Annotated in this window: 70 protein-coding genes and 1 pseudogene (1 of these 71 running past the window's edge); 45 read left to right on the plus strand and 26 right to left on the minus strand. The window is 72.6% G+C overall.

The annotated features are described in order from the left end of the window. The 3 genes from I4Q55_RS15185 to I4Q55_RS15195 all read left to right on the plus strand — a co-directional run. Window positions 1–1,145: the 3' portion of a cytochrome P450 gene (locus I4Q55_RS15185; RefSeq protein WP_206788399.1), read on the plus strand. It extends 187 nt beyond the left edge of the window; only the last 1,145 of its 1,332 coding nucleotides appear in the window; the start codon falls outside the window, past its left edge; the stop codon is at window positions 1,143–1,145. Between the two features lie 54 nt (window positions 1,146–1,199). Next, window positions 1,200–2,252, plus strand: coding sequence for an alpha/beta fold hydrolase (locus I4Q55_RS15190; RefSeq protein ID WP_206788401.1), 1,053 nt, complete (start codon window positions 1,200–1,202; stop codon window positions 2,250–2,252). Between the two features lie 150 nt (window positions 2,253–2,402). Then, window positions 2,403–4,664 carry a glycoside hydrolase family 3 N-terminal domain-containing protein gene (locus I4Q55_RS15195; RefSeq protein ID WP_242545994.1) on the plus strand — a complete coding sequence of 754 codons (2,262 nt, stop codon included), beginning with the start codon at window positions 2,403–2,405 and terminating at the stop codon, window positions 4,662–4,664. Here I4Q55_RS15195 and I4Q55_RS15200 read toward each other — a convergent pair. Beyond that, window positions 4,657–5,634, minus strand: coding sequence for a helix-turn-helix domain-containing protein (locus I4Q55_RS15200; protein WP_206788402.1), 978 nt, complete (start codon window positions 5,632–5,634; stop codon window positions 4,657–4,659). The two genes, I4Q55_RS15195 and I4Q55_RS15200, sit on opposite strands and share 8 nt — an antisense overlap. 126 nt (window positions 5,635–5,760) lie before the next feature. On the opposite strand from I4Q55_RS15200, the gene I4Q55_RS15205 reads away from it, so the two are divergent. The 3 genes from I4Q55_RS15205 to I4Q55_RS15215 all read left to right on the plus strand — a co-directional run bounded on the left by I4Q55_RS15205 (window position 5,761) and on the right by I4Q55_RS15215 (window position 8,341). After that, the gene (locus I4Q55_RS15205; RefSeq protein WP_206788403.1) at window positions 5,761–6,714 is read left to right on the plus strand and encodes a VOC family protein; all 954 of its coding nucleotides are present in this window, start codon (window positions 5,761–5,763) and stop codon (window positions 6,712–6,714) included. A 3-nt stretch (window positions 6,715–6,717) separates the two neighbouring features. Beyond that, entirely contained in the window at window positions 6,718–7,338 is a 621-nt protein-coding gene (locus tag I4Q55_RS15210; protein WP_206788404.1) for an alpha/beta hydrolase, read from the plus strand. 121 nt (window positions 7,339–7,459) lie between these two features. Next, window positions 7,460–8,341 (plus strand): bile acid:sodium symporter family protein, encoded by an 882-nt coding sequence (locus tag I4Q55_RS15215; protein WP_206788405.1) that lies wholly within the window; start codon window positions 7,460–7,462, stop codon window positions 8,339–8,341. 3 nt (window positions 8,342–8,344) lie between these two features. Here the strand turns inward: I4Q55_RS15215 and I4Q55_RS15220 are convergent, their stop codons facing one another. Next, window positions 8,345–9,064: a hypothetical protein gene (locus I4Q55_RS15220; protein ID WP_206788407.1), complete on the minus strand. Its 720-nt coding sequence runs from the start codon at window positions 9,062–9,064 to the stop codon at window positions 8,345–8,347. Then, complete coding sequence (locus tag I4Q55_RS15225; RefSeq protein WP_206788408.1) at window positions 9,057–9,590, minus strand: RNA polymerase sigma factor; 534 nt, start codon at window positions 9,588–9,590, stop codon at window positions 9,057–9,059. The genes I4Q55_RS15220 and I4Q55_RS15225 overlap by 8 nt, the downstream gene beginning before the upstream one ends. Before the next feature lie 117 nt (window positions 9,591–9,707). Here I4Q55_RS15225 and I4Q55_RS15230 point away from each other — a divergent pair, with 117 nt between their 5' ends. Then, complete coding sequence (locus I4Q55_RS15230; protein ID WP_206788409.1) at window positions 9,708–10,343, plus strand: hypothetical protein; 636 nt, start codon at window positions 9,708–9,710, stop codon at window positions 10,341–10,343. A gap of 10 nt (window positions 10,344–10,353) precedes the next feature. Here the strand turns inward: I4Q55_RS15230 and I4Q55_RS15235 are convergent, their stop codons facing one another. Next, window positions 10,354–11,382, minus strand: a complete 1,029-nt coding sequence (locus I4Q55_RS15235) for a LacI family DNA-binding transcriptional regulator (RefSeq protein ID WP_206788410.1) — start codon at window positions 11,380–11,382, stop codon at window positions 10,354–10,356. A 162-nt stretch (window positions 11,383–11,544) separates the two neighbouring features. Between I4Q55_RS15235 and I4Q55_RS15240 the strand changes: the two genes are divergently transcribed. The 10 genes from I4Q55_RS15240 (at window position 11,545) to I4Q55_RS15285 (ending at window position 22,233) form a co-directional block, all read left to right on the plus strand. Continuing rightward, window positions 11,545–12,576 carry a substrate-binding domain-containing protein gene (locus tag I4Q55_RS15240; protein ID WP_206788411.1) on the plus strand — a complete coding sequence of 344 codons (1,032 nt, stop codon included), beginning with the start codon at window positions 11,545–11,547 and terminating at the stop codon, window positions 12,574–12,576. Then, window positions 12,573–13,523, plus strand: coding sequence for an ABC transporter permease (locus I4Q55_RS15245; RefSeq protein ID WP_206788412.1), 951 nt, complete (start codon window positions 12,573–12,575; stop codon window positions 13,521–13,523). The genes I4Q55_RS15240 and I4Q55_RS15245 overlap by 4 nt, the downstream gene beginning before the upstream one ends. An 8-nt stretch (window positions 13,524–13,531) precedes the next feature. Then, on the plus strand, window positions 13,532–14,290 hold the full coding sequence (locus I4Q55_RS15250; RefSeq protein ID WP_206788413.1) for an ATP-binding cassette domain-containing protein: 759 nt from the start codon (window positions 13,532–13,534) through the stop codon (window positions 14,288–14,290). Next, the gene (gene rbsD, locus I4Q55_RS15255; protein ID WP_206788414.1) at window positions 14,287–14,673 is read left to right on the plus strand and encodes a D-ribose pyranase; all 387 of its coding nucleotides are present in this window, start codon (window positions 14,287–14,289) and stop codon (window positions 14,671–14,673) included. Before I4Q55_RS15250 ends, rbsD begins: the two co-directional genes overlap by 4 nt. Beyond that, the gene (locus I4Q55_RS15260) at window positions 14,670–15,569 is read left to right on the plus strand and encodes a PfkB family carbohydrate kinase (RefSeq protein WP_206788415.1); all 900 of its coding nucleotides are present in this window, start codon (window positions 14,670–14,672) and stop codon (window positions 15,567–15,569) included. Before rbsD ends, I4Q55_RS15260 begins: the two co-directional genes overlap by 4 nt. A gap of 178 nt (window positions 15,570–15,747) precedes the next feature. Beyond that, window positions 15,748–17,043 carry an ATP-binding protein gene (locus I4Q55_RS15265; protein WP_242545995.1) on the plus strand — a complete coding sequence of 432 codons (1,296 nt, stop codon included), beginning with the start codon at window positions 15,748–15,750 and terminating at the stop codon, window positions 17,041–17,043. A gap of 115 nt (window positions 17,044–17,158) precedes the next feature. Beyond that, window positions 17,159–18,418 (plus strand): MFS transporter, encoded by a 1,260-nt coding sequence (locus I4Q55_RS15270; RefSeq protein WP_307793207.1) that lies wholly within the window; start codon window positions 17,159–17,161, stop codon window positions 18,416–18,418. Then, the gene (locus tag I4Q55_RS15275) at window positions 18,415–19,731 is read left to right on the plus strand and encodes an ATP-grasp domain-containing protein (protein WP_206788417.1); all 1,317 of its coding nucleotides are present in this window, start codon (window positions 18,415–18,417) and stop codon (window positions 19,729–19,731) included. The genes I4Q55_RS15270 and I4Q55_RS15275 overlap by 4 nt, the downstream gene beginning before the upstream one ends. Continuing rightward, on the plus strand, window positions 19,728–20,987 hold the full coding sequence (locus I4Q55_RS15280; RefSeq protein WP_206788419.1) for an acyl-CoA dehydrogenase family protein: 1,260 nt from the start codon (window positions 19,728–19,730) through the stop codon (window positions 20,985–20,987). Before I4Q55_RS15275 ends, I4Q55_RS15280 begins: the two co-directional genes overlap by 4 nt. After that, window positions 20,980–22,233, plus strand: a complete 1,254-nt coding sequence (locus tag I4Q55_RS15285) for an ATP-grasp domain-containing protein (protein WP_206788420.1) — start codon at window positions 20,980–20,982, stop codon at window positions 22,231–22,233. Before I4Q55_RS15280 ends, I4Q55_RS15285 begins: the two co-directional genes overlap by 8 nt. A 66-nt stretch (window positions 22,234–22,299) precedes the next feature. Here the strand turns inward: I4Q55_RS15285 and I4Q55_RS15290 are convergent, their stop codons facing one another. From I4Q55_RS15290 to I4Q55_RS15305, 4 genes are read right to left on the minus strand one after another with little or no spacing between them, the layout of a single operon-like run. Further along, window positions 22,300–23,604: an NAD(P)/FAD-dependent oxidoreductase gene (locus I4Q55_RS15290; protein WP_206788421.1), complete on the minus strand. Its 1,305-nt coding sequence runs from the start codon at window positions 23,602–23,604 to the stop codon at window positions 22,300–22,302. Continuing rightward, window positions 23,604–24,641 (minus strand): FAD-binding oxidoreductase, encoded by a 1,038-nt coding sequence (locus I4Q55_RS15295; RefSeq protein WP_206788422.1) that lies wholly within the window; start codon window positions 24,639–24,641, stop codon window positions 23,604–23,606. Before I4Q55_RS15295 ends, I4Q55_RS15290 begins: the two co-directional genes overlap by 1 nt. Further along, window positions 24,641–26,203: a class I tRNA ligase family protein gene (locus I4Q55_RS15300; protein ID WP_206788423.1), complete on the minus strand. Its 1,563-nt coding sequence runs from the start codon at window positions 26,201–26,203 to the stop codon at window positions 24,641–24,643. Before I4Q55_RS15300 ends, I4Q55_RS15295 begins: the two co-directional genes overlap by 1 nt. Next, window positions 26,203–27,483 carry a SidA/IucD/PvdA family monooxygenase gene (locus I4Q55_RS15305; protein ID WP_307793208.1) on the minus strand — a complete coding sequence of 427 codons (1,281 nt, stop codon included), beginning with the start codon at window positions 27,481–27,483 and terminating at the stop codon, window positions 26,203–26,205. The genes I4Q55_RS15300 and I4Q55_RS15305 overlap by 1 nt, the downstream gene beginning before the upstream one ends. 169 nt (window positions 27,484–27,652) lie before the next feature. Here I4Q55_RS15305 and I4Q55_RS15310 point away from each other — a divergent pair, with 169 nt between their 5' ends. The 7 genes from I4Q55_RS15310 to I4Q55_RS15340 are packed head-to-tail and all read left to right on the plus strand — an operon-like array spanning window position 27,653 to window position 33,828. Next, entirely contained in the window at window positions 27,653–28,495 is an 843-nt protein-coding gene (locus I4Q55_RS15310; RefSeq protein ID WP_307793209.1) for a response regulator transcription factor, read from the plus strand. Between the two features lie 53 nt (window positions 28,496–28,548). Next, window positions 28,549–28,953 (plus strand): cupin domain-containing protein, encoded by a 405-nt coding sequence (locus tag I4Q55_RS15315; protein ID WP_206788424.1) that lies wholly within the window; start codon window positions 28,549–28,551, stop codon window positions 28,951–28,953. Continuing rightward, entirely contained in the window at window positions 28,950–29,267 is a 318-nt protein-coding gene (locus I4Q55_RS50575) for a hypothetical protein (protein WP_206788425.1), read from the plus strand. Before I4Q55_RS15315 ends, I4Q55_RS50575 begins: the two co-directional genes overlap by 4 nt. Beyond that, window positions 29,267–30,643, plus strand: coding sequence for an FAD-binding oxidoreductase (locus tag I4Q55_RS15325; RefSeq protein WP_206788426.1), 1,377 nt, complete (start codon window positions 29,267–29,269; stop codon window positions 30,641–30,643). The genes I4Q55_RS50575 and I4Q55_RS15325 overlap by 1 nt, the downstream gene beginning before the upstream one ends. Beyond that, entirely contained in the window at window positions 30,640–31,302 is a 663-nt protein-coding gene (locus tag I4Q55_RS15330; protein WP_206788428.1) for a DUF6875 domain-containing protein, read from the plus strand. The genes I4Q55_RS15325 and I4Q55_RS15330 overlap by 4 nt, the downstream gene beginning before the upstream one ends. A gap of 34 nt (window positions 31,303–31,336) precedes the next feature. After that, on the plus strand, window positions 31,337–32,128 hold the full coding sequence (gene ddaH / locus I4Q55_RS15335) for a dimethylargininase (RefSeq protein WP_206788496.1): 792 nt from the start codon (window positions 31,337–31,339) through the stop codon (window positions 32,126–32,128). Continuing rightward, entirely contained in the window at window positions 32,125–33,828 is a 1,704-nt protein-coding gene (locus I4Q55_RS15340) for a S8 family serine peptidase (protein ID WP_206788429.1), read from the plus strand. The genes ddaH and I4Q55_RS15340 overlap by 4 nt, the downstream gene beginning before the upstream one ends. Here I4Q55_RS15340 and I4Q55_RS15345 read toward each other — a convergent pair. After that, the gene (locus tag I4Q55_RS15345) at window positions 33,823–34,242 is read right to left on the minus strand and encodes a hypothetical protein (RefSeq protein WP_206788430.1); all 420 of its coding nucleotides are present in this window, start codon (window positions 34,240–34,242) and stop codon (window positions 33,823–33,825) included. The genes I4Q55_RS15340 and I4Q55_RS15345 overlap by 6 nt on opposite strands. Window positions 34,243–34,349: 107 nt before the next feature. Here I4Q55_RS15345 and I4Q55_RS15350 point away from each other — a divergent pair, with 107 nt between their 5' ends. Continuing rightward, window positions 34,350–34,970 carry a TetR/AcrR family transcriptional regulator gene (locus I4Q55_RS15350; RefSeq protein WP_206788431.1) on the plus strand — a complete coding sequence of 207 codons (621 nt, stop codon included), beginning with the start codon at window positions 34,350–34,352 and terminating at the stop codon, window positions 34,968–34,970. Between the two features lie 64 nt (window positions 34,971–35,034). On the opposite strand, the gene I4Q55_RS15355 is transcribed toward I4Q55_RS15350, so the two are convergent. From I4Q55_RS15355 to I4Q55_RS15395, 9 genes are all read right to left on the minus strand, one after another. Then, the gene (locus tag I4Q55_RS15355; RefSeq protein WP_206788432.1) at window positions 35,035–35,481 is read right to left on the minus strand and encodes a hypothetical protein; all 447 of its coding nucleotides are present in this window, start codon (window positions 35,479–35,481) and stop codon (window positions 35,035–35,037) included. A gap of 17 nt (window positions 35,482–35,498) precedes the next feature. Then, window positions 35,499–36,386, minus strand: a complete 888-nt coding sequence (locus tag I4Q55_RS15360; RefSeq protein ID WP_242545996.1) for a hypothetical protein — start codon at window positions 36,384–36,386, stop codon at window positions 35,499–35,501. Window positions 36,387–36,499: 113 nt separating this feature from the next. Next, window positions 36,500–37,618 carry a serine hydrolase gene (locus tag I4Q55_RS15365; protein ID WP_242546069.1) on the minus strand — a complete coding sequence of 373 codons (1,119 nt, stop codon included), beginning with the start codon at window positions 37,616–37,618 and terminating at the stop codon, window positions 36,500–36,502. After that, the gene (locus I4Q55_RS15370; protein ID WP_206788434.1) at window positions 37,618–38,853 is read right to left on the minus strand and encodes a cytochrome P450; all 1,236 of its coding nucleotides are present in this window, start codon (window positions 38,851–38,853) and stop codon (window positions 37,618–37,620) included. Before I4Q55_RS15370 ends, I4Q55_RS15365 begins: the two co-directional genes overlap by 1 nt. Continuing rightward, the gene (locus I4Q55_RS15375; RefSeq protein WP_206788436.1) at window positions 38,850–40,130 is read right to left on the minus strand and encodes a cytochrome P450; all 1,281 of its coding nucleotides are present in this window, start codon (window positions 40,128–40,130) and stop codon (window positions 38,850–38,852) included. Before I4Q55_RS15375 ends, I4Q55_RS15370 begins: the two co-directional genes overlap by 4 nt. Window positions 40,131–40,145: 15 nt before the next feature. Further along, window positions 40,146–41,765, minus strand: a complete 1,620-nt coding sequence (locus I4Q55_RS15380; RefSeq protein WP_206788437.1) for an NAD(P)/FAD-dependent oxidoreductase — start codon at window positions 41,763–41,765, stop codon at window positions 40,146–40,148. Window positions 41,766–41,787: 22 nt separating this feature from the next. Then, window positions 41,788–42,465 carry a hypothetical protein gene (locus tag I4Q55_RS15385; protein ID WP_206788439.1) on the minus strand — a complete coding sequence of 226 codons (678 nt, stop codon included), beginning with the start codon at window positions 42,463–42,465 and terminating at the stop codon, window positions 41,788–41,790. A gap of 34 nt (window positions 42,466–42,499) precedes the next feature. Then, window positions 42,500–48,772, minus strand: a complete 6,273-nt coding sequence (locus tag I4Q55_RS15390; RefSeq protein ID WP_206788441.1) for a type I polyketide synthase — start codon at window positions 48,770–48,772, stop codon at window positions 42,500–42,502. Then, the gene (locus I4Q55_RS15395; protein ID WP_206788445.1) at window positions 48,765–50,183 is read right to left on the minus strand and encodes a cytochrome P450; all 1,419 of its coding nucleotides are present in this window, start codon (window positions 50,181–50,183) and stop codon (window positions 48,765–48,767) included. Before I4Q55_RS15395 ends, I4Q55_RS15390 begins: the two co-directional genes overlap by 8 nt. A 610-nt stretch (window positions 50,184–50,793) precedes the next feature. Between I4Q55_RS15395 and I4Q55_RS15400 the strand changes: the two genes are divergently transcribed. The 8 genes from I4Q55_RS15400 to I4Q55_RS15435 are packed head-to-tail and all read left to right on the plus strand — an operon-like array spanning window position 50,794 to window position 60,545. Next, entirely contained in the window at window positions 50,794–51,378 is a 585-nt protein-coding gene (locus I4Q55_RS15400) for a TetR/AcrR family transcriptional regulator (RefSeq protein ID WP_242545997.1), read from the plus strand. Continuing rightward, the gene (locus I4Q55_RS15405) at window positions 51,375–52,811 is read left to right on the plus strand and encodes an MFS transporter (protein WP_307793210.1); all 1,437 of its coding nucleotides are present in this window, start codon (window positions 51,375–51,377) and stop codon (window positions 52,809–52,811) included. Before I4Q55_RS15400 ends, I4Q55_RS15405 begins: the two co-directional genes overlap by 4 nt. A gap of 56 nt (window positions 52,812–52,867) precedes the next feature. Continuing rightward, window positions 52,868–54,181 carry a hypothetical protein gene (locus I4Q55_RS15410; protein ID WP_307793212.1) on the plus strand — a complete coding sequence of 438 codons (1,314 nt, stop codon included), beginning with the start codon at window positions 52,868–52,870 and terminating at the stop codon, window positions 54,179–54,181. After that, window positions 54,178–55,188, plus strand: a complete 1,011-nt coding sequence (locus I4Q55_RS15415) for a hypothetical protein (RefSeq protein ID WP_206788447.1) — start codon at window positions 54,178–54,180, stop codon at window positions 55,186–55,188. Before I4Q55_RS15410 ends, I4Q55_RS15415 begins: the two co-directional genes overlap by 4 nt. Window position 55,189: 1 nt before the next feature. Then, a complete protein-coding gene (locus tag I4Q55_RS15420; protein ID WP_206788449.1) occupies window positions 55,190–58,210 on the plus strand; it encodes a hypothetical protein in 3,021 nt (1,006 codons plus the stop codon). Between the two features lie 49 nt (window positions 58,211–58,259). After that, window positions 58,260–58,787 carry a hypothetical protein gene (locus tag I4Q55_RS15425; RefSeq protein ID WP_206788451.1) on the plus strand — a complete coding sequence of 176 codons (528 nt, stop codon included), beginning with the start codon at window positions 58,260–58,262 and terminating at the stop codon, window positions 58,785–58,787. Between the two features lie 8 nt (window positions 58,788–58,795). Further along, window positions 58,796–59,611: a DUF3592 domain-containing protein gene (locus I4Q55_RS15430; RefSeq protein ID WP_206788453.1), complete on the plus strand. Its 816-nt coding sequence runs from the start codon at window positions 58,796–58,798 to the stop codon at window positions 59,609–59,611. Between the two features lie 16 nt (window positions 59,612–59,627). Next, window positions 59,628–60,545 (plus strand): DUF3592 domain-containing protein, encoded by a 918-nt coding sequence (locus tag I4Q55_RS15435; protein WP_206788455.1) that lies wholly within the window; start codon window positions 59,628–59,630, stop codon window positions 60,543–60,545. 11 nt (window positions 60,546–60,556) lie between these two features. On the opposite strand, the gene I4Q55_RS15440 is transcribed toward I4Q55_RS15435, so the two are convergent. Together I4Q55_RS15440 and I4Q55_RS15445 are read right to left on the minus strand one after the other, a co-directional pair. Beyond that, a complete protein-coding gene (locus I4Q55_RS15440) occupies window positions 60,557–61,567 on the minus strand; it encodes an SMP-30/gluconolactonase/LRE family protein (RefSeq protein ID WP_206788457.1) in 1,011 nt (336 codons plus the stop codon). A gap of 33 nt (window positions 61,568–61,600) precedes the next feature. Further along, a complete protein-coding gene (locus I4Q55_RS15445; RefSeq protein ID WP_374194471.1) occupies window positions 61,601–63,658 on the minus strand; it encodes a PQQ-dependent sugar dehydrogenase in 2,058 nt (685 codons plus the stop codon). Window positions 63,659–64,217: 559 nt separating this feature from the next. Between I4Q55_RS15445 and I4Q55_RS15450 the strand changes: the two genes are divergently transcribed. The 3 genes from I4Q55_RS15450 to I4Q55_RS15460 all read left to right on the plus strand — a co-directional run bounded on the left by I4Q55_RS15450 (window position 64,218) and on the right by I4Q55_RS15460 (window position 66,662). Beyond that, on the plus strand, window positions 64,218–64,754 hold the full coding sequence (locus I4Q55_RS15450; RefSeq protein WP_206788460.1) for an NADPH-dependent FMN reductase: 537 nt from the start codon (window positions 64,218–64,220) through the stop codon (window positions 64,752–64,754). 11 nt (window positions 64,755–64,765) lie between these two features. Beyond that, window positions 64,766–65,743 carry an ATP-binding cassette domain-containing protein gene (locus I4Q55_RS15455; RefSeq protein WP_206788461.1) on the plus strand — a complete coding sequence of 326 codons (978 nt, stop codon included), beginning with the start codon at window positions 64,766–64,768 and terminating at the stop codon, window positions 65,741–65,743. 73 nt (window positions 65,744–65,816) lie between these two features. Further along, window positions 65,817–66,662, plus strand: coding sequence for an ABC transporter permease (locus I4Q55_RS15460; RefSeq protein WP_206788463.1), 846 nt, complete (start codon window positions 65,817–65,819; stop codon window positions 66,660–66,662). 7 nt (window positions 66,663–66,669) lie between these two features. On the opposite strand, the gene I4Q55_RS15465 is transcribed toward I4Q55_RS15460, so the two are convergent. Then, the gene (locus I4Q55_RS15465; protein WP_206788465.1) at window positions 66,670–69,738 is read right to left on the minus strand and encodes an AAA family ATPase; all 3,069 of its coding nucleotides are present in this window, start codon (window positions 69,736–69,738) and stop codon (window positions 66,670–66,672) included. Between the two features lie 88 nt (window positions 69,739–69,826). Here I4Q55_RS15465 and I4Q55_RS15470 point away from each other — a divergent pair, with 88 nt between their 5' ends. The 4 genes from I4Q55_RS15470 (at window position 69,827) to I4Q55_RS49165 (ending at window position 72,679) form a co-directional block, all read left to right on the plus strand. Then, window positions 69,827–70,279, plus strand: coding sequence for a hypothetical protein (locus I4Q55_RS15470; RefSeq protein WP_206788467.1), 453 nt, complete (start codon window positions 69,827–69,829; stop codon window positions 70,277–70,279). Window positions 70,280–70,555: 276 nt separating this feature from the next. Further along, a complete protein-coding gene (locus tag I4Q55_RS15475) occupies window positions 70,556–71,539 on the plus strand; it encodes a hypothetical protein (RefSeq protein ID WP_206788468.1) in 984 nt (327 codons plus the stop codon). 61 nt (window positions 71,540–71,600) lie between these two features. Next, complete coding sequence (locus I4Q55_RS15480) at window positions 71,601–72,023, plus strand: hypothetical protein (RefSeq protein ID WP_206788470.1); 423 nt, start codon at window positions 71,601–71,603, stop codon at window positions 72,021–72,023. Window positions 72,024–72,142: 119 nt separating this feature from the next. Next, window positions 72,143–72,679, plus strand: coding sequence for a hypothetical protein (locus I4Q55_RS49165; protein WP_242545998.1), 537 nt, complete (start codon window positions 72,143–72,145; stop codon window positions 72,677–72,679). A gap of 102 nt (window positions 72,680–72,781) precedes the next feature. Here I4Q55_RS49165 and I4Q55_RS50970 read toward each other — a convergent pair. Beyond that, window positions 72,782–72,937, minus strand: a pseudogene (locus tag I4Q55_RS50970) (pentapeptide repeat-containing protein); the annotation flags it as partial. A gap of 15 nt (window positions 72,938–72,952) precedes the next feature. Further along, window positions 72,953–73,774 carry a transposase family protein gene (locus tag I4Q55_RS15490; RefSeq protein ID WP_206788472.1) on the minus strand — a complete coding sequence of 274 codons (822 nt, stop codon included), beginning with the start codon at window positions 73,772–73,774 and terminating at the stop codon, window positions 72,953–72,955. Between the two features lie 51 nt (window positions 73,775–73,825). Between I4Q55_RS15490 and I4Q55_RS15495 the strand changes: the two genes are divergently transcribed. The 3 genes from I4Q55_RS15495 (at window position 73,826) to I4Q55_RS15505 (ending at window position 76,054) form a co-directional block, all read left to right on the plus strand. Continuing rightward, the gene (locus I4Q55_RS15495; protein WP_242545999.1) at window positions 73,826–74,770 is read left to right on the plus strand and encodes a hypothetical protein; all 945 of its coding nucleotides are present in this window, start codon (window positions 73,826–73,828) and stop codon (window positions 74,768–74,770) included. 319 nt (window positions 74,771–75,089) lie between these two features. After that, complete coding sequence (locus tag I4Q55_RS50975) at window positions 75,090–75,422, plus strand: hypothetical protein (RefSeq protein WP_206788474.1); 333 nt, start codon at window positions 75,090–75,092, stop codon at window positions 75,420–75,422. Next, on the plus strand, window positions 75,419–76,054 hold the full coding sequence (locus I4Q55_RS15505; RefSeq protein ID WP_242546000.1) for a histone deacetylase: 636 nt from the start codon (window positions 75,419–75,421) through the stop codon (window positions 76,052–76,054). The genes I4Q55_RS50975 and I4Q55_RS15505 overlap by 4 nt, the downstream gene beginning before the upstream one ends. A gap of 44 nt (window positions 76,055–76,098) precedes the next feature. On the opposite strand, the gene I4Q55_RS15510 is transcribed toward I4Q55_RS15505, so the two are convergent. The 3 genes from I4Q55_RS15510 to I4Q55_RS15520 form a co-directional block, all read right to left on the minus strand. Next, a complete protein-coding gene (locus I4Q55_RS15510) occupies window positions 76,099–77,904 on the minus strand; it encodes a serine/threonine-protein kinase (RefSeq protein ID WP_206788475.1) in 1,806 nt (601 codons plus the stop codon). Further along, window positions 77,901–79,772: a serine/threonine-protein kinase gene (locus I4Q55_RS15515; protein ID WP_206788476.1), complete on the minus strand. Its 1,872-nt coding sequence runs from the start codon at window positions 79,770–79,772 to the stop codon at window positions 77,901–77,903. The genes I4Q55_RS15510 and I4Q55_RS15515 overlap by 4 nt, the downstream gene beginning before the upstream one ends. Window positions 79,773–79,891: 119 nt before the next feature. Further along, window positions 79,892–80,491 carry a helix-turn-helix domain-containing protein gene (locus I4Q55_RS15520; RefSeq protein WP_307793213.1) on the minus strand — a complete coding sequence of 200 codons (600 nt, stop codon included), beginning with the start codon at window positions 80,489–80,491 and terminating at the stop codon, window positions 79,892–79,894. An 82-nt stretch (window positions 80,492–80,573) separates the two neighbouring features. Between I4Q55_RS15520 and I4Q55_RS50160 the strand changes: the two genes are divergently transcribed. Together I4Q55_RS50160 and I4Q55_RS15530 are read left to right on the plus strand one after the other, a co-directional pair. Beyond that, window positions 80,574–81,776, plus strand: a complete 1,203-nt coding sequence (locus tag I4Q55_RS50160) for an alpha/beta fold hydrolase (protein WP_206788477.1) — start codon at window positions 80,574–80,576, stop codon at window positions 81,774–81,776. A 220-nt stretch (window positions 81,777–81,996) separates the two neighbouring features. After that, entirely contained in the window at window positions 81,997–82,788 is a 792-nt protein-coding gene (locus I4Q55_RS15530) for a hypothetical protein (RefSeq protein WP_206788478.1), read from the plus strand. Window positions 82,789–82,806: the final 18 nt, after the last annotated feature.

An 82,806-nucleotide genomic window follows, 5' to 3' on the forward strand; every position in this document is an offset into this window, starting at 1 on the left:
GGAGCAGCTTCTCGAAGGGGATCATCTTCGACCGTTTCCGGCCGTTCATGGGAAACGGGCTGGTGATGTCGGAGGGCGCGTTCCACCGGCGGCAGCGCCGGTTGATGCAGCCGGCGTTCCACGGTGCGCGGCTCGCCGCGTACGCGGACACGATGGTGCGGGCCACCGAGGAGCTGACGGCCACGTGGCGCGCGGGCGAGGTGCGCAGGCTGGACGCCGACATGCAGCGGCTGGCCATCACCGTCGTCGGGGAGACGCTCTTCGCCACCGAGCTGGGGCGCCGGGCCGTCGCGGAGGCACGCCGGTCGATCCCGGTGGTGCTCAAGGCGGGCATGGTCCGGGCGTTGTCGCCGCGTTTTCTCGAGCACGTCCCGGTCGTGCCCGCCAACCGGCGGTTCGACCGTGCTGTCGAGCGGCTCCGGCAGGTGGTGCAGGAGGTGATCACCGGGTGGCGTGCCACCGGCGAGGATCACGGTGACCTGCTGTCCCTGCTGATGCTGGCCCGGGATCCCGGCACCGGCGAGGGCATGACCGACGACCAGGTCCACGACGAGGTGATCACGCTGCTGACCGCCGGGAGCGAGACCACGGCCGTCGCGCTGACCTGGCTCTTCCACGAGCTGGCCCGGCACCCGGAGGTGCTGCGGCGGGTGCGGGCCGAGGTGGACGGGGTGGTGTCCGGTCGTGCGGCGGCCTTCGCCGACGTCCCGAAGCTGGAGTACCTGCGCCGGGTCGTCAGCGAGGTCCTGCGGATGTACCCGATCTGGATCCTGATGCGGCGGGCGCTGCGGGACGTCGAGCTCGGTGGGGTGCGGCTGCCCGCCGGTACGGAGGTCATGTTCAGCCCGTTTTCGCTGCACTTCGATCCGCGGTTCCACGAGGACCCGGAGGAGTTCGAGCCCGATCGCTGGCTGCCCGAGCGCGCTGCCCGCGTTCCGAAAGGCGCGTACGTCCCGTTCGGCGCGGGCACCAGGCAGTGCATCGGGCAGGCTTTCGCGCACACCGAGATCACCCTCGTCGCGGCCACGGTGCTGGCCGGGTGGGAGTTGTTCCCGGTGCCGGGCGTGCCGGTGCGTCTCACGGTGACTTCGGCCGCTTATCCCGACCGGATGCCGATGACCGTGGTTCCCCGGCGGGCGGCCTGACAGTTCGATCATTTCCCGTTTTCGACAATTGATCTTTTCCGGAGGTAGTTTTCCGTGTCCGAATTCCGTGGTGGGACGAAACGTGTCGCCGGCCGTCGCCGGCGGGCGACCGTGCTCGTGCTGGTGGCGCTCGGTTTCCTGCTGGTGCCGGTTTCCGCGAGAGCGGAGGGCGCGAGCTGCCGGGACGTGTATTTCCCGGTGACGCTCGTGGCGCTCCCGCAGACGATGCACGGCACCCTGTGCGTGCCGGACGGCGGCGCGAACACGGTGCAGGTGCTGATTCCCGGCGGCACGTACAACAGTTCCTACTGGGACATCGGTTACCAGCCGGAGATCCGGTCGTACCGGCTGGCGATGAACAACGCCGGATACGCGACGCTGGCGCTGGACCGGCTCGGCACCGGGCGCAGCAGCACGCCGCCGAGCGCGGTGCTGACGACGGTCACCGAAGCCACGGTGGTGCACCAGGTGATCCAGGCCGTCCGGTCGGGGGCGCAGGGGCCGCGCTTCGGCAAGGTGATCCTGGCCGGGCATTCGTTCGGCTCCGGCACCGCGAGCATCGAGGCGGCGACGTTCCACGACGTCGACGCGGTGCTGGTCACCGGGCTGGCCCACCGGTTGAACCTGGCCGGGACGACGGCGGTGTTCGCCGCCACCTACCCGGCGATGCTCGACCCCCGGTTCGCCACCGGCGGCTACGACGTCGGGTACCTGACGACGGTGCCGGACAGCCGGTACTCGATCTTCCACGCACCGGGTCCGAAGGTGGCCGGGGCGATCGCGTTCGACGAGGCGACGAAGGACACCTCGGCGTACGAGCAGGCGGCCGACCTCTTCCCGATCGGGATCATCGCGCCGTACTCGTTGCTGATCGACAAGCCGGTCATGGTGGTGCTGGGCCAGGACACGGTGTTCTGCGGGCTGCTGGCCACGAACTGCTCGTCCGCCGCCGGGATCCGGAACTCCGAGCTGCCGTACTACGCCGCCGCGACAGACCTGACGACGTACGCGCTGCAGGGTTACGGGCACGCGATCAACTACGCGCCCAACGCGCCCGACTACTTCCGGGCTGTCATCGCGTGGGCGGACCGCACGGTCGGCCGGTGAGCAGGCCGGGGTGACGGCTGTCCGGGGCGGGACTTGCCTCGCGTTTGACCGGCAATCACGTGATCGAATCGGCGGGAACTTTCAGCCCGCAGTCGCGGTGTGTTCGTGGTTACCCTGTTTGGTCTCGTTCTCTCGCGAAAGGGTCTCGCCATGGAACAGCCCGAGAGTCACGAAGCCACGGCAACCGCCGATGGGGTGAACCGGCGGAGTCTGCTCGCCGGGGTCGGTGGTCTCCTCACCGCCGGGGGAGTGGCCGCGCTGCTCGCTCCGGCCGCCGCTGCGGAAAGCGGCCGGCCGGAGCGTGATCCCCGTGTCGAGGGGCTGCTTGCGAAGATGACCCTCGACGAGAAGCTCGGCCAGCTTCAGCTCGTCGGTACCGAAGACGCCGCGCGGGCCGCGCTGGCGACCGGGCGGCTCGGCGGTGTCTTCTCGGTTGTGGGCGCGGCGAAGCTCAACGCGCTGCAGCGCATCGCCGTGGAACGGACCCGGCTGCGGATCCCGCTGATCTTCGGTCTGGACGTCATCCACGGGTACACCACGAACTTCCCGATCCCGCTGGCCCAGGGCGCGAGCTTCGACCCCGCTGTGTCCGGCACCGACGCCGCCATCTCCGCGGGGGAGGCCCGGCGCAGTGGGATCCACTGGACCTATGCCCCGATGATGGACGTCACCCACGAGCCGCGGTGGGGGCGGATCGCCGAAGGCTCCGGTGAGGACCCCTACCTGGCCGCGCGCATGGCCGTCGCCAAGGTGCGCGGTTACCAGGGTGACGACATCGCCGCCCCGGACCGGCTTGCCGCCTGCGCCAAGCACTTCGTCGCCTATGGCGGCGCAGAGGGCGGCCGGGACTACAACACCGTCGACGTCTCGCTGCAGCGGCTGCACAACCTCTACCTCCCGCCGTTCAAGGCGAGCGTCGAAGCCGGGGTGGCGACCGTGATGGCGAGCTTCAACACCATCAGCGGCGTGCCCGCCCACGGCAACGGCTACGTCCTGCACGACGTCCTCAAGGGCGCCTACGGCTTCCGCGGGTTCGTCGTCAGCGACTACACCGGCGTCGAGGAACTGATCCTGCACGGCCTCGCCGGTGACGGCGCCGACGCCGCGGCCGCGGCCCTGCCCGCGGGCGTCGACATGGAAATGGTCAGCACCAACTACGTGCGGTTCGGGGCGCGGCTGCTGGCCGAGCGCCGGATCACCCGTGACCAGATCGACGACGCCGTCCGCCGGATCCTCCTGGTCAAGTTCCGGCTGGGGCTGTTCGACCGCCCGTACGTCGACGAGGCCGGCGAGGTGAAAGCGCCTTCTCCCGCCGCGCTCGCCGCGTCCCGGCAGGCTGCCGGGCGGTGCATGGTGCTGCTCAAGAACGACGGGCCGGTGCTGCCACTGGCGAAGACCGTCGGTTCGGTGGCCGTCGTCGGTCCGCTCGGCGCGGCCACCTACGACCTCAACGGCACATGGGCGGGCCTGGGCACCGGCGCCTGGACGACCCCGCCGGTCACCGTGGTCGACGGGATCAGGGCGGCGGTGCCCGGCGCGACCGTGACGTACACCGCCGGCTGCACCGTCGACGGCACCGACACCAGCGGGTTCGCCGCCGCGCAGCAGGCGGCTCGCGCGGCCGAGGTGACCGTCGTCGTGGTCGGTGAAACCGCCGCGATGAGCGGGGAAGCGGCCGCGCGCAGCGACATCGACCTGCCCGGGGTGCAGCAGCAGCTGGTGGCGGCGATCGAGGAAACCGGGAAGCCGTTCGTGGTCGTGCTGGTCAACGGCCGTCCGCTGACGATCTCGTCCCTGCACGACACCGCGCCCGCCATCCTCGAAGCGTGGGCGCCGGGTGTGCAGGGTGGCCACGCGGTCGCCGACGTCCTGTTCGGCACGGTCAACCCCGGTGGCAAGCTGCCGGTCAGCTTCCCGCGCGCGGTCGGGCAGGTGCCGATCTACTACAACCACGAGAACACCGGGCGCCCGGCCGACCCGGCCAACAAGTACACGTCGAAGTACCTCGACCTCGAGTCCGGTCCGCTCTACGAGTTCGGCCACGGACTGTCGTACACGACGTTCCGGATCGACGGCCTGCGCCTGTCGGCCACGCGGATGCCGGCCCGCGGTGGCCGCGTCCAGGTGAGCGCGCGGGTGACCAACACCGGTACCCGCGCCGGCGACGAGGTCGTCCAGCTGTACCTGCGGGATCCGGTGGCGAGCATCGTGCAGCCTGTCCGGCGGCTGCGCGGGTTCGAGCGGGTGACGCTGGCGGCGGGCGCGGCGAAGACGGTGTCGTTCACGCTCACTCCCGACGACGTCGGCTTCTACGACAATGCCGCGAAGTTCCGCGTCGAGCCGGGCGAAATCCAGGTCTACGTCGGCAACAGCTCGGCGGCGACGCTCACCGCGAGCTTCACCGTCACCTGAGCGCCCGGCGGCGGAACTCCGCCGGGGTGAGGCCGGTGGCGGCCTTGAAGACCTGGCCGAAGTGGGACGGGTCGGTGAACCCCCAGCGGGCGCCGATCGCCGCCACCGGGACGGCGTGGGCGGCCGGGTCCGCGAGGTCGCGTTTGCAGGCCTCCACCCGGCGGTGCCGGATCCAGCCGGCCACGGTGTGGCCGCTGCCGTGGAACAGCGCGTGCAGGTGGCGCACGGAGACGAAGCACGCCGCCGCGAGGGTGTCGACGCGCAGGTCCGGATCGGACAGCCGGTCGTCGATGCAGGCCTGCACGGCCTGCCGTCGCCGGAGCCGGTCGTCGTCACCGGCCGGCCCGGCGACGCCGGCGTGGGCGCGCAGCATGGTCGCCGTCATGTCGAGCACGTTGCCCGCCACCAGGATCCCGGCGGACTGGCAGTCCGGGGCCAGCGAGCCGAGGCCGAGGATGGCCGACCAGACCACGGGCGCGATGCCGTGGTCGGCGGAGAACCTGCGGGCCACCAGGTGGGTGAAGGCCGCGGCGTCGGGGGCGCCGAGCGCGGTCTTGCGGAAGCGCACGTTGACCGACCGGTAGTCGTCGCTGACGTCGAGGGTCAGCGGCCGTTCGGAGTCGTAGAGCGCGAACTCGCCGGCGCGCAGTGTCGTGGCCCGGCCGTCCTGGGTGAGCTGCTTGGTGCCGGCGAGCTGCAGGGTCAGCAGGAAGGAGGCGTCGGCGGCGCGCGTCAGGTCGTCGGGGCGGCGGTGGACGGTGTGCCGCAGGCAGGTGACGCCGAACAGGCCGAGCTCGCCGACGGCCCGGTGGGCGATGGACCCGGCGAAGGCCTTCGGGTTGTCGAACTCGAAGCTGAAGTGCAGCGACACCCCGGTGTTGACCTGTTGTTCCCAGACGCCGGGGCCGACCTTGGCGGCCGTGCGGGGCACGGCGTGCCCGGTGGGGATCAGGCTCAACGTACCGGCCATGGTCGCTCCTGGGGGCACTCGGGCAACGCGGCCAGGGTACGCCGGGCGCGCCGTCGTGCACATCGGCGACATCGGCGTGCACGTTTCGCCGATGTCCGGGGCGGCCCGCCGCTCATAACGTGGGGCATGGCCTACATCGAAGGTTCCCACCACATCACGCTGTCGGTCGGCCGGGCGCAGGAGGACGTCGACTTCCACGTCAAGGTGCTGGGCATGCGGTTCATCAAGCGGACCGTGCTCTTCGACGGCTCGGTGCCGATCTACCACCTGTACTACGCGAACGCGAACGGCGATCCGTCGAGCGTGGTCACGACGTTCCCGTGGGCGCAGGCCGGGTTGTACGGCAAGCGCGGCACCAACCAGAGCCGCGAAGTGCTGCTGTCGGTGCCCGAGGGCAGCCTCGACCACTGGCACCGCCGGCTGACCGAGCACGACGTCGAGGTCCGCAACGTCGAGGTCTTCGGACGGCGGCGGCTGGCGTTCGAGCACCCCTGCGGCATCGAGTACGTGCTCGTCGCCAACGAGGGTGACGACCGGGTCGGCCACGCCGGCCACGGCGTGCCGCCGGAGTACGCCATCCACGGCCTGCACGGGCTCGGCGTGCACGTGACGACTCCCGATCGCACGGTCGAGTTCGCCAACGACACCTTCTACGCCCAGGACGGCCTGGCCGAGGACGGCGACCGGATCGCGGTGCAGCTGGGCAAGCAGGCCCACGGCAACCACCTCGAGATCACCGTCAACCGCGCGGACGACCAGGGGACGTGGCACTACGGGGCCGGCACCCACCACCACTTCGCCTGGAACGCCGACACCTTGGCGAACCAGGACGAGCTGAAGTTCGAGGTCGAGGGCCGCGGCTACACCGACATCTCGGAGCTGAAGGACCGCAAGTACTTCAAGAGCGTCTACGTCCGGTCCCCGGCGGGTGCGCTGTTCGAGCTGGCGGTCACCCACGCCGACGGTGGCTGGGACTGCGACGAATCGCCGCACGAGCTGGGGCAGCGGTTCCAGCTGCCCGAGCAGTTCGAGGACCGCCGCGAGGAGCTGCTCGCGGCGCTCGAGCCGATCGACGGCTGAGCGGTGAACCCCCACCTCGGCGGGCGGGTCCTGACGTGGGGCCCGCCCGAGGCGGCGGTCGTGGTGCTCGCCGTGCACGGTCGCGGGCACGAGCCCGAGGTGATGCGTGAGCTCACCACGCGCTTCGGCCCGCTGCCGGCCCGGTTCGTCGCCCCGGCCGCGGCGGGCGGCAGCTGGTACCCGCTGCCGTTCCTGCAGCCGCTGCCCGGCAACCAGCCCCAGCTCGACGACGCACTCGCGGCGATCGAGGCCCGCGTCGACGCCCTGCCCGACGCCGGAAACCTGGTGCTGCTGGGGTTCTCCCAGGGCGCCTGCCTGCTGGCGCACCTGCTGCTGACCCGGCCCCGGCGGCTCGGCGCGGCGGTGCTGCTGACCGGCGGGTTCATCGGCCCCGACCCGATCGAGCCGCCCACGGGCACCGAACTCGACGGCGTGCCGGTGCTGCTGCGGAGCATCGAGGACGACCCCTGGGTGCCGGCCCACCGGGTCGTGGAGACGGGCCGGCTGTTCGAGGCCGCGGGTGCCCGGCTCGACCTGAAGATCGAGCCGGGCACTGAGCACATCGTGACCGAGGAAGCCTGCGCCACCACCGCCGCCCTGATCCGCCGGCTCGCGGCCCGGTGACGACCCTTTTCGCCGGGCGAAGGTCACAAATCGGTCATTCAAGGCACGCGAGGAGAACCACCGCGCCCGCCTGGGGGCAGGATTGGCAGCCGGTTCTCGCATTGAACTCGCGGAGGTTCGGATGGGTGCGCAGATCGTCTCGATCTTTCTGCCGGTGGCGCTCGCGCTGGTGATGTTCGGCCTCGGCCTGTCGCTGACCCTGGCCGACTTCGCCAGGGTGGTGAAGTACCCGAAGGCCGCCATCGTGGCGCTGACGTGCCAGATCGTCGTGCTGCCCGCCATCTGCTACGGGCTGGTCGTGCTGTTCGGGCTCAACGGCGTCCTGGCCGTCGGGATGATGCTGCTCGTCGCCTCGCCCGGCGGGACGTCGGCGAACCTGTTCAGCCATCTCGCGGGTGGTGACGTCGCGCTGAACGTCACCCTCACGGCGGTCAACTCCGTCCTCGCGATGTTCACGCTGCCGGTGGTGGTCGCCTGGTCGCTGGCGCAGTTCATGGCCGGCGACGCGTCGATCGGGCTGCAGCCCGCGAAACTGCTGCAGATGTTCGCGATCGTGCTGGTCCCGGTGGCGATCGGGATGTGGGTCCGGCACCGCTACCTCGGCTGGACCGAGAAGATGCAGAAGCCGGTCAAGATCGCGTCGGTCGTCGTGCTGGTGCTGGCGGTCACGTTCTCCATCGCCGGGAACTTCCGGCTCCTGCTGGACAACAGCGAAACGCTCGGGCCGGTGGCGTTGCTGCTTTCCGTGCTGAGCCTGGCGGTCGGCTACGGCGTGCCGCGGCTGCTGCGGGTGGAGCGGCGGCAGGCGATCGCGTCGGCGATGGAGATCGGCATCCACAACGCCGCGCTGGCCATCACGCTCGCCATGTCGGTGCTGGGCAGCGAGCCGATGGCCGTCCCGGCCGGGATCTACGGCACGGTGATGTTCGTGCCCGCCGCGATCGCCGCGTACGCGTTGAGCCGCAGGAGTTCCCGCGTCGCGAGCGTCGCGGGCGTCCGCTGACGCTCACGAGACCGTCGCCGCGATCTTCGCGGCGTCCTCGAAGGTGAGCGCGCCTTCGAGCCGGTAGGTGACCTCGCCGCGCTGCCAGACCAGCGACTGCGCGGCGAGGCGGGCCGTTTCGGTGTGCCACTCCCCGGCCCGGTCGACGTACATCAGCTCGTGCGGCCGGTCGATCCAGATCGCCGGTTCCCCGGCGACGCTCACCCGGCGGCCGCCGGACATGCCGAGGAACTTCTCGAACACCGGGCCGAGCCGGCCGTCGAACTCGTCGACCCGGACCGCGCCGCCCCGGTACAGCAACGAAACCACGCGCGTCGGATCACCGGTGATCCGGACGTCGTCCGGTGGCCCGAGCGCGGCCGGGGCCCCGATCGGGAACGCCGTCAGCCGGCGTGCGTCGGCGAGGTCCACCGAGCGCTCGCCGGGGAGCAGGCCTTGGCCGCGCACCGGGGGACCGGGTTCGCCGCGCAGCTCGATCCCGGCGAACCGCAGCAGGTCGGTCACGGTCGCGCGCACCGCGGGGGAGAACGTGACCGCCGCGGCGAATACCAGCAGGAGCGCCGCGGCGACGGTGGCCCAGCGCGGCAGCACCGGACGCCGTCGCGGCCGCGCGGGCAGCCGGGCCAGGACGGCCTCGCGCACGTCGGGGGCCGGCGGCACGTCGAGGCGGTCGCCGAGCTCACGCAGCGCGGCGGCCAGCCGCGCGTCCTGGGGATCAGTCACCGACCGCCTCCTTGGCCGGTTCGGCCAGCAGCTCCCGCAGCCGGGCGAACGCGCGGTGCGCCCGCGACTTCACCGAACCCCGCGGGCAGCCGAGCACCTCCGCCGTCTCGCCTTCGGTGAGGTCGAGGAAGTACCGGCAGACCACGACGGCCCGGTTCTTCTCGGGCAGGGCCCGCACCGCGTCGAGCAACGCGGCGCCGGCGGCGTCCGACAGCGCCCGTGCCGCCGGATCGCCGTCGGGGACCGGTTCCAGGCTCGCGGCGCGCAGCTCGGTCGCGGCGCGCCGGCGCCGGGAGCGGACGAGGTTGTGGGTCTCGTTCGCGACGATGCGCAGCAGCCAGGCGCGGAACGAAGCGCCACCGCGAAACGACGGCAGCGCCCGGAAAGCCTTCACGAACGCCTCCTGGACGACGTCTTCGGCTTCATGCCCGGCGCCCAGCAGGTAGGCCGTCCGGTGGGCGAGCGCGGTGTACCGGTCGACCAGCGTCCCGTAGGACGCCGGGTCGCCGTCGCGGATCCGGGCCACCACTTCGTCGTCGTCCGTCGTCCGCCCCTTCCCGCCGGTGGTTTCACCCTCCTCTACACCGGCCGCGGCCGCGAGGTTCCCCGGGAACCGGTTCGCGCCCGGCGGTGTAGGGCGGACATGAAACTGCGACTCGCTTCCCTGCTCGGTGCCGTCCTGGTGGCCATGCTGGTGCCGGTGCCCAGCGCGTGGGCGGGCAATTGGGCGGTCACCTACCCCGACCCGTTGCCGGACACCTTCCGGGCCGGACAGCCCTACACCGTCGGTTACTGGGTGCTGCAGCACGGTTCCCACGTCAGCGACGGAGAACTCGGCGCGACCGCGCTCGTCTTCACGCCCGCGCAGGGCGAGCCCGTGGTGTTCCCCGGTGTCGCCCTGCGCGAACCCGCGCACTACGCGACCGCGATCGCCCTGCCCCACGACGGGAGCTGGCGGGTGTCGGCGCGGCAGGGTGTCTTCGCCGACTACGAAATCGGCACGCTGACGGTGCCCGGACGGCTGGCGGTCACGCCACCCCCGGCTCCGATGGCCTGGGGCGAAAAGCAGCCGTGGGGCGCGATCCGGCCCCCGATCGCCCCGAACGACGGCGGTGCCGTGCCGATCCAGACCATCGCTCCGAGCGCGGCGGCGGCCACGCCGGAGGCACCGGCGTCACTGGGGGCGGTGCTGGCGGTGGCCGGCCTGGTCGTCGCCGGGGGAGCCGTGCTCCTGGTGGGCGGCCGTCACCTGCGGCGCCGGCTGCGCGAAGGCGCGTGACCTCGGCCGGTCACTCCAGCAGGTTCGACGACCGGACGAACGAGTCGGCGCAGCCGCACGAGCCGCGGGTCGTGAGCCGGGTGGGCAGGGTGTGCAGCCCGGTCGGGCGCGGTTCGTCGCCGAGGGCGCCCACGAGCAGTTCGGCCGCCAGCTTGCCCATCTCGAAGATCGGCTGCTCGGCCGTGGTGAGGCCGGGGCTGGTGTAGGCCGCGTACTCGATGCCGTCGAACGAGGCGACCGCGAGGTCGTCGGGGACCCGCAGGCCGTGGTCGGTGGCGGCCCGCAGGAGGCCGAGCGCGGCGAGGTCGCTGGTGACGAACAACGCGGTCGGCGCGTGCGGTCCGGCCAGCAGCGCTTCGAGCGCCTCGTAGCCGGCCCGGCCGCCGAACGGGCGGCGCAGCACCGGCAGGGCGGCGAGCCCGGCTTCGGCCAGCGCCCGCTCGTACCCGGCCACGCGGTCGCGGGAGGTCGAGACGTCCGGCCCGCTCAGGCAGGCGATCCGCGTGTGGCCGTGGCCGATGAGGTGGGCGACGACCTCGCGGGCCCCGTCGACCGCGTCGGCCACGACGGTGGGCAGGTCCCCCTCGCCGAACGACCGGTCGACGAACACCACCGGCGTCGGGATCTTCGCGTACTCCGCGCGCAGGGCCGGGCCCGTCGTCGACGGGATCGCCAGCACACCCTCCACCTGCCGGTCCAGGAACGCGCGCAGGTAGCCGAGCTCGCGCGTCTCGTCGTCGGCGGCGTTGCCGACCAGCAGCGGGTACCCGAACCGGTGCGCCGTCTCCTCGACCGCGCGGGCGAGCAGCGCGAAGTACGGGTTCGCGCTGTCGGGGATGACCAGCCCGAGCGCGTGGCCGCGGGCCATCCGCAGGGACCGGGCCACCGTGTTGGGGCGGTAGCCGAGCTCGTCGATCGCGGCGAGGATCCGCTCGCGGGTCTCCGGGGCGACGCGCCGGGGCCCGTCGTTGAGCACGTAGCTGACCAGCGCCGGAGACGTCCCCGCCCGCCGGGCGACGTCCGCCCGCGTCACCGCCATCCGAGAACTCCGTTCTTCGAGCCCGAGTCTTGACCCCCGAATCTTGACAAGCAGTGTGCCAGAGCACAGGATGCCTCATCAACACGAGTTGACGGCGCCTCAGCCCGTGTCCACACCCAAGAATCAACACGAGTTGAATCGCTCGGACCAGGGAGAACACTCATGGGAAGCTGGAACCTTCGCCGCATCGTCGCGGTGACGGTCGCGGCCGCCGCGGTCGCCGGGATGACCGCGGCCTGCGGCCGCGGTGGTGACGACACCAAGCAGGCGAGCGGTCCGCGGATCGCCATCGTCACCCGCAACTTCACCAACCCGTACTGGGCCGCGCTGCGCGACGGCGCGCTGGCCGAGGGCAAGCAGCGCGGCGTCGAGGTCAACGTGCAGGCCGGCACGTCCGAGACCGACGCCGACGGCGAGAACGCGAAGATTTCCACCCTGGCCGGCCAGGGCTACGACTGCTTCGGCGTCGTCCCGGTCAACGCGAGCAACGTGATCACCCCGCTCGTGCCGGTGGCGCGCGCGAAGAAGACGATCCTCAACCTCGACTCGCAGATCGACCCGGCCGCATCGAGCGCGGCGGGCGTCTCGTACGCGTCGTTCATCGGCTCGGACAACATCGCGGCGGGCACGCTGGCCGGGCAGAAGATGCTGACCGCGCTCGGCGGCAGCGGCAAGGTCGTCATCCTGCAGGGCATCGCCGGCGAGCAGAACGGCATCAACCGCGAAAAGGGCTTCACCGAGGCGACCGGCGGCAAGCTCGACATCGTCCAGCGCGCGCCGGCCGACTACGAGCAGGACAAGGCACTGCAGGTCACCGAGGCGATCCTCAAGGCCCACCCGGACATCACCGGCATCTTCGCCGCGAACGACACCATGGGCCTCGGCGCCGTCCAGGCGATCAAGAACGCCGGGCTGGCCGGCAAGATCAAGGTGATCTCGGTCGACGGCATCAAGGACGCCCTCGCCTCGGTCAAGAACGGCGACCTCTACGGCACGATCACCCAGTACCCGTACGCCGAAGGCCAGCTCGCGGTGCAGGCCTGCATCGCCGCGCACGCCGGCAAGCCGATCCCGCAGCGCGTGGTCGCGCCGATCGCGTTCATCGACAACTCGGTCGTCGACCAGCAGCTCGCTTCGTTCCCGAAGCCGTTCGCGCCGTTCGACAACCCGCTCGCCGCGCTGGTCGCCGGATGACGGCGACGGCGGCCCGGCCGCGTTCGTTCGACCTCGCCCGCGCGGCCGACTACGCCGCACCCGGAGCGCTGGTCGTCGTGTGGGTCGCGTTCTTCATCGCGACCCCGCACTTCCTGACCCTGAGCAACATCGGCGACCTGCTGGTCGCCTCCTCCATCCTGGCCGTGCTGGCGCTGGGCCAGCAGTTCGCCGTCGTGGTGGCCGGCATCGACCTGTCGGTGGGCGCGAACCTGCCGTGGGCGGCCGCGCTGCTCGGCGCGACGGCGACCGCCGGCGTCCCGCTGGGCCTGGCGATGCTGATCGCGATCGCGGGCAGCGTCGTCGTCGGCGTCGTCAACGGGTTCCTCGTCGGCTACCTGAAGATGACCGACTTCATCGTGACGCTCGGCTCGTTGAGCGTGGTCAGCGGCATCACCCTGCTGCTGACCGAGGGCAACACGGTCGCGGTGTCCTCGCCGTTCCTGCAGGCGATCGCGCTGGACGGGATCGGGCCGGTGCGCTGGTTCTGGCTGATCGCGCTGGCCGCCGCGGTGCTGGTGTGGTTCACGCTGTTCCGCACCCGCGCCGGCACGCACCTGCTCGCCGTCGGCGGCGGCTCGGACGCGGCGCTGGGCTCCGGCATCCCGGTGCGGCGGGTGCGCCTGGCCGCCTACGCGGCGTCCGGCCTGCTCTGCGGCGTGGCCGGGGTGATGCTGGTGGCCCGCAACGGCGGCGCGGACCCGTCGCTGCAGACCAACTACCTGCTCAGCTCGATCGCCGCGGTGGTGCTCGGCGGGTCGTCGCTGTTCGGCGGGAAGGCGTCGGTCGTCGGCTCGGTGACCGGTGCGGTCCTGCTGACCAGCCTGGTCAACGGCTTCACGATCATCGGCATCTCCCAGTACTTCCAGACGATCGCCGTCGGCGCGGTGGTGCTGCTCGCGGCGCTGCTCGCCCGGTTCCGGAAGTGAGGCGGCACATGACAGAGACGAAGTACCTGATCGAGGCCCGCGACCTGGTGAAGTCGTTCGACGCCGTGCGGGCGCTCGACGGCCTGACGGCGGGCTTCGCCGAGGGCGAGGTCACCGCGATCGTCGGCGACAACGGCGCCGGCAAGTCCACCCTCGTGCGCTGCCTCACCGGCGTGCACCCGCCCACCGAGGGGCAGCTGCTCTTCCGCGGCGAGCCGATCCGGCTCTCCTCGCCCCAGGCGGCGCGCGACCTCGGCATCGAGACGGTCTACCAGGACCTCGGCCTCATCGACGACCTCGCGGTGTGGCAGAACCTGTTCCTCAACCGCGAGCTGCTGCGGCCGGTGCCCCTGCTGGGCGTGCTCGACCGGCCCCGGATGATCCGCGAAAGCCGCGACATCCTCAGCGGGCTCGACGTCAATGTGCCGTCGGTGCGCACGACGGTCCGGCGCATGTCCGGCGGGCAGCGGCAGAGCATCGCCATCGCCCGCGCGGTCACCTGGGGCAAGTCGATGGTGATCATGGACGAGCCGACGGCGGCCCTCGGCGTCCGCGAGACGGCGGCGGTGGAGAAGCTGATCCTGTCGCTGCGCGACCGCGGCGTCACCGTGCTCATCATCAGCCACGACCTCGAGCAGGTGATGCGGGTGGCCGACACCGTCGTGGTGCTGCGCCGCGGGCGGGCGGTCGCGCGCCGTCCGGTCGACGGCGTCACGGGCGACCAGCTGGTCGGCCTGATCACCGGAACCATCTCGGAGGCCGCGTGAAACGCACCGGCCTGATCAACGGGCAGCTGACCCGGGCGCTCGCGCAGCTGCGGCACACCGACCTGTTCGCCGTCAGCGACTCGGGCCTGCCGGTGCCCGGCGGCGTCGAGGTGATCGACCTCGGCGTCGTCTACGGCACACCGGACTTCTTCACGGTCCTGCGTCCGCTGCTGGCCGAGGTGACGGTCGAGGCGGCGTGGGCGTCGGAGGACGTGGTGGAGGCCAACCCGGACGTCCACCGGGCGCTCGGCGAACTCGTCGAGCCGCAGCTGCTGCCGCATCCGGAGTTCAAGGACCGGCTCGGGCAGTGCCGGTTCGTGGTCCGCACCGGGGACGCGACGCCGTACGCCAACGTCCTGCTGCGGGCGGGGGTGGCGTGGTGACCGGATCCGTCGTCGTGGTCGGCGCGGTGAACGTCGACCACGTCGTCGTCACCGGCCGGCTGCCCCGGGCCGGCGAGACGGTGGTCGGGCCCGCGATGGTCCGCCACGGCGGCGGGAAGGGCGCGAACGCGGCGGTGGCGGCCGCCCGGTTCGGCGCACACGTCCGGCTGATCGGCGCGGTCGGCACCGACGACGTCGCCGCGGGCGCGCTGGCCGAGCTGGCCGAAGCCGGGGTCGACGTCGCGTCCGTCGAGCGGCTCGCCGAGGTGCCCACCGGGGCCGCGGTGATCGTCGTCGACGCCGCGGGCGAGAACCAGATCGCCGTCGGGGCCGGCGCGAACGCCCACGTCGATCCGGACCGGGTTCGGGCCTCGCTGCGGGCGGTGCTCCCGTCGTGCGGCTGCGTGCTGGTGAGCACGGAGATCCCGGAGGCGGCGGTCGCGGCGGCCGTCGAGGAGGCCACCGCGGCCGGGGTGTGCTGCGTGCTCAACCCGGCCCCGGTCGTCCCGGTCGTCGCGGAGTTGCTGCGGCACGGCCCGGTGCTCACGCCGAACCGGGGCGAGGCCGCCGAACTGGCGCCCGACCTCCCGACGCTCGCCGCGCGGACGGGGGCGCCGGTGGTGGTGACACTGGGCGGCGAGGGCGTGCGATACGTACTGCCGGGCGAGTCCCCGGTCGACGTGGCACCGCACCGCACGAAGGTGGTCGACACAACCGGCGCCGGCGACACGTTCAACGGGGTGCTCGCAGCCCGCCTCGCGGCGGGCGACCCACTGGACCGAGCGGTCCGCACGGCGAACGTCGCGGCGGCGTTGTCGGTGACGGCACCCGGCGCCCGCGCGGGCGGGCCGGCACCGGCCGAAGTGGAGGCAGCCCTCGCGCCGGCTCGGCCGTGACACCGCCGCCGGAACGCTTGCACACGGCGCGTAGCCCGGTGCGGTGGCCGGAAACGGCGTCGTTTCCGGCCACCGCGGTTACGCCGATCGGGCCATCCACTGTGGCCCGGTTTCCCTTTGTATCTGTAGCAAAGCTCAACGCCCCTTTAGCAATGAGCTCAGGCAGAGGGAGATGGCAATGGGTCGCCCCGAACGCCCGCTGGATCCCACCGCCGGGCCGGTCGCCGCCTTCGCTCACGAGCTGCGGGTGCTGCGCAACCAGGCCGGGAACGCCGGGTACCGGGAACTCGCCAGGGCCGCGCACTTCGCGCCGTCCGTGCTGTCCACCGCGGCCAGCGGGCGGCGGCTGCCGACCCTGGCCGTGACACTGGCGTTCGTGGCCGCGTGCGGTGGTGACCGCGGGGCGTGGGAACGGCGCTGGCGGAGCGTTGCCCAGGAGGTGCGCACCCAGGCCGTGCGGCCGGCTCAGCTACCGCCCGGCTCGAGGACCTTCGTCGGGCGGGCACCCGAACTGGCGGCCGCCGCCAGGGCGATCGAGGCGGGCGGGCCGGTGCTCGTCACCGGTCCGATCGGGACCGGCAAGGCCGCCTTCGCGGTGCGGCTGGCCGAAGAGGTCGCCGCGCACTTCCCGGACGGGCAGCTCTACGCGGACCTGGGCAACGGGACGGGCGCCCGGACGACCGACGACATCGTGCGGGGGTTCCTGCGGGCCCTGGGTGTGCCGGCCCACCTCGTGCCCGACGACCCGGTGCACCGGGTCGACCTCTACCGGTCGCTGCTGGCCGAACACCGGCTGTTCGTGCTGCTGACCGGCGCCGGCACCGAGGCGCAGGTACGCCCGCTGCTCGGGCGGACGGCGCGCAGCCAGGTCGTGGTGACCGGCCGCGCGCGGCTGCCGGCCCTGGAGGACGCGCACCGGGTCGAGCTGGGCGCCTTCGCCCGCGCGGAATCGGTGGCGTTGCTCGGGCGGATCGCCGGCGAGCACCGGGTCCACGCCGAGCACGCCGCCGCGGACGCGATCGCCGCGCTGTGCGGCGATCTCCCGCTGGCCGTCAGCGTCCTCGGGCGCCGGATCGCGGTGCGGCCGGAATGGACGATCGCCGCCACGGCCGCCCGGCTCGCCGGCCGCGAACGGCTGCTGGACAGCCTCGGTGTCGGGGACGTCCACGTCCGCGACCGGTTCACCGCGGCGTACGAAGGCCTTTCCGCCGCGGGGCGGGCGGCCGTCCACCACTTCGGCTCCGACGGCACGACGCCGGCCCGCATCGCCGCGGCGCTGGGCATCGCCACCGAGACCGCCGAAGAGCTCCTGGAGTCCATTGTGGACGCCGGGCTACTCCGGCGCGCCGACGTCGCCGGCCGCTACGCGATTCCCACGCTGGTCAAGGTGTTCGCCGCGGAGCGGTGCGTGCCGCCGAGATTCCCGGATCGGCGGGAACAGTTCCCCTACCCACCGGGAACCGCGCGAACCTAGCCTTTGCGCATCGGGCCGGCGGCACCCAGCGTCCGATGTGGACGCACGGTGTCGCCGGCCGTCGCGAGTTCGTGACCACGGAGGTGACTGTGCGACCGACCAAGGAGGTGGCCGGGTGACCGGCAGTGCGCGCACCGGCGTCTTCGCCGTGCTGCGGGCGACCCCCGCCCCGGTCAGGTACCTGCTGGCCGGCATGCTGGTCAACCAGCTGGGCGCGTTCGTCCAGACGTTCCTGGTGCTGTACCTGACGTTCCGGGGCAGCTCGCCCGGCTTCGCCGGCGTCTGCCTCGCCGCCTACAGCGTGGGCGCGATCTTCGGCGCCATGCTGGGCGGCGAGCTGACCCACCGGTTCGGCGGCCGGACGACGATCGTCGCGGTGATGACGTGCGCGGCGCCGCTCGTCGCGTCGATCCCGCTGGTCCGGGGCGTGCCCGCGGCGCTGCTCGCGGTGGTGGCGCTGTCCGGGCTGGCCATCCAGGCGTACCGGCCGGCGGCCGCGGTGCTGCTGGCCGAGTGCATGCCGGAAGAGCACAAGGTCATGGGCTTCTCGATGATGCGCATCGCGCTGAACATCGGCGCCGCCGTGGCACCACTGCTCGCGGCCCTGCTCATCCTGGTGAACTGGGACCTGCTGTTCTGGCTGGACGGCGCGACCGCGGCACTGTGGGCGCTGCTGGCGTTCGCCCTGCTCCCGCGGCAGTCCGGCGCCCGGCACCGGACCGAGCCCGGCGGCGGCCCGGCGAGAGCCGTGAGCGCCCGGGCGGTGTACGGGACGATGCTCCGTGACACCCGGTTCCTCTGCTACCTGGTGGCCGGCGTGTTCGGCATGATGGTCTACGCCGGGTCGGTCGCGGTGCTGCCGCTGAACATCGTCTCCGCCGGCTACCCGGTCGGGCTGTACAGCACCGTGCTGGTGATCTCGTCGGTCGTGCTGATCACCTGCGAACTGAAGATCACCACCTACATCGTCCGCATCCCGAAGTACGTCGCCGGGCTGGTCGGCAACCTCGTCAGCGGGCTCGGGTTCACCCTCTACGGGCTGATCGCGCAGCACCCGTTCTTCGTGGTCGCCGGCGCGCTCTTCGCGGTGTCCGGCCTGATGATCCACGGCCCGAGCACCGCCGCGCACCCGGCCACCTTCCCGGTCGCGGTGCGCAGCCGCTACATCGCGACGAAGGAAACCCTGTCCGGCCTGGCCGCGACGATCGGGCCGGTGCTGGGGCTGTTCGTCTTCAGCCGGGCGGGCGGCCCGGTGTTCTGGGGCTGCTGCGCGCTGCTGTCCGTCGCGGCCGGCTCGATGCACATCTACGGGCTCCGGACGCCGCCGGTGCCGGTCCCTGTTCCCGAACCGGAAGCCGTGGGAGAGCGATCATGACCGAACCCGAACGTGTGCTGCTGGTCATCGGCAGCGGGCTGCGGACTTACCGCGAATACCTGGTCGCGTCGATCCACCGGTGCGCCCGCCGGGCCGGGCTCGGGCTGGTGCTGCTCAACAACCTCAAGCCCACCTGGCAGCGCGGCTACTTCGACGAGATCGTCCACGTCGACGTGTTCGACGCCGGCGAGATGCTCGCCGCCGCCCGCGAAGTCGCCGCCCGGCACCGGGTCGCCGGCCTGATGTGCTGGGACGAACCCGTCGTGCTCGCCGCGGGCGAGCTCGCCGCCGAGCTGGGCGTGCCCGGCCTGAGCGTGCCCGGGGTCCGCGGCTGCCGGGACAAGAACCGCACCCGGACCGTGCTGACCGCCGCAGGCCTGCTGCAGCCGGGCTACGCCCTGACCACCGGCCTCGACGAGGCCCGCGCGGCGGCCGCCCGGATCGGCTACCCGGTCGTGCTCAAGCCGCGGGCCATGGGCGCGAGCATCGGCGTGGTGTTCGCCGGCGACGAGTCCGAGCTGGCCGCCGCGTTCGCGGTCGCGATGGGCGCGGCCACGGTCGACCAGAGCCGCTACGGCGGGGCCGCGATCGTCGAGGGTTTCGTCCGCGGGCCGGAGATCAGCATCGACGCCGCCGTGCACAAGGGCGAGTACCTGCCGATGTTCGTCGCCCGCAAGCACACCGGCGACCAGCCGTACTTCGAGGAGGTCGGGCACGTCGTCGACGCCGCCGACCCGCTGCTGCGCGACGCCGAGCTGCTGGACGTCCTGGCGCGGGCCCACCGCGCCCTCGGCGTCGAAGACGGCATCACCCACACCGAGGTCCGGCTGACCGAGCACGGCCCGCTGATCATCGAGGTCAACGGGCGGCTCGGCGGCGACCTGATCCCGTTCCTCGGCAAGACGGCCACCGGCATCGACCCCGGCGAGGTCTTGTTCGCCGTCGCCACCGGGAACCGCCCGGCCATCACGCCGACCCGGCAGGCCGTCGCCGGCATCCGCTTCGGCTACCCGGAGCACGACTGCCTCGTCCACGAGATCACCGTCCCGGACCGCGCACCCGGTCTGGTCCTCGCGGCACCGATGATCGACCGGGGGACCACCCTGCGCCTGCCACCCGGCGGCTACCTGGCCCGGCACTCGTTCGTGGTGTGCGAGGCCGGCGACCCCGCAACCTGCGACCAGCGACTGGACGCCGCCGCCGCCTCGGTGCGGGTCGACGCCGACCCGGTCGACCCACCGGAACCCGGTACCGCCTTCGAAATGCCCGCCGGACTGCTCGACGTCGACGAACACGAGGGAGTTTCCGCATGACCATGACCGAGCCCGCCCGCACCGATGTGCCGCTGACCGGCGCGCAGATCCTCGAGAACGCGAAGGCGCTCGCGCCGGTCCTGCGCGAACGGGCCGCGGAAATCGAGGCGAACCGCAGCCTGCCCGACGACGTGGTGCGGCTGCTGCGCGACGCCGGCGTCTTCCGGATCGGGTTCAGCCGGGAGTGGGGCGGCCCCGAGATGACGTCGATGGAGCAGACCGAGGTGATCGAAGCGCTGTCCTACGGCGACGCGTCCGTGGGCTGGTGCGCCAAGCTCGGCTCCGACATCGGCCTGCACGCGAACTTCCTCGACCAGGACGAGGCCCGCCGGATGTTCACCAGCATCGACATGCACTCGGCCGGCGTGCTCCCGGTGACCGGGCACGCCGAGCGGGTGCCCGGCGGCTACCGCCTCACCGGCCGGTGGGGGTTCGGCAGCGGCTCGACGCACGCCGACTGGGTGGCCTCCGGCGCGATGGTGTTCGAGAACGGCGAGCCCTACGCCAGCCCGGACGGCAGCAACCCGCACGAGTCGCGGCTGTTCATGGTGCCGCAGGAGGACATCCGCTCCCTCGACAACTGGTACACCCTCGGCCTGTGCGGCTCCGGCAGCAGCGACTACACGATCACCGACGTCTTCGTGCCCGAGAACCACACGCTGACGTTCGACAACCCGAAGGTCCCGAACGGGCCGCTGGTGCAGCCGGACGTGATCCAGCGCAGCATGTGCGGCGTCCCGCTCGGCACGGCGCGGGCGGCACTGGACTACGTCCGCGGCCTCACCATCGAGCGGGTCGACATGCTGAAGGGCTCGCCGTGGCGGATGAGCGGGGTCGCCTGGAAGGACAACGAGCACATCCAGATCACCCTGGCCGAGTGCGAAGCCGACTACAGCACGACCCGGGCCGGTGTCTACCGCGCGCTCGAGCGGCAGTGGGAGGTCACCGCCGACGGCATCGGCACCCTGGACGACCTCACGCCCGACGAGCGGGTCGCGCCGGCGTTGACCGGCTGGCAGGCGTTCCAGATGGCCAAGCGCGTCGTGCTGCGGCTGTGCGACCTGCTCGGCACCGCCGCGATCCGGTCCGGCGACCCGATGAACCGGTGGCTGCGGGACTCGGTGACCATGGCCATGCACCCGACCGCGCGCGACCGCGTCACCCAGACCGTGGGGGCGCACCTGGTCGGCGCGCGGCCGTCCATGCGGTTCATGCTCGGCATCGTCGACAAGCCCAAGACCGAGACCGATGCCTGAGCGGCCCGTCCTGGTCGTCGGGTTCGTGACGCCGGTGCTGCTGGCCCTCACCGGCGTCGAGCCCGACGGCTCCGTCGTCCTCGTCGAAGAGCCGGACGTGGTCCGCAAGCGCGACCTGCGCGCGAGACTGGCCGGCTCCGCGCTGGTCCGCGAGCTGGTCGAGTGGGAGCACACGCGGCCCGGCTCGGCCGACGAGTTCCACGCCGCCCACCCGGACCTCGACCCGGTCGCGGTGATCCCGCTGATCGAGTACGCCACCCCGTTCGCCGCCCGGCTCGCCGAACGCTACGGCGTGCCGGGCGCGAGCCTCGGCGCCGCGCTCGTCCTGCGGGACAAGGCCGTGCTGCGCCGCGTCAGCGCGGCCGCCGGGCTGGCCAACCCCGAGAGCGCCGAGGTGACGGGCCCGGCGGACGTGCTGGCGTTCATGCGCGCCTGCCCGGGCCCGGTGGTGCTCAAGCCGGCGAACCGGCAGGCCGCGGTGGGCACGCAGATCGTGCGCGACCCGGCCGGCGTCGAGCAGGCCTGGGCGAACTGCGTGGAACAGGACGAGGGCATCTTCGTCCCGGACCGGCCGATGGAGCTGCGCATGCTGGCCGAGCGGTACGTGCCGGGCGCCGAGTACAGCGTCGAGATGCTCGTGCGCGGCGGGAAGCAGTTGTTCGCCAACGTCACCGGCAAGCAGCTGTACCCGGGGCCGCGGCCGGTGGAGCTGGCGCACATCGTGCCGGCCGACATCCCGGATGCGCTGACCGAGACGCTCGCGGAGGTGACCCGCCGGGTCGTCGCGGCGGCCGGGTTCGCCGACGGGATCGTGCACTGCGAGTGGATCGTCGGCGACGACGGCGTGCCGTACCTCGTGGAGTGCGCGGGCCGGATCGCCGGCGACGGCATCATGGAGATCATCGACCACGCCTACTCCGTCAAGCTGCTGCGTGCGTACTTCGCCGTGATGCGCGGCGAAACCCCGCTTCCGCTGCCCACCCGGGCGACCGGTGGCGCGGCCGTCCGGTTCGTCCCCATGGAGCCCGGCGTGATCGACGCCGTGGTGGGCCTGGAGCAGGCCCGCCGGGTGGCGGGCGTGTTCCTCGTCGACCTCCAGGTCGGCCCGGGGCACCGGTTCGCCGGCCTGCGCAGCTCCTGGGACCGCGCGGGCCTGGTCATGGCCGAGGCCGACAGCCCGGCCGAGGCCCTGCAGCGCGCCGAGAAGGCCGCGGGCCTGGTGCGGATCGAGATGCGCACGGAGTAAGTGGTTCCCTGCCAACGGAAGAGGCCTTCGCCGATGGTCCGGCGAAGGCCTCTTCTCGTGGGTGGGTCAGCGGCGGAGCCGGCGACCCACACCGGCGGCGGCGGCCGAGAGGGCGGCCGCGCCGAGGACCTGCAGGATGCGGTGCTGACGGCTCGCCCGGTGCTGGGCCCGGAGATAAGGGATGGTCGTGTTGGTGACCATCGCGTGCAGCGGCATCCAGCGGTGGCGCAGCAGCTTCTCCAGGACCGTGTCGCAGGCGCGTTCCAGGCGGACCGCCGGCGACCGTACGGTGTCGCGCAGCTCGGCGAAGTTGCGGTGGGACATGGTGGCGAGGGCGTCGGTGTTCGGCTTGCGGCGGGCGTAGTACCGGGCCAGCGCCGCCGCCGGGTCGGCCGGGTGGGCGGCCAGGCTGCCGGTCAGCTCGAGCGCGTCCTCGAAGGCGGAGTTCATGCCCTGGGCCAGGAACGGGTAGACCGCGTGGCAGGCGTCGCCGATCAGCGCGACCTTGCCTTCGTAGGTCCACGGCGCCGTACTGACGGTGACGAGGTTGAAGGTCGGGCGCTCGAGGAACTTTTCGCCGAGGTCGGGGACCAGGGCCAGGACGTCGGGGAACTCGCGGCGGAACAGCGATTCGACGTCCGACGGCGTCCGCAGCGCGTCGAAGCCGGCGGGACCGTGGAACGGCAGGACGCAGGAACACGTGAAGGAACCGTCGCGGTTGGGGTGGGCGAACATCATCGTGTCGCCGCGGGGCCACAGGTGGAAGACGTCGTCGGCCATCCGGTGGGTGCCGTCGGCGGCCGCCGGGATGTGCAGTTCGCGCCAGCCCCACTCGAGGTAGCTCTGCGAGAACTCCGCGCGCAGCTCGTGGTGCATGAACCGGCGGACGGCCGAGAACGCGCCGTCCGCGCCCACCACGACGTCCGGGCGCACCTTGAACGTCTGCCCGTCCGGAGCCTCGAAGGTCGCCGACGGCAGGTCCCGGTCCACGCCGGTGCACCGCGTGTCGAACACGAACCGCACGCCGGGCTCCGCCAGGGCCGCGTCGACCAGCAGCGCACTGAGGTCCTGGCGCTGGATGGCGAGGATGCCGCCGTCGCCGTAGGACGAGAAGCGCAGGCTTGCGTCGGGGTTGTGCAGCAGCCGCCCGCGCATCGGCACGACGAACCGCCTGACGTCTTCGGCGAGCCCCAGGCGGTCCAGCGCCGCCAGGCCGCGCCGGGACAGGCCGAGGTTCATCGACGTCACCGCGACGGACGTCCCCCGCGGGTCCGGCCGGCGGTCGTACACCGTCACGACGTGTCCCTGCCGGCCCAGCGAGAGCGCGAGGAACGCGCCGGCCATGCCGGCCCCCACGATCGTGAACTCCACTACGCACACTCCTTGTCGTTGACGTGGCCGAGAATCTCCCCGGCGACGAGCGGGGCGGCGCCGAACCCGGAGCCGCCGCACGCGGCCCGCGACCACACCGACGGGTGAAGGCGGGCGAGCACGGGACCACCGGTGCCGGCGTCGGTCGCGTAGTGGCAGTCCTTGGTCGCCACCACGGCGTAGTCCTCGGCCCGGGCGAGGATCGGCTCGGCGAGCAGCCGGCCGGCCCACGGTTCCCGGTCGGGGGCGTCGGTGGTGGCGACCGCCCGGCACACCGCGTCGGAACTGATCTTGAGCAGGGTGCCGGCACCGGGCGGCAGCAGCCAGGCGCTGCGTGCGGCCCCGATCCGGCCCACCCCGGGAGCGGCCGCCCACCAGGCGGCCAGGTGCGCCGGCGGCCGCAGGTAGACCATGGTCTGCCGGTGCAGCACGACGGGCGGCCCGCCGAGCGCGGCGGTCCACGGCCCGCCGGCGAGCAGGACGGTGTCCGCGCTTTCCGTGGAATCGTCGGCCAGGACCACCGCCCGGTCGTGCACCTCGACGACCGCGCACCCCGGCCGCAGGGTCACGGCGGGGTGCGCGGCAAGCCACTCGACGGCGGACCGGAGGAACCGGCCGGCCAGCAGCACCGCACCGCCGGGGTCGAGCACGCCGCTGGTTCCGGCCGGGAAGAGCACGGGCGGCAGCGTTCCGGCCGGCACGGCGGTGGCGGGCACGCCGGCCTGGCGCGCGGTGCCGAAGGCCCGCTCGAGTTCGTCCGGGGTACCGGCGGTGACCACACCGACCGGCCGGACGAAGTCCTTTCGCAGCAGCGACTCCAGCTCCGCCCACCGGCGGCGGGCTTCGGCCATCCGCACGGTGCCGTCCACATCGTCCGGCCGCAGAACGCGCAGCGCCCGGTGCTGGTCGGACGACGTCGAGGCGGGATTCGGGATGGGACCACGGTCGAGGAGGATGACGCGATGCCCGGCCCGCGCGCACCCGATCGCGGTGACCAGCCCGGTGACCCCGGCCCCGACGACGACAACCGTGGCCATCAGCGAGCCGGGGTGGTGGCCTCGGTCGCGCGGACCGTCACCGACAGCCGCGGTAAGCGTTTCGGGGTCACCGTGTCCGAGTCCGGATGACCCGGCAGCATCGTGTCCGGCAGTGCCGCCGCCGCGAGGTCGACCAGGATCGGCGCCGCGCACCTCAGGAACACCTCCACCTGGTGACACAGGTCGCCCGCCGTCGCGAACGTCACCGCCGGCGCCAGCCGGTCCAACCGGCCCAGCTGCTCCGCCAGCGTCGACGCCGCCGCCGTCAGGCTGAAGCGCGGCAGCTCGTAGGCGTCGGCGAACCGTTCCACCATCCGCTTCGCCGTTCGCCGGGCGTCCGCCGACACCGGCAGCGGGCCGCGGTCCACCCAGCGGTCGACCGCCGCCGCGACCCGGTTCCACGGGCCGGTCAGCCGCGTGGCACCGACTCGGACCAGCGCCTCGCGGGTGAAGTCCGTGCGCTGGTACTCGGGACTGGTCGCGCACAGGTGGAACCGGATCAGGTCGCGCGGTACCTCGGCGGCCAGCTCCCGGCCGGACACCACGTGCCCGCGGCTGGTGGAGAACTTCTCGTTGGCCAGCTCGTAGAACTCGTTGGTGAGGTACTGCGCCGGCAGCACGTGCTCGCCGAGCGCGGTGAGCAGCGCCGTGCCCACGATCGCGAACGGGTACGTCGCGTCCAGGCCGAGGAAGTACACCACCGTCGTGCCGGCGCCGGCCCGCCAGAGCTCGTCGTCGGCGCTCAGCACCGTGCCGCGCCGCTCGGCGCCCAGCGCGGTGGTGAACATGCTCCACGGCATGCCTTCCATGTGCGCGTAGAACACCTGGCCCGCCACCTCCGGGAACGGCGCCGGGATGCCCCACGACGCCGGCTGGGTGATCGGGAAGTCCGGCAGCGGCCGCGCCAGCGCGGACCCGATCAGCCGGGCCATGCCGGGGCGCATCGGCGTCCGGGCGAAGTACGCCTCCAGTTGCGCGCGGTACCGCTCCACCGGGAACACGAGGATGGCGGCCTCACGGCGTTCCAGCGGCTCGTCCGGCCGCGCCGTCGAGCGCGGGCCGATCAGCTCGCCCGGGGCGATCGGCAGCCCGCAGCTCTCGCAGATCCCGGCACACCCCTCGGCGAGGCAGAACGGGCACCCGCCGGTGACGTAGGCGTCCATCAGGTACTCGCCCGTGCTGCGCAGGTATGGGAACTCCACCGTCCGCAGCTCCAGCAGGCCCCGCCGGTGCAGGCGCTCGTAGAACCCGGTGACCAGCGCGGTGAACCGGTCGCCGAGGCAGCCGAATCCGTCGATCTCGACGCCCATCGCGGCGAAGGTCCGCAGGACCTGCTCGGCCGAGCGCTCCCGCAGGTCCTCCGGGGTGACGCCGAGCCGTTCGGCCGCGGCGACGACGTAATTCTGCGTGAAGTGCATCCCGGTGCCGTACAGCGCTTCCCGGCCGGTCGCGCGGGCGTAGCGGGTGCAGACGTCGGCGGCCAGGAACGGGCCCGCGAGGTGGCCCAGGTGCAGGTCCCCGTTCGCCGTCGGTGCGGGCGAAATCACCACGAGGCGGTCCATCAGACGGCCTCGCGCTCGCCGCCGCCGCGGCGGGCGAGCAGGTCGTCGACGATGTCGTGGGACCGGTGGGCCAGCACGCTGATCAGCGAGTCGGCGATGCCGTGCGTGGCCTCGTTGACGCCCTGCAGGTACACCGCGCCCCACGCGGACTCGCCGAGGTCGACGCGGTAGCAGCGGCTGACCGAGATCTCCGCCAGCCCGACGTGCTTGGCCAGGTCGCGCACCAGCGCGGGCATCCGGTTGTCGAAGCCGGTGCCGAGCAGGACCAGGTCGCAGTGCAGCGGCTCCACCTTGCCGCTGGTGCGGTCACGAAGGTCGAGCACGACCTCGTCGCCGTCGACCCGGGCGCCCACCACCTCGGTCAGCGTCCGCACCTCCGAACGCTGTTGCCCGATGCCGCGCTGCTGGTAGAGCGTCGTGTACATGTGGTCGAGGAACGGCGGGGCCGCACCGGCGTAGTTGGTCAGCCGCATCTCGTCCAGCACCTGCTGCCGGACTTCGGGCGGGCTGTCGTAGAACCGGTCGACGAACGAGGGGAAGAACAGCTCGTTGACGAACTTGCTCGTCTGGTAGTTCTGCGGGCCGACCGACCGCACGATCATCGTGCGGGTGCTGTTGGGCAGGTTGTCGTGCAGGGCCATGAACATCTCCGCGGCGCTCTGCGCCCCGCCCACGACGACGGCGCGCAGCGGCGCGTCGGCGGGCAGCTGCGCGATCCGGCGGCGGTACTGGGCGCTGTGGATGAGCCGGTCGGCCGGGAGGCCGGCGAAGACGTCCGGCACGTGCGTGTCCCGGCCGCCGCCGACGACCAGGTCGCGGCAGCGGATGGTGTCCCCGTCGGCGAGGGTGGCGATCCAGCCGACGATCGAGCCGTCGTCGTCGCGCGCGGGTTCGACGCTCCGGACCTTCGCGTCGTACCGGATGCGGACCTGCTCCAGTGACTTCGCGACCCACTGCAGGTAGTCGGAGAACTCCCACCGGAACGGGTGGAACGTCCCCAGGTTGACGAACTCGTCGAGTCGCTGCTGGTCGTGGAGGAAGTTGAGGAACGAGAACCTGCTGCGCGGGTTGCGCAGGGTCACCAGGTCCTTGAGGAAGGAGACCTGGCTGCGCGCCCACGGCATCAGCAGGTCGCGCTGCCACTTGATGTCCGGGCCCTGCTCCAGCAGCAGCGTCTGCCGGGCCAGTTCCGGGTGCCCGGACTCCTCGATGGCCACCGCGAGCGCGAGGTTCGCCGGTCCGGCTCCGATCGCGAGCAAACCCACCTGTACTTCGGTCACAGATACACTCCGATTTCTGGGAATAGGTCGGCGTGCCGCGTGCCGCCGCCAGCGATCGTAAGGAGCAGCCTTTCCCGGCTGGTAGGGAAGGTTTTCCCGGGCTTCGGGGAATCTTTGATCGCGATCAAGAAATTGATTGCGATCAATTCTCCCTAACGATGAGACTCACGTGTCCGATACGGAAGGTGTGCACGTGCTTCCACTGGGAGGAGCCGATCGGAACGGATCGGCAGCGGTCGACGTAGGGGGAACCATGAGTCAGGCCACCGATTTCGGCAGCACCGCTCGGCTGTGGCCGGCCGAACACCTCGACCCCGCTCCGCTGACCGTGCTGCTCGCCGACCCGCAGCCGTCGGTGCGCCACTGGGTCCGGGCCGCGCTGGAACGCGCCGGCGGGGTGTTCGTGGTCGGCGAGGCGGCCACGGCGAACGGGGTGCTCGCGGAAACCGCGCGGCACCGGCCGGACGTCCTGGTGGTGGATCCACTGCTCGGCGGGGCCGGACCGGCCGAGGTGATCGGCCGGGTGCCGCTGGTGTCACCGGGAACGAAAGTCCTCGTGCTGAGCTCGGCCGACGACGACACCGCCGTCCGGTCGGCGATCCACGCGGGCGCGCGCGGGTACCTGGTCAAGGGGGCGGATGCCGAGCAGATCGTGCGGGGGGTGCGGGTCGTGGCGGCGGGCGAGGCGATCGTCGGCCGGGCGATCGCGGCCCGGTTCAGCGCTTTGGTGCGGGGCGGAGGTGCCGAGCCGTATCCCTTTCCGCAATTGACGGCGAGGGAACGGCAGGTCCTCGAGCGTATCGCAGCCGGTCGCTCGAACGGGGTAATCGCCCGCGATCTCGGACTCGCCCCCAAGACCATCAGCAATCGCGTGTCGGCAATTTTTACAAAACTCCGAGTAGCCGATCGAGCACAGGCCATAGTGTTGGCGCGGGACGCCGGACTCGGGCGCGGGGAATTCACCGGCGATCGGGAACAGTTCCCCTATCGCCGGGAAACCGGCCCGACCTAGCGTCGATCGGCGTCGGACGCCCGACCGCCGGACCACGCTGATCGGAGTGGGATGTGACTGGACAGGACCTTGCCCTCGTGGAGATCCGCAGGCTGGAACCCGAGCACCTGACGCGGGCCTACGGACTGGACATGAAGCTGCTCTACCCGTGGGACGGCATGGCCGCGCCGTTCCGCGGGGCCTGGTGCGTGCTGCGCCCGGGTGACTCGTCGGTGGCCCACGCCCACCACGAGCACGAGATCTTCATCGGCATGGCCGGGCGCGCCGAAGTTGTCGCAGGTGACCGCCGGCACGCCTTCGCGGCCGGGGACATCGTGTTCCTGCGGCCGGGCATCGAGCACCACCTCGTCAACGACCCCGACGCCGGCGAAGACTTCTCCTACTACGCGATCTGGTGGGACCGGGAGATGTCGGCCGAGTTCGCCGCGCACGACACCGGTGAGGCGGGATCGGCGTGATCGACTACGACGGGCGGAAGTTCCGCAAGGCCGGCGCCGAGGCCGTGGCCGTCTACCGGCAGGAGGACGACATCGTCTGGGCGGAGTTCGCCGGGGGAGAGGTGCGGCGCGGCGCGATCGCCGGCACCCAGCGGGCGGACGGGGTCCTCCACCTCGGCTACACGGTGGTGCTGGCCACCGGCGAGGTGATCTGCGGGCACACGGTGAACACGCCGGAGGTCGCCGAAGACGGCCGGCTCCGGCTGCGCGAGGTGTGGGAGCGCTACGGCCCGCACGCCGCCACCGGCGTCTCCTACCTCGACGAGGTGAGCTAGTGTCCCGGCGCCCCTCCGACGCGGACTGGAGACGTCTCGAGCACGCGGTGACCGGTCGCGTGCGGCGGCCCGGCGAGACCGGGTTCCGCGCCGCGAGCGCGCCGTTCAACAAGCGGTTCGCCGGGATCACCCCCGCCGGCGTGGTGTCCGTGGCCGGGGCCGCGGACGTGCGGCGCGGCATCGAGTGGGCGCGCGACACCGGTGTCGGCGTCGTCGCCCGCGGCGGCGGGCACAGCTTCGCGGGACATTCGGTGAACACCGGCCTCGTCCTCGACCTCGGCGCGCTGAACACGGTGTCGGCCGACGCCTCGACCGGGCTGGTGACGGCCGGGGGCGGCGCGCTGATGACGGACGTCTACGCCGCCATCGAGCCCTGCGAGATGGCCTTCGCGCTCGGCAACAGCGCCACGGTCGGCATCGGCGGGCTCACCCTCGGCGGCGGGTGCGGGGCCACCTCACGCGCGTACGGGCTGACCGCGGACGCGCTCGTCGCGACCACGATCGTAACCGCGGACGGGCGGCTGCGGCACTGCGACGCCGAGACCAACGCCGACCTGTTCTGGGCGTGCCGCGGCGGGGGCGGCGGGAACTTCGGCGTCAACGTGTCCTTCACCTTCCAGGCGCGGCCGGTGACCGGCTGCGCCACCTACGTGCTGTTGTGGGAGAGCGCGGACGCGGCGAAGGTCTTTTCGGTCCTGCAGGACACCGTGCGGCGCGCCCCGGACGAGTTCGCGGCCCGGATCGGCGTCAGCAGGGCCGGTGGAGACACCGTCGTGTCGGCCATCGGGCAGCACCTCGGGTCCGCCGCCGAGCTGCGGGAAATCCTCGACCCGGTGCTGTCCGTCGCGCCGCCGGTCCGCGCGGTCATCGAGAACCGGACCTTCTGGCAGGCCAAGGACGACCTGCGGCACGAGACCGCCGAGGGCGCGTTCGCGGCCCGGACCAACATCGTCTCCCGGCCGTTGCCCGACGAGGCGATCGCCACGATGCTCGCGTTCGTCGAACGCCGTCCCGGCAGCGGCAACCCCGACGGTGGTGGTGCCGCCCTGTTCTCCTGGGGCGGCGCGATCAACCGCGTGGGCGCGACGGAGACCGCGTTCGTCCACCGCGACACGATGTTCCTGCTGTCGATGGACACGTCGTGGGCCGAGGACGACGAACCGGCCGTGGTCGAGGCCAATCTCCGCTGGCTGGCGGACCTGGGGGAGGCGATGGCGCCGTACGTGTCCGGCGGCGCCTTCCAGAACTTCACCGACCCGGACCTCGCGGACTGGCGCAGCGCGTACTACGGCGTCAACTACCCGCGGCTGCGGCGGATCAAGGAGCAGGTCGATCCGGACGGGTTCTTCACCTTCGCGCAAAGCATCGGCTCATGATCGGCGACGACAAGGTGCGCATCTGGACGGCGGCCGAAGTCGCGGCCGGCACCGGGCCGGCCGAGCACCTCCCGCACCTGCGCGAAATCCTCGCCTGGGCGTGGCGGTACCTGGTGTCCCCGCACCCGGACCTCGGCCGCAACGGCCCGGTGTGCCCCTACACCCAGCCGTCACTCCACAAAGGACTGTTCCACCTCGCCGCGCTGACCGCCGCGCCCGACGACGTCGACGTCCACGCCGCGATCGAGAGCCTGCGCGCGTGGTACGAGCGGCTCTCGGCCGGCATCGCGCCGGAGCACCGGGAGCTGCTGACGATCCTGCTCGTGCTGCCGCAGCTGGACCACCGTGACGCCACCCCGCTGGACGACCTGCAGCGCGAGGCGAAGGACGGGTTCGTCGCCGACGGGCTGATGATCGGGCAGTTCCACCCGGTCTGCGACCAGCCCGGCCTGTGGAACGACGAGTTCAAGGCGCTGCGCGCGCCGGTGCCGCTGCTGGCCGTTCGCAAGCTGGTCGTGTTCGACCTGCCGTTCCTGATGGACAGCACGGCACACGCCGAGAGCTACTTCCGGCGGTTCGCCCCGGACATCCCGCCCCGCATCCGCGCCCAGCTGGTCAAGCGGCTGGTGGGCACCGAGAAGTCGTTGCAGACGGCCTGAACACACCCAGGAGAGACTTTTGCGGCACTACCTCATGGTCAGACCGGCGTACTTCGACGTCGAATACTCGATCAACCCGTGGATGGATCCCGGCAAGCCCACCGACACCGAACTCGCGGTCGCGCAGTGGGAGTGGCTGCGCGACCTCTACCTCGACCTGGGGCACCGGGTGGACCTGCTCGACCCGGTGCCGGGCCTGCCGGACATGGTGTACGCGGCCAACGGCGCCACCGTGGTGAACGGCCGGGTGCTCGTCGCGCGCTTCCGCCACCGGCAGCGTCGTCCGGAGTCGGCGGCGTACCGGAAGTGGTTCGCCGGGCACGGGTACCGGGACGTCCGGCAGGCGCGGTGGCCCAACGAGGGCGAAGGCGACTTCCTGGTCGCCGGCCCCCGGATCCTGGCCGGTTCGGGGTTCCGGACCGACCCCCGGGCCCACGAAGAGGCCGCGGAGTTCTTCGGCCTGCCGGTGGTGGGCCTGACGCTGACCGACCCGCGCTACTACCACCTGGACACCGCACTGGCCGTGCTGGCCGACGACGTGATCATGTACGCGCCGGAGGCGTTCGCCGAGGACAGCCGGCGGCGGCTCGAGCAGCTGTACCCGGACGCCGTCATCGCCTCGTCCGCCGATACCGCGGCGTTCGGCTTGAACGCCGTCTCCGACGGGCGGCACGTCGTCCTGCCCCAGGCCGCCACGCGGCTGACGGCGCAGCTGCGGGAGCGGGGCTTCGAGCCGATCGGCGCCGACCTGTCGGAGCTGCTCAAAGGGGGCGGCAGCGTCAAGTGCTGCACGCTGGAACTGCGTCACGGGGGAGAAGTGCGGTGAGAAGAGCTCTCGCACTGGCCCTCGTGGTGCCGCTGTCGGTCGCGATCGCCGTGCCTGCCACGTCGGCGCAGCCACCGTTGCCGGCCTCCGAGTTCTCCGTCCTGGCCCGTGCCGGTGCCGGCGGCTACGACGTCGTGGCGGCCGAGAAGGCCGTCCGGGCGGCGGGCGGCACGGTCGTGGCGAGCAACGCCGCGGCCGGCCTGATCACCGCGACCGCGCCCGCCGGCGGTTTCCTCGAACGGATCTCGCGCGACCGCGCGGTGTTCGGCGCCGCCAAGGCGAAGTCGATCGGCACGGTGCCGAAGAGCGGCAAGGCCGTGCCGAAACCCGACGTCGTCGAGGCGGAACCCGGCCGCGCCGCACCTCGGCCGGGTTCGTCCGCCGGTCTCGACCCGCTCGACGACCGGCTCTGGGGCCTCAAGTCGGTGCGGTCGGACCTCGCGCGCACGGTCCAGCCCGGCGACAAGCGGGTCAAGGTCGGCGTCATCGACTCGGGCATCGACGGCACGCACCCGGACATCGCGCCGAACTTCGACCACGCCGCGTCACGCAACTTCACCACGGACATCGTCGCCGACGTCAACGGCGTGCCGGTCGACGGGCCGTGCGAGTACCGCGGCTGCGTCGACCCCGTCGACGTCGACGGCAGCGGGCACGGCACGCACCTCGCGGGCACCATCGCGGCGGCGGCGAACGGCTTCGGGGTCTCGGGGGTGGCGCCGAACGTGACGCTGGTGAACCTCCGCGCGGCGCAGGACTCGGGCTTCTACTTCCTGCAGCCGACGGTCGACGCGCTGACCTACGCCGGCGACGCGGGCATCGACGTGGTGAACATGTCGTTCTACATCGACCCGTGGTTGTACAACTGCGTCGCGAACCCGGCGGATTCCCCGGCCGAGCAGGCCGAGCAGCGCACGGTCATCGAAGCGACGCGGCGCGCGCTCGACTACGCGCACCGCAAGGGCGTCACGATGGTGGTCGCGCTGGGCAACCAGCACAGCGACCTGGCGGCACCGCGGCCGGACGCGACGAGCCCCGGCTTCCCGGCGAACAGCACGCACCCGCGCACGGTGGACAACGCGACCTGCCTGACGTTGCCGGTCGAGGGGCCGCACACGATCGGCGTGGCCGGATTCGGCCCGTCCCAGGCGAAGGCGGACTACTCGAACTACGGCGTCGAGCAGATCTCGGTGTCGGCGCCCGGCGGGTACAAGCGCGACTACTTCGGGACGCCGTGGTACGACAGCCGCGACAACGAGATCCTGTCGACGTACGCCCGCAGCGTCGGCGTGGCGGCGGGGTACATCGACGCGGCGGGGGACATCACGCCCGCGGGCACTTCGGTGGGGATCCGGAAGGAGACGGCCGCGGATGGCCGAGTGGGCTATTTCCGGTGGCTGCAGGGCACCTCGATGGCGGCCCCGCACGCGGCGGGCGTCGCGGCGTTGATCGTGTCGCAGCACGGCCGCCCGGCAGGCGGCGGCGGGCTCGGGCTGAACCCGGACGTGGTGCAGCGGATCCTCGAGCGGACGGCGTCGAAGATCCCGTGCCCGGTCCCCCGCACGGTGGACTACCTCAAGGAGGGCCGCGACGCTTCGTACACGGCAACGTGCGAGGGCGACGCGGAGTTCAACGGCTTCTACGGCCACGGCGCGGTCGACGCCTGGGCGGCCGTCACCCACGGCCGCTACCGTTCATAGCGGCCGTCGACCCAGAACCGCGGTCTTCCGTGGTGATCCACCGGAGCGCACGCGGCCGGCCCGGATCAGGTCGAGCACCTTGTCCCGGCGCCGCAGCAGGTGCTTGCCGATGCGGGACACCTGCCTGGACAGCCGGACCTGGTTGAGCGCGAAGGCCGTGGCGAAAGCGGCCCCGGCGAGCAGGACGACCGTGCCCGCGATGAGAACGACGCCCGCGTCGGTAAGCAGGACGAGCAGCAGGCCGCTGAGGCCGCCCGCGAACGTCGTCACGATGGCGAGCATGGTCGAGAGGACGAAGAGAAACGGCGGGCCCACCTCCATGAAGCGGGACCGGATCAGGTACACCGCCAAGGTCAGGAACACCGCCACGACGTTCAGGACGCCGATTCCCCACAGGACCCACAACACCGGCACAGCGCCTCCCAGGCTCGTTCGGCCCAGGATCGCCGAATCCGGACGCTCCGTCAAGACATAGTGTCAGGACAGTGTGTCCGGATTTGCTGTCCGGGTATGATCCGGCCGTGTCTTCAGTAACCCGGCCCGCAGGCAGCAAGCGGCAGGACCGCCGAGAAGAGCTGGAGCGCCGCCTGTTCGCGGCCACGGAGGAGCTCGTCGCCCAGGGCGACGGCTTCACCGAACTCAGCGTCGAGCGCCTGGCCGCGGCGGCCGGCATCTCCCGCTCGACGTTCTACGTCCACTTCGAGGACAAGGGCGACCTGGTCCGCCGCCTGGCCGCGACGGTGCTGGCGGAGCTCCGCGACGTGTCGGCCACCTGGTGGGAGACGGCGGACCACACCGACCCGGCCGGCCTCACGGCGGCCATCACGGCGATCGTCGAGGTGTACCGCCGCCGCGCGGCGGCCTTCACGATCATCACCGAAACAGCGGCTTACGACCCGACGGTCGCGGCCGAGGTGCGCGGGTTGATGCAGTCGATCATCGACGCGACCCGGCAGGCGATCGAGCGCGGCCAGGCGGCCGGCGTGATGCGCCCGGTCCGCCCGGCCGAGACCGCGGCGATCCTCACCTGGATGGTCGAGCGCGCGGGCTACCAGCTGGTCCGCGGCACGGAGCCGGCCCAGGACGAGAACGTCGTGGCGGCCCTGACCGACATCATCCGGAACACCCTCTACGCACGCTGACCGCTGCGGCCGGGCCGCTCCCGGGGCGGCCCGGCCGCCTGCCGATGTCCGGCGGAGAACCCGATCAGTCGCACCAGCCCCAGCCGCTGGTGGCGACCGCGCGCGTACCGGCGTCCCCGGTGTGGTCGCCGACCCAGCCCGCGTACTTGACGCACTGGGGGGCGTACCCCCGGACCACGGCGTAGTACTTGAAGTTCCCGCGGTCGTAGATGTTCCGGCTCGAGTCCTCGGAGTCCCGGTACAGCCCGGCGAAGGTGTCGGTGGCGACCCCGATGAACGACCACTTGATGGTGACGACGCAGTTGTAGCCGCCGGTTTTGTAGAGCAGGTAGACCCCGCCCCACTGGCGCCCGTCGTCGGTCTTGGCCGGCAGCGAGGAGATGATCCGGTAACCGGCGCCGCAGACTTCGGCCGGGGTGTACGGGTTCGTGGCCGCTCCGGCGGGCGGCGCGGCCGCCAGGACGGCCGCGACACCGAAAAGGGCGGCCAGGGTCCGGGACAGAATTCTCATGGGAAGCTCCTCGTTCGTCAGTCGCAGGTCCAGCGCAGCGCGGCGTGATCGCCGTCGGTGTTGCCGAAGATCACGCCGTCGTCGCCGATGACGTACACATCCGCATCCCCGCCGTCGGGGAACGGGAGCAGGCCGAGCAGCTTCGTGTCCTGCCAGACCGCGGACGGTCCGATCAGGTTGGTCAGGCTGCCCGCGATCAGCCCGTGCTTGTTGATCGCCTCCGCCGTCCCGCCCTGCTCGAGGGGCCGCGGGTCGGCTGGGCCGTGCCACGCCAAGGCGCGCGAAGCGGGCCACGAGTCGATCGCCGTGCCGGCCACGACGCCGTTGCGGATCTGACGGATCAGCACGGGACGGTCTTCGCCGGTCAGCGGGGTGACAACGCCGGCCCGCCAGAGCCCGCCGAGCTTGTTGTCCGGGGCGCCCAGCAGCACCGTGCCGTCGTCGTCGAGATCCATGCCGTACCGGTCCGGGACGTCGATGATCCGCGGTCCCACGGCCAGCACCGACCAGAGGACGCTGACCCGGTGGCCGTCCTTGAGATCGGTCGCGGAGGCGAGCACGTCGCCCCGGTCGTTGAGCGCGACGGCCGACTCCAGCCGGTAGCCCGGCGGGTCGGGCAGGCGGGTCAGCGTGCCGGGGCCGCGGTGGCCGCCGCTGAACAGGTAGACGCCCCAGGTTGCCGACGGAAGGCCGCCGTCCAGCAGCACGGTTCCCGCGGAGTTCTCGTCGGCGACGTGCGGGTAGACGAACGGTGCCAGCGCGTCCGGGATGCGGGGCTTGCCGTCGGTCCAGCGCACGACCTTGCCCATGTTGACGCTCCGGTCGCTGACGTGACCGGAGTAGTTGCCGTGGCTGTCGGTCCCCGTGATGGAGACGTCGGCGTCGAGATAGCCGCCGGGCGCCACGTCGGAACATGCGAATTCCCCTCGGAATCGGTCGACGCCGACTCCACGCACGACCACGCCCGCGGGTTGAGCCGCATCACCCGTCCGGCCCAGTCGTCATCCGGAGCCGGGGATCAGGCGCGGACCGCCTGCTCGATGCCGGCGAAGAGCGCGATCACCTCGGGATCCGCGAACGGGACGAGCTGGGTGAACAGGACACCCGCCGTCGCGCCGTCCGGGTCCACCCAGAAGTAGCAGTTCGCGCCGCCGGCCCAGGCCACCGTCCCGATCGGACGGTCCTGGGGGGTGCGCTCCTCGTTGCGCATTCCGAGCAGTGACCAGGACACCGGAGTGCCCGGCAGCAGGTCGATGTCGTGTGACGTCGCGGGATTGGCCGAGGCCAGCCAGCCGAACACCGGCGACTGGCTCCGGCGGGCCGCGGTCAGGGTCGAGGGGGCGAGGAGCCGCACGCCGTCGGCGGTTTCGCCCAGCATTCGCAGGAACTTCAAGTAGTCCCGCGGGGTTCCGTACAACCCGCCCCCGCCGGAGAAGAACTCCGGCTCGGCGGGCAGCTCGAACGGAACGGTCACCAACCCCTCCGGGGTCTTCGCCCGCACCGTCGCCAGCCGGGAGCGGTCCACGACGCCGAACGCCGTGTCCGTCATCCCCAGTGGGTCGAAGACCGCCTCCCGCAGGTGGGTCGCCAGGTCGCGGCCGGTCAGCCGCGCGATGGCCAGCCCCACCCACTCGAGACCGGTTCCGTACCCCGTGTCCGTTCCCGGTTCGTACACCAGCGGTGAGTCCACGATCGAGGCCCGCTTGCACTCCAGGCTCGTCGGGATGCCGTTCTCCCGCTGGTACCGGGCCAGGTCCGCCGACAGGAACGCGTACCCCGCGCCTGCGGTGTGCGACAGCAACATCCGCAACGTCACCGGCGTCCGGACCGGCCGCAGGCGGGGCACGTCCCCGTCGTAGCCCTCGAGCACCTGGGCCGCGGCGAGCTCGGGGAGGACGTCGTCCGTTGGCGTGTCCAGCCCGATCAGCCCGCGTTCCACCAGCTGCAGCGCGGCGACGGCCACGATCGGCTTGGTCATCGACGCGAGCCACGCGATGGTGTCCTCCGTCCACGGAGCCGCACCGTCACGGGTGCCGGCACCGCCCGAGTACACGATCTCGCCGCGGTGGGCGGCCATCGCGTGGAAGCCCGCGGCGACGCCGTTGTCGACGGCCTTCGCCAGCAGGGAATCGATCATCACCACGTTACGGGCAGTTCCTTCACTCCGTAGACACCCATGCCCGGCTCGCGGAACTCGATCCGGTCCAGGTCCACCGCCGGGCGCAACGTCGGGATGCGGCGCACCAGGGCCGGGAACGCGATCTGCAGTTCGAGCCGCGCCAGGGGCATGCCCAGGCACTGGTGGGGCCCGTGTCCGAAGGTCACGTGCCGGTACGCGGGCCTGCGCAGGTCCAGCCGGTCCGGGTCCTCGACCACCGACGCGTCCCGGTTGGCGAGGTCGCCGGCGAGGATCAGCCCGTCCCCGGCCCGGATGACCACGCCGCCGATCTCGATGTCCGCCAGCGCCACCCGGCGCCTGCCGCCCTGGGGGACTGCGGTGTACCGCAGGATTTCCTCGATCGCGCCGTCGATTTCCGCCGGCGTCGCCAGCTGTCGCAGGACGTCGAACTGGTCGCGGTTCCCGGTCAGCGCCAGGACGCCCAGGGCGATGGTGTTCGCCGTCGTGTCGAAGCCGCCGAGGAGCATCAGCATGCCGATCAGGGTGGCGTCCTGCTGGGTGAGGTTGCCGGTGGCGACCTGCTCGTTGGCCAGCTCCGACAGCATGTCCTCGGCCGGGTCGGTGCGCTTGACCGTCAGCAGCCGGTCGATGTAGTCGACGAGGCCGGCCCGGGCGGCCATGGCCTCCTCGTGGGTGGCGCGGGGGTCGATGAGCGCCTTGGCGCTCGTCGAGAAGAACTCGTGGTCCTCGTACGGCACGCCGAGCAGGTGGCAGATCACGGTGCACGGCACCGGCAGCGCGAACGCCTCCAGCAGGTCGGCCGGCTTCGGGCCGGCCAGCAGCCGGTCGATCAGGTCGTCGACCAGCTCCTGGATCCGCGGCCGCATGGCCTCGACGCGCTTGGCGGAGAACGGCTTGGCGACGAAGCGGCGCTGGCGGGTGTGCTCCGGGGCGTCCATGGTGAGGAAGCTCAGGCGCTGCATGAACCTGCTGGGGGTCGAGTGCGGATAGCCGGGGTGCTCGGGTGCCGCGCTCAGCCGCGGGTCCCGCAGCAGCGTCCGCACCTCGTCGTAGCCGCTGACCAGCCACGGGGTGCTGCCGTCCCAGATCTCCACGCGGGCGATCGGGGCCGCCGCCTGGACCGCGCGCAGCGCGGGTGCCGGGTCGAGCGGGCAGTTGCGGGCCCGGGCCGAGGGGAACCGCGGGAGCCCGGCCCGCACCTCGACCACCGGCGAGTCCGCGGCGCCGGTCATCGCGGCTCGCCGAACGAGGCGAACAGGTCGTTCGCCGTCTCGAAGGCGGGCCCGGTCCGGGGGCCGGGGGTGAAGCGGGCGGGCATCTTCACGTGGCCGTTGATCTGCCCGACCGTCGGGTAGCGCACCGCCGCCCCTTCGACCAGCCGGTAGTCCGGCAGCCGCCGGAGCACCTCCCCGACGACGACCTGGAAGTCGGTCTGCGCGATGTGGCGCCCAATGCACCGGTGCGCCCCGATACCGAAGGCCGCGTGCTTGCGGGTGTCCCGGTCGAAGTCGATGGTGAGCGGGTCCGGGAAGACCTTCTCGTCGAGGTTCGCCGCGGCCCACGAGATCAGCACGCGCTCGCCGGGGCGCACGGTGGCGCCGTCGATCCGGGCCTCCTCGGTGGCCGTGCGCCCGACGCAGACCACGGGGGTGAAGTACCGGAGGAGCTCCTCGCACGCCCGGGGGATGTCCTCCGGGTGCTCGATCAGGCGCCTGCGGTCGCCGGGGTTGCGGTCGAGGTGCTCGAAGGTGGAGGACAGCAGGGCCGTGGTGGTGTCCATGCCACCGGCGATCATCGCGTTGCAGACGGCGATGATGTCCGCGTCGCCGATCTTCTCGCCCCCGATCTCCATCCGGGTGAGAAAGCTGATCAGGTCGTTGCCGGGGTTCGCGCGGCGCACCGGGATCGTCTCGACGACCTCCTTGATGAGCATCGCGAAGCCTGCTTCGACCGTCTTGTACCCGGGTGTGTCCGACGGCGTGTACGCCAGCGAGTGCACGGCCTCGGCGTAGACGCGCCAGTTGTCCATCGACAGGCCGACGATGTCCAGGGTCAGCAGCGCGGGCACGGCGTTGGCCAGGTCCATGACCAGGTCGATCTCGCCCGACTCGACGCACTGGTCGAGGCACCAGGTGGTGTAGGCCTCGATGCGCGGGCGCAGCTTCTTCGCCGCGGTGGGCGTGAAGAAGGTGTTCAGCGCCCGGCGCCACTCCAGGAACTCCGGCGGGTCCATCTCCAGTGGCAGCGCGCGGAACGTCGACGCCGGGATGATCGTCCCTTGTGGACGGCCGGGGGTGTTTGGCAGCTCGTGCGCGGAGGAGAACACCTGCGGGCGGCGGGCGACGGAGACGACCTGTTCGTAGCCGGTGACCACGTAGAAGCCGCCGTAGTGCGAGCTGTGCGCCACCGGGCACTTCCGGCCCAGCGCCGTGTTGGCGGCCCAGGGATCGGCGGAGTACTCCGGGGAGTGGTGGTCGAAGTCGATTTCCGGGATCTCGGGGTGGCTCATGCGGGTGCGCTCCTGTCAGCTTCGGGTGGCCGGGACCGGGTCGTGGGCGAGGGCGAAGCCCGGGTAGCCGGTGGCCGCGATCGCCGCGCACTTCTCGGCGTAGTCGGGGAACCCGACCAGCGGCATGAAGACGCGCTTCTTGCCGGGGATGTTCGCGCCCAGGTACCAGGACCCGCACGAGGGGAGCAGGGTCCGCCCGGCGACGTCGCCGACGTGGCGGCCCCAGGCCTCCGCGGCCGCCGGCGTGGCCTCGATCGTCCGGACGCCGTTGCCGGCGAGGTACCGGAGGCACCTGCCGATCCACGTCGCGTGCTGGTGGATGGCGACCAGCACGTTGGTCAGCACCGACGGGCTGCCGGGGCCGGTCATGGTGAACAGGTTCGGGAAGCCGGGCACCCCGAGCCCCAGGTAGGTGCGCGGGCCGGCCGACCACGCCTCCCGCAGCGACAGCCCGTCGCGGCCGCGGATGTCGATGCGCGACAGCGCCCCGGTGATGGCGTCGTACCCGGTGGCGAACACCAGCACGTCGAGGTCGTACGTGCCCTCCCCGGTCCGGACCGAGGTCGGCGTGACCTCCTCGATCGGATGGGCCGCGATGTCGGCCAGGCGCACGTTCGGCCGGTTGTAGGTCTCGTAGTAGCCGTCGCCGAGGCAGATGCGCTTGCACCCGATGACGTGCGTCGGGGTGAGCTTCGCCGCCACCTCGGGGTCGGTGACGATCTCGCGGATCTTGCCGCGGACGTATTCGGCGACGACCTCGTTGGCCGCCGGGTCGACCAGCGGGTCGCCGAAGGCACGCAGCAGCAGCGGCCCACCCCGGTTCCAGCAGTGTTCGAAGGTCGCCTCCCGCTCCTTGGCGGAGAACAGGAACACCGAGTTCGGGTTCGCCGGGAACCGGGAGAGCCCGGCCGTGGGCATCTCGTTGTTGCGCGCGCGGAACCCCGCGTAGTCGGCCTTGATCGCCGCCTGCAGCGCCGGGTCGAGCGGCTCGTCGCCCGCGGGCAGCGTGTACGCGGGGGTGCGCTGGAAGACGACGAGCTCGGCCGCCGCCCGCGCGATGATCGGGATGGCCTGCACGCCGGAGGAGCCGGTGCCGACGACGCCGACGCGCTTGCCGGTGAAGCCGACCGGTTCCCGCGGCCAGCGCCCGGTGTGCAGGACGTCGCCCGCGAACGTCTCGATGCCGCGGATGTCCGGCACGTTCGGCTCGGACAGGCAGCCGGTGGCCATGATGACGAACCGGGCCACGACCTCGTCGCCGCCGTCGGTCCGCACGGTCCACGTGGCGGCGGGCTCGTCGTAGGTCATGGCCTCGACCCGGGTGTGGAACCGGATGTCGCGGGCCAGGTCGAAGCGTTCGACGACGTGGCCGATGTAGCGCATGATCTCGGCCCGGCCGGCGTACCGCCGGGTCCACTCCCAGTCCTGCTGCAGCTCGGGGGAGAACTGGTAGGAGTACTCCAGGCTCTCCACGTCGCAGCGGGCACCCGGGTAGCGGTTCCAGTACCAGGTGCCGCCCGCGCCGCCGCCGGCCTCGAGCACCCGCGCCGTGAGCCCGGCCTCGCGGACCTCGTGCAGCATCTGCAGGCCCGCGAGACCCGCACCCACGATCACCACGTCGAACTTGTCTGTCATCCCAGCGCTCCGGTGCACGGGTTCAGGCTTCCGAATACGACTTCGCCCGTTCCGAGCGGACGGCCGCGACGCTCGCCACGGCGAGCCAGCCGATCACGGCGAACACGCTCGCGTAGGTGATCGGCCCGCCCGCCTTCAGCGGGCCCTCCGGTGCGAGCAGCGGCACGCAGCCGAGCAGCTCGACGACCACGACGGCCGCGGCCGCCGGCCTGAGCCAGCCCGGCCACCCCGCGCTCCGGCTCGTGCACAGCGCCGCCGCGACGACCACGACCGCGGCCGGGACCGCGCTGAACATGAAGCCCAGCACGTACGCGTCGGAGAACGCGCGCAGCAGCGGCCGGGTCGCCGGGTCCCGCGCCCAGCCCGAGAAGATCTGGAACAGGCCCAGGTACACCACGGCGAAGCCCACCCAGGCGGTGCCCGCCGCGATCATCAGCACCGGCAGCGGGCTGTCCGGCACCTCCCGGCGGAACCGGGTGTAGAGGTAGGCGAGGAACCACAGCGCGACCATCAGCGCGATGCCCGCGATGAACTGGTAGACGTACCCGCTGGTGACGTGGGTGGCGTAGAACTGCGCGACCTCGGTCTCCGGCGACCCGAAGGGCGGGATCGGCGCCAGGACCAGGATCGTGGAGGCCAGGATCAGCAGGCTGACGATCCCGCTGGCCGCGTGCGCGACCCGGGGCGGACGGTTGGCCACGGTGACTCCCTCTGCGCGGTCGGTCGGTTGCCATCTACTGCGCCGCCCCGAGGTCGAGCCGGGCGACGATGTGCGCGGCCAGCGCCGCCGGGCTGGCGTCCTGGCGCATCTGCTTGGGCGTGACCCGGATGTCGAGCTCCCGGTTGATCCGGGTGCTCAGCTCCAGCGCCATCAGCGAGTCCAGGCCGTGGTCGGTCAGCGACCGGTCCGGATCGAGGCCCGCGGCGTCGACCCGGAGGATCTCCGCCGCGTGCGCGGTGAGGTGCTGCTCCAGGAACCGCTGCCGGGCCGCCGGGTCGGCGGTCCGCAGCTCCGCCAGCACGGGATACCCGGCGGTGTCGCCGCCCCGATCGGCCTCGCGGTCGGCGGGGATGGCGGCGAAGAACGGCGAGGTGCGGATCTTCTCCGCGAACATCGCCTGCCAGCCCGCGTCCAGGATCGCCAGGTAGCCCGCGCGGGCCCGGTCGCGGCGCAGCAGCGCGTCGCAGGCCTTCACGCCTTCGTCCGGGTCGATCATGGCGTTGCCGCGTTCGGCGAACATCGTGCCGCGCCCGTGCTCGGCCCACGCGCCCCAGTTGACGCTCAGCGCAGGCAGCCCGTGTCCGCGCCGCCAGGTGGTGAGGCCGTCCAGCAGGGCGTTGGCCGAGGCGTAGCAGGCTTGGCCGGCGAAGCCGACCAGTGCCGAGGCGGAGGAGAACCCGAACCACCAGTCCAGCTGGCTGTCCGCGCACGCTTCGTGCAGGCGCAGCGCGCCCCGCACCTTCGGCGCCCACACCCGCTCGACCAGCGCGTCGTCCACGCTGGTGATCGCCGCGTCGTCGACCACCGCGGCGGCGTGGACGACCCCGCGCAGGGGCAGCCCGGTGGCGGTGGCGGCGCGCACCAGTTCCCCGGCGGTGCCCGCCGCGGCGATGTCCCCGCGCACCACCTCGATGTCGGCACCGGCCGCGCGCAGTTCGTCGATGGTCGCCTGCGCTTCGGTGGACGGGGCCGAGCGGCCGTTGAGGATGACGCGGCCCGCGCCCTCGCCGGCGAACCACCGGGCGATGATCAGGCCGAGGCCGCCCAGGCCGCCGGTGACGACATACGCGCCGTCCGCCCGGATCACCGGGACGTCGTCCGGCCGGACGACCGCTTCGCCGTCGCCGTCCTGGGGGACGGCGAGGACGAGCTTGCCGAGGTGGCCGCCCGAGGCGAGCGTGCGGAACGCCGAGGCGGCCTCGGCCAGCGGGTACGTGGTGTGCGGAACCGGGGTGAGCGCGCCCGCGGCGAGCAGCTCGTGGACCTCGCGGAGGATGTCGCCGAGGTGCTCGTAGGCCAGCACGCCGAGGTCGACGCTGTGCAGGGAGATGTTGCGGCGGAACGGGAAGAGCCCGATGCGCGCGTCGGCGTAGATGTCCTTCTTGCCCAGCTCGACGAACCGGCCGCCGATGCGCAGCAGGTCCAGGCCGGCCCGCTGGGCGGCACCGGTGAGCGAGTTGAGCACCACGTCCACCCCCTCGCCGCCGGTCAGCTCGCGGATCCGGTCGGCGAACTCCGTGGAGCGGGAGTCGAAGACGTGCTCGATGCCCAGGTCGCGCAGGTACTGCCGCTTCGCGTCGGTGCCCGCGGTGGCGTAGATCTCCGCGCCGAGGTGCCGGGCCACGGCGATGGCCGCCAGGCCGACGCCACCGGTCGCCGAGTGGATCAGCACCCGCTCGCCGGCGCCGAGCCCGCTCAGCCGGTGCAGGCCGTACCAGGCGGTGGCGAACACGCTCGGCCGGGCCGCGGCCGCCGCGAACGTGACGTCGTCGGGAATCCGGTTGGCCTTGCACGCGGGCACCACCGCGAACGCGTGGAACGCGCCGGGGTGCATGGCCGCCACCCGGTCGCCGGCCCGGAACGCGGTGACGTCCGCGCCGACGGCGACGACCGTGCCCGCGCAGTCGAAGCCGAACGGCATCGGGCTGCCGTCGACGGTCTTGTAGAGGCCCATCGCGTTGAGCACGTCCGCGTAGTTCAAGCCGAAAGCCGCGACCCGGATCTCGATCTCGTCCGGCGCGAGCGCGCGCGGCTCGGCCGCGACCAGCTCCAGGCTGCCGAGGTCGCCTGCGTGCCGGGTGGCCAGTGCGTACCGGTCACGGCCGTGGCGGATCGGGCGCACCCGGCGGTCGCCGTCGTGCAGGGGCGCGACCTTGAGCCGGGCCAGGAACAGCTCGCCGTCGCGCAGGGCCACCTCGTCGGCGTCGCCGTTCGCCCCGAGCAGCTCGGCCACCCGCCGGGGCGTGGTAGCGGCGTCGGTGTCGAGGTGGCAGATCCCCAGCTCCGGGTGCTCGTGACCGATCACCCGGCACAGGCCGCGCAATGCGGTCTGCTCCAGGTTCAGCCCGTCGTCCTCGCCCACCTGCTGGGCGTCGCGGGTGAGGACCCACAGCCGGGGCCGGTGTCCGTCGGTGCGCTCCACCAGCGTCCGGACCAGGCCGATCAGCCGTTTCACCCGGCGCTCCGCGCGTTCCACGGCGTCGTGGCCGGCGGGGCCGGTGGGCGCCGGGCACACCACGACGAGCCCCTGTGGCGGCCGCGCGTTCAGCCGTGCCTCGAGTTCGTCCACAGTGGAGCCCAGATGGGCGGTCTCGGCGCCCAGTGCCGAGGTCAGCTCGGCGGCGAACGGCTCCGGGCCCGCGTCCGGCTCGGTCAGGACCAGCCACGGCCCGGCGGCGGCCGCCGGCTCCGGAAAATCGACACGGTCCCAGCCGACGGCGAGCAGGCGCTCGGCCAGCCGCCGGTCGGTGGTGGCCAGGCGGATGCCGGTGACCTCGGCGACCACGGTGCCGTCCTCGTCGAGCAACGCCACGTCGCCGACGGCCAGCTGCTCGTCGAGGTGGCGCAACCGGGCCAGGCAGTAGCGGGCACGGTGCGGGTCGCGGTGCACGCGCAGCGCCCCGGCCCCCACCGGGAAGGCGTCGCGGATCAGCGCCGGGTGCGCCGCCAGCGTCTGCAGGCAGCCGTCCAGCAGGACCGGGTGCAGCCCGTAGGAGCCGAGGTCGCCGCGCACCGCCGCGGGCAGTGCCAGCTCCGCCAGCACCGTCTGCCCGGTGCCCGGCTCCTCGGACAGGTGCAGCGCGACCAGGGCGGCGAACGCGTCTCCGTGCCGGACACCGGCCCCGTGGAACTTGGCGTAGGCCGCTCGCGGGGAGAGCGACCCGGGGTGGGCGGCGAGCAGCCCGGCGACGTCGAGCCGGTCCGGCTCGGCCGCCGCGCGCACCCGCAGGGTCCCGGTGGCCAGCAGCGTCGGGTCCTCGCCGTCGCGGCGGGTCAGCGACTCGAACCGCACCACGCCGTCGCCGACGGGGCGCGTCCGCGAGGACACGACGGTGTGCTCGTCGAGGTGCAGCATCTCGTGGATGGTCAGGTCGGCCACCTCGACCGTGCCGAGGCCGGCGCCGAACACGGTCTTCGCCGCGGCGAGCCCCATCTCGCAGTAGGCCGCCCCCGGCAGCACCGGCTGGTCGTGGACCTGGTGGTCGGCCAGGTAGCGCAGGTCGCGGCCGGTGATCGTGGCCTGCCAGGTGTGCTCGTCGCCGGTGTCGACCGGGCTGACGTGCACGCCGAGCAGGGGGTGCGCGTCCACCCGCGCGCCGGGCTTCTTCACCTGCAGTGCCAGCACGCCCAGGTCGGCACCTGCCCACGCCGGCAGCGGCACGTCGACCAGATTGCCCGCCGGGTAGGCGCGCGCCCAGTCGACCGGGACCCCGCTGCAGTGCAGGTCGGCGAGCCGGGGCAGCAGCCCGGTGGACTGGTCGCCGTCGCGGCGCAGGGTGGCCACGGCGGTCGCGTCGCGGCCGATCGACTTCGCCGTTTCGGTGATCGCGTGGATCAGCAGCGGGTGCGGGGACAGCTCGACGAAGATCCGGTGCCCGTCCAGCACGGCGGCGGTGACCGCGTCGGCGAAGCGGACCGGACGGCGCAGGTTGTGCACCCAGTACCCGGCGTCGAACGCGGCGGGCTTCTTCGGGTCGTCGAGCACGGTGCCGTAGACCGGCACGGTCGCCGCGGCCGGGGCGAGGTCCTCCAGCCGCTCGGCCAGCTCGTCGAGGATGGGGTCGACGTGCGGGGAGTGCGAAGCGTAGTCCACCGCGATCCGGCGGGCGTGCAGGTCGCGGGCCTCCCAGCCGGCCACCAGTTCGTCGACGCGGGCGGGGTTGCCCGCCACGACCGTGGACCCGGCGGAGGCGATCACCGCGACGGTGACGTCCTCGATGCCCGCGGCGGCCAGCTCGGCCGCGACCTCCTGGTGCGGCAGCTCGATGGTGGCCATGGCGCCGCCGCCCGCGATCCGGGTGATCAGCCGGGACCGGCGGCAGATCACCTTCACCCCGTCGTCGGGGGTGAGGGCGCCCGCGACCACCGACGCGGCGGTCTCGCCGAGCGAGTGCCCGATCACCGCGGCGGGCTCGACACCGCGCGATCGCCAGGCGGCCGCGAGGGCGACCTGCACGGCGAAGATCGTCGGCTGGACCTTCTCGATGCCGGTGACGGTCTCGTCGGCCACCAGCTCGGCGCGCACGGAGAACCCGGCCTCGCGGGCGATCAGCGGCTCCAGCTCGTCGATCATCGCGCCGAACGCGGGCTCGGTCTCCAGCAGCACCCGGCCCATGCCCGCCCACTGCGAGCCCTGGCCGGAGAAGACCCACACCGGCGCCCCGCTGTGGCTGCCGGCCGTGCCGGACACCACGCCCGGCGCGGGCCGCGCCACCGCGGCCGCGGCCAGCTGCCCGGCCAGCTCGCCGTGCGACGACGCCAGGGCGACGAGCCGCTCCACCCGGTGCTCTCGGCCGCGGGCGAGGGTGCGGCCGATGTCGGCCAGCGGCACCGACGCGCCCTCGCCCGAAAGCCACTTCGCCACGCGACCGGCGGTTTCCGCCAAGGCCTGCGGAGTGCTTCCGGACAGCAGCACGGGAAACGCTTTCTCCGCCGGCGGCGGGAGCGCGACCGGAGCCGCGATGTCCGGAGCCTCTTCGAGGACGACGTGGACGTTGGTGCCGCTGAACCCGTAGGAGGAGACCGACGCCAGCCGTGGCGAGCCGTTCGCGTGCCATTCGCGCAGCTCGGTGGGGACGTACAACCGCGTCCCGTCCGGGGAGATGTCCGGGTTCCATTCGCTGAAGTGGAGGTTGCCCGGGATCTTCTTGTGCCGCAACGACATTACGGCCTTGATGAGCCCGGCCACCCCGGACACCGACTCGGTGTGCCCGATGTTGGTCTTCACCGAACCCAGCGCGCACGGCTTGTCGCCCGCGCCGTACACGGCGGACAGCGCGCGGAACTCCACCGGGTCGCCGGTGGGCGTGCCGGGGCCGTGCGCCTCGACCAGTTCGACCGCGGCCGGGTCGACGGCGGCGGCACGCAGAGCGCTGCGCTGCACCGCTTCCTGCGCGGTCGCGGAGGGGACGACGATGTTGTCGGAGCGGCCGTCGGCGTTGGCCGCCGAGCCGCGGATGACGGCGAGGACCCGGTTGCCGTCGCGCAGCGCGTCGTCGAGCCGCTGCAGCGCGACGACCGCGCAGCCCTCGCTGCGGACGAACCCGTCGGCGGCGGCGTCGAACGCGGCGCACCGGCCGTGGGGCGACAGCATCGACCACTGCGAGAACAGGACACCGACCTCCGGGCCCAGCTGCAGCATCGCCGCGCCCGCCAGTGCCAGGTCGGACTCCCCGGCACGCAGGCTCTGGCAGCCGAGGTGCACCGACAGCAGGCCCGAGGAGCAGGCGGTGTCCACGGCCACGGCGGGCCCGTGCAGCCCGAGCAGGTAGGACACCCGGCCCGCGCCGACGGAGTGCGCGTTGCCGGTCATCACGTACGGGTTGTCCACGAGCGAGTCGTCGAACGTCCGCAGCAGGTAGTCGTGGTGCGCCAGGCCGAAGAAGACACCGGTCTGCGACCCCTTGAGCGACCCGGGCGCGATGCCCGCGTGCTCCAGCGCCTCCCAGGCCACCTGGGTCAGCATCCGGTGTTGCGGGTCCATCGCCTCGGCCTCGTACTCGGTGATGCCGAAGGCGGCGGTGTCGAAGCCGCCGATGTCGTCGAGGAACCCGCCCCAGCGGGACACGGTGCGGCCGGGCACGCCGGGTTGCGGGTCGTAGACCTCGTCCACGGCCCAGCGCTCCGGCGGGACCTCGCGGACGGCGTTGCCACCGCGCTCGAGCAGGCTCCAGAGCCCGGCGGGGGAGTCGACCCCGCCGGCGAACCGGCACCCGATGCCCACGATCGCGATCGGCTCGACGGCGGCGCCCCGCCCCTGGTCGGTTTCGGTGGTGGTTTCAGGCATGGGTCAGCTCGCTCCCATCGGTGTCGAGCGCGGTGACGATCATGGGCAGGCTGTTCGGGCGCGGCATCGCCGCGGCGACCCGGCGCACGGTGTGGCCGGGTGCCGGGACCAGCCGCCAGCGGCCGAGGATGGTCGCCAGCGCGATGACCGCCTTGGCCTGGGCGTAGGGCTCGCCGATGCAGCGGCGGTTGCCCTCGCCGAACGGGAGGAAGGCGGTGCGGTGCGGGAGGTGCTCGCGGTCGACGAGCCAGCGTCCGGGGTGGAACCGGTCCGGGTCGGGGAACGCCGCGCCGTCGCGGTGCAGGTCGATCTGGCTGAACATGACGTCCGCGCCCGCGGCCAGCGGAATGCCGTCGACCACCACCGGTTCCTCCGCGCGGCGGAAGAGCATCAGCAGCGAGTACCGGCGCAGGACCTCGTTCACCACGGCGCGGGTGTAGGGCAGCTTCTCGATGTCGGCGTACTCCGCGGGGCGCCCGCCGAGCACGTCCCGCAGTTCGGCGCGCAGCTTCGCCTCGACCTCGGGGTGCCGGGACAGCTCGTGGAACGCCCAGGTGAGGGTGGCGGCCGTGGTCTCGGTGCCGGCCATCATGATCGACACCAGTTCGTCGCGGATGAGGTCGTCGCCCATCGCCTCGCCGGTGTCCGGGTCGCGGGCGGCGCGCAGGTGCGAAAGCAGGTCGGTCCCGTCGGCGCTCTTGTCGGTGCGCACCACGTGGTCGACGGCGGCGCGCAGCCGGTTCGCGGCGTCGAGGAAGCGCCGGTCGAACCCGGAGACCTTGCACAGCCAGGCGGGCAGCACGGTGCGGGCGACCATGCCGTAGGTGAAGATCGGCAGCGAGCGGATGATCTCCCGCACGACGTCAGAGGGCAGGCTGCCGGAGAACATCGACCGCACGATGGTGGTCAGCGTCAGCTCGATCATGGCCTGCTGCACGACGACCTTTTGCCCCGGCTGCCAGGACTCGGCCAGCGCCTGCGCCTCGGCGGTCATGATCTGCGCGTAGGAGGCGATCATCTGGCGGTGGAACAGCGGCTGGATCAGCCGTCGCTGGCGGCGGTGCAGCGCGCGGTCGGAAGCCAGCAAACCGTTGCCGCTCAACGGATGCACGGCCTCCCACACCATGCCCTTGCCGAACGAGCGGGCCTCCTTCACCAGCACCTGGTGCGCGAGGCGCGCGGTGGTGAGGAAGTAGATCGGCCGCTTGCCGATGTAGAGCTTCACCACGTCGCCGCGGGCACGCAGGTCGGCGAAGAAGTCGAAGGGGTTGCGCATGAGCGGCCAGATGTGGCCGATCATGGGCAGCCGGCCGGGCGCGACCGGCACCGTCCGGGCTGGTGGTTCCGGTCCTGGTTCGGTCCCGCTGAACGGGCACGCTGGTGTCTGCTGCGCAGCCGAGTCGTCGCTCATTCGCTTCCCCACAGAATCCGGTCACGGAAAACGGAAAGGCGATGAATCACCCGATCGCGGGTACGCTTAATACAATCGAACCCATCTCGTGATCGGTAAGAACCGGGACGCCCCATCGCTGCCCAAATTCATACTTCGCCGCGTCGAGGCGCGTCAACAAAACGCGCGACGTCGATGATCGACCAGGGCGGGTTCGACCATGTCGGCTGTGGGTTGAAACCCGCCCGCCGGGTAAGTTCGTGAGAGATTGTCCGGATTTGGTTCCCTCGATTGGCGGTTTCCCTCGGTATTTCTGTGATTTGAGCCACATCTTATCACCGGTGATCCGCTCGTGCTGCTCCATTCGGAGCAGGGCACCTCCCGAGCTCCGTCTGGTCGCGCAGTCAACGCGCAACCGCAATAGTCGTCCGACAATGGCTCGGATCGGCAATTCCGGCACCCGGCAACTCCGATTGACACGGAAGCGCGGATCGCGCGGAGCCGTGATCCGGAAAACGTCCTGCGCGGGACGCCGGGGGCCTCGGCCGCGGCGGCCGCGGTGATCGCCGAGTGAGGGGGAACACCCCGGCTAGTTAGTGGTTAGTAACTAATTCCTGCTAGCCTTGCCGCCATGAAGACGGGTGCCGCCGAGCGCATGTCCGCCCAGCAGCGGCGCGAGCAGCTGCTGGAGCTGGCGGCCGAGGAGTTCGCCGCGGCCGGGCTGCACGGCGCCTCGATGGAGGAGCTCGCACGCCGGGCGGGGATCTCGCAGGCCTACGTGTTCCGCTTGTTCGGCACCAAGAAAGCCCTGTTCCTGCAAGTGGTGCGGCGTGCGTTCACCCGGCTCGTCGAAGGGATGGACCGCGCCGCCGGCGACACCTCCGGGGTGGACTCGGTCGCGGTCATGGGCCGGTTCTACGACCGCGCGCTGGCCGACCGCACCGGGCTGCTGGTGCAGTTGCAGGCCTTCGCCGCGTGTGGTGACCCCGAGGTCCGCGAGGTCGTGCGCGAGCAGATGGCCGGGATGTGGGCGGCGGCCGCCGGGCACACCGGCCTGCCGCCGGTGGCCGTGAAGAGCTTCGTCGCCTACGGGATGTTGCTCAACGTCGCCGCCGCGCTGGACATCGACGACGTCGACGCGGAGTGGGCCCGCGGCCTCCGCACCCGGATCCACGCGGGACTGTTCGATCACCTGACCGAGGAGAACAACCAGTGAGTGCTGCTTCCCCGGCACCGGAGACCGGCCACGCGGCGGCTGCCGGCCGCGGCGGCACCACGCTGGTGGCGGCGCTGGTGTTCATCGCGCTGGTGGTCGCGGCGATCGGGAGCTTGGGCGCGCCGCTGATCACGGCCGTGGCCAAGGACTACGACGTGTCGCTGGCCACCGCGCAGTGGACGTTGACCATCACGCTGCTGACCGGCGCCGTGGCCACTCCGCTGCTCGGCCGGCTGGGCAGCGCCCACCGGCGGCGAAAGGTCGTGCTGGCCACCTTGGCCGTCGTGGCGGTGGGCAGTGTGGCCACGGTCGTGCCGGCGCCGTTCGCGGTGCTGCTGGCCGGCCGCGCCGCACAGGGGGTCGGTCTGGGCCTGACCGCGCTGATGATGGCCACCGCCCGGCAGCACCTCGGCGAGCGCGCGGTGAGCACGATCGCGATGCTGTCGGTGGCGTCCACCATCGGCATCGGCGTCGGCTACCCGATCGCCAGCCTGCTCACCCAGCTCGGCGGTGTGCGCGTGGCCTACCTGCTCGGCGTGGTGGTCGCGGTGGCCGCGCTGGTCACCGCCGCGGTCGCGATCCCGCGCGACACCGCGGCGCCGTCCGCGGCCGAACCGGTCGACTGGTTCGGCGCGTCCCTGCTCTCTGCCGGCCTGGTGGCGGTGCTCCTGGTGACCAGCCAGCCGGGCTGGTGGTCGAGCAACCCGCTGCTGGTCGTGCTGATCCTCGCCGTCGGCGTCGCGGTGCTGGCCGGGTGGGTCGTCGTCGAGCGGAAGGTGGCGCGGCCGCTGGTGGACCTGATCGCGCTGAGGCACCCGGCGGTCGCGGGCGCCAACGTGGTGATGTTCGTTTCCGGCACCGCCATGTACCTGCTCTTCACCCTGATCACCCGGTTCGTGCAGACCCCTTCGCAGGTCGGCTACGGCTACGGGCTCAGCGAGGTCGAGGCGGGCCTGGTGCTGGTCCCGTTCTCGGCGCTGGGTTTCGTCGCGGGCCGCGTGGTGCCGAAGGTGCGGGAGAAGGTCAGCCCGTTCGGCCTGCTGACCGCCAACGGTGTCGTGATCGTCCTCGCGTGCGTCCTGTTCGCCGGCGTCCGCGGGATGGGTGTGGCGTGGCCGGTCGTGGTCATGGGCGTGCTGGGCTTCGGCGTCGGCGGGTTCTCCGCCGTGATGCCGCAGGCGATCCTGGCCGTCACACCGGCCGAGGAGACCGCCGCGGCGATGAGCGTCAACCAGGTCGTGCGCTCGGTCGGGTTCTCCCTCGGCAGCGCGGTCAGCGGCCTGATCCTGGCCGCGCACACCCCGGCAGGCAGCTTCGCCCCGACCGACTCGGGCTACACCACCGCCTCTTGGACGGCCGGTGCGCTGGCACTGGTCACCATCGTGCTGGCGATCGGGATCAACGCCTCCCGGAGCAAGGTGCCCCGGTCGTGACGGCGTAAGCGTCCCGGGCTCCGCCGTCGTCGGTAAGGTGCGGTGGGAGCGAGGGGGTGGCGGTGACGGGAACGGGCAGGCCCCGGCTGCGCTCCGCGGTCCTCGCGGCGGCGTGGGCGCGGATCTCCGGGGTCGAGGTGCTGTCGTCCGGTGACGGCGGTCCGCTGACCCGCACCGTCAAGAAGATCATCGACCCGCTCGTGGTGCGCACGGCGGCGCGGCCGCGGCTGGGCCGCCCGCTGCTGGAGCCCGCCGACGCGGCGGAGCTGACCGGGCTGCTGCTGGCCGACGCGGCCCGGCTGCGGGCGACCGCCGCGTGGTTCACGCACCTGAAGCGGCAGCGCCGGGCCCTGCGGATCACCGCGGGCGACGTCCAGGACGTCTGTTTCCCCTTGGCGTACGAGCTGGCGACGGGCTTGGGCATGCCGGGCCCGGACGCGCCGGAGGCGGCCGCGTCGGCGTTGCGCGAGCTGCACGGCGAAGCCGGGGAGGCCGGGGTTGCCCGGCTGGCCGCGTACCTGGCCGATCCGCGGGTGACCGCGGACCTGACCGCGGAGCTCGGCCGTCGCTGGCACGCCGGCGCGGACACCGGTCCCGAGCCGGCGGACGCCGTGGCGCTGCTCGGCGCGTTCGCCGAGGACCTCGCCGACGCCACGTGGCGGGTGCTGGCGGATTCCGGCGCCGGGCACGCTTTCGGGCTCGCGCTGCGCCGTCCCGGCGGGACCGGCGCACTGGCCGAGGCCGTCCCCGGCCTGGCGGACCTCGGTCTGCAGCGCGGCGACCGCACCGCCGTCCCGCCGCTGCGCCGGCAGGACGAAACCGGCCCCGAACTCCTCGAACGCAGTGTCGAACGGCGGGTGCGCGCCACCCTGCGCCGGCTGCCCGCCGGCGAGCGGGGGTCCGTCGCCGGGCTCGTCGACGACGAGCTCGCCCGGGTCGCCGCCGGGTTCGGGCTCGGCCGGCCCGTCCTGGCCACGTGCTTCGCGCTCGGCGTCGTCCTCGCGCCCGCCCTCCGGCCGCTCGACGGCGGCGCCCCCGACAGCGCCCCCGGGTTCGCGCGGCAGCTCAACGCCCGGGTCGCGCGCGAGGGCTACGTGCTGCACGCCCGCCGGGCACTGGCCGGCACCACGCCGCTCACCCCGCGGCCCGACGCCGGACTCGTGCGCGAGCTGCGGGAGTTCGCCCGGCAGTTCCTCGGCAGGCTGTGGATCCGGCTGCACGGCTTCGACGTCCGCGGCGACCGGCCGTCCGACGCCGCGGACGTCCGGGACCTCGTCACCGGCGTGGTCCGCTCGACCTCGCTGGACCTGCGGACGAAGGTGCGCCGCGCGCTCGTGGCCCGGCTGCCGGACCTGGAGGCCGTGTCGTGACGCACCCGGTGCACACCCCCGTCGTCGCGGCGGACGGCGGGCTCGTCCACTTCGGACTGGCGGAGCTGCTCGCCGGTACTCCGGGGTCGATGCGGATCGAACTCACCGACGCGGCGGCCGCGGAACCGTGGCTGACCCGGCTCGTCGGCGAGGAACGCGCGCTGGAAGCCCTCGTGGCCGGACACGTCGATGCCCCCGCCCGGCCGGAACTGGCCACGCTCGCGCTGCTGCTGTGGGCCCGCCGGTGGTGGCCGGCGAGCCCGGTGCTCGGGGTGCCGTCGCTGGACCCGGCCTTCCTGGACCTCGAAGCCGCCGCCGCGACGGCGGCGGTCGAGGACGTGGCCGAGGGCATGCTCGACGGCTTCGAAGCCACGCCGGGTGAACTGTTCGACGCCGCCGCGGAAGGGGTCGCCGCGACGGCGGTCGCCGAGGAGGTGCGCGACCTGTGCCTGCGGTTGTCGGCGTGGTTCGACGACCGGGACGACGTCGTGCGCGCCGAAGCCGCGGCCGCGCTGGCGGAGGCTGCGTCCCCGGGCCGGCGGGACTACGCCCTGGCCGCGGGGACCGAGGTGCCGGTGCCGGGCGAGGGGGTCGTGGCCGGGGGCCGGGCGAGCGTCGACTGGGCGCGGGTGCCCCCGGGCGTTCTCGACGCCGCGGAGGACACCGTCACCTGGCGGATCGTCGCCGCCCCGGCGGCCACCCGGCTCGAGGTCGAGGTCGCCGGGGCGTTCGCGGACGCGGCCCTGACCGCGTTCGCGACCCACGACGGGGCGGTGCTCGCGAAGGTTCCCCTGCGGCTCGGCCCCGGCCGGTTCACCGGCGCCGTCGACCTGGCCACCGTCCCCACCGGGCACATCGGACTCACCGTCGGCGTGACGGCCGAGGACGTCGCCGGGACGACACCGGCGGACCGGGCCGAAGTGGTCTCGCTCGTGCGAGCGCGCGAGGCGCTGCCCCCGGTGGCGCGGACGCTGGCCGAGCGGGCGGCGGGGGCGGCGGAGTTCTGACGTGCTCGCCGGGATGCCGCCGCCGCTGAACCCGCCCGACCGGCCGCTGCCGGCCGAACTGGCCGGGGCGACCTCGCACGGCTACAACTGCCGGTGTGTCGCCGTCCACTTCGGCCTGGACCCGGAGCCCTACGGGGTGCTGCCCGCGTGCTCGCTCACCGACGCCGAGTACGCGGAGCTGTTCGAGCAGGCGCTGGAGATCCAGCGGGCGGCCAAACAGCTCGCCGTGGCGAGGGACGTCACCGGCGCACACCGGGAGTACGGCCGGCTGCGGCACCTCGCCCACCGGCTCGACCGGACCGATCTCGAACTCGCCGCCGTCAGCGATCTGGCCACGGTCTGCTATTCCGCGGGCGACCTGCACAACGCGCGCCAGTGCGCCGAGGCGGTCCTGAGCGCGTTCCGGACCAGCGTCACCGGCATCGTCCACTTCGGACAGTACGCGGAAATCCGGATGCTGGAAGGCTCTCGCGAGGTCGCCGACCGCGTGCTCATCTCGCTGGCCACCGAGGAGGGCGACGTCGCCCGGGCCGGCGAACTGATCGCGGGACAGCGTCACCGGGCGGCGCTGCGGAAGGCGGCCGAGCCGGGGCAGTACCCGCGCCGGCTGCTCGACCCGCACGGCGCCGACGAGCTGACGCTGCGCATCCTCGAGGCACGGGTGCAGGTTGCCGCCGGGGACCCGGCCGGCGCGCTGGCCGCGCTCGAGGAGATCCTCGCGGCACTGGACGCCATCGCGGACGTCGAGGAGGTCCGCGACCAGGTGGCGTCGCTGCGGGCGATGGCGCGCGCCGAACGCGCCCGCCTCCGCCGGGCCGGTGGTGAGGACGCCGACGCGCGGGCGGACCTGGTGCGGCTCGCCACGCAGAACGAGGGCCGGCCGGCCGCCGCGAAGTTCGCCGTCGACCTCGCCGCGGACCGCGCGCTGGGCGGCGATTTCCCCGGTGCGGTGGCCGCGCTCGTCGCCGCCCGCGACGAGCTCACGGCGGCCGGCGCGACCGGTGACGTGGCGGAGGCGAGCCACGCGCTGGGGGCGCTGCTGCTGATCGCCGGTGACGCGCGGCAGGCGCGTGACCAGTTCGCGCACGCGGGCGAGATCTGGAAGTCGAACGGGGACACGCCGGCCTTGCGACGGCTGGACGTCGCCCTCGCCCGCTGCGCCGCGGCGGAGGAGGACTGGGCGGCCGCGGCGGAACACGTGCACCGCGCGCGGGAGTCGGCGCGGGCGTCAGGGGACTGGCTGCAGCGCCTGCACACCGACTTCGCGGCGGCCGAGATCGGCTTCGCCCGCGGCGACGACCTGCCTGCCGTGCTGGACCTGCTGCTCCCGGTGGCGCTGGCGGCGGCGGACTACCGGTTCGAGTTCGCGTCGCCGCGGGCACGCACGGCTTGGGCGCGCGACGTCGCCGGCCCGGCGACCGAGCTGCTGATGGTGCTGCTGGCCCGGCTGAAGGAACCGAGGCTGGCCGCCGAACTGATCGAGCGCACCTGCGCGGTCGGGGCGTACACCGGGGCCGAGGCACCGGCGCTCGACCTGACCGGCACGCTGCCCGCGCCGGAACCGGCACCGCCCGCGGCCGGACTGCCCTTGGCAGCCTTGGGCACGGTCACGGCGGCTCTCCCACTTCGCTTGGCCCCGCCGCCCGCACTGCGGTGGTCGCCGGCCGCGCCGCTGCGGCTCGAGCGCTGGCTCGACGTCGCCGCGGAGCGGTACGGCCTGCCCCGGCCGGCAACCGAACCCGTCGCGACCTGGCCGGACACCGAAACCGAGACGTTCCTCCTGCGCTACGCCGACGCCGGCCACACCTACCTCAGCTGGCGGACGACCGGCGACCTCGACACCGTCCACACGCACCCGGTCGACGCCGCGCTGGTCGCGACGGCCCGGGAGCTGCTGGCGGCGGCGACGCCGACCCCGCGGGAAGGCGAGAGCGTCGCCGACGCCGTCCGGCGTTCGCTCGGTGACGACGCCTTCGGCAGCTTCGCCGGCGAACAGCGGCTGGCCCGCATCCTTGCCCTCAACCTCCTGCCGGCCGACCTCGTCGCGCGGCTGCGGGCGGCGGCCGCCGGCGGACGACGGCCGGTGCTGCGTGTGCAGCCGTCGCCGAGCCTCGCCGCGGTGCCGTGGGGCCTGCTCGCCCTGCCCGACCGGCGGCCGGACCGCGCGCTCGAGCCGGGTGAGGAGGGCTGCTGCTTCGACGGCGACGACCGCGTCCTCGACGTCGCCGACGTGTCGCTGCTGGCTCCGGCCGGGATCCCGCGCCGGCCACCCGCGGCGGCCGGGCCACCGGTGTACGTGCTGGATCCGCGGATCCCGGGCCAGAGCGCCTTCGGCGAGCTGGGCTCGGTGCTGGGCAGGCAGGATCCGGCGTCGCCGCTGATCCGGCACCTCGACGCGCAGCTCGCCGCCGGTCCCGTCCGGCCGGCCGCGGCGCGCGGGCTCGAGCTGGTCCGCCGCACCGACACCGACCGGCGGCTGCTCGCCCGGCTGCTGGCCGAGCCGTGTTCCCGGCTGGTCTTCGTCGGGCACGTCAGCCGCGTCCGCGACGACCACGGCGCGCAGACCGCGCTGCACCTGTCCTGCCCGGCGGAGCTGCCCGGAACGGCCGAGCCGATCGGCGCGCACCGGCCCTTCACCGCCGCCGATCTGGCGCTGTCCGAACCGGACTCGATGCCGGCGCGGGTGGCGTTGATCGGCTGCGCCAGCGCGAGCGACTTCGGCCTGCCCGAGCCGTTCGGCGTGCTGCTCGCCGCCGTCGCGGCCGGCGCGCGGCTGGTGGCCGCGACGGTGTGGGCGCTGCCGACGTCGGCGGCCGTGCCCGGCGCGGACCCGATGGCCGAACTGGTCATCGCCGTCGACACGGCCCTGGCCGGCGACGACCCGGTCACCGACCTGTGCGCGTGGCAGCGCACCCGGCTCGCCCGGTGGCGCGAACGGCCCGAACCGGCTTGCTCGCCGGCGTTCTGGGCGGCCCTGACCTGCCTCGATGCCTCCGACGACGGGCAAACCCGGGTTCGGTAGCAGCGCGTCCCGCCGAAGCTGTGTGCCCACACGGCGAAAGGCAGGACCGATGTTCAAGAAGATCCGCGACCGGGTCAACGAGGCGACCCGGCAGGGCGCGGCCCGCGGTGCCCAGGAGTTCCGGCAGCACGCGGAGCAGTTCCGGCGGGAGGCCGCGGCCGAGGGGTACGACATCACCCCGCAGCTGCCGACACCGCAGCTGGCCGCGCAGGCGTTCCGGATGCTGAACGCCGACCCGGAGATGGCGGCGTTCCTGGCGCTGCCGGCCGACGAGCAGCTGCGCCAGCAGCAGGAACTGCAGGCCTACGGCACCGAACTGCGGCGCCTCTACGACACCGGCGAGCCGGCCACCCTGGTCGTGCGGGCCCTGGAGCCGACGCACCGGACGGTCGCCGGGCAGGCCCGGTACACCGCGACGCTGGAGGTCACCCGCGCCGACGGCACCACCTACCGGACGGTGACGCCGCTGATCACGCCGCCGGCGACGATCCAGCAGTACGCGCCCGGCACCCGGCACGAGGCCCGCGTCGACCCGGCCGACCCGGCGAAGGTCGCCGTGTTCGGCCCGATCGGCTAGGGGCGGCGGTGTTCGCCTTCGCCCTGCCGGAGGACCCACGGCCGGGCCGCGGGCCCGGACTCCGGCTGTGGCTGCTCGGGGTGCCCACGACGCTCGCGTGGGCGGCGGCGGGCTGGTCCGGGGCCCTCGGGCTGCTGGACGGCTTCCGGCTGATGTCGCTGAACCGCGTCGGCGCGTGGGGGGCCGACGCGGGCCCGGCGGTTTCGCTGGTGCTGTTCTTCAGCGTCGCCGTCACGGTGGCGTCGTCGCTCGGCTTCGCGATGCTGTGGGCGGCCGGGATTTCCCTGCGGCGGATGGGCGTCGGCTTCCGGGCGAGCTCCCTGGCCACGGCTCTGGGCGTGGCACTGGGCAGCGGCCTGGCGATCCCGTCGTGGACGCCACCGGAGTCGGTGGGGCAGCGGCTGCCGGTCCCGGGCGGCACGGCCGAGCCGTGGTCCGATGTGGACTGGGTCGTGTACTACGAGCCCTACCTCGTGCCCGCGGTGGCCGCCCTCGTGGCCCTGGTACTGGTCGTGGTGCTGGTGTGCGCCTTCCTCACCGAGGCGGAGGCCGACGACCGTGTGCAGGCGCTGCGCCACCGCGGCCGCCAGGTGACCGGCTTCGTCACGCACGTCGAATTCACCGACGTCTGGGTCATGGGACACCCGCGGTTCGTCGTCCACGTCCGGTTCCCGGCGGAGACGGGGGAGCGCACGGTCGTGACGACCATGGTCACGTCCCTGTTCCAGGCCCCGGCCCGTGGTTCGGCGGTGCAGGTCCGCTACGACCCCCAAGACCCCGACACCGTCCTGGTGGAACCGGCTCCGGCCGGATCGTCCTTCTAGCGCCGGGAGTGCTCCCATGTCCACTGTGTCCAGTCCTGTCCGCCCGGCCGCCCTGCTGGGCGGCTTCCTCGGCGGCGGCGTCGCCGGGGCGACCTTGAGCGGCTTCATCGCCGGCATCGTGCTCGAGAAGGTCCCGCTGGTCCTCTTCAGCCTGGGACTGCCGATCGGCTACGGCCTCCTGGTCTTCGTCGCGGGCATCCCGCGCCGCGCCCGCGAGGCGGCGGTCGTTCCCCGCCTGGCGCTGGCGCGGATCGAGAGCCTGCGCGCGAGCGGCACCGAAACGGGCGACGTCCCGGTCGACTTCGTCCTCACGATCGCCCCCGCCGGCGAGCCCCCGTTCCGCAGCCGGATGACCGACCACGTCAACCTGGTCGACCTCCCCCGCTACCGCCCCGGCGACGTCCTCGTGGTCGCCTACCCGCCGGATCGGCCGTGGCGAGCCACGATCGTCCCGAACCCGACGGCGGAGTGGCAGCGCCGCGCGGCCGAGGCCGTCATCCGGCCCGCACCCGAGTCCACGTCGGTCCAGGAACCCCCGGAGGGCTGGGGCTTCGCCCTGGCCGGCTGGACCGGCCTGCTCCTGGGCGCGGCCATCGTGCTCGGCCTGTTCCGCGTCGAGCTGTTCACCCCGCAACCGCCGCCGGAGGAACAGCCGCCGACGTCCTCCTCGACGTCCTCCACCACGATCGTCGTCGGCCCGCGGCAGGCGTTCCCGGACGCGGCGGAACTGCGCCGCGCCATCGAGGTGCTGGCCGCGAGCGCCCAGGTCCCGCCCGACCGGATCCCCGAGCTCGTCGAGCAGGCGACGAGCGTCCTCGACGTCGGGTGGCCGCGGAGCTGGCAGATCACGGTCACCCGGGCGGACGTCACCACGGTCCGCCTCGCCGTCACCGGCCCCGGCGGCAGCACTTCCTTCGTGCTGCCGCCACGGTGACGGTGGGCGGCTCAGTAAGGATTGCCCGGCACGTTGAGGCGCGCCTGGTAGAGGCCGAACCCGCCACCCGAAACCCCGGAGGTGACGTACAGGGTCCGCCCGTCCGGTCCGCCGAACGCCGCGTTGGTGGTGTTGCGGCCGGCCGAGATGGTGCCGAGCCGGGCACCGGACGGGGAGAAGACGTGGACGAGCCCTTCGTCGTAGGAGGCCCAGTAGAGGTTGCCCGCGCAGTCGACGGTCGCGCCGTCGGGGGTCCGCATGGTCGCGAACGTCGTGCGGTTGCCGGTGCTGCCGTCGGGGAAGACGGTGTACCTCATGATCGCGTCGGCGCCGGTGGCGCCCACGTAGAGCGTCTTGCCGTCGGGGGACAGGACGACGCCGTTCGGCTGCGGCAGCGTGTCGTCGACGAGGCTGACCACGCCGTCGCGGACGCGGAAGACACTGGTCCGGCCGCCTTGCTCGTCGGGGCGGTTGCCGCGCTGGTAGTTCGGGTCGGTGAAGTAGGTGGTGCCGTCCTTGCCGGTGGTCAGGTCGTTCGGCGAGTTGAACGCCCGGCCGAGGTAGCCGGCCGCGACCGTCGTCCGGCTGCGGTCGGCCAGGCTGTAGGACGACACGGTGCGGTTGTCGTGGGTGGCGGCGAGCACCCGCGTGCCGTCGGCGGTGATCGCCAGGCCGTTGCTGCCGGAGCCGGCGATGAACGTCTCGAAGGTGGCCGGCGGCCGGTACCGGAGCACCGCCGAGGGCTGCACGCCCTGGGGACCGGTCGGATTCTGCATGTTCGACAGCAGCAGGGTACCCGTCCGCCGGTCCCAGGTGGGCCCTTCGAGGAAGTTGAACCCGCTCCGGATGAGCCGGGCCGCCACCGCCGGGCCGGGCAACGGCGGGCCGTAGGTCGCTCCCGGGGTGCACGGTGCGGCCGTGGTGGTGCCCGACGCCGCCGGCGTCACCACGCCCGCGATGACGATCGCCGTCGCCGCCACCGTCCACACGCGACGGTGTCGGGGTGTCCTGCGGTGAGCCATGACGGCTCTCCTTTCACGAGGGGAGGGCCGGGTTCACCGTCCGAGCTCGACCTTGAGGATGCTTTCGTTGCTGTTGTTCGCGACGCTGTCCTTGTCGCCGTAGTTGCTGGTGGTCAGCCACAACCCGCCGGACGCGGACGGTTCCACCGTGCGCAGCCGCCCGTACGTGCCGTTGAGGTACTGCTGGACGTTGGTCAGGCTGTCCCCGGAGATCTCGGCCCGGTACAGCCGGGCTCCGCGCAGGCAGGCGATGTAGAGGGCGTTGCCGACCACGGCGATGCCGCTGCAGGAGCCCTCGGCGACGGGGTAGGTGCGCTTGGGCGCGACGAAGCCGGCTTCGGCGCAGCTGCCCGTGGTGCCTTCGCAGCGGGGCCAGCCGTAGTTGCCGCCGCGGACGATCAGGTTGGTCTCGTCCATGACGCTGTTGCCGAACTCCTGCTCCCACAGCCGGCCCTGGGCGTCGAAGGCCAGGCCCTGAGGGTTGCGGTGGCCGTAGCTCCACACCGGAGTGCCGAAGGGGTTGTCCGAGGGCGTGGTGCCGTCGCGGTTGATGCGCAGGACCTTGCCGGCGAGGTTGCCGCGGTCCTGGGCCCACTCGGCGTTCTGGCCGTCGCCGGTCGCGACGTAGAGCTTGCCGTCGGGCCCGAACCGCAGCCGGCCGCCGTTGTGGTACTTGTTGCGCGGGATGCCGGTGAGCAGCACCTGCGGGGTGCCGCTGAGCACTCCGCCGGTGTAGCGGATGCGCACCACCCGGTTGTCGGTCGAGCTGGTGTGCATGACGTACAGCCACGGGTCGGCCGTGAAGTCGGCGGCCACGGCGAGCCCGAGGACCCCGCCCTCACCGTCGGTTCCCGCGACGTTCGGCATCCGCCCGGCCACCGTCTTCGTGCCGGTGGCGGGGTCGAGGCGGACGATCTCGAAGGCGTCGCGGCGGCTGTAGAGCACCTGTCCGTCGGGCAGGGTGGTCAGCCCCCACGGCAGGTCGGTGTCGGTGGCGGCCCTGGTGACCGAGCAGATCGGCGTGGCGCAGGAGGCACCCGTGGTGACCGCGACCGGCGTGCTCGGGGCCGACCGGTTGGCCTGGGCGTCGCGCGCCCGCACCTGGTACTGGTAGCGGGTGTTCGCGGCCAGGCCGCTGTCGGTGAACGAGGTCGTGGCCGCGCCGCTGGTGGAGCCGGCCACGGTGCCGTCGCGGAGCACCTCGTAGCCGGTGACGCCGACGTTGTCGGTGGCCGGCGACCAGCGCACGGTGACCGTGGTGCCCGACGCCGTCGCCGTCACGCCGCCAGGGGTGGTGGGCGGCTCGGTGTCGGCCTGGCACTGCGGCACGGTGATGGTGACCGTGGGACTGGCCTGGGAGACGTTGCCCGCGGCGTCGCGGGCGTTGACGTACAGCCCCCAGGTGGCCCCCGGCACGACGGTCAGCTCGGCCGACAGCGCCGTGCCCGGCACCGAGGTCATGAGCTGCCCGTCGTGGTAGATGTCGTAGAAGGCCACTCCGACGTCATCGGCCGACGCCGACCACGAGAACGTCACCTTGGCGCACGTCAGGTTCGAGACGCGGGGGTTGGCCGGCGCGGTCGGCGGCGTCGCGTCGGCGGCGAGCTTCACCAGCTGCCACCGCTGGTTGGCGCCGTCGGCGTCGGGCAGCTGGACGACCCGCGCGCCGTCGGCGGTGGAGGAGCCGAGCACGTCCACGGCCTTGCCGCTGGCCCGGTTGAGCAGCCGCACGTCGCCACCGGCGGAGTCGGCCAGCCGGAACTGCTGGCCGGCGCGGCCGGCGTCGGTGTTCTGCACCAGGCCCGCCCGGTCGGCGGTGGACGGAAAGCTCAGGATCTTGGCGCTGTGCCGGGATCTGATGCGGTAGTTGCCATCACCCGAGTCGACGAACTGCCACTGCTGGGAGACGCGGTCGTCACGGGTGCGCTGGGTGATCCGGGCCCCGTCGTGGGTGGCGCTTCCGGCTACTTCCAGTGCCTTGCCGCTGTTGCGGTTGACCAGCACGTACGAGGCACTGGTGTCCACGGCGGCGGCCGACGCGGCCGGCGCCGGAAGCACGACACCGAGACCCACCAGCACCACTGTGCACACCGCCCGGAGGCCCGAGCGGTTCCTTCCCGGGGTAGCTCGCATGGTGTTCCTCTCTCACGAAACGCGAGGCGGCTTGCGTTGCATCGCCAAGGGGGAGTGAGTGGCACCATGCCCGGTCGCCGCTCACCGCGGGAGCCGGTCCGGACGCGGAACATGCCGGCCCACCAGGCTTTTGTGCGCAGAGAGCCGTGCATCGCCTCCTTGCGAGCAGGGTGCGTACTGAGCTCGCGGACACGGGTCCGCGCGCCTGGGAGCGCTCCCAGGTACCGTAGCGCAAACGGTTCGCCGCCGACAAGACCGGTGAGCAGGTATCCAACCGACCAACAGCTCGACTTCCGTTGCAGCCAGGCCTTCGACAACCTCGTCGCGAATTACCACATCGTGGAGAAAGCTGCGTGAAGGTGGCGGCGTGCTCGATCAGCCGGTAAGGCCCGGACTGCCGCACCACCGCACCTCCTCGCGGAGAAGGCGAGACCCGACCGAGCGGAGGAAACGTCCCCGCCAGATCCGATCTGGCAGGGCGTCTCGCGCCTAAGGAGTAAGGCGAGAGGAGGCGGGAATGGAGGAGGCACTGCGAGTGGCGGTCCTGATCGGCAGCACCCGCGAAGGCCGGGCAGGCGCGGGCGTCGGCCGGTGGTTCACCGCCGCCGCCGGCCGGCGGGTGGGGCTCCACCTCGATTCGCTCGACCTCGCGGACGCGGACCTCCCGGCGGCGTACCCGGCGGCGCCGACCCCGGCACTGACCCGGTTCCGGGAGCGCATCGCCCGGGCGGAGGCGTACGTCGTCGTCACGCCGGAGTACAACCGCAGCTTCCCCGGGCCGCTCAAGCAGGCGATCGACTTCGCCTACGACGAGTGGCACGCGAAGCCGGTCGGCTTCGTCTCCTACGGCTACCGCGCCCGCGGCCGCCACGCCGTCGCACACCTGCGGGACGTCTTCCTCGAGCTGCACACCGTGACGATGCGCGACGTCGTCGCCCTCGACCTGGCCGACCGGTCGTTCGACGACGACCACGTGACCGTCCTGCTCGACGAACTCACCTGGTGGGGGCTCGCGCTGCGCGACGCCCGCCGGGCCCGCCCTTACTGCGCATGAAAGGTCCGCAGATGAACTCACCCGCGATCGAAACCGCCGGGCTGGTCAAAGCCTTCGGCGACACCCGCGCCGTCGACGGGGTTGACCTCGTCGTGCCGGCCGGCACCGTCTACGGGGTCCTCGGGCCCAACGGCGCCGGCAAGACCACGACCGTCAAGATGCTCGCCACGCTGCTCCGCCCGGACGGTGGCGAAGCCAGGGTGTTCGGCCGCGACGTCGTCCGGGAGGCCGACTCCGTCCGCGGGCGGGTCAGCCTCACCGGCCAGTACGCGTCGGTGGACGAAGACCTGAGCGGGACCGAAAACCTGGTGCTGCTGGGCCGCCTGCTCGGCCACACCCGGTCGGCGGCCCGCGACCGGGCCGCGCAGCTGCTCGCCGCGTTCGGCCTGACCGCGGCCGCCGCCAAGCAGGTCAAGCACTACTCCGGCGGCATGCGGCGGCGGCTCGACATCGCCGCGAGCATCCTCAACACCCCGGACCTGCTGTTCCTCGACGAGCCCACCACGGGGCTCGACCCGCGCAGCCGCAACCAGGTCTGGGACATCGTGCGCGCGATCGTCGCGCAGGGCACCACCGTGCTGCTCACCACCCAGTACCTCGACGAAGCCGACCAGCTGGCGTCGCGGATCGCGGTGATCGACCACGGCCGCGTGATCGCCGAAGGCACCCAAGGGCAGCTGAAGGCGTCGGTCGGCGCGGGCGCGATCCACCTCCGGCTGCGCGACGCCGCCCAGCGGGAGGCCGCCGGACGCGTGCTGGCCCGGGTGGTCGACGCCGCCATCCAGCGCGAGCCGGACCCGGTCGCGCTGACCGCGAGGCTCACCGCGGCGGCCGGCGACGCGGCCGCCGCGGAACAGTCCGCCCGCGCGCTGGCCGAACTCGCCGCCGCCGGGATCACCGTGGACACCTTCTCACTCGGCCAGCCCAGCCTCGACGAGGTCTTCCTGGCCCTGACCGACCACACCGCCAGCGGAGAGGAAGCGGCATGAGCGAGCCTGCGAGCGAATCATTCAACACTGCGCGTCCCGCTCAGGGCGCACCGAGCGTCAGCGAGGTGTGCGCATGAGCACTACCGCAGTCAAGGACACCGAACTCGCCGCACCGAAGGCCGAAGACCTGGCGGCGGTGCTCGTCGCCACCGAGCGGCCGCCGCGGCCGGGCGCGCTGTCGACGTCGGTCACCTTCGGCTGGCGAGCCATGCTGAAGATCAAGCACGTGCCCGAGCAGCTGTTCGACGTCACCGCGTTCCCGATCATGATGACGCTGATGTTCACCTACCTCTTCGGCGGCGCGCTGGCCGGCTCGCCGGGGGAATACCTGCAGTTCTTCCTGCCCGGCATCCTCGCCAGCAGCGTCGTGATGATCACGATGTACACCGGCGTCGCGGTCAACACCGACATCGAGAAGGGGGTCTTCGACCGGTTCCGCACCCTGCCGATCTGGCGGCCGTCCGCGATGGTCGGCTACCTGCTCGGCGACGTGCTGCGCTACCTGATCGCGTCCGCGGTGATCATGGTGGTGGGCCTGATCCTCGGCTTCCGCCCCGGCGGCGGGTTCGCCGGCGTGGTGGCCGGGGTGGCGCTGCTGGTGGTGTTCTCGTTCGCGTTCTCCTGGGTGTGGACGATGTTCGGGCTGCTGCTGCGCACCGAGAAGTCGGTGATGGGCGTCAGCATGATGGTGATCTTCCCGCTGACGTTCCTGTCCAACATCTACGTCAGCCCCTCGACGATGCCCGGCTGGCTGCGGGTGGTCGTCGACATCAACGCGATCTCGCACCTGGTGACGGGCGTGCGTTCGATGATGGCGGGCGCGTGGGACGTCCCGGCGGTGCTCATCACGCTGGGGGCGTCGGTGCTGCTGGTGGCGGTGTTCGGCACGCTGACCATGCGGCTCTACAACCGCAAGTGACCGCGGGTCAGAGCCGCCAGCGGACGGCCGGATCCGGGGCGTAACGGCACGACGAGCCGGTCGTGATCGAGGACTTCAGGTGCCCGGCCAGTTCCGGGTGGAGGTCGGCCAGCTTGCGGAGCGTGTCCCGGATCCGGGCCGTCACGGCCTTGCGGGCACGCTCCGCCTCGTCGCCGAGGCGGCGGGTGCGGCCGCCCAGCCCGGCCGCCGCGCGCAGCTCCGCCAGCAGGGCCGCGCGTTCGCGGTCCAGCTCCGCCGCCCGGGCGTCGTCGCCGCGGTCGGCCGCGCTGTCGATCTCCTCGTCGAGGTGGCCGAGGCGGCGGCGGTAGGCCGCCTTCGCGGCCTCGTCCAGGACCGGGTCGGCGCCGATCCCTTTCGCCGCCACGACCGTTTCGCCGCCTTCGGGCGCGAGCAGCCGGACCGCGGGGACCTCCGTGCCCGGGAGACCGAGCAGGATGTGGAGGTCCCGCAGGCCTTTCGCGTCCGGCACCCGGACCTCACGGCCGGCGAACCGCAGCGACCAGACCTCGTCGGTGCGGCGGAACTCGTTGGCGGGCAACGGTTTCTTCACGACCGGCTCGCTACGGGAGATCAGGTGCGGCATGTCCAGTTCGCGGGCCTCCGCGCGCACGGCTTCGAGCAGCGCCGTCGCCCGCGCGGCGTCCCCCGGCGCATCGCGGGCGACCAGGACCGGGGCGAGCCGGGCGCGGACTTCCGCCGCCCACGGCCGCAGGCGCATCCGGTCCGCCGACGCGGCCGCCGCGCTCAGCCGCGTCACCGCTTCGTCGAGGTGGCCCAGCGCCGCCTCGAGCAGCCCGGCCCACAGGTCGACCGGCCCGCTGATCTCGCAGCCGTACAACGCGACCAGCCATTCCCCGGAGTACGGCCTGAGCTCGCCGAGGAGCCGTTCGCAGGCCTCGCGGTCGGCGGTCAGCGCCGCCACCTGGGCCTGGCAGCGCAGCCGCAGCGGACCGAATTCGCGGGGGAACGGGCCGGCGACGGCGGCCGCCTCGCGGGCCGCGGCCGCGTCGCCCCGCTGGGCGGCCGCCAGCAGAGCCAGCAGGTCCGGGTGCGGGTGGTCGCCGGCGGCCAGGTCGTCGAACCGGCCCTGCAGCAGCAGGTAGCTCCAGCGCAGGTGGTCCATCATGTAGCCGAACTCCCGGCCGAGCCGCTCCTCGACCTGGTCGAGGTCCGCGTGCGCTTCGGCGAACCGGCCGCGGTGCGCGCGGATGATGCTGCGGTCGAGAAGGCCGGCGAACTCGGCACCGGGCAGGCCGCTGCCTTCGGCCAGCGCCTGGAAGGCCCGGAACTGGTCGAGGTACCGCGGGTCGCCCTGTTCCAGCAGCGCCACCCACTTGAGCGACGACGCGAAGTACTCGTTCTCGCGGTCGCCGGTCCGCTGGGCCAGCACGGCCAGCTCGTCGGTCAGCCGCTCCCGCTCCCGCGCGGTGCCCGGCCCCCAGATCAGGTCGTGCCGCGCCCACAGCGTGAACGACAGCTCGCGGTCGTCGTCGCCGTCCCGCGCCAGCGCCGCGGCCCGCGCGGTGAGCTCCAGCGTGACGCGCTCGAGCGACAGCGGCTCCGCCGGTTTCCCCGCCAGCCGCTCGTGCGCCGACAGCAGCAGCTCCGATGTCAGCTCGAGGCGCGGTCCGGCCGGGGCGGTGCGGGACAGGGTGAGCGCGGCCCTGGCGAGCAGGGCGTCGTCGTCGAGCTCACGCACGAGCGCGACAGCGTCTTCGAAGTGCCGCCATGCCTCTTCGTTCTCGCCGCAGCGGCTGAGCACGGTGCCGAGGTCGAGGGCGATCACGACGCGCCGCCGCGGGTCGGTGGCGCGCTCCAGCGCGCGCCGGTAGTGGCCGACGGACTCGTCGGTCGCCAGCCGCGCGCTCGCGTCGCGCGCCGCCGCCACCAGCAGGTCGGCCGCGCGGCCGGGGTCGACCTCGGCGTCCGCGAGGTAGGCGTGGCGGGCCCGGTCGGCGGCGAACACCAGCGGTGCCAGCTCGGGCGACGCGTCGAGGGCGCGGACGACCGCGGCGTGCCGCCGCCGGGCCTCGGCCGGGGCCAGCTCGGCGTACCGCGACTCCCGCACCAGGTCATGGGCGAAGGCGAACCGGCCGTTGCCGAGCGCGGTCACCAGCCGGGCCGCGGCCGCGCGGGCCAGCAGCTGGTCGATCTCCGGTACCGGCGCCCCGGCCAGCGCGGCGAGGACCCGGCGGTGGAACTCCCGGCCGAGCACCGCGGCGTCGATCAGCAGGCGCGTGACCGGTGCCGGCAACAGGGAAAGCCGCCGCTGCAAGGCGTCCCGGACGCCGGGCGCGACGGCCGACACCGGGCTGCCGCTGTGCCACAGCCGCGCGGTCTGCTCGACGAAGAACGGGTTGCCGCCGGTCCGCAGGTGCACCTCGGCGGCCAGCGCGGGATCCGGCTCGGTGCCCGCGGTCCGGGTCATCAGCTCGGCCACCTCGTCGGGCGCGAGCCCGGTCAGCGTCACCGTGGTCGCCTTCGCCACCAGCGGCAGGATCAGCTCGTGCAGCCGGTGGCCCGGCGCGTCGACCTCGACGTCCCGGTAGGCGCCGACCAGCAGGAGCCGTTCGAACCAGGTGTGCCGCGCCGCGAAGTCCAGCAGCCGCAGCGAGGCCGCGTCGGCCCAGTGCAGGTCGTCGAGCACCACGACGACCGGGCGGTCGCGGGCCGCGGCGGCCAGCGCGGTGGTGACCGCGTCGTGCAGCCGGAAGCCGTCGTCGTCCGGCGCGCCCACGGTTTCGCCGAGCAGCGCCGACAGCGTCGCGGTGCCGGTCCGCGCCCACTCCTCTTCCGGCAGTTCGCGCCGCAGGCCGCGCACGACCTGGACCCACGGCCAGTACCCGGGTGCGCTGCCGGAGTCCCAGCAGGCGCCGGCGAGCACGAGGGCACCGCGCCGGCGTGCCTCGTCGGCCAGTTCGGTGACGAGGGTGGTCTTGCCGATCCCGGCCTCGCCGGTGACGAGGACGAGGCCGCCGTGGCTCGCCACGGCCCGGTCGAGTTCGGCCCGCAGCGCCGCGGCGGGGTGCGCTCGCCCGATCAGCGCGCCAGTCATGTCCGGTTCCTCCCAGTTCCGGCGCCGAGCATCCCACGCCGCCCCGCCGTTCGTCGCACTAGACTGCGTAGCGGAACGGGGAGGTTCGATGAACGTCGAGCTGGGCTACGACCGGATGGGCAGTCGCCTCCGGATGATCGGTGACCTCGAGATCGCCTACGACCGCATGGGTGGCCGCCCGGTTTCGGTCGGGCCCCGGGTCCTGGAGTACGACAGGTGGGGATGGCGCCTCCGGGCGATCGGCGGGCTCGAGGTGGGCTACGACCGCTGGGGCCGGCGCCGCTCCGTCGGCCCGTGGGACCTGGAGTACGACCGGCTGGGCTCGCGGCTCCGCCGGATCGGCCCGTATGAACTGGCGTTCGACCGGTGGGGAACCCGCACCCGGGCGATCGGCCCGCTCACCGTCTGCTACGACCGGCTCGGCAGCCGCCCCTGCCGCGTGGAGGTGCCCGACGAGCACCGGTCGCAGGAGGACGACCTCCTGCTGGCGCTCTTCCTCGTGCTCCAGCACGAGCTGGACACGGCCGCGGCCGCGGCCTGACGCGCCGGTTCACGCCGACCACGCCGCCGAGTCCGGACACCGCGAACCCGATCCGAATCCCCGGCGCGAGCTCGACGTGCCCGCCGCGCAGACCGACCCGGGCGTGCCGGCGATGGCGACCTCCCCCTGATCGTCGTGCCATTTTGCCGGTCGGACCGGAGTGCTCGCCCCGGAGCCCGCGGAACCCGCGCCCGAGGACTCAACCAAAGGACCGGCTCGAGCGTGAGGGGTTCGGGCGGGCCCGCGCGGGCCCGCCGGTTCACCAGGGGAGGAAACGTGGGAGCAGGACTGAAGGTGCTGGCCGCCATGAGCGTGCTGGCGGTCGCCGCACCGGCGACGGCGGCCGCGGCGGAGCTCGCTCCGGCCGCGGTGTGCCGGGTGGCCGAGCTGCCCGGGTCGGTCGCCGGCGAGGAAGTCTACCCGGCAGGCACGGACGACCACGGCACCTTTGTCGGTCTCGGCCGGTCGCACTTCGGCGACAACGAACACGGACTGCTGTGGCGCGACGGCGTCACGACGGACCTCGGGGCGTTCATCCCGTCCGCGATCAACGCCGGCGGGGTGATGGTGGGTTCGCAGTTCGCCGACGGGACGCGGCGCGCCGCGATCCGGTCGGGTGGCGTGACGACGTTCTTGCCGGAGCCGGGCGAGCCGGGCTCCGGGGCGACCGACATCAACGCCCGCGGCGATGTCTCGGGGTACGCCTGGGTCAATGGCCTGTCCCGCGCCGTCGTCTGGCCGGCGGGCACGCGGACGCCGCGGGTGCTCGACGACGGTCCGGTGTACACGATGGCCCTGAAGGTGGACGACCTCGGATTCGTGCTCGGCTCGGCGGGGTTCGCCGGCGACGAGGTGCAGACGGTCTACCGGCTGGACGGCACGGTCGTGCGGTCGTTCCCGGTGATCGGCCCGGGCGGGCACCGCGCTTCGGACCTGGCGGGTGGCGTGCTGATCGCCGACCGCGGCGGCCCCGAAGGCGACGAGCTCACCTTCATCGACGTGGTGACCGGAGGAGAGCGCCCATTGCCTGACAGCACGTATGCCCAGGGCGGGGTCCTCGCGGCGAACGGCGTCGTCGCGGCGAAGAACCGCTCCGGGTTCCCGGCACGCTGGAAGTACGGCCGCCAGTTGCAGCTGCCCCAGCTCGGGAACACCTACCCGCTCCACCCGACGGCGATCAGTGCCGACGGGCGGCAGATCGCGGGGATCAGCACCGACAACACGCGGCAGATCGGCACGCTCTGGACGTGCCGGAACTGACGGTGAAACGACTTTCCACCCCGATGGATTGCATTCACAATCTACAAGCAGAGGAGATCCGATGAAAAGGATCGGCATGATCGTGGCCGCCGCGGCGGCAGTTCCCACCCTTGTCGCCGGGCCCACAGCCGCCGCGGCGTCACCGGCAAGCGCAGCTGCCTACCCCACTCTCAACTTCCTCATCAAGGACGGCACGGGTGGCTACTACTCCGGTACGGTCACCTTTTACAACCGTTCAGTCGGCGTCATCGGGTCGTTCAACGCCAGCGGCTGCGAGCGGGCATACGCGACCTCACTGGTGGACTTGAAAGCGCTTGACGCGCGAAGCACGAGCCTTCACTGCGATGTTGTCACCTCGGGAAGCTTTTCCCTTTCCGCGGACGTTCCCGGTGGGGCGAATCGTGTCTACCTCGCCATCAAAAGCGAGTATGGAAGGGTGTACGACTTCACGAATTGCTGGCGTGACACCATGATCTGCAACTAACGCTGCGGTGAGCGGACGCCGGATCTCCGGTGAATCCGATCATGCCCGGCTCGCCGGCGCCTGCTCACCCTTTGCGGCAAGGGATCGGGAGACGGCGAGCCGTCGGTGAGTGAGCTGCTGTGCAGGCCGCGGTCCGCGCGCTCGCCACGGCGTCGTTCCTGCGGCCGGGCGAGGCGCGGGCAGTCCTGGAAGACGTCGCGCGCGAACGGGATGGGCTGGCCCGGTTCGACTGGCCGCGGGAGATGCCCGACACCGAACGCCGGGAGCGGGTGGCCGCGTACCTGCGCACGACGGGTCTCGTCGTGGCCGACGGGAGCGGGCTCCGGTTCAGCCGTCCGGAAGTGGCGGACTACCTCGTCGCGGATCACCTCTTCCGGCGGTACCCGCGTGCGCGGTCGCCGCGGGCGTGGAAGTACCTGGCGCCGCAAGAGATCTGGCCGTGGCCGGACGCCGGGATGCAGCAGATCCTGGCGGCGTTGTGGTGGCGCCCGGCCCGCCCCGTGGTCGAGCGACGGATCGGCCGCCTGCTGGAAGACCGGCATCGCGACCCGAACATCCGGTTCGTGATCGACCTCGTGCGGCGGGGCCTGCTCCCGGACGACGGGATCCGCATCGTCCACTTCGGGCTTAGGCTGGCGCCGGACGAAGGCGGCTAGTTCGGGAGGAACTCCACGATCAAACTGCACGCCTTCAAACCCGGCATACCGAGCGAACGTACCGTGCATGCTGCCTTCGCCGGCAAACGCCGCGCCGTCAAACCAGGTGTCGCCAGTGAACTCCGCGTCGCCGAACGCGGCGGTATCCCCAAAAAGAGCATTCTTGAAACTGGCGGAGCTGCCGAACCTCGTGCCGCCGACCCAGACAGGTCCCGCGAAAATTGCGCCCTCAAATCCGGCGCCTCCGTCGAAGTTGGCGTCACTGAAGTGATCTCAACGACTTTCAGGTGAGCCGGCCGCGCGGCCGTCGGAGGGCTGTTTGACCGGGGTGAACACGCCGATCCCGGCGCCGTCGTAGCCGCCGTCGGCCAGGGTGGGCAGGTTCAGTTGGGAGGCCGCCCAGTAGAGGGCGGCGAGCACGTGGGCGCGCGCGGCGGTCAGGTCATGAGTCGAGCCGGGTTCGACATCGGCGACCCACAGCGGAAAGCCGTCCGGGGCGCAGAGGGCCTGGATGTTGCCGCCGGGCTCGTGGGCCTTTCCGGAGTACCAGGCGTCGATCAGCCTGCCTTTGACGCTGATGGTCTGCTCGCCGAGCCGATCGCTGCCGAACAGCTTGCCGTCCAGGATGACCTGTGTGGCGTCGTCGTTGTGAGCCTGCTGCAGGGCCTCGTGCCAGTCCGGGGCCTGTGTGGCGAGGGCCGTGATGACCTCGTCCAGGTACCGGTAGCCTGTGGCGCGGGAGATGCCGTGGTCGCGAGCCAGCGCGGCGATGTCGCGGTTCTCGCGGAACCAGCGCAGCGCGAACACTGCCTGGTAGAAGCAGGTCAGCGCCCTGCTGCCGTTGCGGGTGCCGCGCTCGCGGCGTTCGGCGCGCAGCAGCCGACCGGCGTACTGGGCGAGTTCGCGGGGGGACGTCGAGCATGGCACGACAAGGAATCGAGGAGAGTATGTCCTGGCAATCGTCGGCGGCGCGCTGCTCCCCAGGGCCACCCTGGCGTTCCTGGTCGAGTTCCTCGGCGAGGTGGACGAGGGCACGAAGTACGCGATGAACGCCGTGATCCTCCTCGGCGCCATCGCGCTGTTGACCGCCGCCACCCGCGTCCGCCGTGCCGAAAGGGGTGTGATCGCATGCTGACCATTCGGGGCATGACCTACCTGGTGGAGGACGCTCCAGAGTACGTCGTTCGGCGGGACCTCCAGGCGATCAGCGACGACCTGCACTGTACGACCGTGTCGGTAATCGGTCCTGACGGTGACCGGCTCGTCGCGGCGGCCGAGTACGCACTGGAGGTCGGGCTGGACGTGTGGATCCGACCGCACCTGGTGGACCGTCGCGAGCCTGAGGTGCTGGCCCACCTGGAGAACATCGGCTTGGCGGCCGAAGAATTGCGCGCACGCCATCCGGGCCGGGTGACGCTGTTGGTCGGCAGCGAGTTCTCCCACACCGTTCGCGGGCTCGTGCCCGGCCGGTGGTCCTTCCTGCGGCTGCGGGTCATTTTCAAGGCACGCCTGCTCGTGCGACGGCGGATGAACCGGCGGCTCGACGTCCTGCTCGGCCGGGCCGCCGAGACGGCGAGGCGGGTGTTCCGCGGTTCGGTCGGCTACGGGGCGGCGAGCTGGGAGGAGGTCGACTGGTCCAGGTTCGACTCGGTGGCTATCAGCCTTTACCGGACGGGAACCGACGATGCCGCTTACGCCCGCCGCGTGACCGATCTGGTGCGTGACAACGACAAGCCGGTGATCATCAACGAGTTCGGCTGCGGTGCCTACGAGGGTGCCGAGCGCAGGGGACCGGCCTCGTTCCGGATTGTCAACTGGTTCGCCGAGGAACCCACGATCAAGGGCGATCACCCGAGGGACGAACAAACCCAGGCCCGCTATCTGGGCGAGCTGATCGATCTCTACAACGAGGCCGGCGTGCACGGCTGCTTCGTCTTCACCTTCGCCATGCCCGACTACCCCCACCACGACGACCCACGCCGCGACCTCGACAAGGCCGGGTTCGGCATCGTGAAGGTCCCGGCCGACGACCCGACCACCTGGACCCCCAAGGCAGCCTTCCACGAGGTGGCCAAGCGCTACGGCGGCTAGCGGCCGTCATCCGATCGAGCGCCAAACTCACTAGATTGGGCCGTAAGTCGGACTTCCCGTTCTTGCCTGACAGCATCGGCCGGGGCTGATCCGGGCATTGCGGAATGCAGACGAAGCCGGGACGCGGGTTGACGCAGTCGGATTTTGCGAGGCGGCCCCAGCGGGTGGAGGTAAGTCGCCATTGTAGGCAATGTGTGGGGCATTCGCAGATAGGCGCAAGGACGTTGACGATTGTCTGCCTCAGCCGAGAGGTGTCCTGCGCCAGCCGTTCCAGTGCGTAGAGCCCCGCCAGTCGCACCGGCGCTTTGTCTGACCCGAGTTGATCGGCGGCCTGGGTGTACAACTCGGTGATTCGCCGTTCGACCGCGTCACCTTGGGCGGCTTCGGCTACCCGCTCGGCGAGGCGATGGGCTTCGTATTTGTTGAGCAGGTCAAGTTCGGTGGAGCGTTGTCGGCGGATGGAGACCAGCTCCGTGCACGGCGAATCGCTCGGCCGCGTTCGCCGGACCATCTCACAGCGCCCGAGAACCTGACCGCCGCCTCCCGCGCGAACTCGCGAAAGAGCGGTCACTTGCTCCTCCTGCACCCGACGCCGCCGGTCAAGCTGTGCGGACCGGGTGCGCCGGGCACGGGCGGTACCGTCCTCCCATGAGCACGCTGCCGCCGTTGGTCTGGTACGCCAGCTACGGATCGAACCTGTACTCCGCGCGGTTGCGGTGTTACCTCGAAGGAGGAACTCCGCTCGGCGCTCAGCGTTCCTACGTCGGATGTCGTGACCGCAGTCCGGCGCGGCGCATCGTGGCTAGCGAGTTCTCCGGCGGGATCTATTTCGCCACCGAGTCGCCGGTCTGGCACGGTGGCCGGGCGTTCTTCGACCCGCAGCTGCCGGGCCGGGCGGCGATGCGGTCGTACCTGTTGACCGCCGGGCAGTTCGCCGACATCGCCGCGCAGGAGATGTACCGCGAGCCGGGGCCGGACCTGGATTTGACCACCGTGCTGCGGCAGGGACGCGACGAGCTCGGGCCGGGTCGCTACGAGACCTTGCTGCACCTCGGTGATCTCGACGGCTTCCCCGTCCTGACGTTCACGGCACCGTGGTCGGCGTCGGAAATCGAAAAGAACCCACCGTCGGCCGCCTACCTGGCCATGCTCGTGGGCGGATTGCGGGAGGCGTACGGCTGGTCCTACCCGAAGATCGCCGAGTACCTGGCGCCGCTGCCGGGGGTGCAGGGGCACTGGTCCGCGCAGCAGATCGCCGGCCTGGCTCCGGAGGCCACTTCTTGACGGCAGGACCGGAAACAGCCGGCGGCGCCTGCCGGGATCCTGCGTCAGGGTTTCGGCAGCTTGCCCACCAAGGCCTTGCCGAACGCCACCGCCGCGTCGCAGGCACCACCGCCGGTTTTCGAGGCGAAGATCCGGATGTGCTCCGTGCGCTTCGCGTCGAACTGGCGGTGGTGCCACGACACCGCGCAGCTGTCTCCGGCCGGGTTGCGCGTACCGGTGACGCCGCCGAGGTCGACCGGGCTCCCGTCGTCCGGCACGGTGGAGTACCCCTTGTCGAAGGTCAGCCGCAGTGACGACGATGTCGCCGCCGTCCACTCGCACTCGCGCAGCCGGTTGAGCTTGACTTCGCGGACCGGGCCGAGCACCGGCGCCACCGCGGTCTTGTCGAGCACCGCGCACGGGTCCGTCGCGAGCAGCGTGCCGGGTGGCAGGTCGTACCCGGTGCCGCCGCGGACGCGTTCGAGGACCTTGGCGAGAGTGGTCTTCGCCAGGCCGCACGTCTCGGCCAGCGCCGTCACACCCAGTTCCGGCTGTGCGGGAACCTGGACGCTGGCGTCGCACGTGCTGCCGCTGATCTCGGTGAACAGCACCGGCCGGCCGTCGAGGTCCTCGGCCGGCCTGCCGCCTTCGACGTAGATCTCGTCGCCGAGCTTGATCGAAATCTTCTCGCCGGACTTCGTCCGGTAGTCGCAGCGGTCGAAGTACCCGGAGTCCGGGACGGCACTCAGTTTGCCCGCGTCCTGGACGCTGATGTCGTTCAGCACTTTGCACGGATCCGTGCGCCGCAGCGTTTCCAGGCTCGTCGGATCGAGGTTCGCGCCCGCGGTCGGCGGATCCGCACGGGCTCTCGTCACCAGCACTGCCGTGAGGCTGCCCGCGGCGAGCGCGGCGACGGCCGCCAGCGCGGTCACGACCGGGAACCAGCGGCGACGGCGGGGCGGCGCGGGCAGTGGCGCGGGCGCCGGCCAGGACAGCGCGGTGCGGACCGCGGTGTCCTGCACGTCGATCAGGCGGTGCACCGTGTCCGGCCACGGCCGGGTCCCGGGCGCCACCGGACCGAGGAAGTCGAGGATCCGCTGCGGCGACGGCCGCCGGGCCGGGTCCTTGGCCAGACACGGCTCGACGAGGGTCCGGATCTCGGGCGGCAGCCCGGTCAGGTCGGGGGCGGCGTGCACGACGTTGTAGAGCAGCTGCGCCGTCGTCGAGCCGGTGAACGGGGCGCGGCCGGTCGCCGCCATCACCAGCACGCCGCCGAGGGAGAAGACGTCGCTGGCCGGGGTCAGCGGGCGGCTTTCGGCCTGTTCGGGGGACATGAACGCGGGGGAGCCGACGATGCCGCCGGTGCCGGTGAGGTCGGCGCCGCCCTCGGTGGCGCGGGCGATGCCGAAGTCGATCACCCGCGGCCCGTCCCCGGTCAGCAGCACGTTACCGGGCTTGAGGTCGCGGTGGATCAACCCGACCCGGTGGATCTCGATCAGCGCGGTCGCCAGCCCGACGGCGAGCCGGCGCACTGCTTCGACCGGCAGCGGTCCGGTCGCTTCGACGGCTTCCTTCAGCGACGGCCCGGTGACGAACACCGAAGCGAGCCACGGGGTTTCGGCGTCCGGATCGGCGTCCATGACCGCCGCGGTGAAGGCGCCGGAAACCCGTTGCGATGCCAGCACTTCTTGCCGGAAGCGGCCGCGGAAGCGGGCGTCGCGCGCGAACTCCGCGTGCACCTGCTTGAGGGCGACCAGGCGGCCGTCCGGGGCGACGCCGAGCAGGACGCGGCCCATGCCGCCCTCGCCGAGTTCGGCGACCAGGCGGTACCGGCCGGCGTGCCGGGCCTCGCCCGGCTGCAGCGGCTTCACGGCTTCGGCAGCCCGGGCCGGGCCGCCTTGGCGAAGTCCTGCACCTGGCGGCAGGTCTGGTCGATGGTGAGCGTGCTGGCGGATGTCGCGTAACGGACGATGACGTTCTCCGAGGCTTCTTCGCTGACCTGCCGGTGCGGCCAGGTCACGGTGCAGTTGACCGACGCGGGGTTGTCGCGGTCCGCGGTGAAGTACGCAGTGACGCCGCCGAGGTCGACGGTGCCGGCCGCGTCGTAGGACCCGTCCTTCGCCGGGACGGGCGGGCGTCCGCGCTCGAGCGCGACGGAGATGTCGCCGCCGGCCGTCCAGTGGCATTCGTGCAGGCCGCGGGGCTCCACCTTGGTGATCGGCCCGGCGATCCGCTGCGCGGTCGCGGAGTCGACCAGGCCGCAGGGGTCGACCGGCGCGAGACTTCCCGGTGGGGCGGCGGAAACGCTCCCGGCGCGGAGGCGGTTCAGGGTTTCGGTGAGCGCGGACTTCGCCGCGTCGCACGGTTGGGCGAACTTGCCCACCCCGAGGTTTCCGGCCTCGACCCCGATGGTGGCGGCCGGGCGGTCGACGACCGGCACCGAAGCCGTGCAGCCGCTGCTCTTGACGTCGAGGCTCAGCGGCAGGCCGGCCAGCTCCCCGGCGGGAGTGCCCGCGGCGGCCGACGGGCCCCCGATCGTCAGCTGCATCCACTGGCGCTGCGTGGTTTGGAAGGTGCAGGAGAAGAAGAGAACCTCGCCCTGCGGGGTCAGCTTCCCGATCCCGGGCACCGACGGCAGCATCTGGCACGGATCGGCGCCGCGCAGCTTGTCCGGGCCCAGCGGATCCGGGTTCGGCGCGGACGTCGTCGTCACCGGGGACGGAGCCGGGCTGCTCGCCGGGGCGGCGGTCGCGCCACCGTCGCCGTTGAGCAGCGTGACAGTGGTGATCGTGCCGGCCGCGGCGGCCGCGGCGGCGAGCGCGATCCGCCGGCCCGGCCGCCGCGGCTTCGGCGGCTTGGCCACCACGGCCGTCACCTCGGCCTGGTGGCGCGCGATCAGGCCGTGTACGGCGGGCGGCCACGGCCGCTGGACCGGCGGCAGCGGCCCGAGGAGCTCGAGCAGCTGCGCCGGTGCCGGCCGCCGGGCCGGGTCCTTGGCGAGGCACGGTTCGGCGAGAGCGCGGATGTCGGGCGGGAGGATCCGCAGGTCCGGGTGTGTGTGGACGACGTTGTACAGCGACTGCGGAGCCGACGCCCCGGCGAAGGGGCTGCGTCCGGTGGCCGCGAGGACGAGGAGCGTGCCGAGGGAGAAGACGTCGCTCGCCGGGGTCAGTGGCCGCCCGTCCGCTTGCTCCGGCGACATGAACGCGGGCGAACCGAGGATGACTCCGGTGTGGGTCAGGTCGGTGCTGCCTTCGGCGGCGCGGGCGATGCCGAAGTCGATGACGCGCGGGCCGTCGTCGGCGAGCAGGACGTTGCCCGGCTTGAGGTCCCGGTGCACGAGCCCGGCCCGGTGGATGCCGGTCAGCGCGGACGCGAGCCCGGCGGCCAGGTGCCGCACCGCGGTCGGTGGCAGCGGCCCGGTCGCGTCGACGGCTTCCTGCAGCGAAGGACCGGCGACGAAGACCGAGGCCAGCCACGGGGTGGGTGCGTGCGGGTCGGCGTCCATCACCGCCGCGGTGTAGGCGCCCGAGACCAGCCGGGATGCCTCGACCTCGCGGCGGAACCGTTCGCGGAACCCGGGATCGTGCGCGAAGCCACGGTGGACCTGCTTGACGGCGGCCAGCCGGCCGTCGGGGGCGACCCCGAGCAGCACGCGGCCCATCCCGCCCTCGCCGACCGCGGCGAGCAGCCGGTACCGCCCCACCTGTGCCGGCTCACCCGGACCCAACGGCTCCACACCCACCTCCGCGGGCGATCGTAGAGCGTGGCATCCCGCGGGCGGCCGGGAATGGCCGGATCCGCGTCGGTGCGGTGATCTGCTACCGGGGACGGTCGGTATTCGGCTGCTCGGGCAACCTAGGGGAGGCCGAGCGAGCGCGAGAGGTGAGTGGCCCACCAGCGAAGCTGCGGGCCGCTCGCCTCTCCTTCCGGGCCGGTGAGGCCGGCGCTGCGGCGGAACGTGGCGCCGTAGAGCGGCTCGGTGACCAGAGCCTGGTGCAGAGCCGCCACGGCGAGCCTGGTGTCCTCGACCGGGGTGTCGGCCGCGTCGGCTCGCAGTGCGTGGAGCGCGTCGACGACCGGGGCGAGCATGCCCGATCCCTGATCCCGCCATCCGGCGGCGTGCAGCGCCACGGCCAGTTCGCCGTAGCCCCGGCGATAGAACGCGGCCAGGGCGTCGACGAGCTCACCGAGATCGGCGCCACGGTCGAGCCACGTGTCCAGCACCTCCGCCAGCCCGGTGCGGATCTTCCGGCCGCCGTGCCGCAGCAGCGCTTCCAGGAGGCCGTCGCGGCTGCCGAAGTGGTGGTTGATCCCGGCGTCGGTCATGCCGACGCGGGTGGCGATGGCCCGGACCTGGACGGCGGCGACGCCGCCATCGGCCAGGAGCCGCTCGGCGGCGTCCAGGATCAGGCGCCGGGCTTCGCCGGCAGGACGCCGCACACGCGAAGATGTCACGCCCGCCACCGTACCTTGGCATGTCAAGGTACGGTGGTTAGCCTCTTACCTTGACCATGCAAGGTAGAGAGGGGGTCGCCCCATGTTCGAGCTCATCGGCAATCTGCGGTGGATCGCGCGCCCGGACGCAGTCCTTCGCGGACACGAGGCCGGCGTCGGGCCGACCGTCCTGCTGCTGCACGCAGGTGGCGAGCGGCGCCGGGTCTGGACGCCGGTCATCGAGGTCCTCGTCGACGCCGGGTTCCGGTGCGTGGTCTTCGATCAGCGCGGACACGGTGACAGCGGCGGCTCGCCGCGGGCGTTCGCGCCCTTCGCGGACGACGTCGCCGCCATGCTCCACGCCGAACCTCCTGGATGCGTGGTCGTCGGCGCCTCACTGGGCGGGCTCGCTGCCATCGCCGCCTTGGGTGATGCAGCGGTCCGGGAGAGGGTGGCCGGGCTCGTACTGGTGGACGTCGTGCCCGACCTCGACCCCGGCCGGGTCCGCGGCTTCCTCGCCGACGGCATGCTCGACACGCACGCCGAGCTCGTCGAAGACACACTCGCCCAGGTCCCGCGGCTGCGCCAGGTCACCGCCCAGCTCGACGTGCCTGTCCTGCTGGTTCGCGGCGGCCGTGGGTCGCCCGTCACCGACGGCGATGTCGACCGGTTGCTGCGCCAGGCGCCGCACGCCGCAGTGGCCCGTATCCGCAAAGCCGGGCACCTCGTCGCCCGGGACCAACCGGTGGCGTTGGCCGAAACCGTCGCCGCCGTCACAGACCAGTGGCCGGCGCTCGCGCTCCTGCGCGATCTCGGCGCGGGACAGGTCGGCCACCCCGGCGGGAACCTCCTCGACCACCTCCGGCGCACGGGTGAGCAGGTGGCCGAATGGGGCGGGAGCCGGCGCGCACGCCTCGCCGCGCTGTGCCACGCCACTTACGGCACCGACGGCTTCCCGCACCCGCTGCTCCCGCCGGATCGGCGAACGCGCCTGCGAGCGGCCATCGGCGACGACGCCGAAGCCCTCGTGCACCTTTACGCCGCCTGCGACCGGGGCAGGACCTACGCTCACCTCGGCAGGACACCGCTCCCGCTCACGGACCGCTTCACCGGTGAGGTCGTCTCCCTGACCGGCGACGACCTCACCGACTTCGCGCTCCTCACCATCGCCGACGAACTCGACGCGGCCCGCACCGCCGCGCTCACCACCGAAGCCCGCAGCGCCATCCGTACCCGCATCGCCGCACTGGGCGCCTCCGCCCCCGAAATCACCAGCCGAGCCCTCGCCGACCCGTCCCTGGCCTGACCGCACCGGCCAGGCCAGGTCGGCTGCGGGTCGCCGTGTGGTTCGGACGTGCGTGTCCTCGGCGTCGGCTGTGGCCGCCTTGTCCCGCTGGAGCAGGAGGACCGGGCCGCTGCCGGTGACGTCGTAGGTGATCGTGGCACCGGGTACGGGCAGGATGGGGTGTGGGGAGTCGTGCTTGTCGGACGCGGTCCCTTTTCCCGGCCTGAGGATTGGACGCGCAATGGGACGGTCGTCGGTGTTCACCTTCCAGTACATCGCCATCGACACGGAGGCTGGTGTGACGCCGGAGGAGTTCGAGACCTTCGTGCGTGGTGAAGGTGTTCATCTGCCGTTGTACCCGGGGTGGCGGTGGACGCTGTTGCGCGGGTTGCGGGGAGAGCGGACGGGGCAGTACCTGATGTTGTTCGAGATCGAGAGCGCCGAGCAGCGTGACCGCTATGTCACGGCCCGGGGTGAGCAGACCGAGCTGGCCCGGTTGTTCTGGGCGCGGTACCCGGAGGCGGAGGCGGTGCTGGCGCGGTGGCGGCGGCTGGGCACGTTCGCTGAGTTGCCGACGTTGTTCACCGATTACCGGCTGTTGGCCGACAATCCGCGGAGCACGGTCACGCCCGGTCCCCGCTACCGCGACCGCGCGGGGGAGGAGCGCGTCGCCCGGGTGGTCGGGATCCACAACCTGGCGTTGCGCGCCGGGGTGACGGAGGAGGTGTTCGACCGGTTCATCGCCGAGAACCACCACCGGATCGACGACTACCCGGACTGGCGGTTCCACGTGCTCAAGGGTGAGCGGGGCAATCGCCTCGACCAGTACGTGATGATGATGGAGATCGCGAGCCTGGACGCGCTGGACGTGTTCTATCCCGAGCCCGACATCGCCACCGGGGAGGCTGCGGAGTTCGCGGCTGCCCACCGCGACACCAAGCAGATGTACGAGGAGTGGAAGCGGCTGGCCTCGTTCTCCGGCTCGCCGCAGATCTACACGGACTACCTCGCCGTCGCGGAGAACCCGGCGTAGTCCCGCACGACCGGGCCG

Source organism: Amycolatopsis sp. MtRt-6, assembly GCF_017308975.1.
GTDB lineage: Bacteria > Actinomycetota > Actinomycetes > Mycobacteriales > Pseudonocardiaceae > Amycolatopsis.

Coding starts and splice junctions, on each gene's coding strand:
- I4Q55_RS15195 (WP_242545994.1), top strand. CDS start 2,403: ATGGAACAGCCCGAGAGTCACGAAGCCACGGCAACCGCCGATGGGGTG.
- I4Q55_RS15200 (WP_206788402.1), bottom strand. CDS start 5,634: ATGGCCGGTACGTTGAGCCTGATCCCCACCGGGCACGCCGTGCCCCGC.
- I4Q55_RS15205 (WP_206788403.1), top strand. CDS start 5,761: ATGGCCTACATCGAAGGTTCCCACCACATCACGCTGTCGGTCGGCCGG.
- I4Q55_RS15215 (WP_206788405.1), top strand. CDS start 7,460: ATGGGTGCGCAGATCGTCTCGATCTTTCTGCCGGTGGCGCTCGCGCTG.
- I4Q55_RS15230 (WP_206788409.1), top strand. CDS start 9,708: ATGAAACTGCGACTCGCTTCCCTGCTCGGTGCCGTCCTGGTGGCCATG.
- I4Q55_RS15235 (WP_206788410.1), bottom strand. CDS start 11,382: ATGGCGGTGACGCGGGCGGACGTCGCCCGGCGGGCGGGGACGTCTCCG.
- I4Q55_RS15240 (WP_206788411.1), top strand. CDS start 11,545: ATGGGAAGCTGGAACCTTCGCCGCATCGTCGCGGTGACGGTCGCGGCC.
- I4Q55_RS15245 (WP_206788412.1), top strand. CDS start 12,573: ATGACGGCGACGGCGGCCCGGCCGCGTTCGTTCGACCTCGCCCGCGCG.
- I4Q55_RS15250 (WP_206788413.1), top strand. CDS start 13,532: ATGACAGAGACGAAGTACCTGATCGAGGCCCGCGACCTGGTGAAGTCG.
- I4Q55_RS15265 (WP_242545995.1), top strand. CDS start 15,748: ATGGGTCGCCCCGAACGCCCGCTGGATCCCACCGCCGGGCCGGTCGCC.
- I4Q55_RS15275 (WP_206788417.1), top strand. CDS start 18,415: ATGACCGAACCCGAACGTGTGCTGCTGGTCATCGGCAGCGGGCTGCGG.
- I4Q55_RS15280 (WP_206788419.1), top strand. CDS start 19,728: ATGACCATGACCGAGCCCGCCCGCACCGATGTGCCGCTGACCGGCGCG.
- I4Q55_RS15285 (WP_206788420.1), top strand. CDS start 20,980: ATGCCTGAGCGGCCCGTCCTGGTCGTCGGGTTCGTGACGCCGGTGCTG.
- I4Q55_RS15295 (WP_206788422.1), bottom strand. CDS start 24,641: ATGGCCACGGTTGTCGTCGTCGGGGCCGGGGTCACCGGGCTGGTCACC.
- I4Q55_RS15300 (WP_206788423.1), bottom strand. CDS start 26,203: ATGGACCGCCTCGTGGTGATTTCGCCCGCACCGACGGCGAACGGGGAC.
- I4Q55_RS15330 (WP_206788428.1), top strand. CDS start 30,640: ATGATCGGCGACGACAAGGTGCGCATCTGGACGGCGGCCGAAGTCGCG.
- ddaH (WP_206788496.1), top strand. CDS start 31,337: ATGGTCAGACCGGCGTACTTCGACGTCGAATACTCGATCAACCCGTGG.
- I4Q55_RS15355 (WP_206788432.1), bottom strand. CDS start 35,481: ATGAGAATTCTGTCCCGGACCCTGGCCGCCCTTTTCGGTGTCGCGGCC.
- I4Q55_RS15365 (WP_242546069.1), bottom strand. CDS start 37,618: ATGATCGATTCCCTGCTGGCGAAGGCCGTCGACAACGGCGTCGCCGCG.
- I4Q55_RS15370 (WP_206788434.1), bottom strand. CDS start 38,853: ATGACCGGCGCCGCGGACTCGCCGGTGGTCGAGGTGCGGGCCGGGCTC.
- I4Q55_RS15375 (WP_206788436.1), bottom strand. CDS start 40,130: ATGAGCCACCCCGAGATCCCGGAAATCGACTTCGACCACCACTCCCCG.
- I4Q55_RS15380 (WP_206788437.1), bottom strand. CDS start 41,765: ATGACAGACAAGTTCGACGTGGTGATCGTGGGTGCGGGTCTCGCGGGC.
- I4Q55_RS15390 (WP_206788441.1), bottom strand. CDS start 48,772: ATGCCTGAAACCACCACCGAAACCGACCAGGGGCGGGGCGCCGCCGTC.
- I4Q55_RS15395 (WP_206788445.1), bottom strand. CDS start 50,183: ATGAGCGACGACTCGGCTGCGCAGCAGACACCAGCGTGCCCGTTCAGC.
- I4Q55_RS15400 (WP_242545997.1), top strand. CDS start 50,794: ATGAAGACGGGTGCCGCCGAGCGCATGTCCGCCCAGCAGCGGCGCGAG.
- I4Q55_RS15425 (WP_206788451.1), top strand. CDS start 58,260: ATGTTCAAGAAGATCCGCGACCGGGTCAACGAGGCGACCCGGCAGGGC.
- I4Q55_RS15435 (WP_206788455.1), top strand. CDS start 59,628: ATGTCCACTGTGTCCAGTCCTGTCCGCCCGGCCGCCCTGCTGGGCGGC.
- I4Q55_RS15440 (WP_206788457.1), bottom strand. CDS start 61,567: ATGGCTCACCGCAGGACACCCCGACACCGTCGCGTGTGGACGGTGGCG.
- I4Q55_RS15450 (WP_206788460.1), top strand. CDS start 64,218: ATGGAGGAGGCACTGCGAGTGGCGGTCCTGATCGGCAGCACCCGCGAA.
- I4Q55_RS15455 (WP_206788461.1), top strand. CDS start 64,766: ATGAACTCACCCGCGATCGAAACCGCCGGGCTGGTCAAAGCCTTCGGC.
- I4Q55_RS15460 (WP_206788463.1), top strand. CDS start 65,817: ATGAGCACTACCGCAGTCAAGGACACCGAACTCGCCGCACCGAAGGCC.
- I4Q55_RS15465 (WP_206788465.1), bottom strand. CDS start 69,738: ATGACTGGCGCGCTGATCGGGCGAGCGCACCCCGCCGCGGCGCTGCGG.
- I4Q55_RS15470 (WP_206788467.1), top strand. CDS start 69,827: ATGAACGTCGAGCTGGGCTACGACCGGATGGGCAGTCGCCTCCGGATG.
- I4Q55_RS15480 (WP_206788470.1), top strand. CDS start 71,601: ATGAAAAGGATCGGCATGATCGTGGCCGCCGCGGCGGCAGTTCCCACC.
- I4Q55_RS15495 (WP_242545999.1), top strand. CDS start 73,826: ATGACCTACCTGGTGGAGGACGCTCCAGAGTACGTCGTTCGGCGGGAC.
- I4Q55_RS15505 (WP_242546000.1), top strand. CDS start 75,419: ATGAGCACGCTGCCGCCGTTGGTCTGGTACGCCAGCTACGGATCGAAC.
- I4Q55_RS50160 (WP_206788477.1), top strand. CDS start 80,574: ATGTTCGAGCTCATCGGCAATCTGCGGTGGATCGCGCGCCCGGACGCA.
- I4Q55_RS15530 (WP_206788478.1), top strand. CDS start 81,997: ATGGGACGGTCGTCGGTGTTCACCTTCCAGTACATCGCCATCGACACG.